Annotated in this window: 100 protein-coding genes (2 of these 100 cut by a window edge); 42 read left to right on the top strand and 58 right to left on the bottom strand. The window is 74.1% G+C overall.

All coding sequences use genetic code 11. The annotated features are described in order from the left end of the window. Positions 1-603, top strand: the end of a protein-coding gene (locus LIX60_RS10190) for an AarF/ABC1/UbiB kinase family protein (RefSeq protein WP_227958146.1). Its footprint begins 936 nt before the window's first position; the window shows 603 of its 1539 coding nt (coding positions 937-1539); its start codon lies off the left edge, out of view; its stop codon occupies positions 601-603. A gap of 186 nt (positions 604-789) precedes the next feature. Here LIX60_RS10190 and LIX60_RS10195 read toward each other — a convergent pair whose 3' ends face one another. The 4 genes from LIX60_RS10195 to LIX60_RS10210 form a co-directional block, all read right to left on the bottom strand. After that, a complete protein-coding gene (locus LIX60_RS10195) occupies positions 790-1116 on the bottom strand; it encodes a hypothetical protein (protein WP_019710151.1) in 327 nt (108 codons plus the stop codon). After that, complete coding sequence (locus LIX60_RS10200; protein WP_039822418.1) at positions 1113-1478, bottom strand: WhiB family transcriptional regulator; 366 nt, start codon at positions 1476-1478, stop codon at positions 1113-1115. The genes LIX60_RS10195 and LIX60_RS10200 overlap by 4 nt, the downstream gene beginning before the upstream one ends. Before the next feature lie 135 nt (positions 1479-1613). Then, positions 1614-1937, bottom strand: a complete 324-nt coding sequence (locus LIX60_RS10205; RefSeq protein ID WP_227958147.1) for a hypothetical protein — start codon at positions 1935-1937, stop codon at positions 1614-1616. Positions 1938-2100: 163 nt separating this feature from the next. Next, on the bottom strand, positions 2101-4260 hold the full coding sequence (locus LIX60_RS10210) for an ATP-dependent DNA helicase UvrD2 (RefSeq protein WP_227958148.1): 2160 nt from the start codon (positions 4258-4260) through the stop codon (positions 2101-2103). Positions 4261-4721: 461 nt separating this feature from the next. Between LIX60_RS10210 and LIX60_RS10215 the strand changes: the two genes are divergently transcribed. Beyond that, positions 4722-4973 carry a mycoredoxin gene (locus tag LIX60_RS10215; protein WP_019710156.1) on the top strand — a complete coding sequence of 84 codons (252 nt, stop codon included), beginning with the start codon at positions 4722-4724 and terminating at the stop codon, positions 4971-4973. Between the two features lie 85 nt (positions 4974-5058). Here the strand turns inward: LIX60_RS10215 and nudC are convergent, their stop codons facing one another. The 4 genes from nudC to LIX60_RS10235 all read right to left on the bottom strand — a co-directional run bounded on the left by nudC (position 5059) and on the right by LIX60_RS10235 (position 15340). After that, complete coding sequence (gene nudC, locus LIX60_RS10220) at positions 5059-6003, bottom strand: NAD(+) diphosphatase (protein ID WP_227958149.1); 945 nt, start codon at positions 6001-6003, stop codon at positions 5059-5061. A gap of 543 nt (positions 6004-6546) precedes the next feature. After that, positions 6547-10959: a UvrD-helicase domain-containing protein gene (locus tag LIX60_RS10225; RefSeq protein ID WP_227958150.1), complete on the bottom strand. Its 4413-nt coding sequence runs from the start codon at positions 10957-10959 to the stop codon at positions 6547-6549. Between the two features lie 223 nt (positions 10960-11182). After that, positions 11183-14662, bottom strand: coding sequence for an ATP-dependent DNA helicase (locus LIX60_RS10230; RefSeq protein WP_227958151.1), 3480 nt, complete (start codon positions 14660-14662; stop codon positions 11183-11185). A gap of 210 nt (positions 14663-14872) precedes the next feature. Continuing rightward, positions 14873-15340, bottom strand: a complete 468-nt coding sequence (locus LIX60_RS10235) for an MGMT family protein (protein WP_227958152.1) — start codon at positions 15338-15340, stop codon at positions 14873-14875. A 156-nt stretch (positions 15341-15496) separates the two neighbouring features. On the opposite strand from LIX60_RS10235, the gene LIX60_RS10240 reads away from it, so the two are divergent. The 5 genes from LIX60_RS10240 to LIX60_RS10260 all read left to right on the top strand — a co-directional run bounded on the left by LIX60_RS10240 (position 15497) and on the right by LIX60_RS10260 (position 23575). After that, on the top strand, positions 15497-18310 hold the full coding sequence (locus tag LIX60_RS10240) for a lysylphosphatidylglycerol synthase transmembrane domain-containing protein (protein ID WP_227958153.1): 2814 nt from the start codon (positions 15497-15499) through the stop codon (positions 18308-18310). Positions 18311-18471: 161 nt separating this feature from the next. Continuing rightward, the gene (locus LIX60_RS10245) at positions 18472-18873 is read left to right on the top strand and encodes a molybdopterin-binding protein (protein WP_227958154.1); all 402 of its coding nucleotides are present in this window, start codon (positions 18472-18474) and stop codon (positions 18871-18873) included. A gap of 17 nt (positions 18874-18890) precedes the next feature. After that, on the top strand, positions 18891-19715 hold the full coding sequence (gene modA, locus LIX60_RS10250) for a molybdate ABC transporter substrate-binding protein (protein ID WP_227958155.1): 825 nt from the start codon (positions 18891-18893) through the stop codon (positions 19713-19715). A gap of 158 nt (positions 19716-19873) precedes the next feature. Beyond that, complete coding sequence (locus LIX60_RS10255) at positions 19874-21880, top strand: ABC transporter permease (RefSeq protein WP_227962701.1); 2007 nt, start codon at positions 19874-19876, stop codon at positions 21878-21880. An 87-nt stretch (positions 21881-21967) separates the two neighbouring features. Continuing rightward, entirely contained in the window at positions 21968-23575 is a 1608-nt protein-coding gene (locus LIX60_RS10260) for an alpha/beta hydrolase (RefSeq protein WP_227958156.1), read from the top strand. A 129-nt stretch (positions 23576-23704) separates the two neighbouring features. Here the strand turns inward: LIX60_RS10260 and moeZ are convergent, their stop codons facing one another. The 5 genes from moeZ to LIX60_RS10285 form a co-directional block, all read right to left on the bottom strand. Next, positions 23705-24883 (bottom strand): adenylyltransferase/sulfurtransferase MoeZ, encoded by a 1179-nt coding sequence (gene moeZ / locus LIX60_RS10265; RefSeq protein WP_227958157.1) that lies wholly within the window; start codon positions 24881-24883, stop codon positions 23705-23707. A 62-nt stretch (positions 24884-24945) separates the two neighbouring features. Next, on the bottom strand, positions 24946-25707 hold the full coding sequence (locus tag LIX60_RS10270; RefSeq protein ID WP_227958158.1) for a spherulation-specific family 4 protein: 762 nt from the start codon (positions 25705-25707) through the stop codon (positions 24946-24948). Beyond that, a complete protein-coding gene (locus LIX60_RS10275; protein ID WP_227958159.1) occupies positions 25695-26648 on the bottom strand; it encodes an NAD(P)-dependent oxidoreductase in 954 nt (317 codons plus the stop codon). The genes LIX60_RS10270 and LIX60_RS10275 overlap by 13 nt, the downstream gene beginning before the upstream one ends. Positions 26649-27509: 861 nt before the next feature. Further along, entirely contained in the window at positions 27510-28832 is a 1323-nt protein-coding gene (locus tag LIX60_RS10280) for a DUF3152 domain-containing protein (RefSeq protein WP_227958160.1), read from the bottom strand. A 245-nt stretch (positions 28833-29077) separates the two neighbouring features. Then, a complete protein-coding gene (locus LIX60_RS10285; RefSeq protein ID WP_227958162.1) occupies positions 29078-30049 on the bottom strand; it encodes an alpha/beta fold hydrolase in 972 nt (323 codons plus the stop codon). 155 nt (positions 30050-30204) lie between these two features. Here LIX60_RS10285 and LIX60_RS10290 point away from each other — a divergent pair, with 155 nt between their 5' ends. The 4 genes from LIX60_RS10290 to LIX60_RS10305 all read left to right on the top strand — a co-directional run bounded on the left by LIX60_RS10290 (position 30205) and on the right by LIX60_RS10305 (position 32135). Next, positions 30205-30429 (top strand): hypothetical protein, encoded by a 225-nt coding sequence (locus LIX60_RS10290; protein ID WP_227958163.1) that lies wholly within the window; start codon positions 30205-30207, stop codon positions 30427-30429. A gap of 205 nt (positions 30430-30634) precedes the next feature. Continuing rightward, positions 30635-31276, top strand: coding sequence for a TetR/AcrR family transcriptional regulator (locus tag LIX60_RS10295; protein WP_227958164.1), 642 nt, complete (start codon positions 30635-30637; stop codon positions 31274-31276). A 154-nt stretch (positions 31277-31430) separates the two neighbouring features. Next, on the top strand, positions 31431-31658 hold the full coding sequence (locus LIX60_RS10300; protein WP_019710171.1) for a DUF3107 domain-containing protein: 228 nt from the start codon (positions 31431-31433) through the stop codon (positions 31656-31658). Between the two features lie 210 nt (positions 31659-31868). Then, entirely contained in the window at positions 31869-32135 is a 267-nt protein-coding gene (locus LIX60_RS10305; protein ID WP_019710172.1) for a hypothetical protein, read from the top strand. A 59-nt stretch (positions 32136-32194) separates the two neighbouring features. On the opposite strand, the gene LIX60_RS10310 is transcribed toward LIX60_RS10305, so the two are convergent. Continuing rightward, positions 32195-32953, bottom strand: a complete 759-nt coding sequence (locus LIX60_RS10310) for a ferritin-like fold-containing protein (protein ID WP_039822463.1) — start codon at positions 32951-32953, stop codon at positions 32195-32197. 528 nt (positions 32954-33481) lie between these two features. On the opposite strand from LIX60_RS10310, the gene LIX60_RS10315 reads away from it, so the two are divergent. Both LIX60_RS10315 and LIX60_RS10320 read left to right on the top strand, forming a co-directional pair. Continuing rightward, positions 33482-35098 carry a DEAD/DEAH box helicase gene (locus LIX60_RS10315; RefSeq protein ID WP_227958165.1) on the top strand — a complete coding sequence of 539 codons (1617 nt, stop codon included), beginning with the start codon at positions 33482-33484 and terminating at the stop codon, positions 35096-35098. A 120-nt stretch (positions 35099-35218) separates the two neighbouring features. Continuing rightward, on the top strand, positions 35219-36166 hold the full coding sequence (locus LIX60_RS10320) for an alpha/beta fold hydrolase (protein ID WP_227958166.1): 948 nt from the start codon (positions 35219-35221) through the stop codon (positions 36164-36166). A 58-nt stretch (positions 36167-36224) separates the two neighbouring features. Here the strand turns inward: LIX60_RS10320 and LIX60_RS10325 are convergent, their stop codons facing one another. Continuing rightward, positions 36225-37211 (bottom strand): NYN domain-containing protein, encoded by a 987-nt coding sequence (locus LIX60_RS10325; RefSeq protein WP_227958167.1) that lies wholly within the window; start codon positions 37209-37211, stop codon positions 36225-36227. A gap of 322 nt (positions 37212-37533) precedes the next feature. Here LIX60_RS10325 and LIX60_RS10330 point away from each other — a divergent pair, with 322 nt between their 5' ends. Further along, the gene (locus tag LIX60_RS10330) at positions 37534-37686 is read left to right on the top strand and encodes a hypothetical protein (RefSeq protein WP_227958168.1); all 153 of its coding nucleotides are present in this window, start codon (positions 37534-37536) and stop codon (positions 37684-37686) included. Between the two features lie 121 nt (positions 37687-37807). Here the strand turns inward: LIX60_RS10330 and LIX60_RS10335 are convergent, their stop codons facing one another. The 4 genes from LIX60_RS10335 to LIX60_RS10350 form a co-directional block, all read right to left on the bottom strand. Beyond that, positions 37808-38413 carry a MarC family protein gene (locus LIX60_RS10335; RefSeq protein ID WP_227958169.1) on the bottom strand — a complete coding sequence of 202 codons (606 nt, stop codon included), beginning with the start codon at positions 38411-38413 and terminating at the stop codon, positions 37808-37810. A 114-nt stretch (positions 38414-38527) separates the two neighbouring features. Further along, positions 38528-39388 carry a PHP domain-containing protein gene (locus LIX60_RS10340; RefSeq protein WP_227958170.1) on the bottom strand — a complete coding sequence of 287 codons (861 nt, stop codon included), beginning with the start codon at positions 39386-39388 and terminating at the stop codon, positions 38528-38530. 201 nt (positions 39389-39589) lie between these two features. Beyond that, positions 39590-40228: a DUF6758 family protein gene (locus LIX60_RS10345; protein ID WP_043470103.1), complete on the bottom strand. Its 639-nt coding sequence runs from the start codon at positions 40226-40228 to the stop codon at positions 39590-39592. Positions 40229-40361: 133 nt separating this feature from the next. Then, a complete protein-coding gene (locus LIX60_RS10350) occupies positions 40362-40949 on the bottom strand; it encodes a suppressor of fused domain protein (protein ID WP_227958171.1) in 588 nt (195 codons plus the stop codon). A gap of 548 nt (positions 40950-41497) precedes the next feature. On the opposite strand from LIX60_RS10350, the gene LIX60_RS10355 reads away from it, so the two are divergent. Both LIX60_RS10355 and LIX60_RS10360 read left to right on the top strand, forming a co-directional pair. Then, a complete protein-coding gene (locus tag LIX60_RS10355; protein ID WP_227958172.1) occupies positions 41498-42634 on the top strand; it encodes a magnesium and cobalt transport protein CorA in 1137 nt (378 codons plus the stop codon). A 31-nt stretch (positions 42635-42665) separates the two neighbouring features. Further along, a complete protein-coding gene (locus LIX60_RS10360; RefSeq protein WP_227958173.1) occupies positions 42666-43217 on the top strand; it encodes a hypothetical protein in 552 nt (183 codons plus the stop codon). A 108-nt stretch (positions 43218-43325) separates the two neighbouring features. Here LIX60_RS10360 and LIX60_RS10365 read toward each other — a convergent pair whose 3' ends face one another. Beyond that, the gene (locus tag LIX60_RS10365) at positions 43326-44093 is read right to left on the bottom strand and encodes a hypothetical protein (RefSeq protein ID WP_374117836.1); all 768 of its coding nucleotides are present in this window, start codon (positions 44091-44093) and stop codon (positions 43326-43328) included. A gap of 169 nt (positions 44094-44262) precedes the next feature. Here LIX60_RS10365 and LIX60_RS10370 point away from each other — a divergent pair, with 169 nt between their 5' ends. The 3 genes from LIX60_RS10370 (at position 44263) to LIX60_RS10380 (ending at position 47372) form a co-directional block, all read left to right on the top strand. Further along, entirely contained in the window at positions 44263-45549 is a 1287-nt protein-coding gene (locus LIX60_RS10370; protein WP_227958174.1) for a magnesium transporter MgtE N-terminal domain-containing protein, read from the top strand. Further along, positions 45546-46049 (top strand): DUF1003 domain-containing protein, encoded by a 504-nt coding sequence (locus LIX60_RS10375; RefSeq protein WP_227958175.1) that lies wholly within the window; start codon positions 45546-45548, stop codon positions 46047-46049. The genes LIX60_RS10370 and LIX60_RS10375 overlap by 4 nt, the downstream gene beginning before the upstream one ends. A gap of 162 nt (positions 46050-46211) precedes the next feature. Continuing rightward, on the top strand, positions 46212-47372 hold the full coding sequence (locus tag LIX60_RS10380; protein WP_227958176.1) for an Mrp/NBP35 family ATP-binding protein: 1161 nt from the start codon (positions 46212-46214) through the stop codon (positions 47370-47372). Positions 47373-47474: 102 nt separating this feature from the next. Here LIX60_RS10380 and LIX60_RS10385 read toward each other — a convergent pair whose 3' ends face one another. The 5 genes from LIX60_RS10385 to sigE all read right to left on the bottom strand — a co-directional run bounded on the left by LIX60_RS10385 (position 47475) and on the right by sigE (position 52939). Beyond that, the gene (locus LIX60_RS10385; protein WP_227958177.1) at positions 47475-48161 is read right to left on the bottom strand and encodes a hypothetical protein; all 687 of its coding nucleotides are present in this window, start codon (positions 48159-48161) and stop codon (positions 47475-47477) included. Positions 48162-48278: 117 nt separating this feature from the next. Continuing rightward, complete coding sequence (locus LIX60_RS10390; RefSeq protein WP_227958178.1) at positions 48279-48764, bottom strand: sec-independent translocase; 486 nt, start codon at positions 48762-48764, stop codon at positions 48279-48281. A 208-nt stretch (positions 48765-48972) separates the two neighbouring features. Beyond that, entirely contained in the window at positions 48973-51018 is a 2046-nt protein-coding gene (locus LIX60_RS10395; protein ID WP_227958179.1) for a S1C family serine protease, read from the bottom strand. 113 nt (positions 51019-51131) lie between these two features. Then, on the bottom strand, positions 51132-52148 hold the full coding sequence (locus LIX60_RS10400) for an anti-sigma factor (RefSeq protein WP_227958180.1): 1017 nt from the start codon (positions 52146-52148) through the stop codon (positions 51132-51134). Further along, on the bottom strand, positions 52145-52939 hold the full coding sequence (sigE, locus tag LIX60_RS10405) for an RNA polymerase sigma factor SigE (RefSeq protein ID WP_125625498.1): 795 nt from the start codon (positions 52937-52939) through the stop codon (positions 52145-52147). The genes LIX60_RS10400 and sigE overlap by 4 nt, the downstream gene beginning before the upstream one ends. Positions 52940-53079: 140 nt before the next feature. On the opposite strand from sigE, the gene LIX60_RS10410 reads away from it, so the two are divergent. Then, complete coding sequence (locus tag LIX60_RS10410) at positions 53080-53748, top strand: O-methyltransferase (protein ID WP_019710190.1); 669 nt, start codon at positions 53080-53082, stop codon at positions 53746-53748. 115 nt (positions 53749-53863) lie between these two features. Here the strand turns inward: LIX60_RS10410 and LIX60_RS10415 are convergent, their stop codons facing one another. Beyond that, the gene (locus tag LIX60_RS10415) at positions 53864-54031 is read right to left on the bottom strand and encodes a DUF3117 domain-containing protein (protein ID WP_003966491.1); all 168 of its coding nucleotides are present in this window, start codon (positions 54029-54031) and stop codon (positions 53864-53866) included. 323 nt (positions 54032-54354) lie between these two features. Here LIX60_RS10415 and LIX60_RS10420 point away from each other — a divergent pair, with 323 nt between their 5' ends. After that, positions 54355-55155, top strand: a complete 801-nt coding sequence (locus tag LIX60_RS10420) for an enoyl-CoA hydratase-related protein (protein ID WP_227958181.1) — start codon at positions 54355-54357, stop codon at positions 55153-55155. A gap of 93 nt (positions 55156-55248) precedes the next feature. Here the strand turns inward: LIX60_RS10420 and LIX60_RS10425 are convergent, their stop codons facing one another. Then, positions 55249-55860 carry a DNA-3-methyladenine glycosylase I gene (locus LIX60_RS10425; RefSeq protein WP_308101175.1) on the bottom strand — a complete coding sequence of 204 codons (612 nt, stop codon included), beginning with the start codon at positions 55858-55860 and terminating at the stop codon, positions 55249-55251. After that, complete coding sequence (locus LIX60_RS31940) at positions 55857-56450, bottom strand: DivIVA domain-containing protein (protein WP_374117837.1); 594 nt, start codon at positions 56448-56450, stop codon at positions 55857-55859. The genes LIX60_RS10425 and LIX60_RS31940 overlap by 4 nt, the downstream gene beginning before the upstream one ends. Before the next feature lie 418 nt (positions 56451-56868). Between LIX60_RS31940 and folP the strand changes: the two genes are divergently transcribed. Next, on the top strand, positions 56869-57729 hold the full coding sequence (folP, locus tag LIX60_RS10435) for a dihydropteroate synthase (RefSeq protein WP_039822482.1): 861 nt from the start codon (positions 56869-56871) through the stop codon (positions 57727-57729). 39 nt (positions 57730-57768) lie between these two features. On the opposite strand, the gene LIX60_RS10440 is transcribed toward folP, so the two are convergent. Beyond that, positions 57769-58533, bottom strand: a complete 765-nt coding sequence (locus tag LIX60_RS10440) for a TIGR00730 family Rossman fold protein (RefSeq protein WP_227958182.1) — start codon at positions 58531-58533, stop codon at positions 57769-57771. A 97-nt stretch (positions 58534-58630) separates the two neighbouring features. After that, positions 58631-59710: a succinyl-diaminopimelate desuccinylase gene (gene dapE, locus LIX60_RS10445; protein ID WP_227958183.1), complete on the bottom strand. Its 1080-nt coding sequence runs from the start codon at positions 59708-59710 to the stop codon at positions 58631-58633. Positions 59711-59816: 106 nt separating this feature from the next. On the opposite strand from dapE, the gene LIX60_RS10450 reads away from it, so the two are divergent. Both LIX60_RS10450 and LIX60_RS10455 read left to right on the top strand, forming a co-directional pair. After that, positions 59817-60755 carry a hypothetical protein gene (locus tag LIX60_RS10450; RefSeq protein WP_227958184.1) on the top strand — a complete coding sequence of 313 codons (939 nt, stop codon included), beginning with the start codon at positions 59817-59819 and terminating at the stop codon, positions 60753-60755. A 321-nt stretch (positions 60756-61076) separates the two neighbouring features. Further along, positions 61077-61634: an ATP-binding protein gene (locus tag LIX60_RS10455; RefSeq protein ID WP_227958185.1), complete on the top strand. Its 558-nt coding sequence runs from the start codon at positions 61077-61079 to the stop codon at positions 61632-61634. Between the two features lie 147 nt (positions 61635-61781). On the opposite strand, the gene dapC is transcribed toward LIX60_RS10455, so the two are convergent. Both dapC and fdxA read right to left on the bottom strand, forming a co-directional pair. Then, a complete protein-coding gene (gene dapC, locus LIX60_RS10460) occupies positions 61782-62879 on the bottom strand; it encodes a succinyldiaminopimelate transaminase (protein ID WP_227958186.1) in 1098 nt (365 codons plus the stop codon). Between the two features lie 139 nt (positions 62880-63018). Further along, positions 63019-63339 carry a ferredoxin gene (gene fdxA, locus LIX60_RS10465; protein ID WP_019710198.1) on the bottom strand — a complete coding sequence of 107 codons (321 nt, stop codon included), beginning with the start codon at positions 63337-63339 and terminating at the stop codon, positions 63019-63021. 139 nt (positions 63340-63478) lie between these two features. On the opposite strand from fdxA, the gene LIX60_RS10470 reads away from it, so the two are divergent. Both LIX60_RS10470 and LIX60_RS10475 read left to right on the top strand, forming a co-directional pair. Beyond that, positions 63479-64561 (top strand): GNAT family N-acetyltransferase, encoded by a 1083-nt coding sequence (locus LIX60_RS10470; protein ID WP_227958187.1) that lies wholly within the window; start codon positions 63479-63481, stop codon positions 64559-64561. A gap of 17 nt (positions 64562-64578) precedes the next feature. Next, positions 64579-65472 (top strand): transglutaminase-like domain-containing protein, encoded by an 894-nt coding sequence (locus LIX60_RS10475; protein ID WP_227958188.1) that lies wholly within the window; start codon positions 64579-64581, stop codon positions 65470-65472. Between the two features lie 103 nt (positions 65473-65575). Here LIX60_RS10475 and LIX60_RS10480 read toward each other — a convergent pair whose 3' ends face one another. From LIX60_RS10480 to LIX60_RS10495, 4 genes are all read right to left on the bottom strand, one after another. Continuing rightward, a complete protein-coding gene (locus LIX60_RS10480; protein ID WP_227958189.1) occupies positions 65576-67654 on the bottom strand; it encodes a hypothetical protein in 2079 nt (692 codons plus the stop codon). A 205-nt stretch (positions 67655-67859) separates the two neighbouring features. Then, complete coding sequence (locus LIX60_RS10485; RefSeq protein ID WP_227958190.1) at positions 67860-68228, bottom strand: DUF6113 family protein; 369 nt, start codon at positions 68226-68228, stop codon at positions 67860-67862. After that, the gene (mshB, locus tag LIX60_RS10490) at positions 68225-69190 is read right to left on the bottom strand and encodes an N-acetyl-1-D-myo-inositol-2-amino-2-deoxy-alpha-D-glucopyranoside deacetylase (RefSeq protein WP_227958191.1); all 966 of its coding nucleotides are present in this window, start codon (positions 69188-69190) and stop codon (positions 68225-68227) included. The genes LIX60_RS10485 and mshB overlap by 4 nt, the downstream gene beginning before the upstream one ends. 36 nt (positions 69191-69226) lie before the next feature. Beyond that, positions 69227-69421: a hypothetical protein gene (locus LIX60_RS10495; RefSeq protein WP_019710204.1), complete on the bottom strand. Its 195-nt coding sequence runs from the start codon at positions 69419-69421 to the stop codon at positions 69227-69229. 310 nt (positions 69422-69731) lie between these two features. Between LIX60_RS10495 and LIX60_RS10500 the strand changes: the two genes are divergently transcribed. The 6 genes from LIX60_RS10500 (at position 69732) to LIX60_RS10525 (ending at position 78568) form a co-directional block, all read left to right on the top strand. Beyond that, the gene (locus tag LIX60_RS10500) at positions 69732-71855 is read left to right on the top strand and encodes a S9 family peptidase (RefSeq protein ID WP_227958192.1); all 2124 of its coding nucleotides are present in this window, start codon (positions 69732-69734) and stop codon (positions 71853-71855) included. Between the two features lie 349 nt (positions 71856-72204). Then, positions 72205-73215 (top strand): ABC transporter permease, encoded by a 1011-nt coding sequence (locus tag LIX60_RS10505; protein ID WP_227958193.1) that lies wholly within the window; start codon positions 72205-72207, stop codon positions 73213-73215. Between the two features lie 72 nt (positions 73216-73287). Further along, complete coding sequence (locus LIX60_RS10510; protein WP_227958194.1) at positions 73288-75084, top strand: ABC transporter substrate-binding protein; 1797 nt, start codon at positions 73288-73290, stop codon at positions 75082-75084. A gap of 181 nt (positions 75085-75265) precedes the next feature. Beyond that, positions 75266-76243 (top strand): ABC transporter permease, encoded by a 978-nt coding sequence (locus tag LIX60_RS10515; RefSeq protein WP_227958195.1) that lies wholly within the window; start codon positions 75266-75268, stop codon positions 76241-76243. A 10-nt stretch (positions 76244-76253) separates the two neighbouring features. Then, positions 76254-77396 carry an ABC transporter ATP-binding protein gene (locus LIX60_RS10520; RefSeq protein ID WP_227958196.1) on the top strand — a complete coding sequence of 381 codons (1143 nt, stop codon included), beginning with the start codon at positions 76254-76256 and terminating at the stop codon, positions 77394-77396. Then, a complete protein-coding gene (locus LIX60_RS10525) occupies positions 77393-78568 on the top strand; it encodes an ABC transporter ATP-binding protein (protein WP_227958197.1) in 1176 nt (391 codons plus the stop codon). Before LIX60_RS10520 ends, LIX60_RS10525 begins: the two co-directional genes overlap by 4 nt. 60 nt (positions 78569-78628) lie before the next feature. On the opposite strand, the gene LIX60_RS10530 is transcribed toward LIX60_RS10525, so the two are convergent. The 5 genes from LIX60_RS10530 to LIX60_RS10550 all read right to left on the bottom strand — a co-directional run bounded on the left by LIX60_RS10530 (position 78629) and on the right by LIX60_RS10550 (position 84538). Beyond that, complete coding sequence (locus LIX60_RS10530; RefSeq protein WP_227958198.1) at positions 78629-79804, bottom strand: ABC transporter ATP-binding protein; 1176 nt, start codon at positions 79802-79804, stop codon at positions 78629-78631. Then, positions 79788-80873, bottom strand: coding sequence for an ABC transporter ATP-binding protein (locus LIX60_RS10535; protein WP_227958199.1), 1086 nt, complete (start codon positions 80871-80873; stop codon positions 79788-79790). Before LIX60_RS10535 ends, LIX60_RS10530 begins: the two co-directional genes overlap by 17 nt. A gap of 12 nt (positions 80874-80885) precedes the next feature. Beyond that, positions 80886-81863: an ABC transporter permease gene (locus LIX60_RS10540; protein WP_227958200.1), complete on the bottom strand. Its 978-nt coding sequence runs from the start codon at positions 81861-81863 to the stop codon at positions 80886-80888. Further along, a complete protein-coding gene (locus tag LIX60_RS10545; RefSeq protein ID WP_019710213.1) occupies positions 81856-82779 on the bottom strand; it encodes an ABC transporter permease in 924 nt (307 codons plus the stop codon). The genes LIX60_RS10540 and LIX60_RS10545 overlap by 8 nt, the downstream gene beginning before the upstream one ends. Before the next feature lie 124 nt (positions 82780-82903). Continuing rightward, a complete protein-coding gene (locus LIX60_RS10550; RefSeq protein ID WP_227958201.1) occupies positions 82904-84538 on the bottom strand; it encodes an ABC transporter substrate-binding protein in 1635 nt (544 codons plus the stop codon). A 179-nt stretch (positions 84539-84717) separates the two neighbouring features. On the opposite strand from LIX60_RS10550, the gene LIX60_RS10555 reads away from it, so the two are divergent. Both LIX60_RS10555 and LIX60_RS10560 read left to right on the top strand, forming a co-directional pair. Next, positions 84718-84981: a hypothetical protein gene (locus LIX60_RS10555; protein WP_227958202.1), complete on the top strand. Its 264-nt coding sequence runs from the start codon at positions 84718-84720 to the stop codon at positions 84979-84981. Beyond that, positions 84978-85349, top strand: a complete 372-nt coding sequence (locus LIX60_RS10560; protein WP_227958203.1) for a hypothetical protein — start codon at positions 84978-84980, stop codon at positions 85347-85349. Before LIX60_RS10555 ends, LIX60_RS10560 begins: the two co-directional genes overlap by 4 nt. A 105-nt stretch (positions 85350-85454) precedes the next feature. Here the strand turns inward: LIX60_RS10560 and LIX60_RS10565 are convergent, their stop codons facing one another. The 7 genes from LIX60_RS10565 to LIX60_RS10595 all read right to left on the bottom strand — a co-directional run bounded on the left by LIX60_RS10565 (position 85455) and on the right by LIX60_RS10595 (position 95821). Then, the gene (locus LIX60_RS10565; protein ID WP_227958204.1) at positions 85455-86651 is read right to left on the bottom strand and encodes an ABC transporter ATP-binding protein; all 1197 of its coding nucleotides are present in this window, start codon (positions 86649-86651) and stop codon (positions 85455-85457) included. Next, positions 86644-87699, bottom strand: coding sequence for an ABC transporter ATP-binding protein (locus LIX60_RS10570; RefSeq protein ID WP_227958205.1), 1056 nt, complete (start codon positions 87697-87699; stop codon positions 86644-86646). The genes LIX60_RS10565 and LIX60_RS10570 overlap by 8 nt, the downstream gene beginning before the upstream one ends. A gap of 11 nt (positions 87700-87710) precedes the next feature. Beyond that, positions 87711-88685 (bottom strand): ABC transporter permease, encoded by a 975-nt coding sequence (locus LIX60_RS10575; protein ID WP_227958206.1) that lies wholly within the window; start codon positions 88683-88685, stop codon positions 87711-87713. Continuing rightward, positions 88678-89607 (bottom strand): ABC transporter permease, encoded by a 930-nt coding sequence (locus LIX60_RS10580; RefSeq protein ID WP_227958207.1) that lies wholly within the window; start codon positions 89605-89607, stop codon positions 88678-88680. The genes LIX60_RS10575 and LIX60_RS10580 overlap by 8 nt, the downstream gene beginning before the upstream one ends. 135 nt (positions 89608-89742) lie before the next feature. After that, on the bottom strand, positions 89743-91359 hold the full coding sequence (locus LIX60_RS10585; protein WP_227958208.1) for an ABC transporter substrate-binding protein: 1617 nt from the start codon (positions 91357-91359) through the stop codon (positions 89743-89745). A gap of 541 nt (positions 91360-91900) precedes the next feature. Next, entirely contained in the window at positions 91901-93772 is a 1872-nt protein-coding gene (gene typA, locus LIX60_RS10590) for a translational GTPase TypA (RefSeq protein ID WP_227962704.1), read from the bottom strand. 156 nt (positions 93773-93928) lie between these two features. Further along, positions 93929-95821 (bottom strand): ABC transporter family substrate-binding protein, encoded by a 1893-nt coding sequence (locus LIX60_RS10595; RefSeq protein WP_227958209.1) that lies wholly within the window; start codon positions 95819-95821, stop codon positions 93929-93931. A 1064-nt stretch (positions 95822-96885) separates the two neighbouring features. On the opposite strand from LIX60_RS10595, the gene LIX60_RS10600 reads away from it, so the two are divergent. The 4 genes from LIX60_RS10600 to LIX60_RS10615 all read left to right on the top strand — a co-directional run bounded on the left by LIX60_RS10600 (position 96886) and on the right by LIX60_RS10615 (position 101076). Then, positions 96886-97176 (top strand): hypothetical protein, encoded by a 291-nt coding sequence (locus LIX60_RS10600; protein ID WP_227958210.1) that lies wholly within the window; start codon positions 96886-96888, stop codon positions 97174-97176. 201 nt (positions 97177-97377) lie between these two features. Beyond that, a complete protein-coding gene (locus tag LIX60_RS10605; protein ID WP_265584830.1) occupies positions 97378-98250 on the top strand; it encodes a hypothetical protein in 873 nt (290 codons plus the stop codon). An 82-nt stretch (positions 98251-98332) separates the two neighbouring features. Further along, positions 98333-100312, top strand: coding sequence for a fumarate reductase/succinate dehydrogenase flavoprotein subunit (locus LIX60_RS10610; RefSeq protein WP_227958211.1), 1980 nt, complete (start codon positions 98333-98335; stop codon positions 100310-100312). Next, a complete protein-coding gene (locus tag LIX60_RS10615) occupies positions 100309-101076 on the top strand; it encodes a succinate dehydrogenase/fumarate reductase iron-sulfur subunit (RefSeq protein ID WP_227958212.1) in 768 nt (255 codons plus the stop codon). Before LIX60_RS10610 ends, LIX60_RS10615 begins: the two co-directional genes overlap by 4 nt. Before the next feature lie 48 nt (positions 101077-101124). Here the strand turns inward: LIX60_RS10615 and LIX60_RS10620 are convergent, their stop codons facing one another. The 7 genes from LIX60_RS10620 to tatA all read right to left on the bottom strand — a co-directional run bounded on the left by LIX60_RS10620 (position 101125) and on the right by tatA (position 108858). Next, positions 101125-103767, bottom strand: coding sequence for a SpoIIE family protein phosphatase (locus LIX60_RS10620; RefSeq protein WP_227958213.1), 2643 nt, complete (start codon positions 103765-103767; stop codon positions 101125-101127). Between the two features lie 139 nt (positions 103768-103906). Further along, a complete protein-coding gene (locus tag LIX60_RS10625; protein WP_374117838.1) occupies positions 103907-104383 on the bottom strand; it encodes an ATP-binding protein in 477 nt (158 codons plus the stop codon). 178 nt (positions 104384-104561) lie between these two features. Next, positions 104562-104951, bottom strand: coding sequence for an NUDIX domain-containing protein (locus LIX60_RS10630; protein ID WP_227962706.1), 390 nt, complete (start codon positions 104949-104951; stop codon positions 104562-104564). A gap of 210 nt (positions 104952-105161) precedes the next feature. Further along, entirely contained in the window at positions 105162-105338 is a 177-nt protein-coding gene (locus LIX60_RS10635; protein WP_227958214.1) for an SPOR domain-containing protein, read from the bottom strand. Positions 105339-105633: 295 nt separating this feature from the next. Continuing rightward, the gene (locus LIX60_RS10640; RefSeq protein ID WP_227958215.1) at positions 105634-106386 is read right to left on the bottom strand and encodes a GntR family transcriptional regulator; all 753 of its coding nucleotides are present in this window, start codon (positions 106384-106386) and stop codon (positions 105634-105636) included. A gap of 341 nt (positions 106387-106727) precedes the next feature. Further along, positions 106728-108371 carry a S8 family peptidase gene (locus LIX60_RS10645; RefSeq protein WP_227958216.1) on the bottom strand — a complete coding sequence of 548 codons (1644 nt, stop codon included), beginning with the start codon at positions 108369-108371 and terminating at the stop codon, positions 106728-106730. 223 nt (positions 108372-108594) lie between these two features. Beyond that, a complete protein-coding gene (gene tatA / locus LIX60_RS10650) occupies positions 108595-108858 on the bottom strand; it encodes a twin-arginine translocase TatA/TatE family subunit (RefSeq protein ID WP_227958217.1) in 264 nt (87 codons plus the stop codon). Positions 108859-109174: 316 nt separating this feature from the next. Here tatA and LIX60_RS10655 point away from each other — a divergent pair, with 316 nt between their 5' ends. Then, positions 109175-109396, top strand: coding sequence for a hypothetical protein (locus tag LIX60_RS10655; protein WP_227958218.1), 222 nt, complete (start codon positions 109175-109177; stop codon positions 109394-109396). A 64-nt stretch (positions 109397-109460) separates the two neighbouring features. Further along, the gene (locus LIX60_RS10660) at positions 109461-110486 is read left to right on the top strand and encodes a sporulation protein (RefSeq protein ID WP_227958219.1); all 1026 of its coding nucleotides are present in this window, start codon (positions 109461-109463) and stop codon (positions 110484-110486) included. 144 nt (positions 110487-110630) lie between these two features. Here the strand turns inward: LIX60_RS10660 and LIX60_RS10665 are convergent, their stop codons facing one another. From LIX60_RS10665 to LIX60_RS10675, 3 genes are all read right to left on the bottom strand, one after another. Beyond that, positions 110631-111560, bottom strand: coding sequence for a M56 family metallopeptidase (locus tag LIX60_RS10665; RefSeq protein WP_227958220.1), 930 nt, complete (start codon positions 111558-111560; stop codon positions 110631-110633). Next, entirely contained in the window at positions 111560-111961 is a 402-nt protein-coding gene (locus LIX60_RS10670) for a BlaI/MecI/CopY family transcriptional regulator (RefSeq protein ID WP_227958221.1), read from the bottom strand. The genes LIX60_RS10665 and LIX60_RS10670 overlap by 1 nt, the downstream gene beginning before the upstream one ends. A 115-nt stretch (positions 111962-112076) precedes the next feature. Continuing rightward, entirely contained in the window at positions 112077-113666 is a 1590-nt protein-coding gene (locus tag LIX60_RS10675) for a PucR family transcriptional regulator (protein ID WP_227958222.1), read from the bottom strand. A gap of 118 nt (positions 113667-113784) precedes the next feature. Between LIX60_RS10675 and LIX60_RS10680 the strand changes: the two genes are divergently transcribed. Both LIX60_RS10680 and LIX60_RS10685 read left to right on the top strand, forming a co-directional pair. Continuing rightward, positions 113785-115287 (top strand): CoA-acylating methylmalonate-semialdehyde dehydrogenase, encoded by a 1503-nt coding sequence (locus LIX60_RS10680; protein ID WP_227958223.1) that lies wholly within the window; start codon positions 113785-113787, stop codon positions 115285-115287. Positions 115288-115311: 24 nt separating this feature from the next. Further along, positions 115312-115343, top strand: the start of a protein-coding gene (locus LIX60_RS10685; protein ID WP_227958224.1) for an aspartate aminotransferase family protein. It continues 1354 nt past the right edge of the window; only the first 32 of its 1386 coding nucleotides appear in the window; it begins with the start codon at positions 115312-115314; its stop codon lies beyond the right edge, outside the window.

A 115343-nucleotide genomic window follows, 5' to 3' on the forward strand; every position in this document is an offset into this window, starting at 1 on the left:
GACCGGTTGCCGGACGGGCTGCCGCCGCTGATCGGCGCCGCGCTGCGCGGAGCCCTGGAGGGCGACGCGGAGGGGGTGTACGCGATGCTCTGCGAGGCGGGCTTCGTCCGGGAGTCCGTGGAGCTGGACCCGGACGCCGTCCTGGACTATCTGGTGCCGATCATCGAACCGGCCCGGGCCGAGGAGTTCACCTTCACCCGCGGCTGGCTGCGGACCCAGGCGGCGCGGATCGCCGACCCGCGGTCGCCGGCGCACCAGCTGGGCCGCCAGCTCAATCTGCCGCCCGCCTATCTGCTGATCCACCGTGTCACCCTCAGCACCATCGGTGTGCTGTGCCAGCTGGGGGCGACCGTCCGGCTGCGGGAGGAGCTGCGTGACTGGCTCCCCGGCTTCCTCCCGGACGGGGACGGGGACGGGGGCGGGGCCGACGGAGGCGGGGCCGGGGAGATGGCCGAGGACGGGGAACCGGGGGCCGGTGAGAGTGACGCCGGCGCGTTGCATCCCTCGGAGTACGGCCCGGCGGACGGCCTCGCGGACGGCCCGGCGGATGGAGCAGGGGAGGAGCCGGCCGACGAGCCGTTCGAGAAGGCGGCCGGCCGCTGAGACACCGGTGACCGCCCACAGCCGGGGACGGTGCGCCGTCCGGCCCGGTCCGCCCGGTACGCCCTCCGGCCGGTCCGGACAACGGGCCGGTACCACGGCCGAAGGGCCGCTCCCGGACGGGAACGGCCCTTCGGCTGCGGTGCGCTGTCGCGCGGCGGCCGTCTCATGACGGCCGGGGAGTGACTGCTACTGCATGACGGCCATGGCCAGCGCACGCCGGGCGCGGAGCGAGGCGCGCTCGGCCCGGCGCTGCATCCGGCGGGCCCGGGCCAGACGCACGGCCCTGCGTTCGGACTCGGCCTCCTGGATGCGCTCGTGCATATGAGCACGAGCCAGGGCTTCTGGGATGAGTTGCATCTCACGGTTCCTGTTCTGACGCGAGTCGGTCGCGTCGGACGCTGTTCTGGCGGTGGTACGGGCGGCTGACGGCTCGTGGGCGGACGGCTTCATCGTCGGGACCTGCTTCTTCGGGTCGTGCGTGAGAGGGCGGTCGATGGTTCCCGGGGCGTTCATGCGACGACCGGGTTCTTGCGCGGGCGGCCACGGGGCCGCTTCCGCGGCACGACCACACCCTGGACGAACAGCTCGCCGCCCCAGACGCCCCACGGCTCGCGCCGGTCCTTGGCCCCCGCGAGGCAGGCCTCGCGCAGCGGGCAGGTCTGGCAGAGGGACTTGGCGTACTCGACGTCGGCGGGCGACTCGGCGAAGAACACCTCGGGGTCGTAGCTGCGGCAGGGAACGAGCTCGCCGAGACGCTCGATCTCGTCGTCGAGCACCGTGAGCCGGGTGGGCTGGGACAAGAGGACCTCCGGAGGACCAGGTGGAGAGGAGGGGGGCTGCTGCGTGCGGGACGGGGCGGGCGCTGGGCTGGGCACAGTCGGTTTCTTCCTTGTGTTCGGCCGGCCTGGTGAGCCGGGGGTGGTCGTCGATGCCGGTCGGGGCAACGAAAAGGGCCGCGGATCCCGGTTCGGGTTCCGCGGCCCTGGAAGGTGCCGACCTGATCGTGGCGATCAGGCTGGATCTCTCCAGGGTTCGTGGCCGCGGAGGCCCCGAATCGTGTGGTGCTCGGCCGCAGACGCCGCACCGTTGGCAAAGCCGCCATCGGTCCACATCTGCCGGAGGTCGGCACCCTTGGCCGCGAGGGCATAGGCCGATGCCTCTGCCGCCACTACTGCCGCCGGTGCCTTGGTCGGTCGCTGAGCGTTCGCCAGAAGGCAGCGCTCGGCCGGGCGTGCTTCGAGGGCGCCGGGCACGGCGGATCCACGGAGCACGGAGACACCGGACAGGCAGGAGACGGGCACGTCACGACCGGCCAGTTTGGTGATGCTGATCATTGGGGCTCGCCTCCTCTCGGCGTCTCGGGGACTGGTGGGAACCAGTCAGTCGTACAAGTAGAGCACGGAACAGTGGGCCCGAAAAAGGCCCTGTCATGCCCGCGAAAGAGAACCTATGGGGAATCCGGCGGCATGCGCAAACTATTTTCCCGACGAGTTCGCATCAGCCGCCGGACCGCCCGTCCGGCGTCCCGGCGGGCGGCTCCTCACCCGCGCAGAGGGCCAGGACGTCCGCCCCGAACCGGTCCAGTTTCCGCCGTCCCACACCGGAGATCACCGCCAGCTCGGCGGCGTCCCCGGGCACGGCCTCGGCAATGGCCAGCAGGGTCTTGTCGGTGAAGACGCAGAAGGCCGGCTGGCCCAGCTCGCGGGCCCGCTCCGCCCGCCACTCCAGCAGCCGCTGGTAAAGGCCCTCGTCCAGCTCGGAGGGGCAGTCCTCGCAGCGCATCAGTTTCATCTCGCCCGCGTCGGTGAGGGTGCGGCCGCAGACCCGGCACCGCACCGGACCGCGCTTGCGGCGTCGCGTCGTCCCGCCCCGTTCCACCCCGCCCCCGGCGGCCGGGCCGCGGGCCGCCGCGGCGGCCGGTACGGCGGAGCCGGGCCGCAGCCCGTCCAGGAAGCGGCTCGGCCGCCGGCCCGTGCGGCCGCCCGGAGTCCGGGACAGGGCCCAGGAGAGGGTGAGGTGGACCCGGGCCCGGGTGACGCCGACGTAGAGCAGCCGGCGTTCCTCCTCGATCTGCGCGTCGGTCGTGGCGTAGGTGATCGGCATCATGCCCTCGGTCAGGCCGACCAGGAAGACCGCGTCCCACTCCAGGCCCTTGGCCGCGTGCAGCGAGGCCAGGGTGACGCCCTCCACCGTGGGCGCGTGCTGGGCGTTGGCCCGCTCGCCCAGCTCGGCCACGAAGTCGGCGAGCGCCGCCCGCGGCTGTGCCCGGGCGAAGTCCTCGGCGAGCCGGACCAGCGCGGCCAGCGACTCCCAGCGGTCGCGGACCGCCCCCGAGCCGGCCGGCGGCTCGGTGCTCCATCCCCGGGTGGAGAGCACGGCCCGCACCTGCGACGGTATGTCCGTCTCCGTGAGCGAGGGGTCGGAGGAGCCTCCGGCGCGGGCGGCGCCGCGCAGCAGCAGTCCGGCCTCCCGCACCTCCGGCCGCTCGAAGAACCGCTCCGCGCCACGGAGCTGGTAGGGGACACCCTGGTCGGCGAGGGCCTGCTCATAGCTCTCCGACTGGGCGTTGATGCGGTACAGCACGGCGATCTCGCCGGCGCGGACCCCGGAGTCGATCAGCTCCCGGATCCGCCGGGCGGTGCCCTCGGCCTCGGCCGGCTCGTCCGGATACTCCGCGAACGCCGGCTCGGGACCCGCGCCGCGCTGCGAGACGAGCTCCAGCCGGTGCTCCGCGGCACGGCCGCGGGCCTGCCCGAGCAGACCGTTGGCGAGATGGACGACCTGCGGGGTGGAGCGGTAGTCCCGGACGAGTTTGACGACGGTGGCGCGGGGGTGACGGGCGCGGAAGTCCAGCAGGTGGTCCGGGGTGGCGCCGGTGAAGGAGTAGATCGTCTGGCTGGCGTCGCCGACGACGCAGAGGCTGTCCCGCTCGCCCAGCCACAGGTCCAGCAGCCGCTGCTGGAGCGGGCTGACGTCCTGGTACTCGTCGACCACGAAGTGCTGGTACTGGCGGCGGACCTCGTCGGCGATGTCCTGCCGGTCCTGCAGCACCCCGACCGTGAGCAGCAGGACGTCCTCGAAGTCGATGACGCCGCGGTCGCGCTTGAGGAGTTCGTAGGTCTCGTAGACGCGGGCGGTCTCCGCCGGGTCCCGGGGCGGCTGGCGGCGGGCGCGGGCGACGGCCGCCGGGTAGTCCTCGGGGACCGTCTGGGTGACCTTGGCCCACTCGATCTCGCCCGTGACATCCCGGAGTTCGCCCCGGTCCAGGCGGATACGGCAGCGGGCCGCCGCCTCGGCGACCACCTGGACCTTGCGCTCCACCAGCCGCGGCAGCGGACCGCCGACCGCCTTGGGCCAGAAGTACTGGAGCTGGCGGAGCGCGGCGGAGTGGAAGGTGCGGGCCTGGACCCCGGTGGCACCGAGCTGCCGGAGGCGGCCCCGCATCTCGCCGGCGGCCCGGTTGGTGAACGTCACCGCGAGCACGGAGCCCGGCTGGAGGATGCCCGCGCGCACCCCGTAGGCGATGCGGTGGGTGATGGCGCGGGTCTTGCCCGTGCCGGCGCCGGCCAGCACGCACACCGGCCCGTGGAGGGCGGTGGCGACCTCGCGCTGCTCCGGGTCGAGCCCGGCGAGCACGGCGTCGGCGCCTTCGGGCACGGCCGGGTACTCCGACGGCCCCGCGGGGCCCGGGAAGAGCGGGGAGGGAGTGGCTGGTGTCGCTGGTGTCACCCCGCCATGCTGCCAGGTCCCCCGGAGCGGCCGGGAGGTTGTCCACAGCCGGGCCCCTCCGGTCGTACCGGTTCCCCGGCCGCCGCAGCGGTCGCACCCCGGCCGGTGCCCGCCCGGCCGGGCTCCGGTGCCGGCGCACAGCTTCGCGGTGCACGGGCCAACGGCGGCCATGGAGCGCTGTGCGCGGAGCCCTGTGCGCGGAGCCCTGTGCGCGGAGCCCTGTGCGCGGAGGGTGGTGGCGGGGAGCCGGGAGCGGGGCCGGGCGCGCGGGCGGCGGAGGCGTCCGGTGAGGGACGGATCACGGGCGCACGGGACGCGGCCCGGGAATGGTCGCGCACGCCGGCACGTTGCCTCCCCGTAACCAGGCGACAGCGAAGGAGCCGTAATCCATGACCGGCACGACGGGCACTGTGACGATGTACAGCACCACCTGGTGCGGCTACTGCCGCCGGCTGAAGAGCCAGATGGAGCGCGAGGGCATCGCGTACACCGAGGTCAACATCGAGAAGGACCCGGAGTCGGCGCAGTTCGTGGAGAAGGTGAACAACGGCAACCAGCTGGTGCCGACCGTGCTGTTCCCGGACGGCTCCGCGCTGCCCAACCCCTCGCTGGCCCAGGTGAAGGCCAAGCTCGGCGTCTGACGCCGCTGCGGGGCGCGCTCGCCGCCGGTGCCCAGGCGCCCGCTCCCGGCCGCCTCCGTACCGTCCGCTGCCCGCGGCACCCGCCTCAGCGCGGGAAGCCCGCGGGCAGCGGCTTGCCGTACCAGAGTTCGATCAGCCGGGCGGCGATGGAAATGCCCGTCGGCGGCAGCACCTCGCCGGACTCGAAGGCCGCCCCCAGCTCCTCCCGGGAGAACCAGCGCGCCTCGTGGAGCTCCTCGCCGTCCACCGTGATGCGCGGCGACGTGGCGCGGGCCAGGAAGCCGAGCATCAGGCTCGACGGGAACGGCCAGGGCTGGCTCGCCACGTAGCGGACCTCGCCGACCGTGACCCCGGCCTCCTCCGCCACCTCGCGGACCACGGCCTGCTCGATCGACTCCCCCGGTTCGACGAAGCCGGCCAGGGTGGAGAACCGCCCGGCGGGCCAGTGCACCTGGCGGCCGAGCAGCGCGCGGTCCCGGTCATCGGTCACCAGCATGATCACGGCCGGGTCGGTGCGCGGATAGTGCTCCGCGCCGCAGGCCGGGCAGCGGCGCACATGGCCCGCGGCCGCTATGACGGTGCGCTCCCCGCACCGGGAGCAGAAGCGGTGCAGCCGCTGCCAGTTCTCCAGGGCGACGGCGTGGGCCATCAGGGCCGCGTCGCGCGCGGAGAGCAGCACCCCCGCCTCCCGCAGGCCGGCCGGGCGGGCGGACTGGTCCATCCGGCCCGGCAGGGCGTCCTTCTGCAGCGCGAAATAGCGCACGCCCTCCTCGTCCGTGCCGAGGAAGTACCGGTGGGTCTCGGTGACCGGGGCCTCGAACGCGGGAGTCATCACCAGCTCGGTGCGCCCGTCGGGGGTGTCGTCGATCAGTGCCTGCCCCCCGGAGACGACGAAGACCCGCGTCGTCGGATGGCTCCACGCCGCGGCGAGCCACGCTTCGTCGAAGCGGTGGTGCGCGGCCCGGTCGATGCCGCTCGGGGCGGTGAGGGGGATGTCCGGGGCGTCGGGGCGGTCGGTCGAGATGATCACGGCTGCTTCTTCCTGCTCCCCCGGGATGACGGTGCAGACGGGTGCGGACGGGTGTGAGCCGGCGGCCGGGAGCCGGGTGCGGGCACGGGCACGGACCGGCGACCGGAGCTGTGGACGGCCGGTTGCCCCGCCGGGAACCGGTGTTCTCCCTCCGCCGCACGGGCGGACGCCGGCGTGTGCCGCGCGGTGACGGGCCGGGGACCGGCCGGACGCGGCCCGGGCCTGGCAGGCGGGACGGGTCCGCCGGCGCGGCACGGCGCGGGCGCCGGGCGGTGCGGGCGCGCGGCGCCCCGGCGCGGGCACCGGACACGGCCGCGCGGAGCCCGGACCGTGCACGGACCGGGGGCACGGACGGCGCTGTCCGGGGTGACGCTCATGGTTCCGAGCCTATCCGGCCGGGCTGCGGCGGACTCCGGGCGGGCCGCGCGGTGGTCTGCACGCGGAGGGAGGCGGTCGGGGCGGGCGGGGGCGGACGGCCGCCGCCGGCGGTCGGGATCCGGCGGTCGGGGCCCGGCGTCACCGCCGTCCGCCGCCCGGGCGCCTTCACCAGCCGTCCGGGCGGTCCTCACCCGCGTCGCGGCGGTCACCCGTGCCGGGGTCGTGGCCGTTGCCGTCTCCCCCGCCGTTGCCGCCTCCGCCGTCTTCGTCGCGGTCACTGCCGCTCCCGCCCAGCAGGATGTCCTCCAGGGCCCTCCGGTCCGGCATGTTCCGGGGCCGGACCACCTCGCCGCTGCGGACGTACAGGAACGCCGCCGTGACCGACGACAGCGGAACCCCCGTCTGCTCGGCCCAGGCGAGCCGGTAGACGGCGAGCTGGAGCGGGTCGGCGGAGTGGGAGCGGCCGGTCTTCCAGTCCACGATCTCGAACACGTCTCCGTCCGGGCCGCGCTCCCGGTACACCGCGTCGATGCGGCCCCGGATGACCCGGCCCGCGAGCGTGATCTGGACCGGCGCCTCGACGCGGAACGGTGTGCGGCGCGCGTAGGGGGTCCGGTCGAACGCCTCCTTCAGCGCCGCCAGATCGCGCTCGTCCGCGATCTCCTGCCCGGCCGCGCCCTCGTCGTCGAAGCCGCCGGGGAGCTCCTCCGGCCCGAGCAGGGGCAGCGGCAGTTCCTCGAACCGCGACTCGACCCAGGCGTGGAAACGGGTGCCCCGGCGGGCGGCGGGCTGCGGCGGGCGCGGCATCGGCCGGGCCAGCTCGCGCGCGAAGCCGCCCGGGTCCGCGGCGAGACGCAGCAGCTGGGAGGTGCTCAGCGTGCGGGGGACGGGCACCTCGCGCACGGCCTCGCGGGCGCGGCGCAGCTCGCCCGCGAGCGCTTCCAGATCCCGGTCCCAGGACGCCACGGTGCGGGCCTCCTCGGGGATGAGCGGGCCGGCGGCGGGCTCCGCGTCCGGGTCCGTCTCCGCGGTGCGCTCAGGTCCGCCCGGAGCGCGGGTCCGGGCCGGGACGGCACCGGGGCGGCCGGGGTGCGGAGGGCCGGAGCCGGGCTCCGTGGTGTCCGGCTCACGCGGGTGCTCCCCGGCTCCGTCGCGCTCCCGCGCGGGGCCGGGTACGGCGCCGTGGGCGTCGGCACCGCCGAGGGCTCCGTCGTGGGCACCGTCGTGGGCGCCGTCGGCGTGGGGCGGGGCGGGTTGCCCGTCCCGCCCCGGGATCCGCGACGACGGTGCCGGCCCGTCCTCCCCGGCCGCCGCGTGTTCGGGCACGCCACCGGGGCGCCGTCCGTCCGGGTGCTCGGCGTCACCGCCGGCCCGCACGGCGCCGTGACCGTACGCGGCGGGTCCGGGCTCCGCCGCCCCGCCGTCCGCCGCCCCGCCGTCCGGCACCGCGCCGTCCACCGTCCCGCGCCCCGCCGTCGCGCACCGTTCCGCACGGCCGTGGCCTCGGTCCGGCCGGCGGCCCGGTGCCGCAGGGGCCGTTCCGTGCTCCGGCCGGTCCGGTGGTGCGGGCCGTGCGGGTGCACCGCCGCCGGGGATGAACGGATCGTCCTCGTCCTCCGGCGGGGGCGGCCAGTCCGGATCCCGGGGCGGTTCCGGGTTCCAGAGCTCCGGTCCCCAGAGCAGGTCCAGGGGCACCTCCGCACCCGGCGCATCCGCACCCGGCACCTCCGCACCGGCCGCTTCGCCGCCGGTCCCCGCCGCGCTCCCCGGCTCCGCGTACCGCTCCGCCCCGCCGGCACCCCGGACGCCGCCCGTATCGCCCTCCGCCCCGCCCCCGACGGCGTCCGCCGGATGCGGCAGGGCCTCGGTACCGGGCGCACCGGGGCCGGCGGAACCGGCAGGACCGGCGTCCGCCGCCCCGGGCAGCCCGCGCTCTCCCGGGGCGATCCGGTCCAGGTGGGCCATGACGCGCTCCGCCGCCCTCCGGCGCAGCGCCAGCGCCGCCGGGTCGAGCGGCAGCGGCCAGGGCTGCTCCTCGGCGGCCTCCCGCAGAGCCGGGTTCTCCTCGCCCTCCGCGGGCGGCCCGGCCCAGGCGTCGATCTCCCCGTGCCCCGCCTCGCAGTGCCCCCGCAGCTCTTCGAGGAACGCGGAGGGGCCGCGGGGCCGCTTCTGCGACGGCCCCCACCAGTGGCCCGACGCGAGCAGCAGCGACCGCGGACGGGTGAACGTCACATAGCCGAGCCGCAGTTCCTCGGTCGCCTGGTGTTCCTTCATCGCGGCCCGGAAGGTGTTGATTCCCTCCCCCGTCCACGCGGTGACATCCGGCAGGGTGCCGGCGTCACCGCGCAGGGCGTGCGGCACGACCTTGGCCCGGGAGGTCCAGGAGTCGCGCGGCTGTGCGCTGGGGAACTGCTTGGCGACCAGGCCGGGTACGGCGACGACGTCCCACTCCAGCCCCTTGGACTTGTGCGCGGTGAGGACCTTGACCGTGTTGTCCCCGCCGGGCAGGGCGTTGTCGAGGCCCTTCTCGTGCTGCACGGCGGTGCGCAGGAAGCCGAGGAAGGCCAGCAGGCCGGCCTCTCCGTCGAGTGCGGCGAAGGAGGCGGCGACGTCCAGGAAGTTGCCGAGCGTCTCGCGGCGGCGGGCGGCGAGCGCGTGCGGCGAGGCGGAGAGCTCGACCTCCAGGCCGGTGGTGGCGAGCACCCGGTGGAGGACGTCCATCAGCGGATCGGCGAGCGAGCGCCGCAGCTCGCGCAGCTCGGCCGCGAACCGGGCGAACCGGACCCGGGCCGCGGCGGAGAACGGCAGCCCGTCGTCGGAGCGTTCGGGCCGGCCGGACGGGCCGGCTCGTCCCGCCCCGTCCGGGACGAGGAAGGTGTCGAGGGCGTCGGCGAGCGAGACCGCCTCGGCGGGGTCGGTGCCCTCGACGGCCTCGGCCAGCCGTCGGTCCGGGTCGTCACCGGCGTCGCCGTCCGGCCGGGAGCGGACGAGGAGACGGGCGCGGCGGCCGAGCAGTGCCAGGTCGCGCGGGCCGATCCGCCAGCGCGGTCCGGTGAGCAGCCGGACCAGCGCGGCGTTGGCCGTCGGGTCCTGCAGCACCTCGCAGACGGCGACCAGGTCGGCGACCTCGGGCAGATGCAGCAGCCCGGAGAGGCCGACGACCTCCACCGGGACGTCCCGTTCGACGAGCGCGCCCTGGATGCGGGCGAAGTCGCCGGCCGTGCGGCAGAGCACGGCGATCTCGCCCGGCGGGGTGCCGGTGCGGACCAGGTGGGCGAGGGAGTCGGCCAGCCAGGCCAGCTCCTCGGCGTGGGTCGGGAGCAGCGCGCAGCGCACGCCGCCGTCCCGCTCGGCTCCGGGCGCGGGGCGCAGCGCCTCGACGCCCTCGTGCATCTCGCGCAGGGGGGCGGCGAGCCGGTTGGCGAGGTCGAGGAGGCGGCCGCCGCTCCGGCGGTTCTCGCTGAGCGCCTGGCGGCGGGCGGGGCGGCCGGCCGCGTCCGGGAAGTGCCGGGGGAAGTCGTCGAGGTTGGCGACGGACGCGCCGCGCCAGCCGTAGATGGCCTGGCAGGGATCGCCGACCGCGGTGACCGCGTGGCCGGTGCCGCCGCCGAACAGCCCGGAGAGCAGGATGCGCTGGGCCACGGAGGTGTCCTGGTACTCGTCCAGGAGGACGACCTCGAACTGCTCGCGGAGGATGCGGCCGACCTCCGGGCGGGTGCGGGCGAGGGTCGCGGAGAAGGCGATCTGGTCGCCGAAGTCCAGCAGGTCGCGGTGGCGCTTCTCCTCGCGGTAGGCGCTCACGAGTTCGAGGAGTTCCAGCCGGGCGCGGGCGGCTTCGGGGACCTTCCGCAGTTCGGCGTTGCTCAGCCGGGCACCGTCCAGCTCGCGCAGCAGCGCGGTGTCGTGCGCGCGCAGCCGCTCGGGCTCCACGAGGTGCTCGGCGAGTTCCGCGTCCAGCGCGAGCAGGTCCTCAACGAGGGCGGGGAGGGACTTGGTGAGGGCCGGGTACGGGCCGGGGGCGGTGCGGAGCACGCGCGCGGCGAGCTGGAAGCGGGTGGCGTCGGCGAGCAGCCGGGCGGTGGGTTCGAGGCCGATGCGCAGACCGTGTTCCTTGAGGAGCTGCCCGGCGAACGCGTGGTAGGTGGAGATCTGCGGTTCACCGGACGGCTCGTCGCCGGACGGGGCCCCGGCCGGGGCTCCGGAGGGACCGGGCTCGCCACCGGCCCGGACCCGCTCCCGCCCCTCGCGGCGCGGCCGCGGCAGCGCTCCGGGGCCGGGGCCCGGACCGGGGTCCGGGTCGGTGATCCCGGCGGCCGCGAGGGCCCTGCGGACCCGCTCGGTGAGTTCACCGGCCGCCTTGTTGGTGAAGGTCAGGCCCAGCACCCGTTCCGGCGCGACCTGTCCGGTGCCGACCAGCCAGACGACGCGGGCGGCCATCACCGTGGTCTTCCCCGAGCCGGCTCCGGCCACGATCACCTGCGGGGCGGGCGGCGCCGTGATGCAGGCCGTCTGCTCCGGGGTGAAGGGGATGCCGAGGAGCTCCTTGAGCTGCTCGGGGTCGGTGATGCGTGCTGCCACCCGAGTGAGGCTAGCGGTGCCCGCCGACAGCCGTGGCCGCGGCGGCGTCCGCGGCGGGCCCGGAGCCCTGGTGCCCGGGGGGCGGAGGGCGACAGGGCAGGGGCTGGGGCCGGGGCCGGGGCCGGGGCTCCGGAGACGGTCCGCGTCGGATCCGCGCCGGTTCCGGCTCCGGCAGCCTAGCCGTCGCGGGCGGGCCCCTGCCGCCGTTTCCGCGGTACCGGACTCAGTCCACGACGTGCCGGCCCTCGGGCCGGGCGGAGCAGGAGTTCTGGAAGGCGCAGTGCCCGCAGTGCTGTCCGGTGCTGGGAGTGAAGCGCTCGTCCAGGACCCGGCCGGCCGCGTCGGCGAGCAGCCCGCTCACCCACTCCGCCGGTTCGCCGGCCTCCGTCACCGGCGGCTCCTGCGCCTGGACGGCGGGCAGGGCGTCACCGCCCTCCTTCTTGGGCGCCCCCAGCCGCAGATGGACGAGTTCGGCGCCGCCCGCCTCCGGAGTACGCCCCCCGAAGACCTCGTCCAGCGCCCCCTCGCGCACCGCGAGCTGGTAGACGGCCAGCTGCGGGTGGACGGCGACCTCGGGGCCGGCCGGCTTGGACTTGCCGGTCTTGAAATCGACGACGTAGGCGCGCCCCTCGGCGTCCGCCTCGACCCGGTCCATGCTGCCCCGGATGCGGACGGCGTGGTCGCCCGCCTCCAGCGTCACGTCGAAGTCGTGTTCGCCCGCGACCGGGGTGCGGGCGCCGCGGTCCAGGACGTGCCAGCTGAGGAAGCGCTCCAGCGCCGCACGTGCGTTCTCCTTCTCCTGGCGGGACTTCCAGGGGGCGTCGAAGGCGAGGGAGTCCCAGACGGAGTCCAGCCGCTCCATGAGGACGTCGAGATCGGCGGGGGTGCGGCCGGAGGCCACCTCGTCGGCGAGCACATGGACGACGTTGCCGAAGCCCTGCGCGGCGGTCGACGGCTTGTCCGCCCTGACCTCCCGCCCCAGGAACCACTGGAGGGAACAGGTGTTCACCAGTTGGTCCAGCGCGCTGCCGGAGAGGGCGACGGGCTGGTCCCGGTCGCGCAGCGGGACCCGGTTGTGCGTCGGCTCGTACAGGCCCCACCAGCGGGTGGGGTCCGCGGTGGGCACGAGCGGGCGGCCGTCCTCGTCCCGCAGCGCGGCCAGCCGCGCCAGCCGCTCGGCCGCCGCCTCGCGCAGAGCCGGTGAGGCGGCGGGATCGACGGTGGTGGCCCGCAGCTCGGCGACGAGCGCCGCCACCGACAGCGGGCGCCGCGGGCGCTGGGTGACGTCGACCGGGTCCGTGCCGAGTTCCGTGAGGAAGCGGGAGGGCTGGTCGCCGTCGTCCGCGGGCGCCTTGACGGCGGTGACGACGAGCCGTTCGCGGGCCCGTGTCGCGGCGACGTAGAACAGCCGCCGCTCCTCCGCGAGCAGGGCGCCCGGGGTGAGCGGTTCGGCGATGCCGTCCCGGCCGATCCGGTCGGCCTCCAGCAACGAGCCGCGGCGGCGCAGGTCGGGCCAGAGCCCCTCCTGCACCCCGGCGACGATCACGAGGTGCCACTCCAGGCCCTTGGCCCGGTGCGCCGTCATCAGCCGGACGGCGTCGGGCCGGACGGTGCGGCCGGAGAGCGTGTCGGCGGCGATGTCCTGGGCGTCCAGCTCCTCCAGGAAGTTGAGGGCGCCCCGGCCGCCGATGCGCTCCTCGGCGCGCGCGGCGGTCTCGAACAGCGCGCAGACGGCGTCCAGATCGCGGTCCGCGTTGCGCCCGGCCGCGCCGCCGCGCAGGGCGGCCCGCTCCAGCCGCGACGGCCAGGGGGTGCCGTCCCACAGCTCCCAGAGCGCCTGTTCGGCCGTGCCGCCGCCGGCCAGCAGCTCGCGCGCCTTGCGCAGCAGCGTGCCGAGCCGCTGCGCGCCCCGCGCGTACGCCGGGTCGTGCGCGACGAGCCGCTCCGGTTCGGCGAGGGCCTCGGCGAGCAGGACGTCGGACGGGCGCGGCAGCGGGTTGCCCGCCGCCCGCTCCTCCTCGCGCAGGGCCCGGCCGAGCCGCCGGAGGTCCGTGCTGTCCATGCCGCCCAGCGGGGAGGTGAGCAGGGTGAGAGCGGTCTCGGTGTCGAGCCGGGCCGCCCACGGCTCGGGCTGGAACCCCGGCTCCGGTTCCGGGCCGGCCCCGGCCGCCCGGGTTCCGGCCTCCGGTCCCGCCGCCGGGGCCTCCCCCGCTTCCGTCCCGGCTCCCGCTCCGTCCTCCGCCCCGGCCGCGGCCTCCGCCCCGGCCGCGACGCCGTCGGCCGTGCCGCCGTCCGCGAGGTCCCGCCGGCCGGGGAGCGCGGCCGTCGCCGCGGCGCGCAGCGCCGTCAGCAGCGGTGCCACCGCCGGCTCGTTGCGCAGCGGCAGATCGTCGCCGTCGACCTCCACGGGGACGCCCGCCGAGGTGAGCGCCCGGCGCACGCCCGGGATGGAGCGCCCCCCGGCGCGCACCAGGACGGCCATGTCGCTCCACCGCACGCCGTCCTCCAGGTGTGCGCGGCGCAGGATGTCGGCGATGTTGTCCAGCTCGGCGCCCGCCGTCGGATAGGTGAAGACCTCGGCCCGGCCGCCGTCCCGTACCGGTGCGAGCTCCCGGTGGGCGCGGACGACGTCGGCGGGCAGCCGGGGCAGCGGCATCCGGCGGGTGACGAGGCGGCTCGCCGCGAGCAGGGCGGCACCGGACCGCCGGGAGGTGCGCAGCACGCGCACCGGCGCGGGCCGGCCGCCGGCCCGCGGGAAGGCGTGCGGGAAGCCGAGGATGCCGTTCACGTCCGCGCCGCGGAAGGCGTAGATGGACTGGTCGGGGTCGCCGAAGGCGACCAGGGAGCGGCCACGGCCCGCCAGCGCGTGCAGCAGCCGGACCTGCGCCGCGTCGGTGTCCTGGTACTCGTCGACCAGCACGACGTCGTAGCGCCCGGCGATCTCGGCGGCGACCTCGGGGCGTTCGGCGAGCAGCACGGCCCGGTGCACCAGTTCGGCGTAGTCGAGCACGCCCTGCGCGTCGAGGACGTCGAGGTACTCCGCGAGGAAGGAGGCCGCGGCGCTCCAGTCGGGCCGTCCGGTCCGGGCCGCGAAGGCGCCCAGCGCGCCGGGGCCCAGGCCGAGCTCCCGGCTGCGGGCCAGGACGGCGCGGACCTCGTCGGCGAAGCCGCGGGTGGTCAGGCAGGCGCGGAGGTCGTCCGGCCAGCGCACCGCGCCGCGCCCCCCGCGCTCCAGCTCGGTCTGCCCGGCGAGGAGCTCACGGACGACGACGTCCTGCTCGGGGCCGGACAGCAGCCGCAGGGGATCGGCGAAGAGATCGGCGTCCTGGTGCGCCCGCACCAGCGCGTAGCAGTACGAGTGGAAGGTGGTGGCCTGCGGTCCGCGGCCGCCGAGCCGGGCGGCCATCCGGTCGCGCAGTTCCACGGCGGCCTTGCGGCTGAAGGTGAGGACGAGGATGCGCGCCGGGTCGGTGCCGCGGCGCACCCGCTCGGCGACGGTCTCCACGAGGGTGGTGGTCTTGCCGGTGCCGGGCCCGGCGAGTACGAGCAGCGGTCCCCCGCCGTGCTCAACCACAGCGCGCTGGTCCGCGTCCAGGACAGGAGGGGCCACCGGCCCGGGCGGGGTCCGCACGAGCCGGTACGGACCCGCCGGCTGCTGCCGTACCCGCGGGTGCGGGGAGAGGGACGGGAGGGAGGTGCTCACGTGGGTCGCCGGTCCTGGTGGGTGTGCTGGTCGCCGTGTGCCGGGGGGTGCCCGGTGACGGCCGGGTGTGACGGTGGTGCGCGGGTGCCGCCCGTCCGCGGCGGCGGGGGCGCCCCGCTCATGGAAGCACGGGGCGCCGCGCGGCACACCGGTCCGTCCGGGGCCCGGGGAGAACGCGCGGGCGGCTCACGGGGAAAACCCGCGGGCGTTTCACGGGCCGGATGACGGATGCTGTCCGATGTGATCCCCCGCCCCGGCACCGCGCTCCGCGCCGCCCCCCGCGCCGCGCGGGGCGGCGCCGTTCCCGGCTGCCGCCACGCCGGTGCCGCCGTCCCAGCGGGCGGCCGCCAGATCGATGCGCGGGGTCCGGCCGGAGCCGCCCCGGGGCTGCCGCAGGGGGGTGCCCTCGGCGCGGTAGCGGTCGAGGGCCCGTCTCTCGTGCCCGGGCAGCAGCGCTCCGTCGGCGCGCACCACGCGCCACCACGGGACGGCGCCGCCGTAGAGGGCCATGACCCGGCCCACCTGCCGGGGGCCGGACTCGCCGAGCCACTCGGCCACGTCGCCGTACGTCATCACGCGGCCGGGCGGGATCAGTTCGGCCGTCGCCAGCACCCGCTCCGCGTACTCGGGCAGGTCCCCCGGTCCCTCCGGGGTGCTCTCTCCACTCATCCGGCCCATCCTGCACCACGGCGCCGACACCGTCCCGGTGCGGCCGCCGGCCCGGTCCGGGGCGGCGCGCCGAGGGGCGTGCGTGGGATTTCCCACGCCTCCGAAATGCGCCCTCCTGCCCCTCGATCGGGCGCAACCGTGACACCATCTTCCGGGCGGTGACTGGTGATACGAGACCAAGAAGAGACGGCAGAGCAGCGGAACGGCCGCGGCCCCGAGGGGGCCGGCAGCTCCGCCGCGCCGCCGCGCCCGGACGTCCCCGCCGGTCACACCGCCGCCGGCGGCGCCTTCCCGGCCGACGGCTCCTCCGGTGACTCCTCCTCCGACGGCGCCTCTCGCGACTCCTCCTCCGACGGCTCCTCCGGGGACGCCGCGGCCGGCCGCGAGCGCGCCGACTCCGGCGCCACCCCCGCGGGGCGGCGCGCCGAGGAGCACACCGACCCCGTCTCCGGGGACGAGCCGCTGCTGCCCGCCCGCGTGCACCGCCCGCCCGACCTCGTGCGGCTGCTGGTCGGCGTGCTCGGCATCGCCGTGGTCCTGGCCGTCGCCGCCTTCGCCCACGGCACGACCGAGGGCCTGGAGAAGGACATCGGCAAGGGCACCGGCCAGGCGCCCACCCTCCTGATCAACTTCGCCGGTCTGGCCTCCAGCGTCGCCGTGCTGATCGTGCCGGTGGCCTTCGCCATCGAACGGCTGGCCAAGCGCGACGGGCTGCGCATCGCCGACGGTGTGCTGGCGGCCGTCCTGGCCCACGGCCTCGCGCTCCTGACCGACCTGTGGGTGGCCGAGTCGGCCCCCGGCTCCATCCGGGACGCGCTCACCCAGCAGGCGCCCAGTGGCGATGTGACCGACCCGGTGCACGGCTATCTGGCGCCCGTCATCGCCTATATGACGGCGGTCGGGATGGCCCGGCGGCCCCGCTGGCGGGTGGTCCTCTGGTTCGTCCTGCTGCTCGACTCGCTGGCGGTGCTCGTCGGCGGCTTCTCGACCCCGTTCTCGATCGTCGTCACCGTGCTGCTGGGCTGGACTGTCGCCTACGGCACGCTCTACGCCGTCGGTTCGCCGAACGTACGGCCGACCGGGCAGACGCTGCTGGCCGGTCTGCGCCGCGTCGGCTTCACCCCCGTCCGCGCGCTGCGCACCGAGGACGACCAGGAGGCGGAGCGGCAGGACCGAGGCCGCAGCTACCTCGTCACCCTGGAGGACGGCCCGCCCCTCGACGTCACCGTCGTCGACCGCGAACAGCAGGCACAGGGCTTCTTCTACCGGGTCTGGCGCCGGATGGCCCTGCGCGGCATCACCCAGCGCCGCAGCCTCCAGTCGCTCCGCCAGGCACTGGAGCAGGAGGCGCTGCTCGCCTACGCCGCCATCGCGGCCGGCGCCAACGCGCCCCGGCTGATCGCCACCTCGGAGCTCGGCCCGGACGCCGTGATGCTCGTCTACGAGCACACCGGCGGCCGCAGCCTGGACTCCCTGCCCGAGGACGAGATCACCGACGACCTGCTCCACGGCGCCTGGCACCAGGTGCGCGCACTCCAGTCGCGGCGGATCGCCCACCGCAGACTCGTCGGCGACGCGATCCTGGTGGACCGCTCGGGCGGGGTGGTCCTCACCGACCTGCGCGGCGGCGAGATCGCCGCGAGCGACCTGGTGCTCCGCATGGACGTGGCCCAGCTGCTGACGACGCTCGGGCTGCGGGTGGGCGCCGAGCGGTCGGTGAGCGCCGCGGTCGCCGTCCTCGGCCCGGACGCCGTCGCCGACAGCCTGCCACTGCTCCAGCCGATCGCCCTCAGCCGCGCCACCCGCGCCGAACTCCGCAGACGCGCCAAGGACCGGGCGCAGCGTGAGCGGGAGGCGGCGGTGGAGGCGTCCCGGGCCCGGCACGCCGCCGCCCACGGCCCGTCCTCGCTGCTGCCGGACCGCAAGGCGGTACGGGCCGAGAAGCGGGCCCTGGACGAGGCGATCGAAGAGGCCCGCGAGGAGGACCTGCTGGCGCAGATCCGGCGGCAGGTCCTGCTGATCCGCCCGCAGGCCCCGGTCGAGCCGGCCCGGCTGGAACGGATCCGGCCGCGCACCCTCGTCACCTTCATCGCGGGCGCCTTCGCCGCGTACTTCCTGCTCTCCCAGCTCACCCATGTGAGCTTCCGGGACGTCGTCGCCGAGGCCCGCTGGGGCTGGGTGGCGGCGGCCCTGCTCTTCGCGGCGCTCAGCTACCTCGGCGCCACCCTGAACCTCCTCGGCTTCGTCTCGGAGAAGGTGCCGTTCCTCCGGACGGTGATGGCCCAGGTCGCCGGCTCCTTCGTGAAGCTGGTCGCCCCGGCCGCCGTCGGCGGGGTGGCGCTCAACACCCGCTTCCTGCAGCGGGCGGGGGTGCGCCCGGGGCTCGCGGTGGCGAGCGTCGGCGCCTCGCAGCTCGTCGGCCTCGGCCTGCACATCCTGCTGCTGGCCACCTTCGGCTATCTCACCGGCACGGAGCGCACCCCGTCGCTCTCGCCCTCCCGCACCGTGATCGCCGGACTGCTGACGGCGGCGGTGCTGACGCTGATCGTCACGGCGGTGCCCGTGCTGCGGAAGTTCGTCTCCACCCGGGTGCGGTCGCTCTTCGCCGGGGTGGTGCCGCGGATGCTCGACATCATGCAGCGTCCGCAGAAGCTGCTCACCGGGATCGGCGGCACGCTGCTGATGCAGCTCGCGTTCGTCATGTGCCTGGACGCCTCGATCCGGGCGTTCGGCGGCGAGCTGAGCTACGCGAGCATCGCCGTCGTCTTCCTCGCCGGCAACGCGCTCGGCTCGGCGGCCCCGACCCCCGGCGGCGTCGGCGCGGTGGAGGCGGCGCTCACGCTGGGCCTGATCGCGGCCGGCCTGCCGAAGGAGATCGCCACCCCCGCGGTGCTGCTCTTCCGGCTGATGACGTTCTGGCTGCCGGTGCTGCCGGGGTGGTTCGCCTTCACGCAGCTCACCCGCAAGGCGGCCATCTAGCAGCCACCGGGCCGCGGCGGCCGAGGCCTTCCGGGACGACACGATCCCTGCCCGCCGGGCCCGCCCCGTACGGCCGCGCCCTGTTCGCGGCACCGCAGCTGCCGGACCTCGCACGCCGTTCGTCTTGCATCTGCGAGGAAAACATCCGTACAGTGCCGCACATGCGGTCCTACACCATCGGACGGGCGGCCCGGCTGCTCGGCGTCAGTCCCGACACCGTCCGCCGCTGGGCGGACTCCGGCCGGCTCCCCACCCGCCGGGACGGCGCCGGCAAGCGGCTGATCGAGGGCCCGGATCTGGCCGCGTTCTCCGTCGCCCTGGCTGCCGAGGGCCACCCGGGGGACGGCGAGGAGGAGCCGTACACCACCGCCCGCAACGCCTTCCCCGGAATCATCACCTCGGTGAAGACCGGCGATGTCGCCGCGCAGGTGGAGGTGCAGGCCGGTCCGCACCGCCTGGTGTCCCTGCTGACCCGGGAGGCGGTGGAGGAACTGGGGCTGGCCGTCGGGATGGAGGCGGTGGCCCGGGTGAAGTCCACCAACGTCCACATCGATCTCCTCTGAGCCGCGGAGCAGCAGCCATGCACCACAGCAGCTCCGCACCCCGCGCGGTGGCCGCCGCGCGCGCCTCACTGGCCGCCGCCGCGGCCGCACTCGTGTTCGCCTCCGCCACCGCCTGCGCCCCGGGCTCCGGATCCGGCTCCGGCTCCGGCTCCGGCGGCACGGAGGCGGACGGCGGTACGACGGAGCTGACGGTGCTGGCCGCCTCCTCGCTCACCGATGTGTCCGCCCGGCTCGCCACCCGCTACGAGCGGACGCACCCGGGAACCTCGGTGCGCCTCTCCTTCGCCGGTTCGCAGGAACTGGTGTCCCAGGTACGGCAGGGGCTGCCCGCCGACGTGGTCGTCACCGCCGACACCACCACCATGGACTCCGTGGCGGACGACACGGAGACCCCGGCCGTCATCGCCGGCAACGAACTGGCCATCGCCGTGGCCCCGGGGAACCCCGAGAACGTCCGGGGCCTCCGCGATCTGGGGCGGGACGGCCTCAAGGTCGTCCTGGCCGCCCCCGAGGTCCCGGTCGGCCGCTACAGCGAGCGGGTCCTGGACGGGGCGGGCGTCACCGTCACCCCCGTCTCGCGGGAACCGAGCACCCGGGCGGTCCTGAGCAAGGTCCGGCTCGGGGAGGCCGACGCCGGCCTCGTCTACCGCACCGACGTCATGAGCGCCGGGGACGCGGTCTCGGCCGTGGACCTGCCCGAGGGCCGGAACGCCGCCGTCTCCTATCCCGCCGCCGCGCTCAGCGGCTCCCGCCACCCCGCCGCGGCCGCCGAGTTCGTCCGCTGGCTCGGCTCGCAGCCGGCCCGGCGCCTGCTGCGCGACGCCGGGTTCACCGCGCCGTGAGCCGCACCGGAACCCCCGGGGCGTCCCCGGGGAAGCCCCCCGCGGAACGCCCGGGACGGCACGGCGGGAGCGCCGGCGGCACCACCGCCCGGCGCGCCCGGCCCGGAGCGCGGAAGCGTCTCCGGCGCCCCGGAGGGCGCCCGCCGCTCGCCCTCGCGCTGCCGGCCGCCCTCGCCGTCGCCTTCCTCCTCGTCCCGCTGGCCGGTGTGCTCGCCGGGACACCCTGGACCGGACTGCCGGAGCGGCTGACCCTGCCCGCCGTCCTGGAGGCGCTGACGCTCTCCCTCGCCGTCTCCGGCTGGGCCCTGCTGCTGTCCCTCGTCCTGGGGGTGCCGCTGGCCTGGCTGCTGGCGCGCGTCCGCTTCCCCGGCCGGAGCCTGGTGCGCGTCCTGGTGATGCTGCCGATGGTCCTGCCGCCCACGGTCGCCGGTGTCGCCCTGCTCCAGGGCTACGGACGCCGGGGCCTGCTCGGCGGCCGGCTGGAGGCGTGGACCGGGCTCACCCTGCCCTTCTCGACCGCCGGGGCCGTCGTGGCGGCGGCCTTCGTCTCCCTCCCCTTCCTGGTGATCAGCCTGGAGGGGGCGCTGTCCGGCCTCCATCCGCGCTACGAGGAGACGGCCGCGTCCCTGGGCGCCTCACCGCTGCGGGTGTTCGCCACCGTGACCGTGCCGATGGTCGCGCCGGGCCTGCTCGCGGGGGCGGCGCTGTGCTGGGCCCGGGCGCTCGGCGAGTTCGGGGCGACGATCACCTTCGCGGGAAACCTCCCCGGGACGACCCAGACGCTGCCCCTCCAGGTCTACCTCCTGCTCCAGGACGACCCCGAGGGCGCGACGGCGGTCTCCCTGCTGCTGCTCGCCATCGCGACGGCCGTGCTGATCGCGCTGCGCGGCCGCTGGCTGACCGGCCGGCGTCCGGTGGCCTCCGCCCCGGCCGGGGCGAACCACTCCGCGCCTCCGCCCGGCGCGGCCGACGGCGGCACGCGCGCCCCCGCGGACGGCGGCGCGGAGGCGGGCCCGGACGGCGGTACGCGGAGCGCCGGCCCGGCCCCGAACCCGGGCCCGGATCCGGACCCCTCCCCGGAACCGTCCCCGCCCGCCGCGCCGGACGGCGGACTCCCCCTCACCGCGGAGGTCACCGGCTCCACCCGGGTCTCCCTCGGCGTGCCCGCCGGAACGACCGTCGCCGTCGTCGGCCCGAACGGGGCGGGCAAGACGACCCTGCTGCGCGCCCTCCTCGGGCTCACCCCCCGCGCCCGGGCCGAACAGCTGTTCCTCGGCGACCGCGATGTCTCCGCGCTCCCCCCGCACCGCCGCGGTGTCGCCTGGGTACCGCAGGACGGCGCCCTCTTCCCGCATCTCTCGGCCCTCGCCAACACCGCCTACGGCGCGCGCGCCCAGGGCGTGGGCCGGGCGGACGCACGCCGGGAGGCCCAGCGGTGGCTCGACCGGCTCGGCGTGGGCGGGCTGGCGCACCGGCGGCCCGGGGAACTCTCCGGCGGCCAGGCGCAGCGCGTCGCCCTCGCCCGGGCCCTGGCCGCGCGCCCCCGGCTGCTGCTCCTGGACGAGCCGCTCGCCGCGCTCGACCAGACCACCCGGGCCGCGGTGCGCCACACCCTGCGCACCCATCTGGCCGGCTTCCCCGGCGTCTGCCTGATCGTCACGCACGATCCGGTCGAGGCGGTCTCGCTCGCCGGTCGGGTGCTCGTCCTGGAGGAGGGCCGGGCCGTGCAGTACGCGGCGCCCCCGGAGGTCTCCCGCCATCCGCGGTCCCCGTGGGTGGCGCGGATGCTCGGCCGGAACGCGTGGCCCGGCACCACCGCGGCGGCGGACGGCGCCGGTGCGGCCGGTGTCCTGCGCCTCGACGGCGGCGGACGCCTGGTGGCCGCCGACCCGCTGCCGCCGGCGGGCAGCCGGGCGCTGGCCGTGGTGGGTCCCGAGGCCGTGTCCCTCCACACCCGGCGGCCGTCCGGCAGTCCGCGCAACGTCTGGCGGGGCACGGTGCGGGAGATCGGCGCGCAGGGCGGGCGGCTGCGGGTGCTGATCGACGCGGAACCGGACGTCGTCGCCGAGATCACCCCGCAGGCGGCGGCCGATCTGGCACTCGCCGAGGGCTCCCCGGTCTGGGTCGGGGTCAAGGCCACAGAAGTCACTTTCGTCACCCTCTGACAGACCCAGGGCCTACGATGTTGCGTCGTCGTTCCTCTCACGTCGAGCGCCCCCGAGCCGACGGTTGCCAGGCGAAGTGGAGCCCACATGTCCAGAACCGTCCGGGCCGGGGCGCTGGCCGCCGTCGCGCTGCTGCTGGCCGCCACCACGGCCGCGTGCGGGGACAAGGAGAAGGGGGAGGGGAGCTCGCCCGGGAAGGCCGCCGTGTCCGCCTCCCCCGGCGCGGACGGCGGGGAACCGCCCTCCCTGCCCGCCGCGTTGACCGGCCAGAAGCCGCGCTGGAAGGAGTGCGGGGCACCGGCCGCGGCGCTCGGCTCCACGGGCCGGGCTCCCGGGGCCCGCTGGCAGTGCGCCACGGTCGAGGCACCGCTGGACTACGCCGACCCGGACGGCGACACCCTCTCCATCGCCCTGATCCGCGCCCGGGCCACCGGCCGCGGGGAGCGGATCGGCTCACTCCTGCTCAACTTCGGCGGCCCCGGCAACTCCGGGGTGGCCAGCCTCCCCGGCTGGGGCACCGTCTTCGACGACCTGAACTCCCGGTACGACCTGGTGGGCTTCGACCCGCGCGGCGTCGCCGGGAGCTCCGGGGTGGTCTGCCGGGACAGCGACGCGATGGAGGCCGCGGCGTCCCGGCTCGACCACACACCGGACGACACGGCGGAGGAGAAGGCGTTCCTGGCCGACGCCAAGGACTTCGCGGCCGGCTGCGAGCGCCGGTCCGGCGCGGTGCTGCCCCACGTCGGCACCGAGAGCGCGGCCCGCGACCTGGACCTGCTCCGCGCGGTCCTCGGTGACGACAAGCTCCACTACCTCGGCTTCTCCTACGGAACCCGGCTCGGCGCCGTCTACGCCCACCTCTTCCCGCAGCGGGTGGGGCGGCTGGTGCTCGACGCGGTGAGCGACCCCTCAGCGGACGACGTGCGGCACGCGCGCAACCAGACCACCGGCTTCCAGCGGGCGCTGGACAACTACCTCGCCGACTGCGCCGCACAGGGCGCGGCCTGCCCGGCCGGCGGCGATCCGGCGGCCGGCGCCGAGAAGATCGCCGGACTGCTGCGCCGGCTGGACCGCGATCCGCTCCCGGCCTCCGGCGGACGCGAGCTGACCGAGTCCCTGGCCCGCACCGGCATCGTCCGCGCCCTCTACACCGAGCAGCTGTGGGAACAGCTGACCGGCGCCCTGCGGGAGGCGTTCGAAGCGGGCACCGGCAGCCGGCTGCTCGCCCTGGCCGACGCCTACAACGACCGGGACGAGAACGGCCGGTACAGCAGCCAGAGCCACTCCCAACGGGCCATATCCTGCGCCGACTCCGCCGACCGGATGAGTCTCGGCGAGGCCCGTGAACTCCTGCCGGAGTTCCGCGAACTCTCCCCGGTCTTCGGGGAGTTCCTGGCCTGGGACCTGGCCGGCTGGTGCGCCGGCTGGCCGGTGCGGGAGGACGCGGGCCGCCCGGAGGTGAGCGCGGAGGGCGCTGATCCGATCCTGGTGATCGGCACCACCGGCGACCCGGCGACGCCCTACGAGGGCGCGAAGATCATGGCCGACGGGCTCGGCGAGGGCGTGGGCGTCCATCTGACGTACGAGGGCGAGGGCCACGGCGCGTACAGCTCGGGGAACGCCTGCATGAAGGAGACCGTCGACGCCTACTTCCTCGACGGCGAGGTCCCCGAGGACGGCACGACCTGCTCCTGAGCCCCGCCCGCCGGACGGGCCGGGGCCCGGACGGCGCCCCCGGACACGCGGGAAGGCCCCCCGGCGCACCGCTCGGTGCGCGAGGGGCCTTCCGCGGACCCGTGCCGGCCGGGCCGCCGGCACCGCCGGTCAGTAGACCGGCTTGTCCGGCTCTATCTGGTGGACCCAGCCGATCACGCCGCCGCCGACGTGGACGGCGTCCGAGAAGCCCGCGTTCTTCAGAACCGCGAGGACTTCCGCGGAGCGGACACCCGTCTTGCAGTGCAAGACGATCTTCCGGTCCTGGGGCAGGTCCTGAAGGGCGGTGCCCATCAGGAACTCGTTCTTGGGGATCAGCCGCGCCCCGGGGATCGAGACGATCTCGTACTCGTTGGGCTCCCGGACATCGATGATGTCGATCTTCTCATCGCTGTCGATCCACTCCTTGAGCTGCGCCGGAGTGATCGTGGAGCCCGCCGCCGCCTCCTGCGCCTCCTCGGAGACGACACCGCAGAAGGCCTCGTAGTCGATGAGCTCGGTGACGGTCGGGTTCTCGCCGCAGACCGCGCAGTTCGGGTCCTTGCGGACCTTGACCTGCCGGTACGTCATCTCCAGGGCGTCGTAGATCATCAGCCGGCCGAGCAGCGGCTCGCCGATGCCGGCCAGCAGCTTGATCGCCTCATTGGTCTGGATCGACCCGATCGACGCGCAGAGCACGCCGAGCACGCCGCCCTCGGCGCAGGACGGGACCATGCCCGGCGGCGGCGGCTCCGGGTAGAGGCAGCGGTAGCACGGCCCGTGCTCGCTCCAGAAGACCGAGGCCTGGCCGTCGAAGCGGTAGATCGAACCCCAGACGTACGGCTTGTTCAGCAGCACGCAGGCGTCGTTCACCAGGTAGCGGGTGGCGAAGTTGTCCGTGCCGTCCACGATCAGGTCGTACTCGGCGAAGATCTCCATCACATTGGAGCTGTCCAGCCGCTCCGCGTGGATCCGGACGTCGACGTAGGGGTTGATGCCCTGGATGGTGTCCCGGGCGGACTCCGCCTTGGGCCGGCCGATGTCGGCCTGGCTGTGGATGACCTGGCGCTGCAGGTTGGACTCGTCCACCTCGTCGAACTCGACGATGCCGAGGGTGCCCACGCCCGCGGCGGCGAGGTACATCAGGGTCGGCGAGCCCAGCCCTCCGGCCCCGACGGCCAGCACCTTGGCGTTCTTGAGCCGCTTCTGCCCGTCCATCCCGACATCCGGGATGATCAGGTGGCGGGAGTACCTGCGGACCTCGTCGACGGTGAGCTCGGCGGCCGGCTCGACCAGGGGTGGCAGCGACACGGGGACTCCGTTGGTCGTTAAGAGGACAGTTGGTTCTCTCCGTAACACTGCCACGCCCCTTCTCATTCCGAGACACGCGTTCCGATCCGCGAGACGAATTCGTCCCAGTACCCGGGCAGCGCCTCCCAGGGGCCCCCGGCGTCGCCGCGGTCGGTCCGGTCCGTGAAGTAGACGGTCCCGGCCCCCAGCCAGCGGGCGGTCCGCAGCGCCTGCTCCAGATGGCCGCGCGGCAGGCAGTGGACCAGGTGGCAGAACCGCTCCGGAGGGTACTCCGCCGTCCACTCCGGCGCCTGTGACCAGCGGTACTCCGCCCACGGCCCGGCGAAGGTCACCAGCTGGCAGCCCGGGATCTCCGCGAAGCCGGGGTCCGGGTGCAGCCCGTGCTCCAGCACCAGATGCGCGTCCTGCCGCAGCGCCAGCAGGGCGTCCGCGAGGCGGCGGACCCCGTCGAGGGCGGCGTACCGGCCCGGGCAGCGGCGCAGATAGAAGCCGTCCGTCCGGTACCACTCGGTGAACCGCCGCGCGTCCCGGACGATCTCGCCGAACGGCCGGGTGCCGTGGCCCAGGTCCAGCAGGCCGAGGACCCGCACCCCGCCGTTCCGCAGCCGTCCGGCCGCCTCCAGGCAGCGCGGGTCGGGCAGCGCGCCCGGCCCGCGCGCGACGTCGAGGACCGCCCAGTCCAGCGGGGTGTGCGGACGGGTGAGAGCCGTCCACTCCGCGGGGGCGAGCAGCGGATGCGCGCAGCCGGGCACGCCGACGCCCGGCCGGCCGGGCGCTGCCGCTCTCACGTCCCGGCGGGGACCGCTCCGGGTCAGAGACGACATGCCGCCTCCATCCAGATGTCGGCGAGCGACTCCTCCAGAGCGATCCGGGGCCGCCAGCCGAGGCGGTCGCGGGCGGTGCGCACGTCCGCCTGCTGCCAGGCGCCGCAGCCGTCGGGGTACGGATGCGGGGACGGCGGGGGCGGCTGCTGCTCCCCCGTCCCGCCTCCGCCGGGCCCGCGCTGAGACGCGATGTCCAGCTCGCGGACAGCTCCGCCGAATCCGGCCACCCGCGCAAGCACTCCGGCCACGTCCCGCAGCCGCACGGCCCGTCCGGTCCCGATGTTGACGACGCCCTGGGCGGCCGACAGGGAGGCCGCGTGCACGGCGCGCGCCACGTCCCGTACGTCCACGAAGTCGCGCTGCACGCCGAGGCCGCCGACTCTGAGTTCGGTGTCGCCCGACTGGATGGACCGCCGCATGGCCTCGGCGAGCCGGCCGAGCGGCGAGCCCGCCGGCGTACCGGGCCCGGCCGGCGAGAACACCCGCAGCACCACGGCGTCCAGGTCCGAGCCGAGAACCAGCTCGGTCGCCGCCAGCTTGCTCACCCCGTACGGCCCGCCGGGGCGCGGCACCGCGTCCTCGGCCGTGGAGGAGCCGGACTGCGCGGGCCCGTACTCCGAGGAGCAGCCCACCTGCACCAGCCGCGCACCGCAGCGGCTGCGGCGCAGGGCCTCGCAGATCGTCGCCACGGCGACGGTGTTGTGCCGGGTCAGCTCCCGGGCACCGCCGCGGGTGGTTCCCGCGCAGTTGACGACCACACCGGGGTGCACCGCGTCCAGGAAGCGGGCCAGCGCGCCGGGGCTGCCGCCGGCCAGGTCGAAGCGGACGTCGGCGTCGTCGCCCCGGCCGAGCGCGGTGAGCTGCGCGGCGGGGTCCGCGAGCAGCCGTTCGGCGACATGCCGTCCGATGAAGCCGTTGGCACCGATCAGCAGCACCCTCATCGCCCGCCCTCCCGCTTCCGGCCGGCGAGGTCGCCGGTGCGGCGGGACGGACCCGGGGCGCCGGTTCGGAAGTCGCGTGACGTCATGTCTCGTTCTCCTTGCGATTCGGGAAGGGCGGAGCCCGGTTCCGTGCGGGAACCGGCGGGGCGGCCGGGGTGGGGGCCGCCGGGTGACGCCGCGGCGGGGGGTCGCGGCGGGCGGGGAGGGGAGCCGGTGGTGTTTTCCGGCCGTGACGGTCTGCCGGTGATCAGCGCACCCGGCGCGCGGGGCGGGGACCCGGCGGCGGGGGACGGCCGGCGATGGGAGCGGAACGTTCCGCCTCCGCCCGGGAGGCCCTGCCGCGGAGGCCGGCGGAGGGTGCCGCGGCACAACCCGCGCCCCGCGGTCCCGGGGCGCCCCGGGACGCCTCTGCCTCACGGGTCGCATACGGACCCACACGTTCCGTGAATACGCCAACGCGCACGAGTGCACCACCTGTCTCCGCAAGGCCGTCCGGCGGACAGCGGGACGACCGTACGAGGCCGCCGGGCGGCCCGACGGACGGTTGTCCGCAGCACCACCAAAAGGGGTGAATGCTCGTGACTTTTCAGGCCCGGAGGCGTTGCGTGATCATCTTCCCTGGCGCCGGGCGGCTGTCACCGGGCCTCACCCGGCCCGCCGCACGCCCGGGAGCAGCAAGGCCGCACGCCCGGAAGCAGCAGGCAGGGCCGTGACATCACGTGGCACCGGCGCACGCCACTGCGCCCCGGCAGCCGCCCCGCCGAAGCCCGGCGGGAGGCGGGGCCGCGGCGGGCCGGTGGTGGAGCGGCGGGCGGACGGGCGGACGGTGAAGCAGCGTCCCCGGCCCGGGCGGCCCGGAGGCTACGGGAACGGCCAGGCGTTCGGCCGGCAGGTGATGCCGGCCGAGGAGAGCGATTTGGTCTGCTGCATCATCACCGGCGCCAACGCGCCCTGCGCGGTGCAGGACCGGTGGTTCAGGCCGAGCCGGTGGCCCACCTCGTGGTTGATCAGCATCTGGCGGTACCCGGCGATGTCGTCGCCGAAGGTCTTCGAACCCCGCGCCCAGCGGTAGGCGTTGATCAGCACCCGCGGGGTGGACGCCGAGTCGCAGGAAACGTTGTCCACGGTGGTGTCGAGTCCGGACTTGGCGCACCAGACCCCGGTCGTCCCGGGGCTGGCCAGCGTGATCACGAAGTCCGCGTCGGCGCCGGTCACCCGGTCGAAGGTGCGGGCCCCGCCCCGGGACCAGCTCCGCTCGTCGTTGAGGGTGCGGTGGACGGCCTCGGCGAAGAGGTCGCCGTCCAGCGGGAGGTCCTTCTCGACGTCGACGCGGTAGCGCACCACCTGCCCCTTGCCGGTGCCCTCCGCCGGACTGCCGACGGTTCGGAAGGCGCCGGGGCCGGCGAGCTGCGGGTCGAGGGTGTCCTTGCGCGCCAACCGGTCCGCGTACGACAGCCGTTGCGGCTTCCGGACCACGCCGCCGGGCTGTTCCACCGCCTTGCGGTCGTCGGAGCGGGAGAGCCCCGCGCCGTCGTCACGCTGTCCGCCGCCGAGCACCGGGGCGGCATCGCTGTTCGGGCCGCCGTCGGCGACCTGTCCGGCCACGACGATCGCCAGCACGGTCGTCACGGCGGCCGCCGCGACCCCGGTGAAGGCGCGGCCCCTGCCGCCCTTCTCCGCGGTCTCACCGGTCCCGGAGTGGCGGGCCTGGCGGTCGGGGTCGTCACCGCCGCCCGTGCCCCCCGTGCCAACCCCGTCGCCGTCCTCCGGCGGTTCGCCGCCCGCCGCCGAGGGCTCGGGTCCGCGGCCGCCGTCCGGACCGCCGGGCCGCGGCCGGGCGGGCGGCGCGGGGGTACGGGCCGGGAACACCCCGTCGTCGAACGCCTCGACGAAGTCCTGCCGGGGCCTCGGCACGGTCCCGGACGCCGGCCGCAGCGGCGGGGCGACACCCGTGGCGTACGGCGCCGGGCGCGCGGTCGCGGCGCCCCAGCCGCCGCCGCCCTCGTACTGCTGGGGGTGCCCGCCGCGGACCCGGGGCGTGCCGTGCGGCGGTGTCCCGTGGGCGGGAACGCCGTGCGGCGGGGTGCCGTACACCGGGGTGCCGTGGGCGGGCGTCCCGTGGGCGGGCGTCCCGTGCGGGGGTGTGCCGTACGCGGGCGTGCCCCGCGGCGGGGTGCCGTACACCGGGGTGCCCCGCGCCGGAGTGCCCTGCGGAGGCGTGCCGTACGGGCCGTCCTGCGGCCGCGGGGCCCTGGGCGCCCGGGGGCGTTCGTACGGTGCGCCGGGAGCCGTCGCCACGGCCGGCCCGCGCCGGCCCGCGCCCGGACCGGCGGGTGTTCCGGTGGCGGCCGGCGCGTCCGGCCCGGGGGATCCGGTGTCCCCGGCCGGCTCGGTGCGGCTCCGACGGCTATGACGTCCCACGCGTCGCTTCAGCTCCTGCCCGCATCAGCGGTCGTCTCGTGCAGCAGTTCGCGGAAGGCCCGCGCCACCGCCTCCGGGTATTCCATCATTGCTACGTGTCCGGCCTCCGGCAGAGCGAGAAGCCGGGAGTCGCGGAAGGCCGAGGACGCCCGGCGGGCCATCCGGAAGGATACGAGCCGGTCGCGACCGCCGTAGACGAGCAGGGTCGGTGCGAGCACCCGCTCGGCCTGCCGCCACAGAGAGTGTTGCCCGCCGAGGGTGTACGCGTCCACCACACCCCGGGCCGAGCGTGTCATCACGTCCCAGAAATACGGCAGTCCGAGGCGCCGCTCGTACTCCGCGACGGCGGCGCGGAACCCCTCGGCGTCCACGCGCGCCGGGTCTCCGTAGCAGAGCGTGAGCACTTCGCGGGTGCGCCGCTCGGCCGTCCAGTCCCTGGTCACGCGGCTGAACAGGGCGGCCGCGCCGGGCACCGCGAGCAGTCCGGTCGGGACGGCGGACAGCTGGGGGCGCCGCTCGGGCAGCGCGGGCGAGACCAGGGTGAGGGTGCGCACCAGGTCGGGACGGACCGCCGCGACGCGGGTGACAACGGCTCCCCCGAGGGAATTCCCGAACAGATGGACGGGGCCGCGGCGGGAGGCCTCCAGCAGCCGTATGACGGCGCGGGCATGCCCGGATATCGAGTAGTTGCCGTCGTCGGGCGGCGGGGAGAAGCCGAAACCCGGGAGGTCCACCGCCTCCGCGTCCAGATGCCCCGTCAACTCCCGCATCAGGGCGGACCAGTTGGCGGAGGAGCCGCCGAGCCCGTGGACGTACAGCGCGGGCGGCAGCCCCTCGCGGACGGGCGGCCGGGTACGGACGGCGAGGGTCAGTCCGGGCAGGGCGACGGTCCGCACTTCCTCACCGGGGACGGCCGCGGCCCCGTGCGCCCCGGTCACCTCGGCCGCGGCGCGGGCCCACGGCAGTTCGGTCGACGACATGCCGCAATGTTACGAGACGATCACACCCCCTCCCGTGTGTCCGCCGTCACACAGCGCACCGGGCCCGCATAGCGGGGGACCGCCGCTGCTCCTAGGCTCGGTACGGAGAGCTCGGGTTCGGTGTAAGAGCGCTCGGCCTGGAAAGGGAAGCACGCATGTCAGCAGATCCCACAGAACCGGACACCTTCGAGGACGAGACCGGCCCCGGCGAGGAGGAGCCCGACATCGAGACCCCCGAGGCGGACGCCGCCGAACAGCGCGCCGAACTCCTGGAGCAGGAGGACGCCCCGCTGCCCGACCACGTCCCCGACGCCGCCAACCCGGCCGACGCCGTGGAGCAGGCCCGGGTGGTGGAGATCGACGAGGAGGACTACCGCTGAGCCACCGGCAGCCGCACCCGGAGGGCCGGGAACGCCGGCGCCGGAGCCGGGAGCCGGCCCGCCACCGGGGCGGTTCGCCCCATATCTCCGCAATGCCCTGTCCGGTCGGTGAAATTGTCGGTCGGCACCGCGCACAGCCGGGTTACCCGAAAGTACGATGGCGGCGCGGTGCTCACCGTGCACGGAACGAATTTTGGGAGGCGGCGTGACAGCCATCGAGCAGACCGAGGCGCGCCCGCGGGGCACGCGCCTGCCGCGCCGAGCCCGTCGCAACCAGCTCCTGGGGGCCGCCCAGGAGGTCTTCGTGGCCCAGGGGTACCACGCCGCGGCGATGGACGACATCGCCGAGCGCGCGGGGGTCAGCAAGCCGGTGCTCTACCAGCACTTCCCCGGCAAGCTCGATCTCTACCTCGCCCTGCTGGACCAGCACTGCGACGCCCTCCTGGACGCCGTCCGCACGGCTCTGGCCTCGACCTCCGACAACAAGCTGCGCGTCGAGGCCACCATCGACGCCTACTTCGCGTACGTCGAGAACAAGGGCGGCGCCTTCCGGCTGGTCTTCGAATCGGACCTCACCAACGAGCCGGCCGTCGCCGAGCGCGTCGAGCGCGTCAGCCTGGAGAGCGCCAAGGCCGTCAGCGAAGTGATCGCCGAGGACACCGACCTGCCGTCCGAGGAAGCGATGCTGCTCGCCGTCGGCATGTGCGGCATGGCCCAGATCACCGCCCGCTACTGGCTCGCCTCGGGCCAGCAGGTGCCGCGCGACGCCGCGGCCAAGCTGATCTCCTCGCTCTCCTGGCGCGGTATCGCCGGCTTCCCGCTGCACGGCTCGAACCAGCAGGACTGATCCGGCGCCGTCCCGTGTTCGCCGCAAGCGTGCGGCCGTACACGGGTACGGGTCCCGGACGGGGCTAATCTTGCCTGCGTACGGCGCGGCAGGCCGCGCACCCTTCCCCGGGCCCGTTCGCCGGGGAAACCGAAAACGTCGGAGGGACATAGCCGTGGAGGTCAAGATCGGCGTGCAGCACACGCCTCGGGAGATCGTTCTCGAGAGCGCGCAGACTGCCGACGAGGTCGAGCGTGCGGTGGCGGACGCGCTCGCCGGCAAGGCACAGCTGCTGACCCTGGTCGACGAGCACGGCCGCAAGGTTCTGGTGCCGTCCGAGAAGCTCGCCTATGTGGAGATCGGCGAGCAGGCGGTCCGCAAGGTCGGCTTCGGCGCCCTGTAGACCGGGACAGACCCGCAGCACACCGCACGCGCGGCGGCCCGGTGGTCCAACGACCACCGGGCCGCCGCGCGTCCGCGTACCGGGGCCCGGCCGGAGCCACCCGAACCACCCACCGGACCCGGAGGATTACCGTCCGGAGGCGCGGGGTACGACGCAGCAGGGGCCGGCGCCGCGCCGTCCGCCGGCCACGGAAACGGGAGGGACGCTGCGATGCTGTGGGAAGCCCTGGGATCGGTTCTGATCGGCCTCGCCGTCGCCTCCGCCGGGGTGCGGTGGCTGTCCGGCCGTCTCCCGGCCTCGCCGCTGGTGTACGCCACCGGCCCCGTCGCGGCCCTCTTCGGCTGCCTGATCACGCGCACGGTGGTGGGGCCGGACCACGCCCTCGCGAGCCTGACCGGGGCCCTCGTCGTCGCCGCCGCGCTGCTGTCGCTGCTGGTCCGCAGGCCGGGGCGGATGCGCCGGTCGGCCGCGGCCTGACGGTCCCACCCGACCGACCGCCAGCCCCCGGCCTTCCCGGCCCCCGCGCCCGAGCGGCCTCAGGCGGCGAGACCCAGTGCCGCCATCCGCTTGGTGTGCGCCTCCGTGATCCGGGAGAACATCCGTCCCACCTCGGCGAGGTCGAAGCCGTCCGCGAGACCGCCGACCAGCATCGTGGAGAGCGCGTCCCGCTCCGCGACCACCCGCTGCGCCTGGCTGAGCGCCTCGCCCATCAGCCGCCGTGCCCAGAGCGCCAGCCGCCCGCCGACCCGCGGCTCGGCCTCGATGGCGGCCCGCACCCGCTCCACCGCGAAGCTCGCGTGCCCGGTGTCGTCCAGGACCTGCAGCATCAGATCCCGGGTGTCGGAGTCCAGCCGGACGGCCACCTCCCGGTAGAAGTCGCTGGCGATGGAGTCGCCGACGTACGCCTTGACCAGGCCCTCCAGCCAGTCCGAGGGGGCGGTCTGGCGGTGGAAGCCGTCCAGGGCCGCGGCGAAGGGCTCCATGGCCGTCTTCGGCTCCGCGTCGATCGCGCTCAGCCGGTCCCGCAGCCGCTCGAAGTGGTGGAACTCGGCGGAGGCCATCTTCGCCAGCTCCGCCTTGTCCTCCAGGGTCGGCGCCATCTTGGCGTCCTCGGCCAGCCGCTCGAAGGCGGCGAGCTCGCCGTACGCCAGGGCGCCCAGCAGATCCACCACGGCCGCCCGGTACTGCGGGTCGGCGGATGCCTCGGCCCAGTTCTGGGCGGCGATCCCGGTGTGCTGCTCGGCAGGGTCGGTGGTTGCGTCGGGGGTCTCGTCGGGCGTCTCCATGCAGCGCAGAATAGTCCGCCCGTGGCGGCCCGGGAGGGGCCGGCCGACCCCTCCCGTACGGCCCGGGAGCGAGAAGGACCCAATACAAATGCGCGATTCCGGGGTACAGTGGTATTGCGCCCGCCGAATACCGGCGGGTCCGTCGCATGTGGAGCACGTGGAGTCCTCCCCCAGGAGTCCGTCGCATGTGGAGTCACCTGAGGCACATCCCTCAGCACCCCAGCGGATGCCCGGTCGGTTGGCCGATCGGCTTCCAACCCCGACCGCCCTCCCGCGGTGCGTACCACCGTACGGACCGCACATGAGGGAACCGCTCGTGACGCGAGCGCGTGATGCGGAGGCAGTGGTCCCGCACTGTCCGGCAGGTCCCGGTGACCGGCCGATGAACCGGCGCGGTACTGACCCCCTCCGCCGCCTCGTGTCGCGTCTCACAGAAGAGGCAAGACCCTGACTACGTTCCGAGACATCGGGATCCTTCCCGAGACCGCCGAGGCCCTTGAGGCCGTCGGCATCACGTCCCCCTTCCCGATCCAGGAGATGACCCTCCCCGTCGCGCTCTCCGGCTCCGACGTCATCGGCCAGGCCAAGACCGGCACCGGCAAGACGCTCGGCTTCGGCCTGCCGATCCTGGAGCGCGTGACCGTCCCCGCCGACGTCGAGGCCGGCCGTGCCGAGGCCGGGCAGCTGACCGACGCCCCGCAGGCGCTCGTGGTCGTCCCCACCCGCGAGCTGTGCCAGCAGGTCACCAACGACCTGCTCACCGCGGGCAAGGTCCGCAACGTGCGCGTCGTCGCCATCTACGGCGGCCGCGCGTACGAGCCGCAGGTCGAGGCGCTCAAGAAGGGCGTCGACGTCGTCGTCGGCACCCCGGGCCGGCTGCTCGACCTGGCGGGCCAGCGGAAGCTGGACCTCTCCGCCGTCCGCGTGCTCGTCCTCGACGAGGCCGACGAGATGCTCGACCTGGGCTTCCTGCCGGACGTGGAGCGGATCATCCAGCTGCTGCCGGCCAAGCGGCAGACCATGCTCTTCTCGGCCACCATGCCCGGGCAGGTCATCTCCCTCGCCCGGCGCTACATGTCGCAGCCCACGCACATCAGCGCGACCACCCCGGACGACGCGGGCCAGACGGTGGCCAACACCGAGCAGTTCGTCTACCGCGCGCACTCCATGGACAAGCCGGAGATGGTCTCCCGCATCCTCCAGGCCGAGGGCCGCGGGCTCACGATGATCTTCTGCCGCACCAAGCGGACGGCCGCCGACATCGCCGACCAGCTCGCCCGCCGGGGCTTCGCCTCCGGCGCCGTCCACGGGGACCTCGGCCAGGGAGCGCGCGAGCAGGCGCTGCGCGCCTTCCGCAACGGCAAGGTCGATGTGCTGGTCTGCACCGACGTCGCCGCGCGCGGTATCGACGTCGAGAACGTCACCCACGTCGTCAACTACCAGTCGCCGGAGGACGAGAAGACCTACCTGCACCGCATCGGCCGCACCGGCCGCGCGGGCAAGTCGGGCATCGCCGTCACCCTCGTCGACTGGGACGACATCCCGCGCTGGAAGCTGATCAACAAGGCGCTGGACCTGCCGTTCGACGACCCGGAGGAGACCTACTCCACCTCCGAGCACCTGTACGAGCAGCTGAACATCCCCGAGGGCACCACCGGCGTCCTGCCGCGGGCCGAGCGGACCCGTGCCGGTCTCGGCGCCGAGGAGATCGAGGACCTCGGTGAGACCGGCGGACGCGGCCGCCGCTCCACCGGCGGACGCGGCGGGGCACCGGCGGCCAAGGAGGAGGAGCGCCCGCGGCGCACCCGCACTCCGCGCGCCCGCCGCCGCACCCGGGCCGGCGAGCCGCTGGCCGGCGAGACCGGCGCCGCGGAGCAGGCCGTCGCCACGGCCGAGGGCGCGGCCCCGGGCGGAGCCTCCGGTTCCGCCGCGGACGGCGACGCCACCGCGCCCCGGACCCCGCGCCGCCGCCGTCGCACCCGTTCGGGCGCCGCGGCCAAGCCGGAGGCCGCGGCCCCGGCCCCGGAGGCGCAGCGGGAGACGCCGCAGGGCCACGGCGAGGGCCCGGGCGGAGGCGAGGCGAAGCCGGCCCGCCGCCGCCGTCGCACCCGCGCCGGTTCGTCCGCCGCCGCCGAGGCTCCCCCGGAGAGCTGACCCGCACCACCGCACGGCCGCACGGCCCGGTCCTCCGCTCGGCGGGGAACCGGGCCGTGGGGCTGCCCGGGGCCGGCGGCCGTTCCCTCGCCGTCGGTGCGGACCGATAGCCTCGGGCCCATGAGCAGGCCGCCGTTCCTCACCCTGCCCGCGTGCGCCCGGGCCCGCCGTCTTCCCACCGCGCGCGGCGCCTTCGCCGTGCACGAGGCCCTGCCGCCCGCGGGCACGGCGCCCCGGGGCACCGCCCTTCTGATTCCCGGCTACACGGGGAGCAAGGAGGACTTCATCGCGCTGCTGGAGCCGCTGGCGCTGGCCGGTTTCCGGGTGGTCGCGGTGGACGGGCGGGGGCAGCACGAGAGCGGGGGCCCGCGCGAGGAGTCCGCCTACGCGCAGGCCGAGCTGGCCCGGGACCTCCTCGCCCAGGCCGCGGCGGTGCGGGCGGAGACGCCCGGGGCCGCACCGGCCGGACCCCTGCATCTGCTGGGGCACTCGCTCGGCGGGCTGATCGGCCGGGCCGCCGTGCTGCTGGACCCGGCGCCGTTCACTTCCCTGACGCTGATGAGCTCCGGCCCGGCGGCGATCGCGCCGGCGCAGCGGGCCCGGACCAGGCAGCTGGTCGACGCCCTGCGGGTGATGGACATGGAGTCGGTCTGGCAGGCCATGCGGGAGTCCGACGCCCGGGCGGCCGGCGGGGTCGGCAACGGCGCGGCGGGCACCCCGGAGGTGGCCGACATCGCGGACGCCCCGGAGGTCCCCGACGCCACGGCGGCCTTCCTGCACCGCCGCTGGACGGCCACGGTGCCGGAACAACTGATCGCCACCGGGCGGCAGTTGATCGCCGAGCCGGACCGGGTGGCGGAGCTGGCCGCCGTACCGCTGCCGAAACACGTGCTGTCGGGCACGGTCGACTACGCCTGGCCGGTGGCGCTGATGGAGGAGATGGCGGTACGGCTGGGCGCGCGGCGCACCGTCATCGAGGGCGCGGAGCACTCGCCGAACGCCGAGCGCCCGCAGGAGACGGCTCGGGCGCTGGCGCGGTTCTGGGCGGCGGCCGGGGGCGGGGGCTGAGTGCTGTCCGCCCGGTGGCCGGAGGGCCGCCGCGGCCCGCCGCGGCCCCCGGCGGCCGTCAGTACTGCGGACGCAGATGGTCCCAGAAGCCGTCGCGCAGGATCCGGCGCAGACCGGCGTGGCCGCGCAGGGAGTGCTGGAGCAGCTCCTCGGCCTCGTTGAGCAGTTCCTGGTCCGCCTGGGGCGGGAGATACGGATAGCCGGGCAGCATCTCGGCGAGGGCGTCACGGCCGCGCTCGGCCAGCCAGCGGGCGGCGATCCGGGCGCCAACGAACCGTACGTCCTCCCGGCCGGGCGGGTGCCCCTCGCAGAGCACGGGGGCGCCGGCGGGCTCCGCGGCGCCCCGGCCGGTGACATAGGGCTTGCAGAACTCCAGGTCGAAGACGCGCTGGCTGTCCACTTCCCAGAGCAGCGGACCGGCCTGGTTGCGGCCGGCCACCGCCTCGATGCCCCAGAGGTGGACGCGGGCGCCGTAGCCCTGGGCGGCCTCCACGGCGGAGACCAGGTCCTCGTCCCCGCCGATCAGCACGGCGTCGCTGATGGCGCGGTGCCGGGCGAGGGACTCCAGATCGCCGCGGATCAGGGAGTCGACGCCCTTCTGCTGGTTGTTGGCGTTGAGGTTGCCGAGCCGGACCTTGACGTCGGGGAGTTCGGCGATCCGCTGCTGCTCGGGGGTGTGGATCCGGCGGCGGGCGCCGTCGTACCAGTAGACGCGGAGCAGCCGGCTGTCCGGGAAGATCGTGCGGGCCTTGTCGATGAAGGCCTCGATCAGGCCCTCGGCGTCGAGGTCGAAGGCCCGCCGGTCCTCCACGCCCGTGACGAGCCGCCCGGCCGCCGCGTAGACGTATCCGGCGTCGGCGAAGACGGCGTGCGTGGAGGGTGTGGTGGCGACTTCGGCGAGCACCCGCTGCAGGAGTTCGTTGGTCCGCCGGATACCGGCCGCGATCTCGCCGAGCCCGGGGCCCGGGTACGGCTCCGGTGCGGGGTCCGCGCCCGCGGGCGGCCGCGGGAGCGGGAGCGGGGAGGTCTCTGCGGCGTCGTCCATAGGACTCCATTGTCCGGGCGGCCCTCCGGAGGACACAACCGGCCTGCGGCCGGGGAGGGCCGGGGCGGGTCCCGCGGCTTCGCCCGGGGCCCGCGGTGCCGCCCGGTTCCGCCCGAGCATTGGTTAGGCCGGGAAAAGATTTCGTTAGCGTAGGGAATGTTTGTACCGTGCACCTCGTTGGCACCGGGGAGAGGCGGGGACGGACCCACCCCGCCGACCACTCTTCCGCCACGGCCGGACGACCGCCGTGACACCGCGGGACCGCGTCCGCGTCCCCGCACCAGCAGTTCTCCGCAGGAGGATCAGACGAAGGGAGAAGCGCTTGCGCTTCCAGATCATGCACCTCGACGACATCGACGGCTCGGCCGTCGACTGCAGCGTTGTGGACGCCGCCTCCGTCAACCGGATCGTGCAGCAGGCGGCCGCGACCGGCCGCCGCCTCTACATCCGCCCGGCCGAGGCCCCGGCCTCGTAACCCGCGCCGCCCGGCCGGCCCGCGCCGCCCGGCCGATCCGGCCGGACCGGCCGGCTGATCACGCCCCCGTACGCCCCGGCGCACGGGGGCGCGGTCATGCCCGGAGCAACCCGGCGCGGCGTCAGGCCTGCTCGACGAACTGGATGATCCCGTTGGCGATCTGCTGCACCGCGATGGCCGACAGCAGCATTCCGGACAGCCTGGTCACCAGCACCACACCGCCGTCCTTGATCAGCCGGATGACCAGCAGTGAATAGCGCATGACCAGCCACAGCACCCCGTGCATCACCAGGATGGCCGCCCACACCGCGAGCTGACCGCCCAGGCCGTCCGCCTCCCGCACCGCCAGGATGACGGTGACGATCGCGCCGGGCCCGGCCAGCAGCGGCATCCCCAGCGGGACGAGCGCGACATTGACGTCCTTGGTCTGCGTGGGCTCGTCCGTCTTGCCGGTCAGCAGGTCGAGGGCGATGAGCAGCAGCAGAAGCCCGCCCGCGACCATCAGCGCCGGGACGGAGACATGCAGATAGTCGAGGATCTGCTGCCCGAAGACCCCGAAGACGGCGATGACGCCGAAGGCGACGAACACCGCCTGGAGGGCCATCCGGCGCTGCACCTTGGTGGGCCGGCCGGAGGTCAGGGCGAGGAAGATCGGAGTGATACCGGGCGGGTCCATGATCACGAAAAGGGTGACGAAGACCGAACCGAAGAGAGCGACGTCGAACACGGGGGCGCCTTGCGGGAAGAGGGGTGGAGGAGACGGACGGCCGACGGCCGGCCGCGGCCCGGATGGGGGCGTGGGCGAACGGGCCCGGGAGGACGGGCCGGGAGCGGCCGGGGCTCAGCCGCCGGTGCCGGGCACGGGGAAGGCGCCGGTGGCCCGGCGCACGATCTCGCCGTAGATCTCGGGGTCGGTGGTGTACTCGCCGAGCCGGCAGGTCTTGCGGCTGCCGTGGTAGTCGCTCGATCCGGTGGTGAGCAGCCCGAGGTCCCCGGCCAGGGCACGCAGCCGGGCGCGGGCGGTGGCGTCGTGGTCCATGTGGTCCACCTCGACGCCGTCGAGACCGGCCCCGGCCAGTTCCGCGATCTCGTCCTCGCCGACGTGCGCGCCGCCGCGCCGCGCCGCCAGCGGGTGGGCGAGGACGGTGACCCCTCCGGCGGCCCGGACCAGCCGGACGGCCGCGAACGGGTCGAGTTCGTGCTTCGCGGCGTACGCCCGTCCGCCGTCCGCGAGCCAGTCGGGGGTGAAGGCGTCCGGCACACTGCCGACGACCCCCAGTTCGACCAGGGCCGTGGCGATGTGCGGGCGGCCGACGGAGCCGTCACCGGCGATCCGCGCCACCTGCTCCCAGGTGACCGGGACGCCCAGATCGCGCAGTTTGGCGACCATGGCCCGGGCGCGCGGCACCCGGTCGTCCCGGACCAGCTCCCGTTCCCGCTCCAGCTCCGGCTCGTCGGGGTCGAACAGGTAGGCCAGCAGATGGAGCCCGGTCCCGCCGGACGTACGGCAGGACAGCTCGGCGCCGGTGACCAGCGTGAGCCCCTCCGGGAGCGCGGCGGCGGCTTCGGCGTGGCCGCGGACCGTGTCGTGGTCGGTCAGCGCGACCACGTCCAGTCCGGCCGCGGCGGCGTTCCGCACCAGCTCGGCGGGGGTGTCGGTACCGTCCGAGGCCGTGGAGTGGGTGTGCAGGTCGATGCGCACGGCACGGCTCCAGGGACGGTTCGGGACGGTGGGGACGACGCCCCAGTCTACCGACGGCCCGCGCGCCGGCCCGGGGCCGTCCGGCCCTGCCCCTGCGGGACCACCGGGCCCCACGTCACGGCAGAACCGGGCGGGGCTCCGCAGGGCTCCGCGGGGGCCGCCGCCCGCCGGGGGCGGTGCGGGACCGGACGAGGCGCGGGATCAGGTGAGCAGGCGCGGGGAGAGCGCGCCGCAGGGCAGCAGGTCCACCTCGGCGCCCGCGTCCCGCAGATCGGTGAGGACCAGCTCGTCGTACATCAGCAGCCCGGTCTGTTCGGGCCAGACGATGGCCCAGAGCCACATGCCGAGCGCCTCACCGGCGAAGACGGCCCGGTCCGGCGGGACCTCCCGGACGGGCCAGAGGGGGGTGGGCCGGCCGGCCGCGTGCAGCTTCACGTCCGGCGGGTCGTCCACGCGCAAATGGGGGCCGGGGTCCGGGCCGTCGATCCCCGCGTAGCGGGCACCCAGCCCGACGCCCAGTTCCTCGGCGACGAGCAGCAGTTCGCCCATGCCGCCCAGCGGGCCGGGGCCGGAGCAGGCGACGGCGGTGGCGCGGCCGCCGCTGCGGTCGTCACCCGCGCAGGCGATGCCGGTGAACAGCCAGCCGACCGGCAGCGGCCAGGGCATCCACACCGGGACCCGGGCCCGCTTCACCACGACCGTGAGGGCTTCGACGCTGGGCGGGACGACCGGCTGCAGGGGATGAACCGTGCCGTGCACATCGCACTGCCAGGTGTCCGCGAAGAGTCCGGGCGGCCGGACCCTCCCACCGCACTTCGGGCAACTCGGTTCACCCCTCATAAGGACCAACGGTCCTCTCCGGCACCCGTCGCGTCAAGGACGATCACTCGTCCGGGGGCGCAAAAGTCCGACAAACGCCGGACGCATATGACATCCCGCGGACGTATCCGGCACGGCCCGCCGGCGGCCCCTGTCAGTCCGCCAGGGCGACGCCCGCACGCAGCGGATCGCGCAGGTCCGTGCCGTGGGCCAGCCAGCGCTCCTCCAGCGCCGCGGCGCCGTGCACCCGCTTCCACGCCGCCTCGTTGGCCGTCATCGGCAGCAGGGGGAGGAAGCGGACGGGGTCCATGGGCTCGTCCAGCTCCAGGTCCTCCACCAGGCCGCCCGGCTCGGCCACCAGGACGGAGCCGAAGGGCGCCCCGGGCCAGAGCGGCTCGCCGAGGTCGAGCGAGGCGCCGGGGGCGATCACCACGCCCTCCACCTGCGGGGAGGCGGCGAGCACGGCCAGCGGCCTGAACACCTGGTCGGTGTCCGCGTACCCCGGACGGACGGACAGGACGAGCTCGGCGCGCGGGCCGCGCACCGGGTCGGCGGTCACGGCCGTCGGGTCGGTCATGGGGTGGGCGGACATCCCGAGGGTGGCGTATCTCACGGTCCCCTCGTCGCGGAAGCGGAGCACCTCGATGCGGTCCGCGCCCAGGAAGGTGACGGCCGCGCGGGCCTCGGGCTCGCCGAGTGCGGAGCTCAGCCGGGCTTCCACCAGCTGCGAAACGTGGGACATGGGGCGAGCATAGACGCGAGGGAGAAGGGCGGGGCGCCCGCACGGAGTCGTCCCGGCATCACATATGACTGCTAGTCTGAGCCGTCGGCCAGGACGCGCGTGCGAGAGCACCGTCCGAACGCGGCCGGATGTCAGTCTCGCGGCACGCGCCGCGATCGGCGCTTCCCCCACGGGGGACCGACCGGAGGAGGTGGGGCTGCACATGGATCCGAGTCGACCGTGCAGTACCGGCAGCTCTTCCGCACCGCGGCTGTTCCTCGCGATCTGAGCCCTGACGTACCCCACCGCGCAGCGCGGTAATCGTCCGGTCCCAGGATTTCTCCCCACCGCCCGAGGGCACCCGGAGACCGTCACCGCGGAGTTCCGCAGCGCACGGCGGAAGAGCATTCCGTCTCCATCCCGTTCCGTGTCCGCAGCGATACCCGCCGCTCGCCGCGCGACCCGCCGCACCGCCGGCTTTGCGGACGTTCGGCCGTACGCCGCCGTACGCCCCCATTCCCGGCAGTGCTGCCCGTCCGCCCGGTGGCCGGCCCGCGAAGGAGCTTGCCATGTCCATGATCCGCGACCTGCGAGCGGCGGTGCGCCCGTCGTTCCGCCCCTCCCTGCGCAAGGGACACCCCTACCCGGGCGCGGCCGTACCGCCGGGCTGCCCCGACGCCCCGAGCGCCGTGGTGGATTGCGCCGTCTACCAGGACGGCCGCCGCAGCCGCGACCGCCTCTCCCCCGCCGCCGCCGTGGAACGGGTGCGCTCCGAGGGCGGCTTCGTCTGGATCGGCCTGCACGAGCCGACCGAGGCCGAATTCGCCGGTATCGCCCGGGAGTTCGAGCTGCACCCGCTGGCCGTCGAGGACGCCGTCCACGCCCACCAGCGGCCGAAGCTGGAGCGCTACGACGACACCCTGTTCACCGTCTTCAAGACCATCCACTACGTGAAGCACGCCGAACTCACCGCCACCAGCGAGGTCGTGGAGACCGGCGAGGTCATGTGCTTCACCGGCCGCGACTTCGTCATCACCGTCCGGCACGGCGGCCACGGATCCCTGCGGGGCCTCCGCCACCGGCTGGAGGACGACCCGGAACTGCTGGTCAAAGGGCCGTCCGTGGTGCTGCACGCCATCTCCGACCAGACCGTCGACGGCTACATCGCGGTCGCCGACGCCGTGCAGGACGACATCGACGAGGTCGAGATCGATGTCTTCAGCTCGGCGCCGGCCGGCGGCGGGACCCGCGGCGGAACCCGCGGCGGCGACGCCGGGCGCATCTACCAGCTCAAGCGCGAGGTCCTGGAGTTCAAGCGGGCGGTGTCACCGCTGCTGCGGCCGATGCAGCTGCTCAGCGAGCGGCCGATGCGGATGGTCGACCCGGAGATCCAGACCTACTTCCGGGACGTCGCCGACCACCTCGCCCGGGTCAATGAACAGGTGGTCTCCTTCGACGACCTGCTCAACTCGATCCTCCAGGCCAATCTGGCGCAGGCGACCGTCGCGCAGAACGAGGACATGCGCAAGATCACGGCCTGGGCGGCCATCATCGCCGTCCCCACCATGATCTGCGGGGTCTACGGCATGAACTTCTCCTATATGCCGGAGACCGACTGGAAGTACGGCTATCCCGTGGTGATGGCGGCGATCGCCGGGATCTGCCTCACCATGTACCGGCTCTTCAAGCGCAACGGCTGGCTGTGACCGCCCGCCGCGGCTGCGTAGGCTGGCGGGCATGACAAGCACGCAGGGGCAGACGGGGGCGCCGGCGACGCCGCTGGAACGCGCGATCGTCGAGGAGGCCGCGAAGAAGTCCGCACTGGTCTGGGTACGGGGCTCCGAGGGCCCCGACCGCGCCCTGTGGCACATCTGGCACGAGGGCGCCGTGTGCGTGGTCGGCGACGGGCCCGGCGAGCAGCCGCTCACCGGGCTGGGCCGGGCGGACGGCGCCCGCGCCACCGCGACGGTGACCGTGCGGAGCAAGGACAAGGGCGGGCGGCTGGTCTCCTTCGAGGCCGCCGTCACCGAACTCCCGCCCGGCTCCGGGGAGTGGGCCGCGGCTGTGGCCGAGCTCAAGGGCAAGCGGCTCAACGCGCCCGACTCCGAGACCATCACCGAGCGGTGGGCGCGCGAGTGCCGGGTGCTGCGGCTGACCCCGGCCGGCGGCCCGGCGCCGCTGCCGGACGGTTCGCTGGCCGCCGCCCCGCCGGCCACGCCCGCCACCACCCGGCGGGCGGCGCCGGGCGCGCTGCCGAAGCTGCTGCTGCGGGGGCGCGGGCGCCGCTGACGCGGAGCGGGCCGGGCCGGGCCGGGCGGAACGGGCCGAGCGGAACGGGCCGATCGGAGCGGGCCCGGCGGCGCGGGGAAGCACCGCCCGGCGGCGCGGCCGGGCCCGTCACTCCGTGGTGATCTCCTGCCCGTAGTCCACGATGTCATCCTTCTCCGGGGCCTTGAGCCCGAAGTCCTTGTTCCAGTCGGTGAGCCGGAGGACCCCCGCGTCCCCGGCCCGCTGGAAGCGCAGCGGATACGGCGTGCCCTCCAGGGAGACGTCGATGGTGCCGCCGGTGCCGCCACCTGCGGCCACCCGTATCGCGCGAACGCCGCCGATCTCCGTGCGCTCCCCCTTGGACCGGTCGCCGTGCAGGACGAGCAGCCCGTCGAGCAGCACGCTCATGTCGGTGAACCCGGTGAACTGCTGGTACGCGGGGTCCGCCGGGGGCACCTTGACGTACTTGTCGTCGAGTTTCCCGGCCGCCTCGGCGTCGGCCTTGCTCGGCTTCTCCTGCTGGCTCTTCCAGAACGCCGCGTCGGCCTTGAGATAGAGGTCCTTCTCGACGCGCAGCAGTTCGAAGGTGCTGGAGCCGGTGGTGACCCGGCCGCTGCCGCCGTCCTCCCTGAGCCGCATGTCGAGCTCGTAGGTCCGGCCCTTGCTCACGACGTTGCCGGACAGCCGGACGGCGTCGGCCGCGTCCGCCGCCTTGATGGCCCGGCTCTCGATCTTCTTGGCGGAGAGCTTGCCGACCCCGTTCGTTCCCGCGTCCGGATCCTGCTCCTCCGCGGAGCATCCCGTGAGGGCCGCGGTGAGGCCCAGCAACACCGCGGCCGCAGACGCCGCGTAGCGTGTGCGGGGGGCGGCGGCCGTGGTCCGGAGATGTGCGGTCACGTCGGTTGTGCCTCCTGAGTGCGGGGGAACTCGACGGCAGCGTACCGGTGCTGTCCAGGCCCCCCGGCGGGCCCGCGGGCCGCCGCCGGCACCACGGCGGGCGGGACCGGGGCACGTTAGCCTGAACCCAGTCATCAGCCCGTTTTTCCCGGCAAAGGAGACCCGCGCCATGGCGTCAGGCACCCCCCGGGTGTTCGTCTCGCACCTCGCGGGTGTCCCGGTGTTCGATCCCAATGGCGACCAGGTGGGGCGGGTCCGGGACCTCGTGGCGATGCTGCGGCTGGGGAACAGACCGCCGAGGCTGGTCGGTCTGGTCGTCGAGGTGGTCAGCCGCCGGCGCATCTTCGTCCCCATGACCCGGGTGACCGGCGTCGAGTCGGGGCAGGTGATCACCACCGGTGTGGTGAACATGCGCCGCTTCGAGCAGCGGGCGACCGAGACCCTGGTGCTCGGCGAACTGCTCGACCGGCGCGTGCGCCTGGTGGAGGGCGGTGAGGAGGTGACGGTGCTCGACGTGGGGATCATCCAGCTCCCGGCCCGCCGCGACTGGGAGGTCGACAAGGTGTTCGTCCGGCGCGGCAAGGGCGGCCCCCTGCGGCGGCGCGGGGAGGCGCTGACCGTCGACTGGTCGGCCGTCACCGGCTTCTCCCTGGAGGAGCACGGCCAGGGCGCCGCCAATCTGCTCGCCACCTTCGAACAGCTGCGCCCGGCCGACCTGGCCAATGTGCTGCACCATCTCTCCGCCAAGCGCCGCGTGGAGGTCGCCTCGGCCCTCGACGACGACCGGCTCGCCGACATCCTGGAGGAGCTCCCGGAGGACGACCGGGTGGAGATCATGGGCAAGCTCAAGGAGGAGCGCGCCGCGGACGTCCTGGAGGCGATGGACCCGGACGACGCCGCCGACCTCCTCTCCGAGCTGCCCGAGCGCCACAAGGACCGGCTGCTCGCGCTGATGCAGCCGCAGGAGGCCGCCGGCGTCCTGCGGCTGATGTCGTACGAGGAGCGCACGGCCGGCGGTCTGATGACCACCGATCCGATCGTGCTGCGCCCGGACGCGACCGTCGCCCACGCGCTGGCCCGGGTCCGCAACAGCGACCTCTCCCCCGCGCTCGCCGCCCAGGTGTACGTCACCCGGCCGCCGGACGAGACCCCCACCGGCAAGTTCCTCGGCACCGTGCACTTCCAGCGGCTGCTGCGCGACCCGCCGTTCACCCTCGTCGGCTCCATCGTCGACAAGGACCTGCAGCCGCTGCGCCCCGAGACCCCGCTGACCGAGGTCACCAGTTATCTCGCCACCTACAACCTGGTCGCGGCCGCCGTCGTCGACGAGAGCGGTTCGCTGCTGGGCGCGGTGACCGTCGACGACGTCCTCGACCACCTGCTCCCGGAGGACTGGCGGGAGACGGAGTTCCACGGGCCGGCCGGCATCGAGAACCTGTCCGGAGGCAGCCGATGAGCACGACCGAACGCACCCGCCTCGACCAGCCGCGGGCCCCCCGCCGCAGCCTGATGCCCGAGTACGACCCGGAGGCCTTCGGCCGCGTCTCCGAGAAGATCGCGCGGTTCCTCGGCACCGGGCGGTTCATCGTCTGGATGACGGTCGTCATCGTGCTGTGGCTGCTGTGGAACACCTTCGGACCGGCCGCGCTGCGCTTCGACGAGTACCCGTTCATCTTCCTGACGCTGATGCTCTCCCTGCAGGCGTCCTACGCCGCGCCGCTGATCCTGCTCGCGCAGAACCGGCAGGACGACCGGGACCGGGTCAACCTCGAACAGGACCGCAAGCAGAACGAGCGCAGCATCGCGGACACCGAGTATCTGACCCGGGAGATCGCCGCCCTGCGGTTGGGCCTGGGCGAGGTCGCCACCCGGGACTGGATCCGCTCCGAGTTCCAGGACCTGCTCAAGGAGCTGGAGGGCCGTACGGCGGCCGCCGAGCGCTCCGCGGAACGCTGACGGCGGGACCGGCCCCCGCCCCGCTCCCGTCCGGGCCCGGACCCGCCGCGCGGCCCGCCGCCCGGCCCGTCCGCACCCGTCCGCGCCCCGGCTCCGGGAACTGTGACGCACCTCCCGGACCGGCCGTCCGCACAGCCGCGCGGGCGCCGTACCATCGACGGTATGGCTACCGACACTCCCCCCGTCTCCGCACCCTCCGAGGAGGCGGTGCGCGCCGCCCTCGCGACGGTCAACGACCCGGAGATCCACCGCCCCATCACCGAGCTCGGGATGGTCAAGTCGGTGGACATCGCCGCCGGCGGCTCCGTCGCGGTCGGCGTGTATCTGACGGTGTCCGGCTGCCCGCTGCGCGACACGATCACCCGTGAGGTCACCGAGGCGGTCTCCGCCGTCGAGGGCGTCACCTCCGTGAGCGTCGAGCTGGACGTGATGAGCGACGAGCAGCGCAAGGAGCTGGCCGCCGCGCTCCGCGACGGCAAGGCCGAGCGCGAGGTGCCCTTCGCCAAGCCCGGCTCGCTCACCCGCGTCTACGCGGTGGCCTCCGGCAAGGGCGGTGTCGGCAAGTCCTCGGTGACGGTCAACCTCGCCGCGGCGATGGCCGCCGACGGGCTGAAGGTCGGTGTCGTCGACGCCGACATCTACGGCCACTCGGTGCCCCGCATGCTGGGTACGGAGGCCCGTCCGACCCAGGTCGAGGACATGATCATGCCGCCCTCGGCGCATGGCGTGAAGGTCATCTCCATCGGCATGTTCACCCCCGGCAACGCCCCCGTGGTGTGGCGCGGCCCGATGCTGCACCGGGCGCTCCAGCAGTTCCTCGCGGACGTCTTCTGGGGCGACCTGGACGTGCTGCTGCTCGACCTGCCGCCGGGCACGGGCGACATCGCCATCTCCGTGGCGCAGCTCGTCCCCGGCGCCGAGATCCTGGTGGTCACCACGCCCCAGCAGGCGGCGGCCGAGGTCGCCGAGCGGGCCGGCTCCATCGCCGTGCAGACCCATCAGAAGATCGTCGGTGTGGTCGAGAACATGTCCGGGATGCCCTGCCCGCACTGCGACGAGCTGGTGGACGTCTTCGGCAGCGGCGGCGGTGAGCGGGTCGCCGAGGGGCTGACCCGGACCACCGGTGCGAACGTGCCGGTGCTCGGCACCATCCCGATCGACGTCCGGCTGCGCGAGGGCGGCGACGACGGCCGTCCGATCGTGCTCACCGACCCGGAGTCCCCGGCCGGCAGCGCGCTGCGCTCGATCGCGGGCAAGCTCGGCGGCCGCAAGCGCGGGCTGTCGGGGATGGCGCTGGGGATCACCCCGCGCAACAAGTTCTGAGCCCCGCGGACTCCCGGCCGTCCGGGAGCTTCCGCGCCGTGGGCCCCGTTCCGCCGCCCCTTGGACGGGGGCGGGGGCACGGGGCCCACGGCCGTTCTCCGCTCAGCCGGCGTACCCGGCGATGTCCTTGATCGCCGAGAAGCCCAGTCCGTAGGGGCTCATGCCGCGTCCGTACGCGCCGAGGAGCACGCCGCCGGGCGCCTCGCCGGCCAGCACCCAGCCGTACTCGGACTCGCGGTGGCGGAAGGGCGTGGGCACCCCGTCGACCGGCAGCGACAGCACCGACCAGGCGGGGCCGTCCAGGTCGTCGGCGAGCTCCCAGGCGATCGCCGTCTGCTGCTCCAGCCAGTCCTCGCGGAGCGAGCGCTCCATCTGGTTGGGCCAGGTGCGGGAGAGCAGGCCCGAGCCGGCGAGCCAGGCGGCCGAGGAGACCGAGGTGGCCTCCAGGGTGCCGGTGCCGTCGGCGCTGCTGCGCACGGGCCGGTCGGCCACCGTGACGACGATCACGAAACGCTGGTCCCGCTCCTCGGTCTCCGCCCGGTACGAGGGGACCTCACCGTGCCCGGTGGAGCCGTGCTCGACCGTGCCGTCGGCGGCGGTCCCCACGCCGGTCAGCCAGCGGGGGCCGGTGAACGCCTCGTCCAGGCCGTACCACGGGAAGTCGGCCCGCAGATACCCGTCCGCCGGGCGGGATGCCAGGACCCTCCGGGCCCTGTCCCCGGCCGCCGCCCCGGAGCCCCCGGCCTCCTCCAGCGCTCCCTGCGCCCCTGCCCGGCTCGTCGTCTCCATCTGCGTGGTCCTTCCTCATTGCCCCGTTGCCGAAGGGCGAACCGCCGAGCGGGCGGGCTGACCCCGGACACAGGGAGGATAACCACACCAGTCGTTTCGTTCGGACATATGGCTGGTTCAGGTGGCATCCGCATCGAAGGGCGGACGCTCGCCCGGCTCCAGCCCGTCCCCCTTCCGCAGCAGGTCGGAGCCGCCGCCCGCGCTCCCCGTACCACCCGGGGACTTCTCCAGGGAGAGACGGGAACCACTCGCGGAGCGGCCGCCGGACGCGTCGTCGTCCCGGCCGTTGACGGCGTCCGCCACCTCGTTCATCTCCTTGCGGAGGTCGAGGCTGCTGCGGATCTCCTTGATCCCGAGCTCGTCGTTCTCCAGGAGCTGCTTGCGGACGAAGTTCTTCGGGTTCAGGTCGTCGAATTCGAAGTCCTTGAACTCGGGGCCCAGTTCCGAGCGGATGTCCGCCTTGGCGTTCTCCGAGAAGTCCCGGATCTTCCGGATGAAGCGCGAGGTGTCCTGGATCACCTTGGGCAGCTTCTCCGGGCCGAAGACGAGCACCGCGAGGATCACGAGCGCCACGAGCTCCAGTGCGCCTATGTCGTTGAACACCGTGCAGCTCCTTGGGACGTCCACGGCCCGCTTGCCGGGTGGGTCTCCGCCGCCGTGGACGGTGGGGGAACGAGGTCGGGGCCTGTCCACGGTACCCGGCGGTGCGGGGTGGACGGTACTGCCGGGGGAACGGCACGGTGAAGCCCGGGCGTCCCCCGGGGGGCGGTTTCCGGCAGGGGCGGCCGTGCGGAGCGGCCGCGGCCCGCCGTCACTTCTCGTCGCTCGCCGACCCCAGGGTCAGCCGCAGCGTGCGCTCCCGGCCGTCCCGCTCCAGGGTGAGCTCCAGCCGGTCGCCGGGGCGGTGCGCGCGGATCTTCACGATCAGCTCTTCGCCGTTGTGCACCCGGGCGCCGTTCACCGCGGTGATGACGTCACCGGCCCGGATGCCCGCCTTGTCGCCCGGGCCGTCGGGGGTGACCGCGGGACGGTCGCCGTCGTCCACGCCGACCCGGGCGCCGTCGCCCGTGAAGCGCATGTCGAGAGTGACCCCTATCACGGGGTGGGTGGCCCGGCCGGTGTTGATCAGCTCCTCGGCGACCCGCTTGCCCTGGTTGACCGGGATGGCGAAGCCGAGGCCGATGCTGCCGCCCTGGCTGGCGCCGAGACCCGTCTCGTCGTCGGCGGCCCGGATCGCGCTGTTGATGCCGATGACCCGGCCCTCCCCGTCCATCAACGGGCCGCCGGAGTTCCCGGGGTTGATCGGCGCGTCCGTCTGGATGGCGTCCACATAGCTGACGTCGCTCCCCCCGTCGTCCCCGCCCCCCGCGGTGATCGGGCGCTCCTTGGCGCTGATGATGCCGGAGGTGACGGTGCCCGCCAGGTCGTACGGGGCGCCGATCGCGACGACCGGGTCGCCGACCCGGACCGAGTCGGAGTTGCCGAGCCGCAGCGGATGCAGCCCCCGGACGCCGGAGACCCTGACCACCGCGAGGTCGTAGCCGCTGTCACGGCCGACGATCTCCGCCTCGGCCGTCGTGCCGCCGCTGAACGTCACGGAGATGTCGCCACCCGACGCCGCCGCCTCCACGACATGGTTGTTGGTCAGGATGTGGCCCCGCCGGTCGAGGACGAAGCCGGTGCCCGTCCCCTCCTTGCCGCCGCCCTTGACGTGGAAGGTCACCACACCGGGCAGCGCGGCCTCGGCGATGCCCGCGATGCTGCGGGGGTCGCGCGGGCGGTCCTCCGCGGGCGCCTGCGGCAGCGCGACGTCGACCACGCCGCCATTGCGTTCGACGTACGCGCCGACGCCGCCGCCGATGCCTCCGGCCACCAGCGTGAGCAGCAGCGCGCCGGTCAGCAGGGCACCCCGGGAAGGGCTCCGGCGGCTGCGCGCGGCGGGCTCCCGCCCGTCCGGGAAGGGGAGAGCCGCCCCGGGGACCGGGGAGGCGGGAGCGCGCCAGGGGTCGTACCGCTCCCAGTGCCCGCCGGTTCCCGCTGCCGACGGCGCGGCGGGCGGGGCCGGTGCGGATGGCGGCCCTTCAGCCGGTCCGGCGGGAACGGGACCCGGTCCGGCGGAAACAGGCGCGGGCTCCGGCGCCGGTGCGGCACCGCCGGCTGCCGGGGACGACGGCGCCGCGCTCTCCGGTGCCGCGTCAACAGCCGGTGCGGGGGCGGCGGGAGAGGCCGCGGGCGCGGCCTCGGCGGCGGACGCGGAGCCCTCAGCCGCCGGGGCGCCGGGGACCGGTACGGGCGGGTTCCGCGACGGCACTGCGGGTTCCGCCGCGGGCGGCGGTACGGCGGCATCGGCGGCGGGCGGCGGTATGGCCGCGGGGAGCCGGCCGGCGGCCGCGTCCTCCGCGCCCGTCCCGGCCGGCGGCGGAGGGACCGCCGCCTCCGCCGGCAGGGCGGTGCCCCGGGCCGGGGTCACCGGCGGACGCTGGACCGGCGGCGCGGGGGCCCAGGGGCCGGGGGTGCCGTAAGGCGGGGTGCCGTAGGGATCGGACGGGTGCCGCGGCTCTCCGGCGGGCCGTTCCGCAGCCGGGCCGGACGGGACCGGTGCGGGCGGTGGCACGGGCGGCGGCACGGGGAGCCCCTCCGCGGGCGTCCCGGGAGCCGGAGGGCCGGAAGGGGGGACGGGACCGGCGGGGGCACCCGGGCCGCTCGCGGCGGGCGGGGCGGCGGGGGGCGGCTCGGTGGCGGGGGCCGGCTCGGGGGCCGGTACCGGATCGGGGGCCGGTGCCGGGTCGGGGGCGGTGCCGCCCTGCGGGCGGCTCCACCACTGCGGCTTCGGGCCGGTGGCCTTGCCCTGGTTCATGTTCTCCCCACAGTCCGTCCGCGGCGCGAGCCGCCCGCGGTCCACCGTGCGATTCAACCAGGTTCGCGCGCCGCTCCGCAGGGTCCGGTTCCGGCCGGTCCGGAACGGCCGGCTCAGCGGGCGGCGGGCGGCAGGAAGGCGGTGGCCGTGGCGCCGCCCGCGAGCGGCGTCACCCGGTTCCCGGGTTCGGGGGTCCGCGTCGGGGCGGAGGGCCCGGTGAGCGTCGTCGGGGAGGGGGAGAGCGCCGGGCCGCCGAGCGGGGAGCCCGGGAGCCCGTCGCTCAGCCGGGCGTTCATGAGGTGGCGTATGAGCGGTGAGAGCGCGGCGTCGGCGGGGAGCAGCGGAGCGGGCCGGCTCAGCGCCTGTTCCGGGTGGGTGGTCGGGGTGGGCGTCGCGGGACCGGCCGGTGCGGCGGACTGCGCAAGGTCCACGCTGGTGGCGCCGCCGGAGCGGCCGGAACCGGCCCCCGCGGCGACCGAGGCGGCGACCACGTCGCCGGACCCCGCGGTGCCGGGCCGGTCGGCCCTGCCCGCGGTGTCGGCCCGGCCTCTCGGGCTGTCCACCGCCGCTTCCAGCGGGAGGGCACCGCCGAGCGCGAAGGCGGCCAGCGACACCGCTCCCGCGGCGGCGAAGGCGAAACGGCGGCTGCGCTGCTGATGCCCCTGGCGCACACTCGGCGCCAGGGCGGAGACGGAGGGCGCGGGGCGGCGGGCGAACTCGTGGACGCGGAAGCCGCTCCGCCGGGCCTCACCGGACACGGCCACGGCGGCCTCGGCCCCGCCGCCGGTGAACCAGTCGGGCGGTGCGGACCGGCCGGGCCGCGGCCCGCGCTCGCCGGGGGAGGACACCGGGCCGCCGAACGGGCCGTCCGGGCCCTCCGGTGATCCGTCGCCCGCGGGCAGGCTCTGCAGACGGGCGAGCAGCCCCGCCGACGGAGGCGGGGGGGCCGCCTCGGCGAAGACGTTCTTCAGCCGCCGCTGGGCGTCGGCCTCGGCCCGGCACTTGCAGCAGGTGGCGAGATGGGCGAGCACCCGCTCGCGCATGTCGTGGCCGAGCTCCCCGTCCACCAGCGCGGCGAGACGGTCGCCCAGATGCTGCTCGGCGGGGCTCGCGCCGCCCGATCCGGTCACGCCGTCCCGACCTCTCCTCCGAGTCCTCCCTGTCCCGGGAGCGCGGTGGCGAAGGCGCGCTGCTGCTCGGCACGGGCCGCGGGCGACCGGTGCTGGAGCGCCTTGCGCAGATGGGAACGGCCGCGGTGGATGCGGCTGCGCACGGTGCCGAGTTTCACGCCGAGGGTGGCGGCGATCTCCTCGTAGGACAGCCCCTCGATGTCGCACAGCACGACCGCGGCGCGGAACTCGGGGGCCAGGGTGTCCAGCGCCTGCTGCACGTCGGCGTCGAAGTGGGCGTCGTGGAAGTGCTGCTGGGGGGAGGGCTCGCGGCTGGGGAGCCGCTCGGCGGCGTCGTCCCCGAGGGCGTCGAAGCGGATGCGCTGCCGGCGGCGGACCATGTCCAGGAAGAGATTGGTGGTGATCCGGTGCAGCCAGCCCTCGAAGGTGCCGGGGGTGTAGGTGGACAGCGAGCGGAAGACGCGGACGAAGACCTCCTGGGTGAGGTCCTCGGCGTCGTGCTGGTTTCCCGTCAGGCGGTAGGCCAGGCGGTAGACCCGCGCGCTGTGGGTGCTGACGATCTCCTCCCAGGTGGGAGGGGTCCACGCGGGGGACTCCCCCTCACCGAACGACGCCGTCGTGGAGAAGGTCGCGGTGGCGGTGGAGTCGGCGGGACGCGGACGGTCAGCGGTGTCGGTCACGGATTTCGGCTCACCGGAGTACCTGCGGAGGCGGCGGAGCACCCCCCGGTCACCGGCTGCAGCCGCACCTCCCCTGGTGGCTCTGGTGGTGTCCAGTGGAGCACCTACCATAGCCAGCTCGCCCGTTAGCTCCGGATAAGCATCCTTGACCCGCTTTTCGGTCACCGCTCTCCCGACCCCTTTCCTTCTCCCCGCTGGGCTAACGTCCGGTCCCATCAGCGGGTTCCCGAGGGCAGCGGATACAGTCACCGTTGCGTCGACTACGGGGACAGGAGAGGGCCATTACCGGCAACCGGCAGACGAGCTGGGCGTTCGCCGATGCGTTCGTCGCCGAGGACGAGACCCTGCTCTGGGCCCGGGACCGGGCCCGCGAGGCGGGGCTCCGCTCGGTGTCGGCCGGCACCGGCGCCGCCCTGCGCCTGCTCGCCGCCACGGTGGACGCCAAGGCCGTGGCGGAGATCGGCACCGGCACCGGCGTCTCCGGGATCCATCTTCTGCACGGTATGCGGCCGGACGGTGTGCTCACGACCGTGGACACCGACCCCGAGTGCCAGCAGTTCGCGCGCCAGGCCTTCCGCGCGGCCGGCTTCGCCGCCAACCGAGCCCGCTTCATCCCCGGCCACGCGCTGGACGTGCTGCCCCGGCTGGCCGACGGCGGCTACGACCTCGTCTTCTGCGACGGCGACCGCGCCGAGTGCCTCGACTACCTCGATGAATCGTTGCGCCTGCTGCGCCCCGGCGGTCTGGTGGTCTTCGAGGGCGTCTTCGCCCACGGCCGCACCATGGACGCCTCGGCCCAGCCGCTGGAGGTGCAGCGGCTGCGCGAACTGCTGCGCACCGTGCGGGAGAGCACGGTGCTGCTCTCCTCGCTGCTCCCGGTCGGCGACGGCCTGCTCTGCGCGGTCAAGCGCGGCCCGTAGGCCCGGCGCACGCTCCGCCCCGCCCGGCCGCGGACACGCCACCGCCCCGGACAGGAGCCGGTACCGGAGTACGCGGCTCCCGCCGGGGCGGCGGGACGAGTGTGGTGACCCGGCCTCAGCCGACGACCTTCTTCAGAGCGTCGCCCAGCGCATCGGCCTCGTCGGGTGTGAGTTCGACGACGAGCCGACCGCCGCCTTCGAGCGGAACGCGCATGACGATGCCCCGCCCCTCCTTGGTCACCTCGAGCGGGCCGTCGCCCGTCCGCGGCTTCATGGCCGCCATGCTCGTTCCCCTTCCTGAAACCAGCTCACAGTCAGCCGACGGCCCCTGATAGGCAGCGTCACCGGCATCGAACAGATTGCTTCCAGGCCATTATCCCGCATCGCGGGACCCGATGACCAACATCGGTCTGCATCGCTTGCACAACGGGCTTCCGCAAATACTGACAATTGGCCCATGCGGCTGCCATACTCCGCCGCCGCCCGGCCTCCCCGGCCGATCCACCGCCTTGACGCAGGTCACATGTCCGCCGCCGCCCGTCTCCGTCATGCTGTGATCCGACCGCCCACCACCATTCCCACCAGCCCTGACGGAGGTAGCCGGCGATGGCCGACACCGTGCTCCACGAGGTGACCGACGGACTCGCGACGATCACCCTGAATCGTCCCGACGCCATGAACTCCCTGAACACCGAGATCAAGGAGGCCCTGCGGGAGGCCCTCCAGCAGGCCGCGGCGGACTCCGCCGTACGGGCCGTGCTGCTCACGGGCCGGGGCCGGGCCTTCTGCGTCGGCCAGGACCTCAAGGAGCACATCGGCACGCTGGCCGAGGCGCGGGAGTCCGGCCGGGGCAACTCGATGGACACCGTGCGCAGGCACTACAACCCGATCACCGAGGCCATCGCCGGGATGCCCAAGCCCGTGGTCGCCGCGGTCAACGGCGTCGCCGCCGGGGCGGGCGCGGGCTTCGCCTTCGCCGCCGACTACCGGATCGCCGCCGCCACCGCCGCGTTCACCACGTCCTTCGCCGGGGTGGCCCTCACCGCCGACTCGGGGGTCTCCTGGACCCTCCCCCGGCTGATCGGCCACGGCCGGGCCGCCGATCTGCTGCTCTTCCCGCGCACCGTGGACGCCCACGAGGCGCTGGACCTGGGCATGGTCAACCGGGTGGTCCCGGCGGACGAACTCGCCGCCGAGGCGGAGGCCGTCGCCCGGAAGCTGGCCGGCGGGCCGACCCTCGCCTACGCGGCGCTCAAGGAGTCGATGGCCTACGGGACCACGCACACCCTCGTCGAGACGCTGGCCAAGGAGGACGAGCTCCAGACCCGGGCCGGGGCCTCCGAGGACCACGCAATCGCGGTCGAGGCCTTCGTACGGAAGGAGAAGCCGCGCTTCACGGGCCGGTGAGCCGGCACACCGGCAGCGGGCGCCCGGAGCCGGTGCGCCGGAACCGGGCCCGGGCCGCGCGGAGGGCCGGCCGGGAGGGGCCGGGCCCCGCCGTCAGGCCCGGCCGCCCGCCCGCGCGCAGCACTCGGCGAGATGGTCGTTGACGAGCCCGCAGGCCTGCATCAGGGCGTAGGCGGTGGTGGGCCCGACGAAGCGGAAGCCGCGCTTCTTGAGCTCCTTCGCCAGCGCCGCCGACTCGGCCGTGACGGCGGGGACGTCCGCGAGCGTGCGCGGGGCCGGGCGGGCGGCGGGCGCGTACGACCAGACCAGCGCGTCCAGCTCGCCCTTCTCCCACCGCTCGGCGACCCGGGCGTTGGCCACCGTCGCCTCGATCTTGGCGCGGTTGCGGATGATCCGGGCGTCGCCCAGCAGCCGCTCCACGTCCTCCCCGGTGAACGCGGCCACGTCGGGGATCGAGAAGTTCTTGAAGGCCGCGCGGAAGCCCTCGCGGCGGCGGAGGATCGTCAGCCAGGACAGCCCGGACTGGAACGCCTCCAGGCACAGCCGTTCGAAGAGGGCGTCGTCGCCGTGGACCGGGCGGCCCCACTCGGCGTCGTGGTACGCCACGTACTCCTCGGCGGAGAGGCCCCAGGGGCAGCGGAGCAGGCCGTCCGGGCCGGGGAGCGGCGCGCCCGCCGGTACGGGTTCGGCGGCCGGGCCGGTCACGCGGTCCGCCCGCCGCCGCCCGCCGGGCGGGTACCGGGGGCGGCTGTGTCCGGAGCCGTGCCGTCCCCGGAGACGGCCCCGCTGCCCGGGGCTCCGCCGCCGTCACCGCCGCCGTCACCGTCGCCGTCACCGCCGCCGTCACCGTCGGCTTCCCCGTCGGTTCCGCTGCCGGGGGCCGTGGCACCGGTGGACGGGCCGTCCCCGCTCATCGGGCCGCCGTCCGCCGCGCGGCCGTTCGCCGGCTCCTCCCCGACGGCCCCCTCGCGGAAGAGGTCCGGGGCGCCGAAAGCCGCCGCCCGGGCCCCCGCCAGCGCGGTCTCCAGCTCGGCGATCCGGGCGTCCCGCTCGGCCAGTTCGGCGGCAAGCCGGTCGAGCACGTCGTCGACGTCGGTCATGCGGTAGCCGCGCACGACCACCGGGAAGCGCACCGTCTCCACGTCGGCGCGGCTGACGGGGCGCGAGAGGGGCAGCGGATCGGCGAGCCGGTCCGGCTCGGCGTCCGGCAGCGCCGCGCCGTCGTCGCCGCCGACCACGGCGAGGGTGACCGCCGCGACCACCACGACCAGCGCGATGAGCAAGAACCAGAACACGACCGTCTCCCCGGATGCGTCGGCAGGGTCTGAGGGGACGATGGTGCCACGCTCCGCCGGACGCCGGGCAACCGGCCGGGCGCCGGGCACGCTCCGGCGGGGCGTCGGGAGGGGCTAGGGTCTGTCTGGCGATCCTCGTCGGGCCGGGCCGGCCGCGGCGCCCGGTGCCGGGGCACCTTCCGCACCTTCGGGCCGTGGGGGAGCCCCGCGAGGCGGAGGCCCGCCGGCGTACCGCACGGTGCGCGGGCGTGCCCGGCGACGCGGCGAGGTGCGGTGCCGGGCGCCGCGGAAGGGCCGGACCGACCCCGGAGTCGGTCACCGGGTCCGTGCGGAGAGCCGGACGGGCCGGCCGGAGAACTGTCCCGGGGCCGGAGAGCGGTCCCACCGCCCGACGGGCGGCCGGAGGAGGTCACGAGTGGTGCTGCGGCTGGGGAAGCGCGAGTTCGGCGAGCACGAGCCGGTGGTCATGGCCATCGTCAACCGCACCCCGGACTCCTTCTACGACCAGGGCTCCACCTTCCGGGACGAGCCCGCGCTGGCCCGCGTCGAACAGGCGATCGCCGAGGGTGCCGCCATCGTGGACATAGGCGGTGTCAAGGCCGGCCCCGGCGAGGAGGTCACGGCCGAGGAGGAGGCGCGGCGCACCGTCGGCTTCGTGGCCGAGGTGCGGCGGCGCCATCCGGAGGTGGTGATCAGCGTCGACACCTGGCGCCACGAGGTCGCCGAGGCGGTCTGCGAGGCGGGCGCCGATCTGCTCAACGACGCTTGGGGCGGGGCCGATCCGCAGCTCGCCGCGGTCGCCGCCCGGTACGGCGCCGGTCTGGTCTGCACCCACGCGGGCGGTGCCGAGCCGCGCACCCGCCCGCACCGGGTGGCGTACGAGGACGTCATGGCCGACATCCTCCGGGTCACCCTGGGCCTGGCCGAACGGGCGGTCGAGCTGGGGGTGCGCCGCGACGGCATCCTCATCGACCCGGGCCACGACTTCGGGAAGAACACCCGGCACTCCCTGGAGGCCACCCGCCGGCTCGGCGAGATGACGGCCACGGGCTGGCCGGTGCTGGTCTCCCTGTCGAACAAGGACTTCGTCGGGGAGACCCTCGACCGGCCGGTCAAGCAGCGGCTGACGGGCACGCTCGCGGCGACCGCGGTCTCGGCGTGGCTGGGGGCCCGCGTCTACCGGGTGCACGAGGTGGCGGAGACCCGGCAGGTGCTCGACATGGTCGCGTCCATCGCGGGCCACCGGCCCCCGGCCGTGGCCCGCCGCGGACTGGCCTGAGCGGACGCCCGCGCCCCGCCGGGGTTCCCGGGGCACCCCTCAGGCCTGCCCGGTCTCCTTGCTCACCAGGCTCACGGCCTCGTCCACGTCGTCCGTCAGATGGAAGAGGTCCAGATCGTGCTGGGCCGCCTTGCCCGTGCCGATCAGGGTGTTCTCCACCCAGTCCACCAGGCCCTTCCAGTACGACGTCCCGAACAGGACGATCGGGAAGCGGGTGACCTTGCGCGTCTGCACGAGCGTGAGTGCCTCGAACAGCTCGTCCAGCGTGCCCAGTCCGCCGGGCAGCACCACGAACCCCCGCGCGTACTTCACGAACATCGTCTTGCGGACGAAGAAGTAGCGGAAGTTCACCCCGATGTCGACGTAGTTGTTCATCCCCTGCTCAAAGGGGAGTTCGATCCCGAGGCCGACCGAGACCCCGTTCGCCTCGTACGCGCCCTTGTTCGCGGCCTCCATCGCGCCGGGCCCACCGCCGGTGATCACCGCGAAGCCGGCCTCGGCCAGGGCCCGGCCGATCCTGACCCCGTTCTCGTAGTCCTCCGAGCCGACGGGCGTCCGGGCCGAGCCGAAGACGCTGATGGCCGGGCCGAGTTCGGCGAGCGTGCCGAAGCCCTCGACGAACTCGGACTGGATGCGCATCACCCGCCACGGGTCCTGGTGCACCCACTCCACGGGCCCCGGCGGCGAGTCCAGCAGCCGCTGGTCGGTGGTGGTCGGCTGGACCTGGCCGCGCCGCCGCGTCACCGGCCCCAGGTGCTGCTCCCGGCCGGCTCCTTCCCGGGCTTCTCCCTCGGCACTGGTCACGGGCCGCTCCTTCCGAGACGCCGCCTCCCGCGTCGTCCGGCGACGGGAGGATCTTCGCGGATCAGCGTATGCCCCGGCAGGTTGACGGCAAGGCACCTCAGGCCGTCAGCCAGGCGGACAACCGCTCCTCGCAGTGGTTGATCAGCGAGGCGAGCACGCGTTCGTCCCGCTTGTGCGCCAGCACCGGTGCGCCCGGACCGTAGTTGACGGCCGGGACGCCCAGCGCGTTGAAGCGGGAGACGTCGGTCCAGCCGAACTTGGGCTGCGCCCGGCCGCCGACCGCCGCCATGAAGGCCGCCGCGGCGGGGTGGGAGAGACCGGGCAGGGCGCCGCCGGTGTGGTCGTCGATGACGAACTCGGCCACCCCGCAGTCCGCGAAGACCTCCCGGACGTGCTGCTCGGCCTCCTGCTCGGTGCGGTCCGGCGCGTAGCGGAAGTTGACGGTGACCGTGCAGTCGTCCGGGATGACGTTGGTGGCCACCCCGCCCTCGATGCCCACGGCGTTCAGCCCTTCGCGGTACTCCAGCCCGTCGATGACCACCCGGCGCGGTTCGTACGAGGCCAGCCGGCCCAGGATCGGCGAGGCCGCGTGGATCGCGTTGGAGCCCATCCAGGCGCGGGCCGAGTGCGCCCGCTCCCCCGTGGTGCGCAGCAGGACCCGGAGCGTGCCCTGGCAGCCGCCCTCGACCTGCCCGTCCGAGGGCTCCAGGAGGACGGCGAAGTCCCCCTCCAGCCAGTCCGGATGGGCCGCGGCGACCTGGCCGAGGCCGTTGAGCTCGGCGGCGACCTCTTCGTTGTCGTAGAAGACGAAGGTCAGATCGCGGTTGGGCTCCGGCACCGTCGCGGCGATGCGCAGCTGCACGGCGAGCCCGGACTTCATGTCGCAGGTCCCGCAGCCCCAGAGGTAGCCCTCCTCGTCCAGCCGGGAGGGCACGTTGTCCGCGATGGGCACGGTGTCGAGGTGGCCGGCGAGCACCACCCGCTCCGGGCGCCCCAGCCGCGTCCGGGCGACGACGTTGTTGCCGTACCGGTCCACGGTGAGGTGCGGCAGGGCGCGCAGCGCCGTCTCGACCGCGTCGGCCAGCGGCTTCTCCCGGCCGCTGACGGACGGGATGTCCACCAGGGCGGCGGTGAGGGCGGCGGCGTCCAGGGACAGATCGAGCACGTGTGGGTCCATGACGGCGACCCTAACCCGTCGGCGGGAGCCGCCCCTCCGGCCGCCCGGGGGCCGCCCTTCCGGGCACGGGCCACGGCCTTCACGGCCGCCCGGTACCGTGTGCGGCGTGTCCAGCCGAACCGTTTCCGTCCGCCGCCGGCGCCTTCTGCGCGCGCTGGTGGCGTGCGCCGTCCTGCTGGCCCTGGCCGGGTATCTGGCGGTGCACTTCCAGACCTCCGGGCCGGGTTCGCCGCGCTGTGCCGTCAGAGCCCCGGGGCAGGACGGCGAACCGTACGAACTCGAACCCCAGCAGGCGGTGAACGCCGCCACCATCGCGGCCGTCGGATCGGCCCGCCGGCTCCCGGAGCGCGCGGTGACCATCGCGCTCGCCACCGCGATGCAGGAGTCCGGGCTGCGCAACATCCGCTACGGCGACCGGGATTCGCTCGGCCTCTTCCAGCAGCGGCCCACCCAGGGCTGGGGCACGCCGGAGCAGATCATGGACCCGGTGTACTCGGCCGGGGCGTTCTACGACCATCTGGTGAAGGTCCCCGGTTACTCCCGGCTGCCGCTGACCGTGGCCGCCCAGCAGGTGCAGCGCAGCGGGTTCCCGCAGGCGTACGCCAAGCACGAGCCCAACGCCGCGCTGCTCACCTCCGCGCTCACCGGCCGCGCGGAGGCGTCGCTGAGCTGCGCTCCCGGGGCCCAGGAGCAGCCGGGCGACCCGGTCCGGGTGCGGGAGAAGCTGCGGCGCGAGTTCGGCCGCGACGTGCTGGCGGGCAGCGCCGGCCGGGGCGGCGGGGCCGGGAAGAGCGGTTCGCCCGGCCCGGTGGTGAGCGTTCCGGTGCCGGAGACTGCGTCCGGCGGCCCGGAGCGGCGCGGCTGGGAGCTGGCCCACTGGGCGGTGGCGCACGCCCGGGAGCTGCGGATCGCCCAGGTCTCGTACGCGGGCCGGGTGTGGAGCGCCTCCAGTTCCGGCAACGGCTGGCGCCCGGAGGCGGCCGGCTCCTCGGCGGCGGCCCGGAAGCGGGCCGCGGCGGCCGTGGTCATCACCACCGTTCAGTAGTACGGAGGGTCGCCCGCCCGGGGGAGCCGCCCGCCGGCCGGGCCGGCACCGGGCGGAGCGTCCCGGCCGGGCGCGGACGGAGCCCCGGGGCCCCCGTCCCACCTGCGGGGCCCGGGGACCGGCGCGCCGGCGCACCGGTCCCGTACGGCGCTCCGCGCCCCCTCCGCGCCCCCTCCGCGGCCTGCCCCGGGGCGCGGCGCATTGCCAATCCTTTACCCCGGTCCGCCGCAACCTTCCCGCTCCTCACGCGGTAGTCACTGTGTCCGCCGAATGGACACAACTCCCCTGAAATCATCAGCTTTTCCCCGCCGAAGGAGCACCATGTCCCTCCCCCTCACGCGTCGGATCGCCCGAGCCGCGCTGCTGGTCGCAGCGGGCGCGGCTCCCCTCGTCGGCATGGCCGGCCCGGCGCAGGCCGCCCAGCTGCCGGAGTCCGCCGGTCTCGGCGGGGTCAGCAACCTCGACGGCGCGGCCCTCGGGGAAATCCTCGACACCACCGCGCGGCAGACCACGACCGGTGCCGCCGCGACGCGTGACAGCACCGTGGGGAACGCCGCCCTCCCGGCCGCCGAGGGGCTGCTCGACTCCGCCGTCGGCACCGCCGCCCCGGTCGCCGAGCAGACCGTCGCCGGCAGCCGGGACACCGCCGGCACGCGCGCCGAGGACACCGCCGAAGTGCGCCCCGGAGGTCTGCGGGTGCGGGAGTTCGCCGGTGGCCTCACCGACTCCACGGGCATTCCCGGCGTCCCCGGGAGCCTCCCGGGGACCGAGGAGATCAGGACGCCGGCCGCCCCGAACGTGGCCTACAACAACCTCTCCGAGGTCAACGAGGCGACCGGTGACCTGACGGCGAACGGCCCGCTGCAGCTCGGCGTCTGACCGGGACGGCCGCCCCGCCGCGGACGGCCGGAACCCGCACGGTCCACGGGCCGTGAGCGGTACGGACGGCAACGCCCGGCCGGGGCATCCCCGGCCGGGCGTTCCGCTGTGCTCCGGGGCTCCCCGTTCGTCCGTCCCGCCCCGTGGTCAGCCGCGCAGGCGCTCCACCGCGGCCGCGACGCGCTCGTCGCTCGCCGTCAGCGCCACCCGGACGAAGCGTTCGCCGGCCGGGCCGTAGAAGTCGCCGGGGGCCACCAGGATGCCCCGCTTGGCGAGGTCGGCCACGGTGTCCCAGCAGGGCTCGTCCCGGGTCGACCAGAGGTAGAGGCTCGCCTCGCTGTGCTCGATCCGGAAGCCGGCCGTCTCCAGCGCGCCGCGCAGGGCCGTGCGCCGCGCCCGGTACCGGGCGCGCTGCTCCGCCACGTGTTCATCGTCCGCGAGGGCCGCGACCGTCGCCGCCTGGACCGGTGCGGGCACCATCATCCCGCCGTGCTTGCGGATCTTCAGCAGCTCGCCGAGCACGGCGGCGTCCCCGGCGATGAACGCCGCCCGGTACCCGGCGAGGTTGGAGCGCTTGGAGAGCGAGTGCACCGCGACGACGCCGTCGAAGCTGCCGCCGCACACATCCGGGTGGAGCACGGAGACCGGGTCGGCCTCCCAGCCCAGCTCCAGATAGCACTCGTCGCTGACGACCAGCACGCCGTGTTCCCGTGCCCAGGCCACGGCGGTGCGCAGCTCCTCCGTGGAGAGGACCCGGCCCGTGGGGTTCGACGGGGAGTTGAGCCACAGGATCCGCAGACCCTCCGGCGCCACCTCCGCCGGCTCGTCGTAGACGACGGGTTCGGCGCGCGCGAGCCGCGCCCCGGCCTCGTACGTCGGGTAGGCCAGCCGGGGGAAGGCGACCCGGTCGCCGGGGCCCAGGCCCAGCTGGGTGGGCAGCCAGGCCACCAGTTCCTTGGAGCCGACGACGGGCAGGACGTTGGTGTGCTCCACGCCCCGCGCCCCGAGCCGCCGTCCGGCCCAGCCCGCCAGGGCGTCGCGGAGCTCCGGGGTCCCCCACACGGTCGGATAGCCGGGGCTGTCCGCCGCGGCGGTGAGCGCCTCGCGGATCACCTCGGGGACGGGGTCCACCGGGGTGCCGACCGACAGGTCCACCAGACCGCCGGGGTGCGCGGCGGCGGACGCTCGGTACGGTTCGAGGCGGTCCCAGGGAAAGACGGGAAGCCGGTCGGAGACTCCGGGCACGGTGCTCACTTCTCTCGGGCGTTCGGGGCGGCCGGACGGCTCCGGGGGACGTCCCGGCGCGGCGCGGCGGGCGCGAAGACCGCGGTCCCGCACGGCCGGGGTGCCGTACGGGACCGGGACGGCGCCGCGGGGTCCGCGGCTACTGGTTCTGCGGCGGGAGCGCGGCGATGAGCGGGTGGTCGCGCTCGATCAGGCCGAGCTTGGAGGCACCGCCGGGCGAACCGAGCTCGTCGAAGAACTCGACGTTCGCCTTGTAGTAGTCCTTCCACTCCTCCGGGGTGTCGTCCTCGTAGAAGATGGCCTCGACCGGGCAGACCGGCTCGCAGGCGCCGCAGTCGACGCACTCGTCGGGGTGGATGTACAAGGACCGGGAGCCCTCGTAAATGCAGTCGACGGGGCACTCCTCGATGCACGCCTTGTCCTTGACGTCGACACAAGGCTGCGCGATGACGTAGGTCACGCTGTCGTTCCTCCTCGGTAGGGCGGGCGGAGCGGTTGTCGTCTCCGCCGCATGGCGCGCGGGAGCGCGGCGTCGTCGATGCCCGCAACTAGTATCTCCGTTCCGGGGCACCAGTCGAACAGGAGGGGCGGGCACAGCTGTGGATTTCACCACCGGCGGACGCCTCACGGTCCGGATCACCGCCGCTGACGTGGGCAAAAGGGTATCGGTGCGGCGGTGGAGCGAGCCCGGAGCACCGGGCGGGCGGTTCACCGACGCGGTCGGCGTGCTCACATCCTGGGACGGCGGTGTGCTGTGTCTCACACGGCGGAACGGCGAGATCGTCCGCATCCCGGAATCCGCGCTGGCCGCCGGGAAGGTGGTGCCCGCGGCGCCCGCCCGGCGCCGGGGCCCGGCGGCCTCCGCGGCCGAGCTGAGCCGGGTCGCGGCCCGCGCCTGGCCGCCCGCCGAGAGCGAGCCGCTGGGCGGCTGGACCCTGCGGGCCTCGGGCGGCTTCACCCGGCGCGCCAACTCCGTGCTGCCGCTGGGCGATCCGGGGCTTCCGGTGGACGAGGCGCTGCGCCGGGTGGTCCGCTGGTACGCCGCGCGGGGCCTGCCCGCGTACATCCAGGTGACCACCGGTGCCGGGGACACCCAGGAGGAGCTGGCCGCCGCCCTCGACGCCCGCGGCTGGGTCCGGGAGGTCTCCGCGGAGGTGCGGACGGCGGCGCTGGCCCCGGTCGCGGAGGCGGGGCCCGTGCAGGGCCTCCCGGCGGCCGCGGGGTCCGGGAGCGCCGCACCGCCCGTGCGGCTGGCCCGCACCCCCGGCCCCGGCTGGCTGCGGCGCTACCAGCGGTTCGCCGGTGACACCCCGGAGGTGCGGCGGGTGCTGTGCGGCGGGCCGTCCGTCCGGTTCGCCGCGGTACCGGCGGACAAGCCGGCGGACGGGGCCGCGGACGGGGAGGACGCCGGTGGTGCCCCCGCGGCCATCGGACGGTGCGTCGTGGACGGCCGCTGGGCGGGCTTCTCGGCGGTGGAGGTGGCGCCGGAGCACCGGCGGCGGGGCCTGGCGTCCGCCGTGATGGCCGCCCTCGCCGCGCGGGCCCTGGAGGAGGGTGCCTCGGCCGCGTACCTCCAGGTCGAGACGGACAACGGGCCGGCACGCGCGTTCTACGACCGGCTCGGCTTCACCGTCCACCACACGTACCACCACTGGCGCGCGCCGGACGACGGCGGCCACTGAGCGGATAGGGCTTCCCCATGCCGGACAGGCCGGACGCACACGACCCCCGCGGCGCGGACGACGACGCCGGTGACCGGACGGCGCTCCGGCGCCGGTTCGCCGCCGAGGCCCGCGCGGAGCGGCCCGATCTCGCCCTGCTCTGCCTGCTGGTCGCCGCCGAGGCCGATCCGTCGCTGGGCGAGAAGGGCATCGACGCGGCCCAGATCGAGCTGGACCGGCTCGCCGGGGAGCTGCCGTACGCGCCCGGCGGCGGCGCCGCGGGCTGGGCGCGGGCGGTCGGCGCGCTCCTCGGCGAACGGTACGGATTCCGCGGCACCCGGGACGATTTCGCCGCCCTGGAGTCCTCCCTCCTGCCGGAGGTGCTGAGGCGGCGGCGCGGACTGCCGATCCTGCTGTCCGTCGTCTGGATCGAGGTGGCCCGGCGGGCCGGCGCGCCGGTGTACGGCGTGGCCCTGCCCGGCCATTTCGTCGTCGGCTTCGGCGACCCGGCCGGGACGGACGCCGGCGGCCGGGTGCTGGCCGATCCCTCGGAGGGCGGCCGGCCGCTGAGCGAGGGCGACACCGAACTGCTGCTGGCCGCCGTGACCGGTGAGCCGCTCACCCCCGCGATGCTCACCCCGGCCGCGCCGCTGGACATCGTCCGGCGCGTCCTCGGCAACATCCGCGCCTGGGCCGCCGCCCGGCCCGAGCGCGGCGATGTCCGGCTGTGGGCGGTCGAACTCTCCCTGCTGCTGCCCCACCACCCGGCGCGGCTGCGCCGTGAGCGCGGGCAACTGCTGGTCGCGCGCGGCGACTTCCTGACCGGCGCGGCCGAGCTGGAGACCTACGCGGAGGTGGCCGAGGCGGCGGACCCGCAGGAGGCGCGCGACGTGCGGCGGCAGGCCAGGGCGGCCCGCGCGATGCTCAACTGACGGCCGTGCACGGCCCGCACGGCCCGTGCGGGCCGCGTACGGCCGGGCACACCGGTCCGGCCCGGTACGCGCCGCGCACCGGGCCGGAGGGAACGCCTCCCCGCTACGGGGTGGTGTCGATGGTGACCGTGCGCCCGGCCGGGTCGGTGGAGCGCAGCGCCTCGCGGAGCGCCCCGGCCACGTCCTGCGGGCTCACCGGGGTCTTGGAGCCGTTGCCGCGCTCGATGAGCACGCCGTCGAACACCCCGCCGTACAGGCTCTTGAGCACCTTGAGGTCGTAGGTGTCCACCAGCTTGCCGTTGACGGCCTTCATGGAGAGGAACTTCGGCAGCGAGTTCTCCGGGCTGAAGGAGATGGTGCGCGCCGGGTCCGTCCGCACGGTGACCAGCCCGGACATCGCGGGCTCGGCGAACTCCTTCATCGCCTTGTCGATCTCCGCCTGGTCCACCGCCGGCTGCCGTACGGTGCTGGGCAGTTCGACGGCCGCGCTCGCGCCCGTCTCCGTGCGGGCCCGGTAGGCGTCGGAGAGCGCGGTGACGGACTTGTTGACGTCCACGGCACGGTGCGGCTTGCCCGGGACCGGTACGGCCTTGCCCGCCTCGAAACGGATCATGCCGTCCTGCTCCGCGCCGCTCTCCCCGGCCAGCGACTCCAGCGCGGCGCGCAGCTTCTCCCGGTCCGTGACGATCTCGGCCTCCGCCTCGCGGGAACCGCCGAAGAGCGAACCGATCACGGAGACCGGGTTGTAGTCGCGCCCGGCGGCCTGCCGGACGCTGGCGTCGACATCGACGTCCAGCCCGACCACGGAGGGCTTGAGTTCGTGCTGCTCCCCGGCCACGCGGACGGTCATCGGGGCGTCGACACGCCGGCCGAGCCCCTGGTCGAGCCGGTTGACGGCCTCCTGCCGGGAGATGCCGCCGATGTCGACCCCGGCGACGGTGGTGCCCTTCGGCACCTCGGCGTGGTCGAGCAGCAGCCCGGCGGCGTACGCGACACCGAGCGCGGCGACGACCGCGGCACCGGCCAGGACGAGCTTGGACCGGCCCTTCTTCCGCGCGGCCGGGGCCGGGGAGGCGGAGCCGGGCGGCGCCGGCGGGCGCGGGGCCCCGGTGTCGTCGGCGGGCAGGGTCGGGAACGGGGACTCACCGGCCGGCGGCACCGCCTGGATACCGCTGACCAGGGTGTCGCTGGAGACCGGCTCCTCCGGTCCGCCGAAGGCGGGGTCCGCCGCGAAGCCGTGGTCCGCGCCGAACGGCGCCGGCGCGGGCGCGGCCGGGTCCTGCATCGGCCCGGGGGCGGCGGGGGGCGGGAAGCCGCCGTACGCGGGGGACGGCGGTGCGGAACGCGGGGCTCCGTCCCCGCCGGCCGGTCCGCCGGGACCGCCCGCCGGTGCTCCGGGGCCGCCCGCCGGTGCTCCGGGGCCGCCCTGCCCGCCCTGGCCGCCGGCCTGCTGACGGAAGGCGGGCGGCAGCAGCGGCATGTCGCCCTCGGCGGGTCCGCCGGTCGGCCCGTTGGGGCCCGCTCCGGGGACGGGGCCGACACGGGTGCCGTAGGCCGGGGTGGACGTGGGATCGGCGTCCCGGCCGGGAGGCGGGCCTCCCGCGGGCCGGCCGCCGGGCGCCGCGGGACCGCCACCGGGCGCCGCACCACCGCTGCCCGCACCGGCACCGCCGGGGCCGCCCGCCGCCGGACCGCCCGGAATCGGGGTGCCCGAGGTGGGGGTCGGGGTCTTGCGGGGCGCGAACCAGTCGCTGGCCCGCTCACCGCCGCCCTGGCCGCCGGGCGCCGACGGGTTCTTCCCCGCCCCCTCCCGGCCGCCGCCCGCCGCGGAGGCGGAAGCGGAGGGCCGCCGCTCCTCGGCGGGCCCGGCCGGCCCGGGCACACCGGGCTCGGTGGCGGACGACCGGTCCTCGACGGGCGTGCGCATGACGACCGGGGGGATCGGCCGGGACCCGGGGATGTTGATTCTGATCCGGGTCGTCAGCGTGGTCTCGGTCTTCGGCTGTTCCTCCGGTTCGGAGGGCCGGCCGGCGTCGGCGGCCTCGGGGGCGTCCGGCGCGTCCTGCGGGGGGTGCAGGGACGGATACCGGCGCGTGCCGTAGGGCGGGGTACCCGAGGGGTACGACGCGGCCCCGCCGTGCCCCTGGGGCCCGGAGGACGTGGTGTCAGATTCACGGCTCAAAGCTGGTTCTCCCGGTTGGCTCCGCCGCCCGTAGTACTCGCACTGGGCTCCCCCCGTGCCTGAGGCCGCGGGCGGGGGTTCTCCCTGCCGTAGGGCAGGGGAGCTCGGCGGCGCTACCACCATACTGGCCGATGCCCGCGCTCATACCGCGACCGCCGTATCGGCGGCCCGGGCGGGGAGTCCGCCTCCCCCGCCCGTCGGCGCGTCAGCCGCCAAGTGGCTTGGCTCCGGGGGCCGGTGGGGGGAGCGAGGGCACAGTGGTGCAGATCACAGCGGTCAACATCCCGCCCAGCAGATAGAGATACGAGCCCACGCCCGACCCGAACAGGAAGTCGCCCTCCGGCCGGGAGGTGGTCAGCGCCATCACGGCGAGCAGCCAGCCGCCGGCCGCCGCGCCCGGACCGATCCGGGTGCCGGTGGCCCGCAGCCCGCCGTAGCAGAGGGCTCCGACGGCCAGCAGCGCCAGCAGCAACCCGGCCGGGAACCAGGCGCCTTGGACCAGGGCGCCCGCCGCGCCGGTCAGGACCCCGAGCACCGCGAGAGCGGCGTACGCGATGAGGCGCCCGGCGCTCACCGGCTCTCCCCGGCGTCCGGAATGCCCGCGAACAGATCGGTCTCGGGAGGATTGCCCGCCGGCAGTCCGTCCGCCGCCGGGCCCTGGACCAGACGGTAGTACTCGGTCGCCAGCAGCGGCTGCGCAAGGTTGTTCGACAGGGCGAAGCAGCCCTCGCCCTCCGCGCCCTCCGCGCCCTCCGCGACGGCGATCTGCGTGGCGTGCGCCCGGAGGGCCGCCGCCTTCCGCCCGGCCCACGCGCCGCCGTCCACGGCCGTCGTGATCTGCTCCTCCTCCACCACCCCGGGAAGGTCCGCCACTCCGGCGACGCCCGGGAAGGGCAGGGCGGGGGCGGCCCGCAGCGCCGCCAGCCGCTCCTCCACCACTGGCCGCGGCAGGCAGTTCCAGTAGATCTTCCGGATGGTGTGCGGCTCGCCGAGGTCACGGCGGTAGGCCCGCTCGGAGGCGAGCGCGGCGGCCCGCATGGCGACGCGGTGCGCCTGGATGTGGTCCGGATGGCCGTAGCCGCCGTCGGGGTCGTAGGTGACCAGGACCTGGGGGCGGATCTCGCGCATCACCTCGACGAGATGCGCGGCGGCCTCGTCGGTGTCGGCCCGCCAGAAGGCCCGCGGGCGCCGGTTCTGCGGGAGGCCCATCATGCCGGAGTCGCGGTAGCGGCCCCGCCCGCCGAGGAACCGGTGGTCGGTGACGCCCAGTTCGGCCATCGCGGCCGCGAGCTCTCCCGCCCGGTGCGGACCGAGCGCGTCGTCCCGGTCGGCGGTCAGGGCGGCGAGCCCGGGCGGGATGACCTCGCCCTCCTCGCCCAGGGTGCAGGTCACCAGCGTGACGTGCACCCCTTCGGAGGCGTACTTGGCCATGGTCGCGCCGTTGTTGATCGTCTCGTCGTCCGGGTGCGCGTGCACCAGCAGCAGACGGCGGGCGGGCAGCGCCCGGCCACGGCCTGGAGAGGGCAGGTCAGTCATGCGCTACAGCGTACGAGCGAAAACGGCGCCGGGCCGTCAGAACTTCAGCCCCCCGATCATCCCGGCGACGTTGTTGGTCAGCTCACTGATGGTCGGGGCCACCGAGGAACTGGCCAGGTAGAAGCCCAACAGCATGCAGACCACCGCATGTCCGGCCTTCAGCCCGGATTTCCGGACCAGCAGGAAGACGATGATCGCCAGCAGCACCACCACCGAAATCGAGAGTGCCACGGCGGTTCACCTCCAAGGTATGTGCGGTCGGGGCGACGAGGGGTAACGCACGGGCGCCACAGTGTGGTTACCCATGATGCGCCACAGATCATAACGATCCGTTCCTGCGCACGAGCGGGTGCATCGCAGCAGAGAAGGGGCGCACGGACCGGGCGCCCCTTCAGCTCCGCCGGGCGTACGCCGGAGCACGGCCAACGGCCGGTCGGAGGCGGTGCGGCGGCGGTGCGGGACCGCCCGGGGGCGGCCGGCGGACGGCCCGGGAGCGGTGCGGGGACTCGGCCCGGCGGGGCCCGGCACGTAGGGTCGCCGCATGGACGGACAGCTCTCGTTTCCGCGGCAGCATGCCAGAACCCAGCGCTTCAGCCTGGGCGCGCCGCGCTCCTTCACCGTATCGCCCGACGGCACCCGCCTCGTCTTCCTGCGGTCCCGCTCCGGCACCGACCGGGCGAACCTGCTGTGGGTGCACGATCTCGGCGAGGGGACGGAACGGATCGCCGCCGATCCCGCGGCGCTGCTCGGCGGCGGCACGGAGCGGCTGTCCCCGGAGGAGCGGGCACGCCGGGAGCGGAGCCGGGAGGGCTCGGCGGGGGTCGTCGGCTACGCGGTCGACGCGGCCGTCGAGCTGGCCGCCTTCGCGCTCTCCGGGCGGCTGTTCGCGGCCGAGCTGCGGGCCGGGACCGCGCGGGAGCTCCCGGTGCCGGGCCCGGTGGTCGATCCCCGCCCGTCGCCGGACGGCCGCCACATCGCCTGGGTCGCCCGCGGCGCCCTGTACGCCGCAGCCGCGGACGGCTCGGACGCCCGGGCGCTGGCCGAGCCGGAGCACGAGCGGATCACCCACGGACTGGCGGAGTTCGTCGCCGCGGAGGAGATGGACCGCTCCCGGGGCTTCTGGTGGTCGCCGGAGAGCGACCGGCTGCTGGTGGCGCGGGTGGACGAGACGCCGGTGCGCCGCTGGTGGATCGCCGACCCGGCGCATCCCGGCCGCGAGCCGGCCGAGGTGGCGTATCCGGCCGCCGGTACGGAGAACGCGGAGGTGACGCTCGCCTTCACCGGTCTCGACGGCTCGCGGGTGCCGGTGGAGTGGGACCGGGAGCGCTATCCGTATCTGGCGCGGGTGCACTGGTCCGCGGCCGGGCCGCCGCTGCTGCTGGTCCAGGCCCGCGACCAGCGCTCCCAGCTGTATCTGGCGGCCGATCCGGAGACCGGCGCCACCCGGCTGCTGCACGCGGACGAGGACCCGGTCTGGCTCGACCTCTTCCCCGGGGTCCCGGTGTGGACGCCGGACGGCCGGCTGGTGCGGATCGCGGACGAGGGCGGGGCGCGGGTGCTGATGGTGGGCGACCGCCCGCTGACCGGTCCGCAGCTGCACGTCCGGGCGGTGCTCGACGTCGGCGTGGAGGACGTGCTGGTGACGGCCTCCGCCGGGCCGGAGGCGGCGGAGCCGGGCACGGGTGAGATCCATGTGCACCGGGTCAGCGAGCTGGGGGTGGAGCGGATCTCGGAGGGCCCCGGGGTGCACTCGGCGGTCCGGTCCGGCGCGGTGACCGTACTGGCCTCGGCCACGCTCGACCACAGCGGCGCGGCGGTGCGGCTGTACCGGGACGACAGGCCCGCCGGGACGGTCATGTCGCTGGCGGAGCAGCCGGTGCTGACCGCCCATGTGCGGCTGGCGGAGTCCGGGGAGCGCCGTATCCCGTGCGCCGTGCTGCTGCCCACCGGCTACCGGGAGGGGGACGGTCCGCTGCCGGTGCTGATGGACCCGTACGGCGGTCCGCACGGCCAGCGCGTCGTCGCCGCCCACAACGCCTATCTGACCTCGCAGTGGTTCGCCGACCAGGGCTTCGCGGTGGTCGTCGCCGACGGCCGCGGCACCCCGGGCCGCTCCCCGGCCTGGGAGAAGGCGATCGCGCACGACGTCGCCGGGGTCACCCTCGACGACCAGGTGGAGGCGTTGCACGGGCTGGCGAAGAGTTTCCCGCTGGATCTGGGGCGGGTGGCCGTCCGCGGCTGGTCGTACGGGGGGTATCTGGCGGCGCTCGCGGTGCTGCGCCGTCCGGACGTCTTCCACGCGGGCGTCGCCGGGGCGCCCGTGACCGACTGGCGGCTCTACGACACCCACTACACCGAGCGCTATCTCGGCCACCCCGCCGAGCGGCCGGAGGTGTACGACGCCAACTCGCTGGTCACCGAGGAGGGCGGGCTCTCCGGGGCGGCCGGGCAGCACCGGCCGCTGATGGTGATCCACGGACTCGCGGACGACAACGTGGTGGCGGCCCACACGCTGCGGCTGTCCTCGGCGCTGCTGGCGGCCGGGCGCCCGCACGAGGTGCTGCCGCTCTCCGGGGTGACGCACATGACCCCGCAGGAGCAGGTCGCGGAGAATCTGCTGCTGCTCCAGGCGGGCTTCCTCCGCCGCTCGCTGGGCCTGGTCTGACCGCGGCCGGCCGGGGCGGTCCACGGACCGCCCCGGCCGGTTCTACGGCACCCGCACGGCCGTACGCCGTTCAGCCTGCCGTCCGTGGATATCGGGCCTGCTTCCATCAAGTTGCCCGGGTGTTAACGCGCTTGGCGGCGATTCCGGCGGGAATGTCCGGCGCCGCGGTCCGGCGTCAAGCACACGGCGACCTCGATATCCGAAACCTTCTCCCAAGATGCCGGGGCGGCGTCCTTTCGGTCCGGGCGCCCTCTTGACTGGACCGGGGCTCCGCTGCAAAGTCGCGCTCACGTCAGGAAAGCGGTACAGACCAGTTCGGCGGAGACGTGACCACGGGGGCCCCAGCGCGATGACGAGCTTATCGAAGGCCGCGGCGGCCGGTGGCGGGCCGCCGGGGCCCGAAGCCCGGACGGCGGACGTGCCGGGCGGCCGTTCGCCGGGCCGGCTGATGTGGCGGCGCTTCCGCCGCGACCGCGCCGGGACGATCTCGGCCGGTGTGGTGCTCTTCTTCTTCGCCGTGGGCCTGCTCGCGCCGGTGATCGCCCACTTCTACGGCAAGGACCCGTACACCCGCTACGGGCAGCAGCGGGACGGGCTGCTCAACGAGTTCGGCTATCCGGTCGCGCCGAACGGCGGCATCTCCGGGGAATTCTGGTTCGGTATCGAGCCGATTCTGGGCCGCGACGTCTTCACCCAGCTCCTCTACGGCATCCGCACCTCGCTGCTGGTGGCGGTCGCGGTGACGCTCCTGGCCACGCTGACCGCGATCGTGCTCGGGGTGGCGGCGGGTTATCTGGGCGGCCGCACCGACTTCCTCATCGGCCGCTCCATCGACCTGCTGATGGCCTTTCCCAACCAGCTGTTCTTCGTCGCCTTCATGCCGATCGTGGTCGCCCTGTTCGTGGCCGACACCGATGAGACGCCGACCTGGGTCCGGGCGGTCGCGATGGTGCTGGTGCTCTGGTTCCTGGGCTGGATGAGCCTGGCGAGAATCCTGCGCGGCACGGTGCTGTCGCTGCGGGAGCGGGAGTTCGTGGAGGCGGCCCGGGTGAGCGGTGCCTCCCCGTGGCGGATCATCCGCCGGGAACTGCTCCCCAATGTGGTCACCCCGATTCTGGTGCAGAGCACGCTGATGCTGCCGAATTTCGTGACCGCGGCCGCCGGGCTCTCCTTTCTCGGGGTCGGATTCATCGAACCCACCCCGGACTGGGGCCGGATGTTCGCCACCGGCGCCCAGGTCTTCGAGAACGACTTCACCTACATGTTCTTCCCGGGCGGCGCGATGGTGATCTTCATCGTCGCCTTCAACCTGCTCGGGGACTCCGTCCGGGACGCGTTCGATCCCAAGACCCGGCACTGATCCGGGCCCGGCGGCGCACACCGGGCGGCGAACCACAGGCCACCACTCAAGGACGGGCAGGTGCGACAGGCCATGAGCAGGATTCGGGCACGCGGAGGGCGCGCCGCCGTGGTGGCGCTGGCGGCGGGGGCGTTACTGCTCTCCGGCTGCAGCGAGGGCGGCGGAGGCGGCGGCGGGGACGACGGGAACGGCAAGGACAAGGGCGCCACGGCGCAAGCGCCCGTGCCGTTCGCCGACGCCACGGCCTCGACCGGGCCGGCGGAACCGATCGCGGGCGCCGAACCGGGCGGCACGATACGGGTGCTCGCGCGGGACAGCTTCGCGCATCTGGACCCGGCGCAGATCTACGTCTCCGACGAGGGCAAGCTCGCGGCGCTCATCCACCGCCGGCTGACCACCGTCAAGATGGACAACAAGGGCGACTACTCGGTCGTCGGCGATCTCGCCACCGACAGCGGCACCCGCTCGGACGACGGGAAGACCTGGACGTACACCCTCAAGGACGGCATCCGCTTCGAGGACGGCTCACCGATCACCTCCCAGGACGTCCGGCACAGCTTCGAGCGGCTGTTCGCCGACTTCGTCACGGAGGGCCCGACCTTCGTGCAGTCCTGGATGGCGGACGACCCGGAGTACCGGGACCTGCTGCCGGGCGGCCCGTACCAGGGCGGCCACCTGCCGGACTCGGTCCTGGAGACCCCCGACGACAAGACGGTGGTCTTCCACTTCGAGAAGCCGCAGAACGACCTGCCCTACGCGCTGGGGATGCCCGGCTACGGGGTGGTGTCCGCGGAGAAGGACACCAAGGAGAAGTACGACAAGGACCCGCTGGCCTCCGGCCCGTACAAGATCCAGTCGTTCAAGCCCGGCAAGTCCATGACGCTGGTGCGCAACGCCGAGTGGGACCCGGACACGGACGCCTCGCGCCACCAGTACCCGGAGAAGTTCGAGATCACCTTCAACCACCAGTACGAGGACTCCAGCAAGCGCATCCTCTCCGACACCGGGGAGAACCAGCGGGCCACCAGCTTCAACAACTCGGTGGACGCGAGCACCCTCCCGCAGGTGCTGCGCGACGAGGAGGCCAAGAAGCGCACCATCTCCGGCTACCAGTCCTTTGTCGCCATGTACGCCATCAACATGGACCGGATCAAGGACCACCGGGTCCGGCAGGCCATCGCCCACGCCCTGCCGCTCCGGGCGATCCTGGCCCCGTACGGCGGCTCGGCGGGCGGCGAGCTCGCGGGCGGCGTCATCAGCCCCCTGCTGCCCGGCTACGAGAAGGGCTACGACCCGTTCGGCAAGCTGGCGAAGCCGAACGGCGACCCGGAGAAGGCGCGGGCGCTGCTGAAGCAGGCCGGCAAGGAGGACATGAAGCTGGTCTACGCCTTCCGCAACGACAACGAGAGCCAGCAGGAGGCGGTCGCCGTCACGGACGCCCTGCGCGAGGCGGGCTTCGACGTGCAGCGCAAGGAGTTGCCGACCGACACCTACTACGACCGGGTCGGCAAGGTCGACAACGGCTATGACCTGTACCGCAACAACTGGGGCCACGACTGGGTGAGTTCGTCGACGGTGATCCCGCCGCTGTTCGACGGCCGGAAGATCGCCGACGGCTCGGCCAACTACGCGCATGTGAACGACAAGAAGATCAACGCGGAGATCGACCGGATCTCGGCCATCGCCGACCCGGAGAAGGCCGCCGAGGAGTGGTTCGGCCTCGGCAAGTACATCGTCGAGGAGGTCACCCCGGTGGTCCCCGCCTACTACTACAAGCAGATGCAGATCAGCGGTTCGAAGATCGGCGGCGCGGTCTACAACAACGACCTCAGCGGCCTCGACCCGAACAAGCTCTATCTGAAGCAGTGACGGCCCCCGGTGCGCGGGGGCGCGGGCCCGGCCGCCGGATGGCGGTTCCGCGCCCCCGCGCACCGGGACCTCCGCCGCACCGCGGCCGCGTCACCCGGCCGTCCGCCCGCCGCCCCGCCGTCTCCGCGCCGTCTCCGCCCCCGCCGTCCCCGTACCGGCCGTCCGCGAAAGCTGTCCACACATGCTGAGATTCCTGGTCCGCCGGTCGCTCGGCGCCGTCGTCATCCTGCTGATCATCAGCGCCCTGACCTTCTTCCTCTTCTACAGCATCCCGCGCGACCCGGCCCTGCTCGCCTGCGGCAAGAACTGCACCCCGGACGCGCTGGAGGTCATCCGCCGCAACATGGGCATCGACAAGCCGGTGCCGGTGCAGTACTGGGAGTACATGGTGGGGATCTTCGCCGGCCGCGACTACGCGGTGGGCCCCTGCCCCGCGCCCTGCCTGGGCTACTCCTTCGTCGACAACACGCCCGTCTGGGACACCGTCCTCGACCGCTTCCCGACCACCGTCTCGCTGGCCCTCGGCGGCGCCGCGGTCTTCCTGACCGTCGGCCTGGGCACCGGGATGCTGGCCGCCGCCCGGCGCGGCACGCTCGTCGACAAGATCGTCAGCTCCGGTTCGCTGGTGCTGAGTTCGCTGCAGATCTACTTCGTCGGCCCGCTGGCGATCGCGCTCTTCGTCTACCAGCTCGGCTGGCTCTCCCAGCCCGAGTACGTGAATCTCACGGACGACCCGGCCGGCTGGTTCGCCGGGCTGATCCTGCCCTGGTGCGTGCTGTCGATCATCTTCACCGCCAACTACACCCGTATGGCGCGCTCCACGATGATCGAGCAGTTGCAGGAGGACCACGTGAGAACCGCCCGCGCCAAGGGCATGGCACGGCACACGGTCTTCTTCCGCTACGCCTGGCGCGGCTCGCTCATCCCGATCATCACCATCTTCGGCGTCGACATGGGCTCCCTCTTCGGCGGCGCGATGATCACCGAGTTCACCTTCACCCTGCCCGGTCTGGGCCGGCTCGCCGTGGAGTCCGTCGTCAACACCAACCTCCCCATGCTCATGGGGGTGATGCTGTTCGCCGCGACGGCGATCATCCTGTTCAACATCGTCGTGGACGCCGCCTACGCGCTCATCGACCCGCGCGTGCGCCTGTCCTAGGAGACCCCCTGTGACCACCGTCAGCAAGGAAGCGGCCGGGCCCGCCCCCGCCGGCCCGGGCACCGGTTCCGGGCCCTTCCTCTCCGTACGCGATCTCCATGTGCGCTTCGCCACCGAGGACGGCACCGTCCGGGCCGTGGACGGGCTCTCCTTCGCCCTGGAACGGGGCAGGACCCTCGGCATCGTCGGCGAGTCCGGCTCGGGCAAGTCCGTCACCAACCTCGCCGTCCTGGGGCTGCACGACCCGCGCACCACCACCATCACCGGGGAGATCCTGCTCGACGGGCGGGAGCTGACCGGGGCGCCCGAGCGGACGCTGGAGAGGCTCCGCGGCAACAAGATGGCGATGATCTTCCAGGATCCGCTCACCGCGCTCTCGCCGTACTACACCATCGGCCGGCAGATCGCCGAGCCCTACCGCAAGCACACCGGCGCCTCGAAGCGGGAGGCCCGGGAGCGGGCGGTGGAGATGCTGGAGAAGGTCGGCATCCCGCGGCCCCGGCTGCGGGCCGACGACTACCCGCACCAGTTCTCCGGCGGGATGCGGCAGCGGGCGATGATCGCCATGGCGCTGGTCTGCGACCCGGACCTGCTGATCGCGGACGAACCGACCACCGCGCTCGACGTCACCGTGCAGGCCCAGATCCTGGACCTGCTCGGGGAACTCCAGCAGGAGTTCGGCTCCGCGATCATCCTCATCACCCACGACCTGGGCGTCGTCGCCAACACCGCCGACGACATCCTGGTCATGTACGCGGGACGGGCCGTGGAGCGGGGCCCGGTCCGGGAGGTGCTGGGCGCGCCACGGCACCCGTACACCTGGGGCCTGCTCCGCTCGATGCCGAGCCTCGGCTCCGACCCGGACGCGGCCCTGCACCCGATCCCGGGCACACCGCCGAGCCTGCTGGCCCCGCCCTCCGGCTGCCCGTTCCATCCGCGCTGCGCCTTCCCGCCCGAGGTGCGGGGCGGGCCGGAGCGCTGTGTCCGCGAGCGGCCGGAGCTGCCCGAAGGGCGGGGCGCCGCCTGCCATCTGACGGCGGAGCGGAAGCGGGAGCTGTGGGCGGCCGGGGGCCTGCCGCCCCGGGAGGAGCGGGACGCGGAGACCGGGGCACCCGGGGTGCCCGCACAGGACCGGGGGGAGACCGGCCGATGAAGGAGGACCGCACACCGCACGCGGCGCGTGCCACGGGGGAGCCCGCGGGAGGCGGACCGGCCGCCGGGGAACCGCTGCTCACCGCCGAGGGCCTGGTCAAGCACTTCCCCGTCCTGGGCGGTTTTCCGTTCCGGCGGCAGGTCGGCGCCGTGCGGGCGGTGGACGGGATCGATCTGACCGTCCGGGCGGGCGAGAGCTTCGGCCTCGTCGGGGAGTCCGGCTGCGGCAAGTCCACCACCGGCCGGCTGCTCACCCGGCTGCTGGAGCCGACGGCGGGCCGGATCACCTACCGCGGCCGGGACATCACCCATGCGAACCGCCGTCAGCTGGCCCCGGTCCGCTCCGAGATCCAGATGATCTTCCAGGACCCGTACTCCTCGCTCAACCCCCGGCAGACCGTCGGCACCATCGTCGGCGGCCCGATGGAGATCAACGGCATCGATCCGCCCGGCGGCCGGGAGCGGCGGGTGCGGGAGCTGCTGGAGACCGTCGGCCTCAACCCCGAGCACTACAACCGCTTCCCGCACGAGTTCTCCGGGGGGCAGCGGCAGCGCATCGGGGTGGCCCGCGCCCTCGGTCTGGAGCCCAAGCTGATCGTGGCCGACGAGCCGGTCTCGGCGCTGGACGTCTCCATCCAGGCGCAGGTCGTCAATCTGCTCCAGGACCTCCGGCGGGAGCTGGGCATCGCCTTCCTCTTCATCGCCCACGACCTGGCCGTGGTGCGGCACTTCTCGCAGCGGGTCGCCGTGATGTACCTGGGGAGGATCGTGGAGACCGGCGACCGCGAGTCGATCTACCGCAGGCCCCGGCATCCGTATACGCACGCGCTGCTGTCGGCGGTGCCGGAGATCGGGACGTACGGCGCCGGGGAGGCCGGGCACGGGGCCGGCGGGGAGGAGCGCCGCGAGCGCATCCGGCTCGCGGGAGACGTGCCCTCCCCGGTCGATCCGCCCTCGGGCTGCCGGTTCCGCACCCGCTGCTGGAAGGCGCGGGAGAAGTGCGCGACGGAGGTGCCGCCGCTGGCCCGGATCGACGGCAACCGCGAGGGGCATCTGACGGCCTGCCACTTCCCGGAGGAGCCGTCCACCTCGGCCCGCACCGAGGACGTCGTCCTGGACCCGGCGCTGGCCGCGATCGAGGAGCGGGGGCCGGGGACCGGGAAGCCGGGCTGACCGGCCGCACCGCCGTCCGCCCGCTCCGCCGTCCGTCCGCCTCTCTCGCGCCCCGCCCCGTCACCCGTCGCGCCCGCCGCCCGGTTCCGGGGTCTCCCCCGAGCCGTACGGGTCGCTGGGCCCGCCCTGCCGTACGTGCTGCGGCGCCGGCCGGGCCAGCGGCAGGGTCTCCGCGAAGTGGCAGGCCGAGGGGTGGGCGGCCGGCCCGGACCGGCCGCGGAACTCCTCCGGCACGGCCAGCGCCGGCACCTCCCGGGCGCACTTCTCCCGGGCCTTCCAGCAACGGGTGCGGAAGCGGCAGCCGGACGGGGGGTCGGCCGGGGAGGGCACGTCTCCGTAGAGCAGGATCCGCTCGCGCTGCTCGCGTGCGGCGGGGTCCGGGACGGGGACGGCGGAGAGCAGCGCCTGGGTGTAGGGGTGGGTGGGGTGCTCGTAGATCTCCTCGTCGGTGCCGGTCTCGGCGAACCGGCCGAGGTACATCACCCCGACCCGGTCGGAGATGTGCCGCACCACCGACAGGTCGTGCGCGATGAAGATGTACGAGAGGTCGAACTCGTCCTGCAGCTTCTCCATCAGGTTGATCACCTGCGCCTGGACGGAGACGTCCAGCGCCGAGACCGGCTCGTCGGCCACGATGATCTCCGGGTTGAGGGCGAGGCCGCGGGCGATGCCGATGCGCTGCCGCTGGCCGCCGGAGAACTGGTGCGGATAGCGGTTGATGTACTCGGGGTTGAGCCCCACCACGTCCAGCAGGTCCTGCACCCGGCGCCGCCGGTCGCCCTTGGGGGCCACCTCGGGGTGGATCTCGAAGGGCTCACCGATGATGTCGCCCACCGTCATGCGGGGGTTGAGCGAGGTGTACGGGTCCTGGAACACCATCTGGATGTTCCGCCGCACCGCCTTCAGCGCCCGCCCGGACAGCTTGGTGACGTCCTCGCCCTTGTAGCGGATGGTGCCGGAGGTCGGCCGCTCCAGATGGACCAGCAGCTTTGCCACCGTGGACTTGCCGCAGCCGGACTCGCCCACGATGCCCAGGGTCTCGCCGCGCGCGAGGTCGAACGAGACGGTGTCCACGGCCCGGACCGCGCCGGTCTGCCGGCGGAACACGATGCCGCGGGTCAGTGGGTACAGCTTCTGCAGATCGCGCACTTCGAGGATCGGCTCGGGCCGCGGCGGCCGGGGCGACTGCTCCGGCTCCGGCTCGCGCGGCGGCTCCACCTCAATGTGCTGGTGCATCGTTGAGTTCGTCCTTCCAGAAGTGGCAGGCGCTGGCGCGGCCGGGCAGCGGGGTGCCGTCGTTCTCCGCGACGGTGTAGAGGGACGGCCGGTCGGTGACGCAGACGTGCCGCGCCCGGGGGCAGCGCGGATGGAACTCGCAGCCGGGCGGGATCCGCGTGAGGTTGGGCGGCAGGCCCCGGACCGCGTAGAGCCGCTGCCCCTTGCGGTCGAGCCGGGGGATGGAGTCGAGCAGGCCCTGGGTGTACGGGTGCGCGGGCCGCTTGTAGAGCTCGTGCACGGGCGCGGTCTCCACGATCCGTCCCGCGTACATCACCGCGATCTTGTCGGCGACGTCCGCCACCACGCCCAGGTCGTGGGTGATCAGGATCAGGCCCATCCGGTACTCGCGCTGGAGCTCCGCGAGCAGGTCCATCACCTGGGCCTGCACGGTGACGTCCAGCGCCGTCGTCGGCTCGTCCGCGATGATCAGGTCCGGCTCCAGGGCCAGCGCCATCGCGATCATGATGCGCTGCCGCATACCGCCCGAGAACTGGTGCGGATAGTCGTTCACCCGCTGCTTCGCCGCCGGGATGCGCACCCGGTCCATCAGCTCGACGGCCTTGGCCCGGGCCGTCTTCCGCGAGTCGCCCCGGTGCACCTGGAACATCTCACCGAGCTGGTAGCCCACCGAGAGCACCGGGTTGAGCGAGGACAGCGCGTCCTGGAAGATCATGGCCATCCGCGCGCCCCGGATCGCGCGGCGTTCCTCGCGGCCCGCCCGCAGCAGGTCCCGGCCCCGGAAGAGGATCTCGCCGCCGGTGATCCGCCCCGGCGGGGAGTCCAGGATGCCCATGATCGCCTGCGCGGTCACCGACTTGCCGGAGCCGGACTCGCCGAGCACGGCGAGCGTCTCCCCCGCGTCCACGTCGTAGGTCACGCCGTTGACGGCCTTGACGACACCGTCCCGGGTGCGGAACTCCACCCGCAGGTCGCGGACGTCCAGCAGCGGGCCCTCCCCCTCCGGCGCGCCGCTCCGTCCCCGGGCGGGCTGCTCTCCGTCTGCGGTCGCGGACGCGGTGGCGGGCATGATGGCGGCTCCTCAGCGCAGCTTGGGGTCGAGGGCGTCGCGCACCGCGTCGCCGAGCATGATGAACGCCAGCACCGTGATGCTCAGTGCGCCGGCCGGCCAGAGCAGCATGTGCGGGGCGTTCCGGATCTGGGAGGCGGCGTTGGAGATGTCGATGCCCCAGGAGACGGTCGGCGGGCGCAGCCCGACCCCGAGGAACGACAGCGTGGCCTCCAGCGCGATGTAGGTGCCGAGCGCGATGGTGGCCACCACGATCACCGGGGCGACGGCGTTGGGCGCGACATGGCGCAGCAGCATCCGGCGGTTGCTCGCGCCGAGCGCCCGCGCGGCCTGGACGTAGTCGTTCTCCTTGGCGGTGATCACCGCGCCGCGGGCGATACGGGCGATCTGCGGCCAGCCCAGCAGCACGATGAAGCCGACCACCGGCCACACCGTCGTACTGGTGACCACGGAGAGGAAGACCAGCCCGCCGAGGATCACCGGGATGCCGAAGAAGATGTCGGCGGCCCGGGAGAGCAGCGCGTCCGCCCAGCCGCCGAAGAAGCCGGCCAGCCCGCCGATGAGCCCGCCGAGCAGCGCCACCCCGAGGGTGGCGCAGACGCCGACGGTGACGGAGGCGCGGGCGCCGTACACGGTGCGGGCGTAGACGTCGCAGCCCTGGGTGTCGTAGCCGAACGGGTGGCCGGGCTCGCGGCCCTCCTGGGACTTGCCCAGGTCGCAGGAGAGCGGGTTGGTGGAGACGATCAGCTGCGGCCAGAGCGAGATCACCACCAGGAAGAGGATCAGCAGCGCGGAGACGATGAAGACGGGGTTGCGGCGCAGCTCCCGCCAGGCGTCGGACCAGAGGCTGCGCGGCTTGCCGGTGTCGCCGCCGTCGGGTCCGTGCCCCGGAGGGCGTTCCAGCGTCTCGGCCTCGCCCATGGCCAGGTCGGCGGAGCCGCCGGCTCCGGTGGGGGCGACGGCCTGCTTCGGGTCGTTGCCGTCAGGCATAGCGGATCCTCGGGTCGAGTACGGCGTACAGCAGGTCGACGATGAGGTTCGCCAGCAGGAAGACGATGACCAGGATCGTCACGAACCCGACGACCGTGGGGGAGTTGTTGCGCAGGATGCCCTGGTAGAGCTGGAAGCCGACGCCGTGGATGTTGAAGATCCGCTCGGTGACGATGGCCCCGCCCATGAGGGCGCCGATGTCCGTGCCGATGAAGGTGACCACCGGGATCAGCGAGTTGCGCAGCAGGTGCCGGACGATGACGCGGCGGCGCGGCAGGCCCTTGGCGATCGCGGTGCGGACGTAGTCGCCGCGGACGTTCTCCGCGATCGAGGTGCGGGTGAGCCGGGTGACGTAGGCCAGCGAGACCAGCGCCAGCACCACGCCCGGCAGCAGCAGTTCCTCGAAGGTCGCGTCGGTGGAGACGGACGGCCGGACGAGCCCCCACTTCACGCCGAAGAGGAACTGGAGCAGATAGCCGGTGACGAAGGTGGGGACCGAGATGACGATCAGAGTGAGGAAGAGCAGGCCGGTGTCCACGGACCGGCCGCGCCGCAGCCCGCTGACCACCCCGAGGACGATACCGATGATCACCTCGATGACCACCGCCACCAGGGTCAGCCGCAGGGTCACCGGGAAGGCCGTGGACATCAGTTCCAGCACCGGCTGGCCGTTGAAGGCCGTGCCGAAGTCGCCGCGGAAGATCTGGCCCATGTAGTGCAGGTACTGCTTCCACAGCGGCTGGTCGAGGTAGAGCTCCGCGCGGATGCGGGCGGCGGTGGCGGGGTCGGGGGCGCGGTCGCCGAAGAGCGCCGCGACGGGGTCGCCGAGCGCGTACACCATGACGAAGATCAGGAAGGTGCTGCCGATGAACACGGGGATCATCTGGAGCAGCCGCCGGATCACATAGCGTCCCATGGGAGTGCTCCGGGGGTCGTGGTTCGCCGCCGCGGACGCCGGTGCCGGGGCCCGGCGGGGGGCCCCGGCACCGCTCCGTCCTCCGGTCCGGGGGTACGGGGCCGGCCCGGGCGGTACGGGACCGTCAGGCGACCGTGATCTGGTCGTAGACGGGGACGCTGAAGGGGTTGAGCTTCACGTCCGAGAGCCGGTCGGAGTAGCCGGCGCTGCCGTTCTGGTACCAGAGCGGGATGGCGGGCATCTCCTCGACGAGCACCCTCTCGGCGTCCTGGAAGGTCTCGATGGCCTTCTGGGTGTCGCTCTGGGCGTTGGCCTCGTCGATGAGGCTGTCGAACTTCTCGTTGCTCCACTTGCCGTCGTTCGACGAGGCGTTGGTGTAGTAGAGCGGCTGGAGGAAGTTCTGGATCAGCGGGTAGTCCATCTGCCAGCCGGCCCGGAAGGGGCCCTTCATGCGCTGGTCGCCGATCTGGTTGCGGTAGTCCGCGAAGGTGCCGACCGGGTTGACGGTGCAGGCGCTGTCCCGGCCGAGGGCGTTGTTGATGCTGTTGCAGACGGCGTCGAGCCATTCGCGGTGGGAGCCGGTGTCGACATTGGAGGTGAGGGTGATCTTCCCGCCGGGGAGGCCGCCGGCCTCCTCGATCATCTTCTTCGCCTCGTCCGGGTCGTACTCGCAGGCCTGGCCGCACAGGCCCTTCTCGTAGCCGCCTTCCTCACCGAGGACGGGCGAGGTCCAGTCGCTGGCGGGGGTGCGGGTGTTGCTGAAGATCTGCTCGGTGATCTGCTCGCGGTTGATGGCCCGGGAGATGCCCTTGCGCAGCTGCTCCTTCCCCTCCCCCCACGCCTCCTCGTAGAAGGGGAAGGCGAGGGTTTGGATGATCCCGGCCGGCTGGTTGATGTAGCGGTCGCCGAGGTCGTTCTCGACGTTCTTCAGCTGGGCGGCGGGGATGTCGTCGGCGAGGTCGAGGTTGCCGGCGAGGAGGTCGGTGTAGGCGGCGTTGTTGTCGGTGTAGACCTTGAGGTCGACGCCACCGTTCTGCGCCTTGTCCGGGCCGGGGTAGTCGTCCCACTTCCGCAGCTTCATCGCGGAGCCCTTGGTGTACGACTCGACCTGGTAGGGGCCGTTGCCGACGGGCTTCTTCACCCAGGCGTCGTGGTCATCGAAGAAGGCCCGGGGCAGCGGGGCGAAGGCGTTGTAGCCGAGGGTGTCGGGCCAGGTGGAGAACTTCTGGCTGAGCTGGACGGTGAAGGTCCGGTCGTCCTCGACCTTCAGCCCGGAGAGCGTCTCGGCCGTGGGGTCGCCCTCCTCCGGATGGACCGCGTCGTACCCCTCGATGTACTCGAAGAAGTAGGCGTTCTTCTGGGCGTTGCGGACGTCGGCGCCGTAGTTCCAGGCGTCCACGAACGACTTGGCCGTGACCTTCTCGCCGTTGCTGAACGTCCAGCCGTCCTTGATCTTGACGGTGAAATTCTGCGAGTCGTCGGTGGTGATGCTCTCGGCGAGCATGTCCTTGGCCTCGCCGGTCTCCGGGTCGTACCGCTTGAGCCCCCGGAAGATCATGTCGAGGACCTTGCCGCCCTGGACCTCGTTGGTGTTCGCCGGCTCCAGCGGGTTCTGCGGGTCGCCCCAGGAGGAACTGAGGACGCCGCTCCCGTCCCCTCCCCCGCTCCCGCCGCCGTCGTCGTCCCCGCCGCAGGCGGTCGCCGCCAGTGCGACGGCGATCGCGCAGGCGGCCCATCTGGCGTGCAGGGATCGGCGCATGAGGTGCCTCCTCGGTCGGGAACGGACGCCCGATCCCATCCGACCCCGCTTCGCCCGCCCCCGCACCCCGGCCTGAGCCATCCGCGCGGGCACCGGCCGGGGAGTCACCCGCCTGCGGGAGCGGGCGTCCGGGGGACCTCTGGGTACACCCGGCCGGTATTCAACGGTATTCTCGCCGTATGGCTGACACCACCATCAAGATCACCGAAGACGTCCGCGACCGCCTGCGCATACTGGCCGAGGAGCGCGGCACCAGTGTGCGCAGCCTGGTGGAGCGGATGGCCACGGAGACGCCCACCGAGGCGGAGCGCACCGAGCGCACCGCGCGGGGCCTGGCCTACATCCGTGCGAACCTCTGCCCGGACCTCACCGAGGACGACGTGCGCCGGGCCCAGCAGTGGCGTGCCGACATCGCGGCCGGCCGCCTCGGGAGCCGCAGGTGATCATCCTCGACCACACGGCGGTGCTCGCGCTCTGCCGCGGGCACCGCTTCCTCTCCGGCCTGGCGGTCGTGGAGGCCGGTGACCCCGCCCAGCGGGCCCAGGTGCCCGCCCTGTGCCTGGTCGCGGCCAGTCTCGAACTCCCGGGCGCCGCCGCCCATCTGGGAGCCCTCCCGGGCCTGGAGTTCCTCCCCCTCGACTTCGCCGCGACCGCCGCCGTGGAACAGGCCGCCGGCGCCGGGCTGGACTGGCGCCACGCCCACGCCGTCTACGCCGCCGTCTCCGACCCGGCGGGCGGCCAGGTGCTGAGCGGCACCCCGGAGGCGTACGACGGAACCGGCGTGTGGGTGGTGGACATCGGCAAGCCCTGACTGTGCGAGCGGGACGATCCGCGAACGGCCCCGGCCCCCGGTCGTCAACCGGGGGCCGGGGCCGGGTCCGTCCCGCCTCGCGTCGGGCGCGGGGAGCGGCGGGCGTCACGCGTGGACGACGTCCTTCTCCTCCGCGAAGTGGCAGGCCGACTCGTGGGCCACCGGGCCGTCGGAACCCTGGAAGCGCTCCGGGACCGCCAGCAGCGGCTCCTCCACGGCGCACTTGTCCTGCGCCTTCCAGCAGCGGGTGCGGAAGCGGCAGCCGGACGGCGGGTTCGCCGGGGACGGGACGTCGCCGGTCAGCAGGATCCGCTCGCGGCCCTCGCGCAGCTCCGGGTCCGGGACGGGGACGGCGGAGAGCAGCGCCTGGGTGTAGGGGTGCGTCGGGTGGTCGTAGATCTCCTCGTCGGTGCCGATCTCGGCCATCTTGCCGAGGTACATGACCCCGACCCGGTCGGAGATGTGGCGGACGATGGAGAGGTCGTGCGCGATGAAGATGTAGGAGAGGTTGAACTCGTCCTGCAGCTTCTCCATCAGGTTGATCACCTGCGCCTGGACGGAGACGTCCAGGGCCGAGACGGGCTCGTCGCAGATGATGACCTCGGGGTTGAGGGCGAGGCCGCGGGCGATGCCGATGCGCTGCCGCTGGCCGCCGGAGAACTGGTGCGGATAGCGGTTGATGTACTCGGGGTTGAGCCCCACCACGTCCAGCAGGTCCTGCACCCGGCGCCGCCGGTCGCCCTTGGGGGCGACCTCGGGGTGGATCTCGAAGGGCTCACCGATGATGTCGCCCACCGTCATGCGGGGGTTGAGCGAGGTGTACGGGTCCTGGAACACCATCTGGATGTTCCGCCGCACCGCCTTCAGCGCCCGCCCGGACAGCTTGGTGATGTCCTGGCCCTTGTAGAAGACCTCGCCGGCGGTGGCGTGCTCCAGCGTCATCAGCAGCTTGGCCACGGTGGACTTGCCGCAGCCGGACTCGCCCACGATGCCCAGGGTCTCGCCCTGGTGCAGGTCGAAGGAGATGCCGTCGACGGCCTTGACCGCGCCGATCTTCCGCTTGAAGAGGATGCCCTGGGTCAGCGGGAAGTGCTTGACCAGGTTGCGCACCTGCAGGATCGGCTCGCCGCGCTCGACCGGCGCCTCGATGGCCGCCACGGCCTCCGCTGCCTCGTCGGCCGCCCGGGCCGCGTCGATGTCGGCCGCGGTCTTCTCGGCCCGGGCCGCGGCCTCCGTCTTCGCGTCGTTCTTCGCGACCTCGGAAACGTTCCCGGCCTCGTCCTTCTTGCTGATCTCAGCCATGGATCGTCTCCTCCCAGAAGTGGCAAGCGCTGACGCGGCCGTCGAGTTCCGTACCGTCCCGCTCGGTGACCTGGTACAGCGGCGGGATGTCGGTGCGGCAGACGTCCTGCACCCTGGGGCAGCGCGGGTTGAAGGCGCAGCCCGGCGGGATGCGGGTCAGGTTGGGCGGCAGGCCCTTGATCGCGTAGAGCTCCCGGCCCTTCTGGTCCAGCCGCGGGATGGAGTCCAGCAGGCCGCGGGTGTACGGGTGCGCGGGCCGCTTGTAGAGCTCGTGGACGGGGGCGGTCTCCACGATCCGTCCCGCGTACATCACGGCGATCTTGTCGGCGACGTCCGCCACCACGCCCAGGTCGTGGGTGATCAGGATGAGACCCATGTGGTACTCGCGCTGGAGCTCCGCGAGCAGGTCCATCACCTGGGCCTGCACGGTGACGTCCAGCGCCGTCGTCGGCTCGTCCGCGATGATCAGGTCCGGCTCCAGGGCCAGCGCCATCGCGATCATGATGCGCTGCCGCATACCGCCCGAGAACTGGTGCGGATAGTCGTTCACCCGCTGCCTGGCGGCGGGGATCTTCACCCGCTCCATCAGCTCCACGGCCTTGGCCTTGGCGGCCTTACGGGACAGACCCTGGTGGACCCGGTACATCTCGCCGAGCTGGTAGCCGACGGTGAAGACCGGGTTGAGCGAGGACAGGGCGTCCTGGAAGATCATCGCCATCTTGGCGCCGCGGATCTTCCGGCGCTCCTCGTTGGACATCTTGAGCATGTCCTGGCCGCGGAAGAGGATCTCGCCCTTGGGGATGCGGCCGGGCGGCATGTCGAGGATGCCCATGACCGCCTGCGCGGTGACGGACTTGCCGGAGCCGGACTCGCCCAGCACGGCGAGGGTCTCACCGGCGGACACGGAGTAGTTGACGCCGTTGACGGCCTTGGCCACGCCGTCGCGGGTGTGGAACTCCACGTGCAGATCGCGGACTTCGAGTAGCGGGGCGCCGTCCGCCCCGCCCGAGGGCTTGGGCTCGGCCGAGGTCTTCTCGATGGTGGTCACGTACGCCTCCCTCAGCGCAGCTTGGGGTCGAGGGCGTTGCGGACCGCATCGCCGAGCATGATGAACGCCAGCACCGTGACCGACACCATCACCGCGGGGATGAGCAGGACGTGCGGCGCGTTGCGCAGCTGGTCCTTGCCGTCGGACACGTCCATGCCCCACGAGACGGTGGGCGGCGAGATGCCGATGCCCAGGAAGGACAGGCTCGCCTCGGCGGCGATGTAGCCGCCGAGCGCGATGGTGGCGACGACGATCACGGGGGCGATCGCGTTGGGCAGCACATGCCGGACCAGGATCCTGCCGGTGCCGGCGCCGAGCGCCTTCGCGGCCTGGACGTAGTCCGACTGCTTGGTGGTGATCACCGAGCCGCGGGTGACACGGGCGATCTGCGTCCACCCGAGGAAGGCCAGGGCCAGTGCGACGATCCAGACGGTGCGGACGTCGAAGACGTTGAGCACCACCATGGCGCCGAGCAGGAACGGGAGGCCGGCGAACATGTCGAGGATCCGGGAGAGGATGCTGTCGATCCAGCCCCCGAAGTAGCCGGCCAGCATGCCGATCAGTCCGCCGAAGAGGGTGACCAGCAGGGTCACCACGACGCCCACCGTCACGGAGGCGCGGGCGCCGTGGATGACCCGTGCGTAGATGGAGCGGCCCTGGGCGTCGTATCCGAGCCACTCGGCGGAGAAGAAGTGCGTCAGCTGGGGCGCCTGGAGGTAGTGGTTCGCCAGGTCGCCGCGGCGCGGTGAGGTGCTCGTGAACAGGCCCGGCCACACGGACATCACGAGCAGCAGGACGATCAGGACGGCCGAGATCACGAAGAGCGGGTTGCGCCGCAGATCGTGCCAGGCATCCGACCACAGGCTCCGCGGCTTGCCGACCGGACCGCCGTCGCCGTTGCCCGTGCCGGGGGTGCCGGCAGCCTTGTCCAGGTCCACCGGGGTCGCCGGGGCGGGGACATGAGTGGCTTGCGTGACGTCAGACATAACGGATCCTCGGGTCCAGGACCGCGTAAAGCAGGTCAACGATCAGGCTGATGGTGAGGTAGACGATGACGAGCAGGGTGACGACGCCCACCACCGTCGATCCCTCACGGCGGATTAGTGCCTCGTAGACGAGGTTACCGACGCCCTGGACGTTGAAGATGCCCTCCGTGATGACCGCTCCGCCGAGCAGCGCGCCGAGGTCGGTACCGAGGAAGGTGACCACCGGGATCAGGGAGTTGCGCATCAGGTGCACCCCGATGACCCTGCGGCGCGGCAGGCCCTTGGCGATGGCGGTGCGGATGTAGTCGGACCGCAGGTTCTCCACGACGGAGGTGCGGGTCAGCCGGACCACATAGGCCAGGGAGAGGGAGCCGAGCACGATCGCCGGCATCATCAGGTCACCGAATGCCTCGGAGTCCTGCACGGTGGGGGTCAGCAGGTCCCACTTGAAGGCGAACCAGAACTGGGCCGTGTACCCCAGGACGAAGGACGGCACGGAGATCAGCAGCAGGGTGAAGATCAGCATCGCCCGGTCCAGCAGCCGGTCCGCCCAGAGCCCGGCCACGATGCCGAGCGAGAGGCCGGCGACCACGGTGAAGATGAAGGCGAACAGGGTCAGCCGCAGGGTGACCGGCAGCGCGGCGGCGATGACCTCGGACACCGGCCGCTGACTGGCGATCTGGGTGCCGAAGTCACCCTGGAACAGCCCCGCGATGTAGTTCACGTACTGCTGCCAGAGCGGCAGGTCGAGTCCCAGGTCCTTCTTCATGGCCGCGATCTGCACCGGGTCCACGGACTGTTCTCCCCACAGGGCCCGCACGGGGTCGCCGGGCAGGCTGTACATCATGAGGAAGATCAGCAGGGTTGACCCGAGGAAAACCGGTATCGCCTGGAGCAGTCGCCGCACGACATAGCGCCCCATGTTGCCTCCATTGAGATACGGACGGCCCCAAGGGGCCGTTCCACTGCGGGAACGGCCCCCGGGGTGCCTGCCCCGACGGTGCCGGATCGCGGCGCCGCCGGGGAACGGCTTGATGCGGAACGAGCCGCGCGCGTACTACTTGACGGTGACTTCGTTGACCACGATGTCGCCGTGCCAGTCGGTCGTGACGTTGTCGACGCCCTTGCCGTAGCCGGCGTTGATCTTGTAGTTGAACACCGGGATGGCGGGCATCTCCTCGGCCAGCTTGAGCTCGACCTCCTGGTAGATCTTGACCGACTCCTCCAGGCTCTCGGCGTTGTCGCCCTTCTCCATCAGCTTGTCGATCTCCTTGTTGGAGAAGCGACCGCTGTTGGCCTCGGCCTTGGTGTGGTAGAGCTCCCGCATGAAGTTGACGTTCACCGGGTAGTCGGCCACCCAGCCGCCGCGGTACATGCCCTTGACCTTGTTGGCGTCACGCAGGTCGAGGTCCGTCTGGAAGTCCGGCTTGGAGTCCGGGATGCACTCCACACCGGTGTTCTGGCGGATGTTCTCGCAGACCGCCGTGATCCAGTCCTTGTGGCCGCCGTCGGCGTTGAACTGAATCCAGACCTTGTTGCCCGGAACGCCGCCGCCCTCTTCGACCAGCTTCTTGGCCTGCTTCGGGTCGAACTTGAAGGCCGGCGAGTCGAGGTCCTGGTTGCCCATGACCTGCGGCGGGGTGAAGCTGGTGGCCGCGTCACGGGTGCCGTTCAGCACGGTCTTGGCGATGGTCTCGCGGTCGATCGCCATGGACAGACCCTGGATGACCTTGGGGTCGACGTCCTTGAACGGCTTGCTGTAGAAGGCCGGGACGATGCTCTGGACGCCGGCGAACGGCTCCTCGATCGCCCGGTCACCCAGGTCGCTCTTGTACTTCGGCAGGTCCTTGGCGGCGATCTGGCGGACGATGTCCACGTTGCCGGACATCAGTTCCTGGTACGCGGCCTCGGGGGTCGAGTAGTTCTTGAACTGGATGCCCTTGTTGGCCGCCTTGTCGTCGCCCTTGTACTTGTCGTAGGCGGCGACCTGGAACAGCTTCTTGTGGTTCCACTTCTCGAACTTGTACGGCCCGTTGCCCACCGGGTTCTTGGCGAACGCCTTCGGGTCCTCGATGGCCGACTTGGGCAGCGGGGCCCAGGTCGTGTAGCCCAGCTTGTACTCGAAGTACGGGACCGGCTTGGAGAGCTCGATGGTGAAGGTGAGGTCGTCGACGACCTTCAGACCGGACATCGTGTCGGCCTTGGCGTCACCCTTCTCCGGGTGGACGTCCGCGTAGCCCTTGATGTCCGAGAACCAGAAGCTGTTCTTCTGGTTGTTCTTGATGTGGGCGGCGAAGTTCCAGGTGTCCACGTAGGACTGGGCGGTGACCTTCTCGCCGTTGTGGAAGGTCCAGCCGTCCTTCAGCTTGACCGTCCAGGTCTTCGAGTCCTCGGTCTCGATGGACTCGGCGTTCAGGTAGACCGGCTTGCCCTCGTTGTCGTGCTCGAGGAGCTGGGTGAAGAGCGCCTTGACGATGTAGCTGCCGTTGCTCTCGTTCGTGTCCGAGGGGATCGGCGCGTTCTGCGGCTCGCCGACCTCGATCGAGACGTAGCCCTCGGGCTTGCCGGAGCTCGACTTCTTGCCGTCGTCGCCGCTGTCGCCGCCGCACGCCGTCACGGCCATCGTTACGGCTATCGCACCCGCAGCGAACTTGGCACTTCTGGCACCGCGCATGGGTGTGCCTCCTCAGGAGTCCATCGTCAGTACATGGAAGGGCGCCGGTCGCGGGCTGACACCCCTGACAGCCGCAGCCGGCACCTGTGCTCGTGAGTCGGCGCGCTCCCCACAGCGCGTGACCCATTGACCCGAGCTCGATGGACCCCACTATCGGTCACCCGGGACCCTTGAAACCACACGTCAGGGATCTCGGTTTGGTCACATCAACCAGGCCGGATGGCCGAAATCCGGGCAAACTAAGCCCATACAGACAGGCACGAAACGGACTGTTAACTCACGTTCCGGATGACAGGGACCGATAGTCGAACGTCGTCCGACCGAAATCAGATTGACAACGAAGATCATCAAGGCCCGGTGAAAGCCCTGCTCCGGGGGCCTTTCCGGCGGGTCCGCCGGGCGACAGTTACCCACGCGTAGCGCACCGGAAACCGGCGGGAACACGACATCCGGCCGAGCCCCCGGGAAACGCCGCCGGGGGCGCCCCGGAGGACGCCCCCGGAAGGGCCGGAAGGACCGCGGCGGAACGGCCGCGGAGACCTCAGCGCTTGGCGCGGGAGACCGCGCGGGCGCGCTCCTTCTGGTCCAGGACGACCTTGCGGATGCGCACCGTCTCCGGGGTCACCTCGATGCACTCGTCGTCGCGGCAGAACTCCAGGGACTGCTCCAGCGAGAGCAGCCGCGGCGGGACCAGGGACTCCGTCACATCGGCCGTGGAGGAGCGCATGTTGGTGAGCTTCTTCTCCTTGGTGATGTTGACGTCCATGTCGTCCGCGCGGGAGTTCTCGCCGACGATCATGCCCTCGTAGACCTCGGTGCCCGGTGAGACGAAGAGCACCCCGCGCTCCTGGAGGTTCGTCATCGCGAAGGCGGTGACGACACCGGACCGGTCGGCGACCAGGGAGCCGTTGTTCCGGGTGCGCAGATCGCCGAACCACGGCTCGTGGCCCTCGAAGATCGAGTGCGCGATGCCCGTACCGCGGGTCTGGGTCAGGAACTCCGTCCGGAAGCCGATCAGGCCGCGGCTGGGGACGATCCACTCCATCCGGATCCAGCCGGACCCGTGGTTGGTCATCGTCTCCATGCGGCCCTTGCGCGCGGCCATGAGCTGGGTGATGGCGCCGAGGTGCTCCTCGGGGGAGTCGATGGTCATCCGCTCGATCGGCTCGTGGAGCTTGCCGTCGATCTCCTTGGTGACCACCTCGGGCTTGCCGACGGTGAGCTCGAAGCCCTCCCGGCGCATCGTCTCGACGAGGATGGCCAGCGCCAGCTCGCCGCGGCCCTGCACCTCCCAGGCGTCCGGGCGCTCGGTGGGCAGCACCCGGAGGCTGACGTTACCGATCAGCTCGCGCTCCAGCCGGTCCTTGACCAGCCGGGCGGTGACCTTGTGCCCCTTGCCGCCCTTGCCGACCAGCGGGGAGGTGTTGGTGCCGATCGTCATCGAGATGGCCGGCTCGTCCACCGTGATCAGCGGCAGGGCGATCGGGTTCTCCGGGTCGGCCAGCGTCTCGCCGATCATGATGTCCGGGATACCCGCGACCGCGCAGATGTCGCCCGGGCCCGCCTTCTCGGCCGGCTTGCGGGTCAGCGCCTCCGTCATCATCAGCTCGGTGATGCGGACGTTCGACACGGAGCCGTCGCGCTTGATCCACGCGACGGTCTGGCCCTTCTTCAACTCGCCCTGCTCGACGCGGAGCAGCGCGATCCGGCCGAGGAAGTTGTCCGCGTCCAGGTTGGTCACATGGGCCTGGAGCGGCGCCTTGTCGTCGTACTCCGGAGCCGGGACGGTGCCGAGGAGCGTGGTGAAGAACGGCTCCAGATTCTGGCTGTCGGCCGGGACGGTGCCGTCCTCCGGCTTGGTCAGCGAGGCGATGCCGTCCCGGGCGCAGGCGTAGACGATCGGGAACTCGATCTGCTCCTCGGTCGCGTCCAGGTCGAGGAAGAGGTCGTACGTCTCGTCGACGACCTCGGCGATCCGGGCGTCCGGGCGGTCCGTCTTGTTGATGCAGAGGATCACCGGCAGCTTGGCCTGCAGCGCCTTGCGCAGCACGAAGCGGGTCTGCGGCAGCGGGCCCTCGGAGGCGTCCACCAGCAGCACCACGGCGTCGACCATCGACAGACCGCGCTCCACCTCACCGCCGAAGTCGGCGTGGCCGGGGGTGTCGATGATGTTGATGGTGACGGGCCCGCCACCGGTGGACGGGTGGTACTTGACCGCGGTGTTCTTGGCGAGAATGGTGATGCCCTTCTCGCGCTCGAGGTCGTTCGAGTCCATCATGCGCTCGTCGAGGTTCTCGGCGGCGTGCGCGGCGAAGGCGCCGGCCTGCTTGAGCATGGCGTCGACGAGGGTCGTCTTGCCGTGGTCGACGTGGGCGACGATGGCTACGTTACGGATGTCGTGGCGCGTGGGCATACTGCGGGGCACTCCCGGAATCGTGGATGGCGGCGCGTACGGTCCGGCACGCGCGCCCGCCGGGCTGGAACATGCCTCGGCCTTACTCCATCGTACGGGCCTCCGCGCACCCGGAGTTCATCGGCCGCCCGGCGGGGCCCGGGGCGGAGGAACGGCTCAGCGGCGGAAACCCACGTCCTGGTACCGCGGGGTCGCGAAGCCGAAGGCCCCGGCGTTGACCACCCCGGGCCGTACGGCCACCAGCTCGGGCCGCTGGTAGAGCGGGATGGCGCCGGCCGCGGCCCAGATCCGGGCGTCGGCCCGGCTCATCAGCTCCCGGGCGACCGACTCGTCCAGCTCCGCGGCCGCCTGCTCGAAGAGCTGGTCGATGCGGTCGGTGCCGACCCCGGTGTAGTTCTGCTCGACGGTCAGCGAGCCGTCCGGCGCCGGCCGCGGCTTGGCGAACACCGGGCGGGCGTCGGTCGCCGGGAAGGCCGTCGCCGGCCAGGAGTAGAGGGCGAGGTCGAAGTCCCCGGAGGCGACGTGCTCCCGGAAGAACTTCTCCCCCGCCACCTCCTCGATCTCCGCGCGGATCCCGACCGCGGTGAGCATCTGCGTGATCCGTTCCGCGACGGCGCGGAGTTGCCCGGTGCCCCGCTCCTTCGGCAGGACGAACTCCAGCGTGAGCGGGACGCCGCCCTTGTGGAGCACATGGGCGTTGCCCGGCAGGGCCCGCTCCCCGGCCTTCTCAGCCGGCCGCTCCCCCGCCGTCCCGCCCTTCTCCGCCGCTCTCTCCCCGGTCTCCTCGTCGGTACCGTCGCCGCCGGGGCCGTTGTCCCGCTTTCCCTCGTCCTTGTTCCCGGCGTCCTTGTTCCCGGCCTCCGCCGTGATCGTCCGCCAGCCGGCGTCCGCGAGCATCGCCTGCGCCGCCGCGGGGTCCCGCCCGCCGAGGGCCGAGCTGTTGTCCTCGTACCCCGGCTGGCCTGCCAGGCGCAAATGGCTGCCGGGCGGAGCGGCCGGGAGTTCCAGCGGTTTCAGCACCGACTCGGCGAGCGCGGAGCGGTCGATGGCGCGGGCCACGGCGCGGCGCACGCGCGCGTCGGCCAGCGGGCCCTCGGCGCCGTTCAGCGCGAGCTGCGTATAGGCGGGGGCCAGGGAACGGCGGACGTCGATCCGGCGCAGCGCGGCCGCGCTCGCGTCGCGGCGCTCCACGGAGGTGCGGATGTCCTCCACCTCCGGCCGGCCGATCCCGGCGATGTCGAGCTTCCCGCCGGCCAGCGCCGCCACCCGGCGCTCGCGGGGCACCGCGGTCAGCACGAGCCGGTCGAGCCTGGCCCGGTCGCCCCACCACCGGGGATCGCGGACCAGCGTGACGGTGCGCTTCCGGGCGTCGCGGGCGCGGAGGGTGAACGGGCCCGCGGTGGCCTTGAGGGTCCGGCGCGTGACGTCGTTGAAGGCGTCGGCCCCGCCCATCGCCGACCGGGGGTACAGCGGGGTGAAGAGGGAGCGCCAGTCGGCGTACGGGGTGCCGAAGGTCACCCGGATCTCGTGGGCGTCCCGGCCCGGCTCGACCCGGGCGACGCGGTCGTAGCCGGCGTTGCGCGCCGTCCAGAAGGCGCGGTCGCGGCCGTTGAGGGCCTGCCACTGCGCCCGGAAGTCCGCCACGCCCAGCGGGCGGCCGTCGCTCCAGACCGCATCCGGGTTCAGCCGGTAGACGACCACCTGCGCGGGCTCGTGCCGGACGACCTCCGCCGAGCGGAGATAGTCCGGGTTGCGCTGCGGGCGGCCCGCGCGGTCGAGGGTGAAGAGCGCGGGGAGGACGGCCGCGGCGATGCGGTCGGTGGTGGCGTCGGAGTCGGCCTGGAAGGCGTTGAGCGTGGCGGGCGCCGAGTCGACGGCCCACCGGACGGTGCCGCCCTCGCGGACCTGGTCGCGGGGGGTGGCGGCGATGTCCGGCGGGGCGGTGGGGGCGGCGGACCCGTCGTCGCCGCCCCCGCAGGCCGTCAGGCCGGTCAGCCCGGCCAGGAGGGCGGCGGTGAGCAGCAGCGCGGTGGGCGCGGGTGCGCGCACCCGCGCCCGGGCGGGCGGTGCCGCGGACCGGTCGGGCCGTGCCGGGGACCGGTCCGGCGGTGCCGGGGACCGGCGGCAGGCTGCGCCGGGGCTCGGGTCGGCTGCGCCGGGGCTCGGGTCGGCTGCGCCAGGGCTCCGGTCGGCTGCGCTGGGGCTCGGGTCGGCTGCGCCGGTGCTGGACATGGTGTACCTCCGGGCTCGCGCGCGTGTCTCCCCATCACTGAAGGGGAGGCCCGGGGCCCGGGCACGGTGGATACGGCCGGGGGGCCGGGGATGTCACCCGTGCGAGTGGTGCTTCGCCTGCCGGCGCGGGTTCGCCTCCGGCGGGGTTCCGGTTCTTGTCCGGGTGCGGCGCCGTTGGCCCGCGCTGCGCGCGGGTGCTGCCCTCCCACGGCCACCCGTTACTCCGTGGCGAGACGCTTCTGGTCCTGCCCGTCCCCCGGTCGCCTGTGAGCGGGGTGCGGCGCCGTTCGCCCGCGCTGCGCGCGGGTGCTGCCCTCCCACGGCCACCCGTTACTCCGTGGCGAGACGCTCCCGGTCCTGCCCGTCCCCCGGTCGCCTGTGAGCGGGGTGCGGCGCCGTTGGCCCGCGCTGCGCGCGGGTGCTGCCCTCCCACGGCCACCCGTTACTCCGTGGCGAGACGCTCCCGGTCCTGCCCGTCCCCCAGTCGCCTGTGAGCGGGGTGCGGCGCCGTTGGCCCGCGCTGCGCGCGGGTGCTGCCCTCCCACGGCCGCCCATTGCTCCGTGGCGAGACGCTTCTGGTCCTGCCCGTCCCCCGGTCGTCCGTTGCTCCGCAGCGGTGTGCCTCTGCGCTCACGGCCCGGGCTTCCCGGGCCGGTGGGGCAGCTTCCGCCGTCGCTCCGTCCCGCCCCGGCGTCGCGCGAGCAGGGCGGCGCGGACTCCGTTCCGTACACGCGCCGGGCGGGCGGACGGGGGTTCGGGGACGGCATGCGTCACGGGTGAACGGAGTGCTATTCGCTGCCGCCGTCTTCACAAGCGCGCGTGTGACGCGCGACACTCTCCGGGTGTCGCACACCGCAACACCGCGGAGGTGAGGGCGAGTTATGTCCCTGCACGACGATCTGCGAGCCGCGCAGCGCTGTCTCGACGAGCTGGGCCGCACCGTCGGCCGCCTGGAACGCCAGGTCGGCGGAGGTCCCGACATCCGCCGGGTGCGCTCGGACACCGAGCACCTGCGCGAGAGCCTCGCGCTGCTCAGAGACGCCGCGCCGGACGCACTGCCGGCGGAGCCCCGGCAGGACGTGATCGTGATCCCGGACGCTCCGTACAACACGGCGCTGTGGGCCGACGCCGAGGACGAAGGGCTCGGGGCCCGCCACGGGCAGGGGCCCTGACGCGGGGCCCGGCCGCCCGGGCCGGCGGCCCCGGCTCCCGGCACCGTCGCGGTGTCCCCGGATCTCCCGGTCCGCCGCCGCGTACACCCCGGCCGCCCGGAATCACCGGACCGCCCGGAGAACCCGAGGAACCCAACAAACCCGCGGGCCCCGCGGAGCACGCGGGCCCGCCGCCCCATCCGTCCTGAACCGGAGCCCCTCTTGGCCACTGGCACCGACTCCACGACCGCCGGCGAGCCCGGCGGCGGCACCGGCCCCGGCGGTACAGCCCCCGGCGGCGTGCGCCGGGGCGTGAACTCCCCGGCACGCGCCGCCATCGGCGCCGCCCATCTCCGTACCGACCGGTGGTGGCTGTCGCCCGCCGCCACCGCGGCCGGGCTGCTCGCCTTCGTCGTCTACTCCACCTGGCGGGCCTTCGCCAACGCCGACTACTACGCCGCCCCGTATGTCTCGCCGTTCTACTCGCCCTGCCTCGCGGAGAACTGCGAGCCGATGAAGGCGGGCCCCAACTGGCCGCTCTTCGGGGACTGGTGGGGTCTCTCCCCGGCGCTGATCATCCTGGTCTTCCCGCTCGGCTTCCGGCTGACCTGCTACTACTACCGCAAGGCCTACTACCGGGGCTTCTGGGCCTCGCCCCCGGCCTGCGCGGTCGCCGAGCCGCACACCGCCTACCGCGGCGAGACCCGCTTCCCGCTGATCCTGCAGAACATCCACCGCTACTTCTTCTACGCGGCGCTGCCGGTGGCCCTGATCCTGACCTACGACACGGTGCTCGCGTTCCGCGACGAGGACTACGCCTGGGGCCACATGGGCCTCGGCACCGTGATCATGCTGGTCAACATCGCCCTGATCTGGCTCTACACCGTCTCCTGCCACTCCTGCCGGCACATCATCGGCGGCCGGCTCAAGCACTTCTCGCGCCACCCGGTGCGCTACCGCCTCTGGGGATGGGTGAGCCGGCTCAACGCCCGCCACATGGAACTGGCCTGGGCCTCGCTGATCAGCGTCGCCCTCGCCGATCTCTACGTCTATCTGCTGGCCACCGGCGTGTTCGACGACCCGAGGCTGTTCTGAGCGGAGAGCCGGGCGTCCAGGGGGTGCCAGACATTCCGGGAGTGACAAGAGTGACGAGCGTTCGCAGAGGGATAGGACAACGATGACCCAACCGGAAGAGCAGGCCTGGGACGTGGTCGTGGTCGGCGCCGGCGGCGCCGGGCTGCGCGCCGCCATCGAGGCCCGCGAACGGGGCGCGCGCACCGCGGTCATCTGCAAGTCCCTGTTCGGCAAGGCCCACACGGTGATGGCCGAGGGCGGCATCGCGGCCAGCATGGGCAACGTCAACGAGGGCGACAACTGGCAGGTCCACTTCCGCGACACCATGCGGGGCGGCAAGTTCCTCAACGACTGGCGGATGGCCGAGCTGCACGCCCGCGAGGCGCCGGACCGGGTGTGGGAGCTGGAGACCTGGGGCGCCCTCTTCGACCGCACCGCCGACGGCCGCATCTCGCAGCGCAACTTCGGCGGCCACGAGTATCCGCGCCTCGCGCACGTCGGCGACCGCACGGGCCTGGAGCTGATCCGCACCCTCCAGCAGAAGATCGTCGCGCTGCAGCAGGAGGACTTCCGGGAGCACGGCGACTACGAGGCCCGGCTGAAGGTCTTCCAGGAGTGCACCGTCACCCGCGTCCTCAAGGACGGCGAGGGGGACGGCGGCAAGGTCTCCGGGGTGTTCGGCTACGAGCGCGAGTCCGGCCGGTTCCTCGTCCTCCGGGCGCCCGCCGTGGTGCTGGCGACCGGCGGCATCGGCAAGTCGTTCAAGGTGACCTCCAACTCCTGGGAGTACACCGGCGACGGGCACGCGCTCGCCCTCCTCGCGGGGGCCCGGCTGACCAACATGGAGTTCGTCCAGTTCCATCCCACCGGCATGGTCTGGCCGCCGTCCGTGAAGGGCATCCTCGTCACCGAGTCCGTCCGCGGCGACGGCGGCGTGCTGCGCAACAGCGACGGCCGGCGCTTCATGTTCGACTACGTCCCCGACGTCTTCAAGGAGAAGTACGCGCAGTCGGAGGCGGAGGGCGACCGCTGGTACGAGGACCCGGACCACAACCGCCGCCCGCCCGAGCTGCTGCCCCGCGACGAGGTGGCCCGTGCCATCAACGCCGAGGTCAAGGCCGGCCGCGGCTCCCCGCACGGCGGGGTCTTCCTGGACGTCTCCACCCGTATCCCCGCCGAGACGATCCGCCGCCGGCTGCCGTCGATGTACCACCAGTTCAAGGAGCTGGCGGACGTCGACATCACGGCCGAGCCGATGGAGGTCGGCCCCACCTGCCACTACGTGATGGGCGGCGTCTGGGTGGAGCCGGACACCGCGCAGGCCCGCGGGGTGACCGGGCTGTACGCGGCGGGCGAGGTCGCCGGCGGTATGCACGGCTCCAACCGGCTGGGCGGCAACTCCCTCTCCGATCTGCTGGTGTTCGGCCGCCGCGCCGGGCTGCACGCGGCGGAGCACGCCCTCGCGGCGGCCGGTGAACCGCCGGCCGTGCGCGAGGATGCCGTGCGGGCGGCCGTCGCCGAGGCCCTGCGCCCGTTCGGCGCGGCGGAGGACGGCGGCGCGGCGGACGCGGCCGGCGGTGGTGCCGGCTCCGGTGCCGGCGCCGAGAACCCGTACACGCTCCACCAGGAGCTGCAGCAGACCATGAACGATCTCGTCGGCATCATCCGCCGCGGCGGCGAGATGGCCGAGGCCCTGGAGCGCCTCGGCGGGCTGCGGGACCGCGCCCGCCGCGCGGGCGTGGAGGGGCACCGGCAGTTCAACCCCGGCTGGCATCTCGCCCTGGATCTGCGGAACATGCTGCTGGTCAGCGAGTGCGTGGCCCGGGCCGCGCTGGAGCGGGAGGAGAGCCGCGGCGGCCACACCCGCGAGGACCACCCGGGCATGGACCGCGCCTGGCGGCGGATCAACCTGCTCTGCTCCCTGGCCGCGGAGGAGGACGGGACGGCACCCGCCGCCCCCGCCTCCCGCGGCCGGATCGCGCTCACCCGTTTCACCGCCCCGCCCGTCCGCAGCGATCTGCTCGCCCTCTTCGAGAAGGACGAACTGGGCAAGTACCTGGCCGATGAGGAGCTTTCCCTGTGACCCACACCGTTCACTTCCGGGTCTGGCGGGGCGACGCCGAGGGCGGCGGCCTGGCGGACTTCGACGTCGAGGTCAACGAGGGCGAGGTCGTCCTCGACGCCATCCACCGCCTCCAGGCCACCCAGGCGCCGGACCTCGCGGTCCGCTGGAACTGCAAGGCGGGCAAGTGCGGTTCGTGCAGCGCCGAGATCAACGGCCGGCCGCGGCTGCTCTGCATGACCCGGATGTCGGTCCTCGACCTCACCGCGCCCGTCACCATCACCCCGCTGCGCACCTTCCCGGTGCTGCGGGACCTGGTCACCGATGTGTCGTTCAACTACGCCAAGGCCCGCGAGGTGCCCGCGTTCGTACCGCCGCCCGGGGTGGCGCCCGGCGAGTACCGGATGCGGCAGGAGGACGTGAACCGCTCGCAGGAGTTCCGCAAGTGCATCGAGTGCTTCCTCTGCCAGGACGTCTGCCATGTGGTGCGCGACCACGAGGAGAACAAGACGGCCTTCTCCGGGCCGCGCTTCCTGATGCGCGTCGCCGAGCTGGACATGCATCCGCTGGACGCCGCCGCGGAGACCGGTATCGACCGCAAGTCCACGGCACAGGAGGAGCACGGCCTCGGCTACTGCAACATCACCAAGTGCTGCACGGAGGTCTGCCCGGAGAACATCAAGATCACCGACAACGCGCTGATCCCGATGAAGGAGCGGGTGGCCGACCGCAAGTACGACCCGCTGGTCTGGCTGGGCTCGAAGATCCGCCGCCGCGGGGCCTGATCCCCGCGGCGGGGCCGCCGGCCGGGAGCGGAAGCCGGCGGCCCGGCGTCAGTAGAGGCTGAGCAGCGCCTCGACCGGGTCGGTGCCCGGCGACTCCCCGTCCGGCAGGGCGAGTTCGAACCAGACGGTCTTGCCGCGCGGGGTGCGCCGGCTGCCCCAGCCGCTGCTGAGCAGTCCGACGAGCTGCAGGCCCCGCCCGCCCTCGTCGGTGTCGCGGGCGCGCCGGCGCCGGGGCTGGACCAGGCCGCTGTCCCACACCTCGCAGACCAGGGTGCGGTCCAGCAGCAGGCGCAGCCGGATCTCCCCCTCGCCGTACCGCAGGGCATTGGTCACCAGCTCGCTGACGAGCAGCTCGGTGGTGTCGACGAGTTGCTCCAGTTCCCAGGCCACCACCTGGTCGCGGGCCAGTTCCCGGGCGCGGGAGACCGACTGCGGCTCGCGCAGCAGCGTCCAGTCGCCGACGGACTCCGCCGGCAGGCCCTGGACCCGCGCCATGAGCAGGGCGGTGTCGTCCTCGCCGTGCTGGGTGTGCAGCGTGTTGAGCACGTGGTCGGCCACGTCCTCCAGCGGCCGGCCCTGGTTGTCCAGGGCGGCGCGGAACGCCTGCAGCCCTTCCTCCAGCGGGTGTTCGCGGGACTCGACGAGACCGTCGGTGTAGAGGGCCAGCAGCGCCCCGTCGGGGAGTTCGACCTCGACCTCCTCGAAGGGCTCCCCGCCGACGCCGAGCGGCATCCCGGTGGGGACCTCCATCATCAGCGCCGATTCGCCGGGCTCCACCAGGACGGGCGGCAGATGACCGGCGTTGGCGAAGGTGCAGCGCCGGGTGACGGGGTCGTAGACCGCGTAGACGCAGGTGGCGAGGTAGACCTCGGAGAGGTCGTCTGCCTCGCGGCCGCTCCGGGCCGCGGAGCGCGAGCCGCTCTGCGTGCCGTGGGCGACGTGGGTGCCGGCGGGCGCGGCCAGACCGCGGGCGATCTCGTCCAGGTGGGAGAGCACCTCGGCGGGCTCCAGGTCGAGCATGGCCAGGGTGCGGACGGCGGTGCGCAGTTCGCCCATGGCGACGGCGGCGCGCAGGCCGCGGCCCATGACGTCGCCGACGACCAGCGCCGTGCGGTGGCCGGGCAGTTCGATGACGTCGAACCAGTCGCCGCCGACCTCGGTGGCGGTGGTGCCGGGCAGATAGCGGCAGGCGATGTCGAGGCCCGCCGCCTCCGGGTCGCCGGGCGGCAGCAGGCTGCGCTGGAGGATCAGCGCCCGCTCGTGCTCGCGGCGGTAGAGGCGGGCGTTGTCGATGCAGACGGCGGCGCGGGAGGCCAGCTCGGCGGCCAGGCCCAGATCGCGCTCGCCGAACGGCTCGCTGCCCTTCACGCGGGAGAAGCGGACGAGGCCGACCACCGTGTCGTGGGCGATCATCGGCACGGCCAGGGTGGACTGCACGATCGCGGCCAGGTCGGGCCGGTCGTCGCTGCCCCAGCCGGGGACGACGTGGGGACGGCCGGTGCGCAGGGCGTCGGCGAGCGAGGAGTCGAAGGGGTACCGGTGCACGGCACCCACCTTCACCGGGGCGCTCGCGCTCCGCCGTCCCCCTCCGTCGTCGGGCTCGGACATCGGCAGCGGGGCGCCGGAGACGGCGCTGGCGAAGGCGACCCGGCGCATCTCGGCGCTGCCGTCGGCCAGCCCGGGCACCGGCTCGCGGCCGACCTGCGGGGAGAACGGGGCCTCGTCCCGGCTGAGGAGCCCCTGGAAGAGGTCGACGGAGGCGATGTCGCAGAACTGCGGCACGGCCACCGCGAGCAGTTCCCGGGCCGTGGTCTCCAGGTCGAGGGAGTTGCCGATCCGGGCGCCGGCGGCGTTGAGCAGGGCGAGGTTGCGCCGGGCGCTGGCGGCCTCGCGTTCGGCGTTCCGCCGCCGGGTGACGTCGGTGCCGAGGCCGGCCACGCCGATGGGGCGGCCGCCCGCGTTGTGCAGCCGGTAGAGGTTGACGGTCCAGCGGTGCTGCTCCTCGTCGCCCCGTACGGAGCCGAGGAGTTGGAGGTCGGTGACGGGGCTGCCGGTCTCCAGCACCTTGCGGACCGCGTTCTCCAGCCGGTCGGCCTCGCCGGGCGGCAGATAGTCGGCGGGGACGCAGCCGCGGTGGGACTCGGGGGTGCCGCCGAAGACGGTGGCGAAGCGCTCGTTCACCCGCATGATCCGGAGGTCCGTGCCGAAGAGCATGAAACCCATCGGAGATTGGCCGAAAACCGCCTCCGAAACGGCAAGGTCGGTCTCGATGCCGCGGAGGGCCCGGACGTCCACGACGATGCAGACGGCGCCGCGTTCGCCCTTCTCGGTGTCGGCCGGCATCACATAGACCTCGGCGAGGCCGTGCCCCCCGGAGCCGTCGGCGGCCCGGAAGGGGACCAGGCCGACCCACTCGCGGCCGTCCATGATGTCCGCCATCGTGCGGCGCCCCCGGTCCCGCAGATCGGGCCGGAGGAAGGCTTCGACCGGGTCCTTGCCGAGGGCGTCGCGGGCGGGGATGCCGAGCTGTTCCGCGGCCCGGTCGCTCCACTGGGCGATCCGGCCGTCCGGCCCCAGCGAGAAGGAGGCCACTCCGATGTAGTCGTAGATCGAGCCGGGCGGGTGCCCCTGCCACACGGGCACACCGGTTCCCTCGCCGGCCGATCCCGGCCCCGCTGGTATTTCGCTCACGCGCCCGTCCCCTCCAGCTCACCTTGCCCGGACCGGCATGGGCCGAGTATCCAGCACCAACACCATCCGGAACACGGCCTTCACGATCACAGCACGGTTTCAACTGTTGAATCGGACGTGATCAGGTCCTTTCTCTCTCCTAACCGGAGAGGACCAGCTCGAACCACACCGTCTTCCCCGAACTGCCCCGGCGGGCACCCCAGCGGTGGGAGACACCGGCCACGAGTTGCAGCCCGCGGCCCCCCTCGTCCTCCGGGGCGGCGACGCGCGTCAGAGGCGGATCGGGCAGCGGGTCGGACACTTCGACCACAAGAGTACGGTTCGGGGTGCGTTCCATACGGACTCCGATCGGGCCGCTCGCGTAGCGGAGCGAGTTGGTCACCAACTCACTGACCAGCAGTACGGTGATATCGCTCACAGCGTTCAGCCGCCACTCCCGCAGCGTGGCCCGGGTCAGCGCACGGGCGTCGCGCAGCGCGCCCGGGCCGGCGGGGAAGCTCCATTCGGCCACCTGCCCGTCCAGCGGAGGGAGGCCGGGAGCCACCGCCTCGGCGGGCCGGAAGGACAGCGGGACCGCCGGCTCGGGGGACCCTGTGGTGTCACTCACACCGACCACTTCCCAACCGGTGACGGGAGGCCGGGCGTCACGGCCCGAGCGGGGTTGCTGGCACACAGCGGCCGGACTTAACCGGTCGAAGCATCGCTTACCCGATATCGCGGTGTGAATATCGCATAACCGCAGCACCTGTGGCACGAACGGCGCAGCGCGCCCGCCCCCATGCCCCGCCCCCGCGTCACCCCGCTCCGGCGCACGCTCCGCCGGCCTCCGCCGCCAGCCGCCGTACGACCTCGGCGACGGCGGGGCGGTCCTGGTCCAGCCAGTCCACCTCGCCGGCCCGCTCGGGCGTCAGCCAGCGCAGGGCGTCGTGGTCCTGCAGCGGCTCGGGCTCACCGGCGACCAGCCGCGCCGTCCAGACCTGGAGGACGTGGGGCGGCGAGAGGGGCCAGACACCGGGGATCCGGGCCACCGGGACCACCTCCACGCCCAGTTCCTCGCGGAGTTCGCGCACCAGGGCCTCGGGGGCCGTCTCGCCCGGCTCCACCTTGCCGCCGGGCAGCTCCCACCGGCCGGCCAGCGCGGGCGGCGCGCTGCGCCGGGCCGCGAGCAACCTGCCGTCGCGCAGGACGGCGCCGCCGACGACAACGCGCGCCCCCGCCGCTTCCGGGGCGTGCCGGGCCTCGGGGGTGTGCGGCGCTTCCCGGGCTTCCGGGGCCCGCGGGGCGGCCTCCCGGGTGTGCGGGGCTTCCGGTCCCGCTGCCCGCCGGTCCGCCGCCCGTGTCTCCCGCGCTTCCCGGTCCCGGGTCATACGAGGTCCTCCGTCATGGGACGGACTCTACGAGCCGCGGGCCACGCGCTCGACCACGTACAGCTGTTCACCCCCGGACCGGTGGAGCCGGGCCGCGGCCTTCTCCGCCTCCACGCGGGTCGCGTAACTGCCGACGCGGTAGCGGTTGCCGTTGCCGTCCTCGCGTATGACGAGCCAGGGGAGGACCGCGCCGCCGTCACTCATCGCCGCCCCTCCCGCGCCGGGGCGCGCGAGCCCGCGCACAGGGTTCCGTTCTGTGAGGAAACAGCAGTCTGCATATGCCCGAGCCTACGCCGGGCCCTTACGGAGCGGATACGAGTTTGCACGAAGAGGCACGCATCCGGCCACCCGTTCGAGCAGGCGAATGCGTGCCGACGTCATCGCCCGGCGGGCTCCGGAGCGCGGTTCCGGGCTCCACGGCGGGTACGGAAACCCCTGGCGGGGGACGGGCCGGGACGCCCCGGGGCGCGGAAACGGGCGGCGGGGCGGCTCCCGGTGCTCATCTGACGGGGAGGTGGTACGAGAGGCGGTAGCGGTCCGCCGGGATCACCACGTCGGCCGTCTCCACCGCCCGGCCCGAGGCGAAGAATGTCCGGGAGACGACGATGACCACCCGGCCGGGCACCCCGCCCAGCACCACCGTCTCCTCCGCGAGCCCCGGGCGGGCCCCGACCTCCTCCTGGACGTTGTCCACGACCACGTCGATCGCCGCCATCCGGTCCACCACGCCGCGCCCGGCCAGCGGCCCCTCCTCGGGCAGCATCACGGGCGTGCGGCCGGTGACCGCCAGCGGCTCCCAGGAGTTGACGATCATCATCGGCTCCCCCTCGGTGCGGTAGAGATAGCGCGTGCACATGACCCGGTCGCCCGGCTCGGCACCGAGCCGCCGGGCGACCTCGGGGGACGCGGCCTCCTGCTCGCTGCGCGACTCCCACGTGCCCCGCATCCGCTCGTCGGCCTGTTCCTGCCGGAAGGGGGTGCGGTCCTCCGCCGAGCGGTACCCGGTCCGCGTGACGCGGCGCGGCTCCACGCGCTCCCGTACGTAGGTGCCCGAGCCCGAGCGGCCCTCCACCAGCCCCTCGGCCATCAGCACCTTGCGGGCCTCCAGCGCCACGGTGTCGGAGACGCCGTACTCCGCGCGGATGCGGGCCTGGGAGGGGAGTCTGGTGTGCGGCGCCAGGGCGCCGTCGACGATTTTCCGCCGCAGGTCGCCGGCGACCCTGAGATACGCGGGCTGCTCACCGAAGGACACGTGCCCCTCCCAACGGGTTGACATTCTGCGACAGCTTGGCAACCGAGAGTTGCCATCGCAAGCAAAGGCCAAAGATTCGCCCGAAGGGCTGATGCTGGGTGGGAGCAGGCATGAACGGGCCGGGCCGGGGAAGCGGCGTGCGTGCGCCGCGTGCGCCGGGTGTGCTGCGTCCACCGGGGGCTCGGGGTGGGCCCGTGCGCCGGGTGGGCACGCCCCGTCCCGCCCCGCGATGTGCGAACGGGACGGGACGGCAGGGAGAACCGGGAGCCGGGCCGCGGCCCGGCGCGGGGCGGGGCGGGGCGGGGCCCGGACGGTCCGCGACCGCGGGGCCCCGCCCGGGATCAGAACTGCAGGGCCCAGGAGTTGAGGAAGCCGGGGGTCGCGGAGGCCGGGTCGTGGACACGGAGCTTCCACACACCGTCCGCCGTCTCACCGGAGGCGTCGACCGTGTAGTGGGCGGTGCTCTCCCCCATCCCCTCGGGGCCGGTCTCCTTGAGCACGTGGACGGAGCCGCCGGGGGCCACCAGCTCGATCCGGAGACTCTCGCTCCACGCGAACCGGATGTCGACGTCGACCCCCAGATCGGCCGGGGCGCTGTCCCCGACCCCGGAGACGGCGATCGCGGACTCGGTGACCGCCGTGCCCGCGATGAGGAGATCGGCGGTGTTCTCGAACCGGGCGACGGCCGGTCCCTGGCCGCCGCCGCCCGCCTGCCCGCCGATGTGCAGCAGCCGGTCCGGCGATCCGGCGCCCGGGTTGCCCACGGTGCCGGGCACCGCCGACGAGACCAGGGTGCCGGAGACCTCCGCCGGAGCGGCCGAGGGCCGGTCGCCGAGCAGGAGCGCGGCGGCGCCCGCCACGTGCGGGGCGGCCATCGAGGTGCCGGACGCGGTGTCGGTCGCCGTGTCACCGGCGTTCGTGGCGGAGGTGATGGAGGAGCCGGGGGCGAAGAGGTCCACGCTCTCGCCGTAGTTGGAGAAGCCGGAGCGCGCCCCGGCCTTGGTGACGGCGCCGACCGTCACGGCCTCGGCCACCCGCGCCGGGGACGAAGTGGAGGCGTCCGCACCGGAGTTGCCGGCCGCCACGACATACGTCACGCCGGAGGCGATGGAGCCCCGGACCGCCGCGTCCAGGGCGTCGCTGGCGCTGCCGCCGAGGCTGAGGTTGGCGACGGCCGGCTTGACGGCGTTCTTCGTCACCCAGTCGATACCGGCGATGACGCCCGCCTCGGTGCCGGAGCCGTTGTCGTCCAGCACGCGGACGGCGACGATCTCGGCCTTCTTGGCCACCCCGTGTTCGGTGCCGGCGATGGTGGCGGCGACATGGGTGCCGTGGCCGACGCCGTCGTCGGCGGAGGTGTCCCCGTCGACGGCGTCGTAGCCGTACGAGGCCCGGCCGCCGAAGTCCTGGTGGCTGATGCGGACTCCGGTGTCGATGACGTAGGCGGTGACGCCCTCACCGGCGGAGTCGGGGTAGGTGTAGCTGGAGTCGAGGGGGAGTTCGCGCTGGTCGAGCCGGTCCAGGCCCCAGGAGGGCGGGGCGGGCTGGGTCGCCGTCGTGGTGACCGTCCGGTTGCGGTGGACCGAGGCGACGTCGGGATGGGCGGCCAGCCGCCGGGCCTGGCGCTCCGGCAGGCCGAGCGCGAAGCCGTTGAGCGCGGCGTCGTAGGTCTCGGCTATCTCGCCGCCGTACCGCTCCGCCAGCGCGCGGCCCTGCCGGGAGTCCGCCGCGGGGGCGTCCTCGTCGAGCACGACGATGTAGCTGTCCTTGACCGCTCCGGCGCCGCCGGCGCCGAGGATCTCGCCCTCCGGGGGCGGTGCGGCCGCGGCGGGCAGGGCCCAGACCGCGCCGAGGAGGAGGGCCGAGCCGGCGGCGAGGGCCGGCCGGACGGACGGGGGGACCGGGAGGGCGCGGAGCCGGGGGCGCGGGGAACGCCATAAGCGCCGGGGCTGTCGGGGCTGCCGGGGGTTGCGCATCACTGCCATGGGGGGTTCCTTCTCGGAAAGGTGCGCGGGGTGGGGTGCCGCCCGGAACCGGCGGCCGGGGGGCGCCGATACGCGGGGCGCGGCGGCGCCGGCGGACACGCACGGCCGCTCGCCGACGCAAGAGTGGCCGACCTCCGGCCCTCGCACAAGAGCGCGCCCACCCCACCGGTCACCCGCGTTTCGCCGGGAGTTCACCGCCCGGCCGGCGCCGCCGCCGTCCCGCTCACGTCCGCGCGGTCCCGCTCCCCGGCTCGCCGTCCGAACGGGAGATGACGTCCCCGGGCGCGGCCCGGATGGTGCGCGGTGCCGGCGGCTCCGCGGCGCCACCGCCGGGACCGGTCCCGTCACCCGCCTTCATCGCCCTGGCCTCGCTCTTGAGGATGCGGGCCGACTTCCCCATCGAACGCGCCAGTTCCGGGAGCTTCTTGGCGCCGAACAGCACCGCGACGGCGATGAGGACGATGGCGAGCTCGCTGATTCCGAACATCCGTGACTTCCTTTCTTCACACCGACAGTTGATCCCCGCCTGTCCGAAAACCGCCCCCGGCCGGACGGCCGCCGGGCCCCGCGCCCGCGGGAGCCCGGCCCCTGCCGCGCCCGCCGGGCCGGGGAAGCCGCGTCTTTCGGACGTTTCCCCGCCGAACCCCCCGCTCCACGGACGGGACGGCGCCGGACGCCCTATTCTTCTACACGCGTGTAGAAGATGAACAGACGGCCTGCCGGCCGCTGCCCGGAGCATGCCCCGGAGCGGTGGAACGGCGGGCGTCCGCGGACGAACCGACGGATGAACCCAGGAGGACACGGTGGCTTCGATCGACCTGGACAAGGTGCTGGACACAGCGTGGGCGGACAAGAGCCTCCCCGAGGTTCTGGCCGCACCGGTCTCGGCCCTCAAGGGCGTGTCGGACCGCGACGGCGAGTTGCTGCGGGAGGCTTTCGGCGTGCAGACGGTCGCCGATCTGGGATCGCTGAAGTACGCCCGGTGGGCCCAGGCCCTGGTGGCCCTGGACACATCGGCCACGTGACCGGGGGCCGCGCGACGGCACCGGCAGGAAACACAGGAACGGACAAGAAGGAGTGAACGCCGCCATGGTGTTCAAACGACTGCTCGGAACGCTCGGCGTCGGCGGACCGACCGTGGACACGGTTCTGGAGGACGGCGCCGTGCCGCCCGGCGGAGTCCTGCGCGGACAGGTCCTGCTGCGGGGCGGGAGCGCGGACTTCGAGATCGAGCAGATCACGCTGGAGCTGGTCGCCCGGGTCGAGGCGGAGCACGAGGAGGGTGAGCGGGAGGGCACCGTCCCCTTCGAGCGCTTCACGGTGGGCGGCGGCTTCCGGCTCGCGGAGGGCGAGGAGCGTGCCGTCCCGTTCGCCGTGACGCTGCCCTGGGAGACCCCCGTCACCGAGCTCCACGGACAGCCGCTGGGCGTGGTCCTGGGCGTGCGCACCGAGCTGGCGGTGGCGGGAGCGAAGGACAAGGGCGATCTCGACGCCCTGACGGTCCGTCCGCTGCCGGTCCAGGAGGCCGTGCTGGAGGCCCTCGGCGGGCTCGGTTTCGGATTCACCTCCGCCGACCTGGAGCTGGGCCGCATCCACGGCACGGGGCAGCAACTGCCGTTCTACCAGGAGATCGAGCTCTCCCCCGCCCCGCAGTACGCGCACGCGGTGAACGAGATCGAGGTGACCTTCCTCGCCGGTCCCGCCGGGGTGGAGGTCGTGCTGGAGGCCGACAAACGCGGCGGGCTCTTCTCCGGCGGCCACGACGCCCTGAGCCGCCACACCGTCGGGCACGACGAGGCCGGGGCGCGCGACTGGCAGGCCGAGGCCGACTCCTGGATCCGGCAACTCGTCGAGCACCGGGCCTCGTACGGGGCCCCCGCGCCCCACGGCCAGGCGTACGGCCAGGGCGTCCCGTACGGAGCCGGGGCCGGGCACAAGGACGGCCACCACCACGGCGGCCACGGTTCCGGTCCCGGCGTGGGCACCGCCGTCGCGGCCGGCGCGGCCGGCCTCGCGGTGGGAGTCGCCGGGGGCATGGTGGCCGCCGAGATCGCCGACGAGATCGGTGACGCCTTCGAGGGCGAGGACGGGGAGGAGGAGAGCGAGGAGGGCTGACCGCCCGCCAACCGGCCTGCCGCGCAGGGGACGTGCCGTCACCCCGGCACCCGGCGCCCGGCACCCGACGCCGCGCGGCTTGTACGGGGACGTAGAGATCTCCGGTGTCCGGGCCGGGTCCGTCCGGCCCGGACACCCCCCGGCTCACAGCGGGGTCGCCGCCTGGAGGACGAGGAACAGCGCCACGGCCGCGTTCACCGAGGAGAAGGCGGAGGCCGCGGTGCCCATGGCCGCCGCCCAGGCGGCCAGCCCGGCGGCCGTACGCGCCGGCGGCCAGGCGCGGGCCGGCGGGGCCGGGGCCAGCAGCGCCCGGACCCTCCGGGGAACGGGCCCCGGCGAGGCGAAGCCGGCGAAGGCCGGCGCGGGCGCCGCCGCGGAGACCAGCGCGGCCCTGCCGATGGCGCGGGCCACCAGGCGCCGGTCCCCGAGGGTGCGCGCCGCCTCCTCGTCGGCCCAGCGCTCGGCTCCGTAGAGGACCGCGGTCCGCAGGGGCCGCAGAAAGGGGTTGGCCCGGGCCGCCAGCCGGACCAGCAGCAGATAGCGGTGGTGCCGCGCCGTCAGATGCACCCGCTCATGGGCGAACAGGGCCCGGCGCTCCCGGGGCCGAAGAGCGGCCAGCATGCCCGCGGACACCACGATGCGGCCCCGCCCTCCGGGCAGCGCGTGGGCGTACGGCGTCTCGTCGGGCAGGACGGCCACCTGGGAGCCGGGCAGCCCGTCCAGGGCCCGCCGGAGGCGGCGCCGCATCCGGTGGTGGCGCCAGAGCGTCAGCGCGCAGCCCCCGGCCACGGCGTTGAGCACGGGAATGGCCGCGACCCCCAGGACCTCGTCATAGGGAACCGCCTCCCGCACCTCCGGATCGGACCAGCCGTCCGGCAGGGGGTTGCCCGGCAGCTGGGCGGTGCCGACGACCATGAGCAGAGCCAGGCAGAGCGTGCTGCACACCGCCAGGACGGCGGCGGCGCCGGTCAGCAGCAGGGTGGCCGCGCGGGGATGGAGATGCTGCTCGGCCAGCCGGGCGATGGGCCAGGCCGTCAGCGGCAGCACCAGGGGCAGGAAGACGAAGACGCCCATCACCGGCCGTCCGGTGCGCCGGCTTCCCGGTCCAGGAGTTCCCGCAGCAGCCGCTCCTCGTCGGGCGGCAGCGCGGTGACGAAGCTCGCCAGCACCGCTTCCCGGTCCCGCTCGCCGTCCAGGACCCGGCGCATGCGCAGCGCCGCGAGCCCCGCCTCGTCGGAGGACGCCTGCCAGGTGAAGGAGCGGCCGGACCGCTCCCGGGTGACGGCCTCCTTGGCGTGCAGCCGGGTGAGGATGGTGATCACGGTGGTGTAGGCCAGCCCACCGCCGAGCCGGTCCAGTACCCAGCCGGCGGTCGCGGGTCCGGGTGCCTCGCGCAGTACGGACAGCACCTGGGCCTCCAGCTCGCCCTGCCCCCGCCGCCGCGGCCGTGAACCGCCGCCGTCCGGTTCCGCCATGGCCCCTCCCTCCGCGGCCGTGCCGTCCGGCCGAGATCAACGGCCCATCGTACCGGCGCGGCGCGGGGCCGCGGAGCGTACGCCGGGCGTCCGCCGACGGCCCGCGCGGCCCGGGTCACCGGCCCGGCGGCGTCCCGTGGGCCAGCACGGCCACGTGCAGGGACGTGCGCGTCGCGGGGTCGGACAGGTCCCGTCCGAGGATGCGCTCGACCCGCGCGATGCGGTCGTAGAGCACCGGCCGGGAGATGTGCAGCGCGGCGGCGGCCGCCGTCTTGTCACCCGTCGCCAGCACCGCGCACAGCACCTCGTACAGGGCGGTGCCGTGTCCGGCGTCGTGGTCGAGCAGCGCCCCGATCTCCCGCTGGACGAAGCGGGTGACCCGGTCGTCGCCGGACAGCAGGTGGAGCAGTCCCCTCAGATGCACGTCCGCCAGGCGGTGGTGGGGACGGGCCGGGCCGTCGGGGCGCAGCGACGCGGCCACGTGCCGGGCCTCGGCCAGGGAGCGCCCGGCGTCCCGGGGCCGCCGCACCGTCTCCCCCACGGCCAGGACGGTCTCCCCGGGGGAGCCGGTACCGGCGGCGACCGCGGCGAGGAGAGCGTCGGTGTCCGCGCCCGCGGGCGGGGCGAGGAGGGCGACGACGTCGTCGGACTCGACGGCGACCAGGGCCGGTACCCCGCGCTGGCGCAGCGTCGCCACGAGGGAGTCCGCCAGGGCGGTCAGGGCGTCGGCGGCGACGTACGTCCGGCGGCGGCGCTGGACGACAGGGCGGGCGGCGAGGCCCAGCAGCGCGCGGCCGGTCAGCGGCACGCCCGCCTCGGCGCAGCGGCCGATCATTTCGTCGTCCACCGGGCGGTCGCGGAGCGCGGTGAGCAGGGCGTGGTGCGCCTGGCGTTCGACGCCGTCCCGGTGGCGTGCGTGCAGCCGGTGCAGCGCGAGGGCCGCGGCGGCGCGTTCGACGAGGACGAGGTGGCGGTGCGGGGGCGGCTGCGGGGTGACGAGCACGAGCCGGCCCCAGTCGTCGCCGCGGGAGCCGACCACGGTCACCAGCCGGCCGGCGCGGTGGTCGTAGCCGGTGCGCTCGCCGATCCGGATGCGGCGGGACCGGTCCTCCCAGTCGTGCAGCAGGTCGGAGGCGGGCCGGCCGCCGGTGTGGTAGCCGAGGATCTGGTGGTGGAAGGACTCCAGCACCACGGGGCACCCGGCGAGGCGCGCCGCCTCGGCGAGGATGTCGGCCGGTCCGGCCTCGGCCATGCTGAGGGCGGTGAAGGCGTCGTGGATCTGCCCGGCGGCGCGCAGCTCCAGCACCTGGGCGTCCACGACCTGCTCGCCGACGGCCTGGGTGACGCTGACGAAGCGCACCTCCCGGTGGAGGACGGCCAGCGGAAGCTTCTCCCGCTCACAGGCGGAGACGAGCGAGCCGGGCAGCTCGGCCGTCCAGCGCCGGCCGAGTTCCACGACCAGGCCCGCGGCCCCGGCGCGGCTGAGTTCGCGGACGTAGCGGTCGAGCCCGGCGGCGTCGGCGGGCAGGGCGATGCCGGTGGCCAGGACGAGTTCGCTGCCGCGCAGCAGGGGCGCGACCTCCGGGAGCTCCACGCAGTGCACCCACCGCACCCGGCGGGTCACCGCCTCCGCGGCGGCCACCACCTCCGGGTCGCCCTGGCGCAGTTCGGGCATGGCCAGGACGTCGGCGACGGTCGGGAACACCTCCTCGCCTCCTCCCGGTCCCGCGGCCCGGGGCCGCCTTACAGAGTGTCGGCAGATCGTGCCACATCCGACGGTGTGCAGCTACGCCCCGGCGCGTGCGGCCGGTGCAATGTGCCGCATGACCGACACACAGCAGCGCATCACCCACTGGATCGACGGCAGGCCGTGGACCGGCACGCCGGAACGCACCGGGGAGGTCTTCGATCCGGCGACCGGCTCCGTGACCGCGCGGGTGGACCTGGCCGGCGCGGCCACCGTGGACGAGGCCGTCGCGTCCGCCCGCGGCGCCTTCGCCGCATGGCGCCGCACCTCGCTGTCCCGGCGGACGGCGGTTCTCTTCGCGTTCCGCCGGCTGCTGGCCGAGCGGGCCGGGGAGGTGGCCGCGGCCATCACCGCCGAGCACGGCAAGGTGCTCGACGACGCGGCGGGAGAGGTGCAGCGGGGCCTGGAGGTCGTGGAGTTCGCCTGCGGCATCCCCCACCTGCTCAGGGGCGGGCACACCGCGGGCGTCTCGACCGGGGTGGACGTGCACGCGGTGCGGCAGCCCCTCGGCGTGACGGCGGTCATCTCGCCGTTCAACTTCCCGGCGATGGTCCCGCTCTGGTTCGTCCCCCTGGCGATCGCCTGCGGCAACAGCGTCGTCCTCAAGCCGAGCGAGAAGGACCCGTCCGCCTCGCTGCTCCTGGCCCGGCTGTGGAGCGAGGCGGGCCTGCCGGACGGTGTCCTCACCGTGGTGCAGGGCGACAAGGAGGCCGTGGACCGGCTGCTGGTCCACGAGGACGTGGCCTCGGTGTCCTTCGTCGGCTCCACACCGGTCGCCCGGCACGTGTACGAGACGGCGAGCGCCCACGGCAAGCGGGTGCAGGCGCTGGGCGGGGCGAAGAACCACATGGTGGTCCTGCCGGACGCGGATCTGGACCTCGCCGCGGACGCCGCCGTCAACGCCGGTTTCGGCTCGGCGGGCGAGCGGTGCATGGCCGTCAGCGCGCTGGTGGCCGTGGAACCGGTCGCGGACGCGCTGGTGGCCCGGATCGCCGAGCGCATCGCCGCTCTGCGGGTCGGCGACGGCCGGCGCGGCTGCGACATGGGGCCGCTGGTCACCGCGGCGCACCGGGACCGGGTGGCCGGCTATGTGGAGGCGGGCGTTGCCGCCGGCGCGGAGCTGGTGGCCGACGGCCGGACCCATCCCGTCGACGGGGACGCGGACGGCTTCTGGCTCGGCCCGACCCTCTTCGACCGCGTCACCCCGGACATGTCCGTCTACACCGACGAGATCTTCGGCCCGGTGCTGTCCGTGCTGCGCGCGGACTCGTACGACGCGGCACTGGCCCTGGTCAACGGCAGCCCCTACGGCAACGGCGCCGCGATCTTCACGAACGACGGCGGCGCCGCCCGCCGCTTCGAGGAGGAGGTGGAGGCCGGGATGGTCGGGATCAACGTGCCCATCCCGGTGCCGGTCTCCTCGTACTCCTTCGGCGGCTGGAAGGACTCGCTGTTCGGTGACACGCACGCCTACGGCCCCGACGGCGTGCACTTCTTCACCCGGACCAAGACCGTGACCACCCGCTGGCCCGATCCGCGACACCGCGGCATCGACCTCGGCTTCCCGCGGAACGACTGAGCCGCACCGAGACCAGGAGGCGACGTGAACACCCGGCACGACGCGCTGCAGGACGC

It is taken from the genome of Streptomyces sp. S07_1.15 (genome assembly GCF_020739505.1).
GTDB lineage: Bacteria > Actinomycetota > Actinomycetes > Streptomycetales > Streptomycetaceae > Streptomyces > Streptomyces xinghaiensis.

What these genes read in the sequence shown, in the direction of transcription:
- LIX60_RS10645 (WP_227958216.1), bottom strand. Translation starts at nt 108,371, where the DNA reads ATGGCAGTGATGCGCAACCCCCGGCAGCCCCGACAGCCCCGGCGCTTA.
- LIX60_RS10315 (WP_227958165.1), top strand. Translation starts at nt 33,482, where the DNA reads ATGACCCTCCCCGTCGCGCTCTCCGGCTCCGACGTCATCGGCCAGGCC.
- LIX60_RS10600 (WP_227958210.1), top strand. Translation starts at nt 96,886, where the DNA reads ATGTCCCTGCACGACGATCTGCGAGCCGCGCAGCGCTGTCTCGACGAG.
- LIX60_RS10350 (WP_227958171.1), bottom strand. Translation starts at nt 40,949, where the DNA reads ATGTCCCACGTTTCGCAGCTGGTGGAAGCCCGGCTGAGCTCCGCACTC.
- LIX60_RS10260 (WP_227958156.1), top strand. Translation starts at nt 21,968, where the DNA reads ATGTCCAGAACCGTCCGGGCCGGGGCGCTGGCCGCCGTCGCGCTGCTG.
- LIX60_RS10610 (WP_227958211.1), top strand. Translation starts at nt 98,333, where the DNA reads ATGACCCAACCGGAAGAGCAGGCCTGGGACGTGGTCGTGGTCGGCGCC.
- LIX60_RS10320 (WP_227958166.1), top strand. Translation starts at nt 35,219, where the DNA reads ATGAGCAGGCCGCCGTTCCTCACCCTGCCCGCGTGCGCCCGGGCCCGC.
- LIX60_RS10455 (WP_227958185.1), top strand. Translation starts at nt 61,077, where the DNA reads ATGTCCCTCCCCCTCACGCGTCGGATCGCCCGAGCCGCGCTGCTGGTC.
- LIX60_RS10665 (WP_227958220.1), bottom strand. Translation starts at nt 111,560, where the DNA reads ATGGGCGTCTTCGTCTTCCTGCCCCTGGTGCTGCCGCTGACGGCCTGG.
- LIX60_RS10325 (WP_227958167.1), bottom strand. Translation starts at nt 37,211, where the DNA reads ATGGACGACGCCGCAGAGACCTCCCCGCTCCCGCTCCCGCGGCCGCCC.
- LIX60_RS10205 (WP_227958147.1), bottom strand. Translation starts at nt 1,937, where the DNA reads ATGATCAGCATCACCAAACTGGCCGGTCGTGACGTGCCCGTCTCCTGC.
- LIX60_RS10660 (WP_227958219.1), top strand. Translation starts at nt 109,461, where the DNA reads ATGGTGTTCAAACGACTGCTCGGAACGCTCGGCGTCGGCGGACCGACC.
- LIX60_RS10285 (WP_227958162.1), bottom strand. Translation starts at nt 30,049, where the DNA reads ATGTCGTCGACCGAACTGCCGTGGGCCCGCGCCGCGGCCGAGGTGACC.
- LIX60_RS10235 (WP_227958152.1), bottom strand. Translation starts at nt 15,340, where the DNA reads ATGGGCCGGATGAGTGGAGAGAGCACCCCGGAGGGACCGGGGGACCTG.
- LIX60_RS10670 (WP_227958221.1), bottom strand. Translation starts at nt 111,961, where the DNA reads ATGGCGGAACCGGACGGCGGCGGTTCACGGCCGCGGCGGCGGGGGCAG.
- LIX60_RS10680 (WP_227958223.1), top strand. Translation starts at nt 113,785, where the DNA reads ATGACCGACACACAGCAGCGCATCACCCACTGGATCGACGGCAGGCCG.
- LIX60_RS10635 (WP_227958214.1), bottom strand. Translation starts at nt 105,338, where the DNA reads ATGAGTGACGGCGGCGCGGTCCTCCCCTGGCTCGTCATACGCGAGGAC.
- LIX60_RS10370 (WP_227958174.1), top strand. Translation starts at nt 44,263, where the DNA reads ATGGCGTCAGGCACCCCCCGGGTGTTCGTCTCGCACCTCGCGGGTGTC.
- LIX60_RS10475 (WP_227958188.1), top strand. Translation starts at nt 64,579, where the DNA reads ATGCCGGACAGGCCGGACGCACACGACCCCCGCGGCGCGGACGACGAC.
- LIX60_RS10535 (WP_227958199.1), bottom strand. Translation starts at nt 80,873, where the DNA reads ATGCCCGCCACCGCGTCCGCGACCGCAGACGGAGAGCAGCCCGCCCGG.
- typA (WP_227962704.1), bottom strand. Translation starts at nt 93,772, where the DNA reads ATGCCCACGCGCCACGACATCCGTAACGTAGCCATCGTCGCCCACGTC.
- LIX60_RS10195 (WP_019710151.1), bottom strand. Translation starts at nt 1,116, where the DNA reads ATGAACGCCCCGGGAACCATCGACCGCCCTCTCACGCACGACCCGAAG.
- mshB (WP_227958191.1), bottom strand. Translation starts at nt 69,190, where the DNA reads ATGACTGACCTGCCCTCTCCAGGCCGTGGCCGGGCGCTGCCCGCCCGC.
- LIX60_RS10420 (WP_227958181.1), top strand. Translation starts at nt 54,355, where the DNA reads ATGGCCGACACCGTGCTCCACGAGGTGACCGACGGACTCGCGACGATC.
- LIX60_RS10505 (WP_227958193.1), top strand. Translation starts at nt 72,205, where the DNA reads ATGACGAGCTTATCGAAGGCCGCGGCGGCCGGTGGCGGGCCGCCGGGG.
- LIX60_RS10385 (WP_227958177.1), bottom strand. Translation starts at nt 48,161, where the DNA reads ATGGAGACGACGAGCCGGGCAGGGGCGCAGGGAGCGCTGGAGGAGGCC.
- LIX60_RS10360 (WP_227958173.1), top strand. Translation starts at nt 42,666, where the DNA reads ATGACAAGCACGCAGGGGCAGACGGGGGCGCCGGCGACGCCGCTGGAA.
- LIX60_RS10510 (WP_227958194.1), top strand. Translation starts at nt 73,288, where the DNA reads ATGAGCAGGATTCGGGCACGCGGAGGGCGCGCCGCCGTGGTGGCGCTG.
- LIX60_RS10395 (WP_227958179.1), bottom strand. Translation starts at nt 51,018, where the DNA reads ATGAACCAGGGCAAGGCCACCGGCCCGAAGCCGCAGTGGTGGAGCCGC.
- LIX60_RS10355 (WP_227958172.1), top strand. Translation starts at nt 41,498, where the DNA reads ATGTCCATGATCCGCGACCTGCGAGCGGCGGTGCGCCCGTCGTTCCGC.
- LIX60_RS10575 (WP_227958206.1), bottom strand. Translation starts at nt 88,685, where the DNA reads ATGTCTGACGTCACGCAAGCCACTCATGTCCCCGCCCCGGCGACCCCG.
- LIX60_RS10525 (WP_227958197.1), top strand. Translation starts at nt 77,393, where the DNA reads ATGAAGGAGGACCGCACACCGCACGCGGCGCGTGCCACGGGGGAGCCC.
- LIX60_RS10550 (WP_227958201.1), bottom strand. Translation starts at nt 84,538, where the DNA reads ATGCGCCGATCCCTGCACGCCAGATGGGCCGCCTGCGCGATCGCCGTC.
- LIX60_RS10515 (WP_227958195.1), top strand. Translation starts at nt 75,266, where the DNA reads ATGCTGAGATTCCTGGTCCGCCGGTCGCTCGGCGCCGTCGTCATCCTG.
- sigE (WP_125625498.1), bottom strand. Translation starts at nt 52,939, where the DNA reads ATGGTAGGTGCTCCACTGGACACCACCAGAGCCACCAGGGGAGGTGCG.
- LIX60_RS10270 (WP_227958158.1), bottom strand. Translation starts at nt 25,707, where the DNA reads ATGTCGTCTCTGACCCGGAGCGGTCCCCGCCGGGACGTGAGAGCGGCA.
- dapE (WP_227958183.1), bottom strand. Translation starts at nt 59,710, where the DNA reads ATGGACCCACACGTGCTCGATCTGTCCCTGGACGCCGCCGCCCTCACC.
- tatA (WP_227958217.1), bottom strand. Translation starts at nt 108,858, where the DNA reads ATGTTCGGAATCAGCGAGCTCGCCATCGTCCTCATCGCCGTCGCGGTG.
- LIX60_RS10215 (WP_019710156.1), top strand. Translation starts at nt 4,722, where the DNA reads ATGACCGGCACGACGGGCACTGTGACGATGTACAGCACCACCTGGTGC.
- LIX60_RS10290 (WP_227958163.1), top strand. Translation starts at nt 30,205, where the DNA reads ATGTCAGCAGATCCCACAGAACCGGACACCTTCGAGGACGAGACCGGC.
- LIX60_RS10275 (WP_227958159.1), bottom strand. Translation starts at nt 26,648, where the DNA reads ATGAGGGTGCTGCTGATCGGTGCCAACGGCTTCATCGGACGGCATGTC.
- modA (WP_227958155.1), top strand. Translation starts at nt 18,891, where the DNA reads ATGCACCACAGCAGCTCCGCACCCCGCGCGGTGGCCGCCGCGCGCGCC.
- LIX60_RS10500 (WP_227958192.1), top strand. Translation starts at nt 69,732, where the DNA reads ATGGACGGACAGCTCTCGTTTCCGCGGCAGCATGCCAGAACCCAGCGC.
- LIX60_RS10345 (WP_043470103.1), bottom strand. Translation starts at nt 40,228, where the DNA reads ATGAGGGGTGAACCGAGTTGCCCGAAGTGCGGTGGGAGGGTCCGGCCG.
- LIX60_RS10245 (WP_227958154.1), top strand. Translation starts at nt 18,472, where the DNA reads ATGCGGTCCTACACCATCGGACGGGCGGCCCGGCTGCTCGGCGTCAGT.
- LIX60_RS10565 (WP_227958204.1), bottom strand. Translation starts at nt 86,651, where the DNA reads ATGGCTGAGATCAGCAAGAAGGACGAGGCCGGGAACGTTTCCGAGGTC.
- LIX60_RS10580 (WP_227958207.1), bottom strand. Translation starts at nt 89,607, where the DNA reads ATGGGGCGCTATGTCGTGCGGCGACTGCTCCAGGCGATACCGGTTTTC.
- LIX60_RS10585 (WP_227958208.1), bottom strand. Translation starts at nt 91,359, where the DNA reads ATGCGCGGTGCCAGAAGTGCCAAGTTCGCTGCGGGTGCGATAGCCGTA.
- LIX60_RS10530 (WP_227958198.1), bottom strand. Translation starts at nt 79,804, where the DNA reads ATGCACCAGCACATTGAGGTGGAGCCGCCGCGCGAGCCGGAGCCGGAG.
- LIX60_RS10375 (WP_227958175.1), top strand. Translation starts at nt 45,546, where the DNA reads ATGAGCACGACCGAACGCACCCGCCTCGACCAGCCGCGGGCCCCCCGC.
- LIX60_RS10380 (WP_227958176.1), top strand. Translation starts at nt 46,212, where the DNA reads ATGGCTACCGACACTCCCCCCGTCTCCGCACCCTCCGAGGAGGCGGTG.
- LIX60_RS10555 (WP_227958202.1), top strand. Translation starts at nt 84,718, where the DNA reads ATGGCTGACACCACCATCAAGATCACCGAAGACGTCCGCGACCGCCTG.
- LIX60_RS10545 (WP_019710213.1), bottom strand. Translation starts at nt 82,779, where the DNA reads ATGGGACGCTATGTGATCCGGCGGCTGCTCCAGATGATCCCCGTGTTC.
- LIX60_RS10540 (WP_227958200.1), bottom strand. Translation starts at nt 81,863, where the DNA reads ATGCCTGACGGCAACGACCCGAAGCAGGCCGTCGCCCCCACCGGAGCC.
- LIX60_RS10305 (WP_019710172.1), top strand. Translation starts at nt 31,869, where the DNA reads ATGCTGTGGGAAGCCCTGGGATCGGTTCTGATCGGCCTCGCCGTCGCC.
- LIX60_RS10415 (WP_003966491.1), bottom strand. Translation starts at nt 54,031, where the DNA reads ATGGCGGCCATGAAGCCGCGGACGGGCGACGGCCCGCTCGAGGTGACC.